The 115,343-nt window shown below is 70.2% G+C and carries 95 protein-coding genes, 1 tRNA gene and 1 pseudogene (1 of these 97 only partly in view); 51 read left to right on the plus strand and 46 right to left on the minus strand.

Annotated features, from left to right (window positions below):
• From ACFYRX_RS28030 to ACFYRX_RS28050, 5 genes are all read left to right on the plus strand, one after another.
• Positions 1-728, plus strand: the 3' portion of a protein-coding gene (locus tag ACFYRX_RS28030) for an SLC13 family permease (RefSeq protein ID WP_389105206.1). The gene continues 700 nt to the left of window position 1, outside the view; the window shows 728 of its 1,428 coding nt (coding positions 701-1,428); the start codon falls outside the window, past its left edge; its stop codon occupies positions 726-728.
• Positions 729-764: 36 nt separating this feature from the next.
• Complete coding sequence (locus ACFYRX_RS28035) at positions 765-2,222, plus strand: acyl-CoA synthetase (protein WP_389105209.1); 1,458 nt, start codon at positions 765-767, stop codon at positions 2,220-2,222.
• Positions 2,215-3,588 carry a carboxyl transferase domain-containing protein gene (locus tag ACFYRX_RS28040; protein ID WP_389105212.1) on the plus strand — a complete coding sequence of 458 codons (1,374 nt, stop codon included), beginning with the start codon at positions 2,215-2,217 and terminating at the stop codon, positions 3,586-3,588. Before ACFYRX_RS28035 ends, ACFYRX_RS28040 begins: the two co-directional genes overlap by 8 nt.
• A gap of 198 nt (positions 3,589-3,786) precedes the next feature.
• Positions 3,787-4,824, plus strand: a complete 1,038-nt coding sequence (locus ACFYRX_RS28045; RefSeq protein ID WP_389105214.1) for a rod shape-determining protein — start codon at positions 3,787-3,789, stop codon at positions 4,822-4,824.
• Positions 4,825-4,837: 13 nt separating this feature from the next.
• Complete coding sequence (locus ACFYRX_RS28050) at positions 4,838-6,265, plus strand: GAF domain-containing protein (RefSeq protein ID WP_389105216.1); 1,428 nt, start codon at positions 4,838-4,840, stop codon at positions 6,263-6,265.
• Positions 6,266-6,272: 7 nt separating this feature from the next.
• On the opposite strand, the gene ACFYRX_RS28055 is transcribed toward ACFYRX_RS28050, so the two are convergent.
• Entirely contained in the window at positions 6,273-6,896 is a 624-nt protein-coding gene (locus ACFYRX_RS28055) for a ScbR family autoregulator-binding transcription factor (protein ID WP_389105218.1), read from the minus strand.
• Positions 6,897-7,183: 287 nt separating this feature from the next.
• The gene (locus tag ACFYRX_RS28060) at positions 7,184-8,125 is read right to left on the minus strand and encodes an anti-sigma factor RsbA family regulatory protein (RefSeq protein WP_389105220.1); all 942 of its coding nucleotides are present in this window, start codon (positions 8,123-8,125) and stop codon (positions 7,184-7,186) included.
• 331 nt (positions 8,126-8,456) lie between these two features.
• Between ACFYRX_RS28060 and ACFYRX_RS28065 the strand changes: the two genes are divergently transcribed.
• Positions 8,457-9,128: an ANTAR domain-containing response regulator gene (locus tag ACFYRX_RS28065; protein ID WP_389105223.1), complete on the plus strand. Its 672-nt coding sequence runs from the start codon at positions 8,457-8,459 to the stop codon at positions 9,126-9,128.
• Positions 9,129-9,590: 462 nt separating this feature from the next.
• Positions 9,591-11,120 (plus strand): APC family permease, encoded by a 1,530-nt coding sequence (locus ACFYRX_RS28070; RefSeq protein ID WP_389105225.1) that lies wholly within the window; start codon positions 9,591-9,593, stop codon positions 11,118-11,120.
• Positions 11,121-11,135: 15 nt separating this feature from the next.
• Here the strand turns inward: ACFYRX_RS28070 and ACFYRX_RS28075 are convergent, their stop codons facing one another.
• On the minus strand, positions 11,136-12,197 hold the full coding sequence (locus ACFYRX_RS28075) for an oxygenase MpaB family protein (protein WP_389105228.1): 1,062 nt from the start codon (positions 12,195-12,197) through the stop codon (positions 11,136-11,138).
• Between the two features lie 68 nt (positions 12,198-12,265).
• Between ACFYRX_RS28075 and ACFYRX_RS28080 the strand changes: the two genes are divergently transcribed.
• Positions 12,266-12,913 (plus strand): TetR family transcriptional regulator, encoded by a 648-nt coding sequence (locus tag ACFYRX_RS28080; RefSeq protein ID WP_389105231.1) that lies wholly within the window; start codon positions 12,266-12,268, stop codon positions 12,911-12,913.
• Positions 12,914-13,429: 516 nt separating this feature from the next.
• On the opposite strand, the gene ACFYRX_RS28085 is transcribed toward ACFYRX_RS28080, so the two are convergent.
• The gene (locus ACFYRX_RS28085) at positions 13,430-14,887 is read right to left on the minus strand and encodes an amino acid permease (protein WP_389105234.1); all 1,458 of its coding nucleotides are present in this window, start codon (positions 14,885-14,887) and stop codon (positions 13,430-13,432) included.
• 612 nt (positions 14,888-15,499) lie between these two features.
• Here ACFYRX_RS28085 and ACFYRX_RS28090 point away from each other — a divergent pair.
• Complete coding sequence (locus ACFYRX_RS28090) at positions 15,500-16,234, plus strand: FadR/GntR family transcriptional regulator (protein WP_389105236.1); 735 nt, start codon at positions 15,500-15,502, stop codon at positions 16,232-16,234.
• A 61-nt stretch (positions 16,235-16,295) separates the two neighbouring features.
• On the plus strand, positions 16,296-17,765 hold the full coding sequence (locus ACFYRX_RS28095; protein WP_389105238.1) for an APC family permease: 1,470 nt from the start codon (positions 16,296-16,298) through the stop codon (positions 17,763-17,765).
• A gap of 20 nt (positions 17,766-17,785) precedes the next feature.
• Here ACFYRX_RS28095 and ACFYRX_RS28100 read toward each other — a convergent pair whose 3' ends face one another.
• The gene (locus ACFYRX_RS28100) at positions 17,786-18,127 is read right to left on the minus strand and encodes a VapC toxin family PIN domain ribonuclease (RefSeq protein WP_389105240.1); all 342 of its coding nucleotides are present in this window, start codon (positions 18,125-18,127) and stop codon (positions 17,786-17,788) included.
• Positions 18,124-18,357: a type II toxin-antitoxin system VapB family antitoxin gene (locus ACFYRX_RS28105; protein WP_389105241.1), complete on the minus strand. Its 234-nt coding sequence runs from the start codon at positions 18,355-18,357 to the stop codon at positions 18,124-18,126. Before ACFYRX_RS28105 ends, ACFYRX_RS28100 begins: the two co-directional genes overlap by 4 nt.
• A 168-nt stretch (positions 18,358-18,525) precedes the next feature.
• On the opposite strand from ACFYRX_RS28105, the gene ACFYRX_RS28110 reads away from it, so the two are divergent.
• From ACFYRX_RS28110 to ACFYRX_RS28160, 11 genes are all read left to right on the plus strand, one after another.
• Entirely contained in the window at positions 18,526-19,869 is a 1,344-nt protein-coding gene (locus tag ACFYRX_RS28110) for an amidohydrolase (RefSeq protein ID WP_389105243.1), read from the plus strand.
• A complete protein-coding gene (locus ACFYRX_RS28115) occupies positions 19,859-20,917 on the plus strand; it encodes a LacI family DNA-binding transcriptional regulator (protein ID WP_389105244.1) in 1,059 nt (352 codons plus the stop codon). Before ACFYRX_RS28110 ends, ACFYRX_RS28115 begins: the two co-directional genes overlap by 11 nt.
• A 52-nt stretch (positions 20,918-20,969) precedes the next feature.
• The gene (locus ACFYRX_RS28120; RefSeq protein ID WP_389105245.1) at positions 20,970-21,731 is read left to right on the plus strand and encodes a glutamine amidotransferase; all 762 of its coding nucleotides are present in this window, start codon (positions 20,970-20,972) and stop codon (positions 21,729-21,731) included.
• Positions 21,731-22,459, plus strand: coding sequence for a purine-nucleoside phosphorylase (gene deoD / locus ACFYRX_RS28125; RefSeq protein WP_389105247.1), 729 nt, complete (start codon positions 21,731-21,733; stop codon positions 22,457-22,459). The genes ACFYRX_RS28120 and deoD overlap by 1 nt, the downstream gene beginning before the upstream one ends.
• 99 nt (positions 22,460-22,558) lie before the next feature.
• Positions 22,559-23,653 (plus strand): BMP family protein, encoded by a 1,095-nt coding sequence (locus tag ACFYRX_RS28130; RefSeq protein WP_389105249.1) that lies wholly within the window; start codon positions 22,559-22,561, stop codon positions 23,651-23,653.
• Positions 23,654-23,669: 16 nt separating this feature from the next.
• The gene (locus ACFYRX_RS28135; protein ID WP_389105252.1) at positions 23,670-25,250 is read left to right on the plus strand and encodes an ABC transporter ATP-binding protein; all 1,581 of its coding nucleotides are present in this window, start codon (positions 23,670-23,672) and stop codon (positions 25,248-25,250) included.
• On the plus strand, positions 25,247-26,368 hold the full coding sequence (locus ACFYRX_RS28140) for an ABC transporter permease (protein ID WP_389105255.1): 1,122 nt from the start codon (positions 25,247-25,249) through the stop codon (positions 26,366-26,368). Before ACFYRX_RS28135 ends, ACFYRX_RS28140 begins: the two co-directional genes overlap by 4 nt.
• Positions 26,368-27,324 (plus strand): ABC transporter permease, encoded by a 957-nt coding sequence (locus ACFYRX_RS28145; protein ID WP_389105258.1) that lies wholly within the window; start codon positions 26,368-26,370, stop codon positions 27,322-27,324. Before ACFYRX_RS28140 ends, ACFYRX_RS28145 begins: the two co-directional genes overlap by 1 nt.
• Complete coding sequence (locus ACFYRX_RS28150; RefSeq protein WP_389105260.1) at positions 27,321-28,490, plus strand: esterase-like activity of phytase family protein; 1,170 nt, start codon at positions 27,321-27,323, stop codon at positions 28,488-28,490. The genes ACFYRX_RS28145 and ACFYRX_RS28150 overlap by 4 nt, the downstream gene beginning before the upstream one ends.
• A 118-nt stretch (positions 28,491-28,608) precedes the next feature.
• Positions 28,609-31,458, plus strand: coding sequence for an ATP-binding protein (locus ACFYRX_RS28155; RefSeq protein WP_389105262.1), 2,850 nt, complete (start codon positions 28,609-28,611; stop codon positions 31,456-31,458).
• Between the two features lie 147 nt (positions 31,459-31,605).
• The gene (locus ACFYRX_RS28160; RefSeq protein ID WP_389105264.1) at positions 31,606-33,237 is read left to right on the plus strand and encodes a protease pro-enzyme activation domain-containing protein; all 1,632 of its coding nucleotides are present in this window, start codon (positions 31,606-31,608) and stop codon (positions 33,235-33,237) included.
• Positions 33,238-33,337: 100 nt separating this feature from the next.
• Here the strand turns inward: ACFYRX_RS28160 and ACFYRX_RS28165 are convergent, their stop codons facing one another.
• Positions 33,338-34,288 carry an NADP-dependent oxidoreductase gene (locus ACFYRX_RS28165; RefSeq protein WP_389105266.1) on the minus strand — a complete coding sequence of 317 codons (951 nt, stop codon included), beginning with the start codon at positions 34,286-34,288 and terminating at the stop codon, positions 33,338-33,340.
• A 131-nt stretch (positions 34,289-34,419) separates the two neighbouring features.
• Here ACFYRX_RS28165 and ACFYRX_RS28170 point away from each other — a divergent pair, with 131 nt between their 5' ends.
• The 4 genes from ACFYRX_RS28170 (at position 34,420) to ACFYRX_RS28185 (ending at position 39,127) form a co-directional block, all read left to right on the plus strand.
• Positions 34,420-35,283: a helix-turn-helix transcriptional regulator gene (locus ACFYRX_RS28170; protein ID WP_389105269.1), complete on the plus strand. Its 864-nt coding sequence runs from the start codon at positions 34,420-34,422 to the stop codon at positions 35,281-35,283.
• A 257-nt stretch (positions 35,284-35,540) separates the two neighbouring features.
• Entirely contained in the window at positions 35,541-36,821 is a 1,281-nt protein-coding gene (locus tag ACFYRX_RS28175) for a hypothetical protein (protein ID WP_389105271.1), read from the plus strand.
• 82 nt (positions 36,822-36,903) lie between these two features.
• A complete protein-coding gene (locus tag ACFYRX_RS28180; protein ID WP_389105273.1) occupies positions 36,904-38,409 on the plus strand; it encodes a sensor histidine kinase in 1,506 nt (501 codons plus the stop codon).
• Positions 38,410-38,473: 64 nt separating this feature from the next.
• The gene (locus ACFYRX_RS28185) at positions 38,474-39,127 is read left to right on the plus strand and encodes a response regulator (RefSeq protein WP_389105276.1); all 654 of its coding nucleotides are present in this window, start codon (positions 38,474-38,476) and stop codon (positions 39,125-39,127) included.
• A gap of 34 nt (positions 39,128-39,161) precedes the next feature.
• Here ACFYRX_RS28185 and ACFYRX_RS28190 read toward each other — a convergent pair whose 3' ends face one another.
• Positions 39,162-40,259, minus strand: coding sequence for an RICIN domain-containing protein (locus ACFYRX_RS28190; protein WP_389105278.1), 1,098 nt, complete (start codon positions 40,257-40,259; stop codon positions 39,162-39,164).
• Positions 40,260-40,476: 217 nt separating this feature from the next.
• Between ACFYRX_RS28190 and ACFYRX_RS28195 the strand changes: the two genes are divergently transcribed.
• Positions 40,477-41,517: a LacI family DNA-binding transcriptional regulator gene (locus ACFYRX_RS28195; protein WP_389105281.1), complete on the plus strand. Its 1,041-nt coding sequence runs from the start codon at positions 40,477-40,479 to the stop codon at positions 41,515-41,517.
• 49 nt (positions 41,518-41,566) lie between these two features.
• On the opposite strand, the gene ACFYRX_RS28200 is transcribed toward ACFYRX_RS28195, so the two are convergent.
• On the minus strand, positions 41,567-43,051 hold the full coding sequence (locus ACFYRX_RS28200; protein ID WP_389105283.1) for a ricin-type beta-trefoil lectin domain protein: 1,485 nt from the start codon (positions 43,049-43,051) through the stop codon (positions 41,567-41,569).
• Positions 43,052-43,605: 554 nt separating this feature from the next.
• Complete coding sequence (locus tag ACFYRX_RS28205) at positions 43,606-44,733, minus strand: FAD-dependent oxidoreductase (protein ID WP_389105285.1); 1,128 nt, start codon at positions 44,731-44,733, stop codon at positions 43,606-43,608.
• Between the two features lie 52 nt (positions 44,734-44,785).
• Here ACFYRX_RS28205 and ACFYRX_RS28210 point away from each other — a divergent pair, with 52 nt between their 5' ends.
• The gene (locus tag ACFYRX_RS28210) at positions 44,786-45,472 is read left to right on the plus strand and encodes a TetR/AcrR family transcriptional regulator (protein WP_389105287.1); all 687 of its coding nucleotides are present in this window, start codon (positions 44,786-44,788) and stop codon (positions 45,470-45,472) included.
• 24 nt (positions 45,473-45,496) lie between these two features.
• Here the strand turns inward: ACFYRX_RS28210 and ACFYRX_RS28215 are convergent, their stop codons facing one another.
• From ACFYRX_RS28215 to ACFYRX_RS28235, 5 genes are all read right to left on the minus strand, one after another.
• Positions 45,497-45,709 carry a hypothetical protein gene (locus ACFYRX_RS28215; protein WP_389105290.1) on the minus strand — a complete coding sequence of 71 codons (213 nt, stop codon included), beginning with the start codon at positions 45,707-45,709 and terminating at the stop codon, positions 45,497-45,499.
• 69 nt (positions 45,710-45,778) lie between these two features.
• Positions 45,779-46,636 carry a hypothetical protein gene (locus ACFYRX_RS28220; protein WP_389105293.1) on the minus strand — a complete coding sequence of 286 codons (858 nt, stop codon included), beginning with the start codon at positions 46,634-46,636 and terminating at the stop codon, positions 45,779-45,781.
• A 107-nt stretch (positions 46,637-46,743) separates the two neighbouring features.
• Positions 46,744-47,625, minus strand: coding sequence for a hypothetical protein (locus ACFYRX_RS28225; RefSeq protein WP_389105296.1), 882 nt, complete (start codon positions 47,623-47,625; stop codon positions 46,744-46,746).
• The gene (locus ACFYRX_RS28230) at positions 47,622-48,026 is read right to left on the minus strand and encodes a hypothetical protein (protein WP_389105299.1); all 405 of its coding nucleotides are present in this window, start codon (positions 48,024-48,026) and stop codon (positions 47,622-47,624) included. Before ACFYRX_RS28230 ends, ACFYRX_RS28225 begins: the two co-directional genes overlap by 4 nt.
• 89 nt (positions 48,027-48,115) lie before the next feature.
• Positions 48,116-50,329 (minus strand): sigma-70 family RNA polymerase sigma factor, encoded by a 2,214-nt coding sequence (locus tag ACFYRX_RS28235; RefSeq protein WP_389105301.1) that lies wholly within the window; start codon positions 50,327-50,329, stop codon positions 48,116-48,118.
• Between the two features lie 174 nt (positions 50,330-50,503).
• On the opposite strand from ACFYRX_RS28235, the gene ACFYRX_RS28240 reads away from it, so the two are divergent.
• Positions 50,504-53,224, plus strand: a complete 2,721-nt coding sequence (locus tag ACFYRX_RS28240) for a pectinesterase family protein (RefSeq protein WP_389105304.1) — start codon at positions 50,504-50,506, stop codon at positions 53,222-53,224.
• A 76-nt stretch (positions 53,225-53,300) separates the two neighbouring features.
• On the opposite strand, the gene ACFYRX_RS28245 is transcribed toward ACFYRX_RS28240, so the two are convergent.
• A complete protein-coding gene (locus tag ACFYRX_RS28245) occupies positions 53,301-53,681 on the minus strand; it encodes a cytochrome P450 (protein ID WP_389105306.1) in 381 nt (126 codons plus the stop codon).
• A gap of 629 nt (positions 53,682-54,310) precedes the next feature.
• On the opposite strand from ACFYRX_RS28245, the gene ACFYRX_RS28250 reads away from it, so the two are divergent.
• On the plus strand, positions 54,311-56,398 hold the full coding sequence (locus ACFYRX_RS28250) for a pectinesterase family protein (RefSeq protein ID WP_389105312.1): 2,088 nt from the start codon (positions 54,311-54,313) through the stop codon (positions 56,396-56,398).
• A 136-nt stretch (positions 56,399-56,534) separates the two neighbouring features.
• On the opposite strand, the gene ACFYRX_RS28255 is transcribed toward ACFYRX_RS28250, so the two are convergent.
• The 7 genes from ACFYRX_RS28255 to ACFYRX_RS28285 form a co-directional block, all read right to left on the minus strand.
• A complete protein-coding gene (locus ACFYRX_RS28255) occupies positions 56,535-58,835 on the minus strand; it encodes an ATP-binding protein (protein ID WP_389105314.1) in 2,301 nt (766 codons plus the stop codon).
• A 517-nt stretch (positions 58,836-59,352) separates the two neighbouring features.
• Positions 59,353-60,210 carry a GvpL/GvpF family gas vesicle protein gene (locus tag ACFYRX_RS28260; RefSeq protein ID WP_389105317.1) on the minus strand — a complete coding sequence of 286 codons (858 nt, stop codon included), beginning with the start codon at positions 60,208-60,210 and terminating at the stop codon, positions 59,353-59,355.
• A complete protein-coding gene (locus tag ACFYRX_RS28265; protein WP_389105319.1) occupies positions 60,207-60,521 on the minus strand; it encodes a gas vesicle protein K in 315 nt (104 codons plus the stop codon). The genes ACFYRX_RS28260 and ACFYRX_RS28265 overlap by 4 nt, the downstream gene beginning before the upstream one ends.
• A 37-nt stretch (positions 60,522-60,558) precedes the next feature.
• Positions 60,559-61,506, minus strand: coding sequence for a gas vesicle protein (locus tag ACFYRX_RS28270; protein ID WP_389105321.1), 948 nt, complete (start codon positions 61,504-61,506; stop codon positions 60,559-60,561).
• Complete coding sequence (locus tag ACFYRX_RS28275; RefSeq protein WP_389105324.1) at positions 61,496-62,038, minus strand: gas vesicle protein; 543 nt, start codon at positions 62,036-62,038, stop codon at positions 61,496-61,498. The genes ACFYRX_RS28270 and ACFYRX_RS28275 overlap by 11 nt, the downstream gene beginning before the upstream one ends.
• 187 nt (positions 62,039-62,225) lie before the next feature.
• A complete protein-coding gene (locus ACFYRX_RS28280) occupies positions 62,226-63,293 on the minus strand; it encodes an alpha/beta hydrolase fold domain-containing protein (protein WP_389105326.1) in 1,068 nt (355 codons plus the stop codon).
• 64 nt (positions 63,294-63,357) lie between these two features.
• A complete protein-coding gene (locus tag ACFYRX_RS28285) occupies positions 63,358-64,722 on the minus strand; it encodes an MFS transporter (protein WP_389105329.1) in 1,365 nt (454 codons plus the stop codon).
• A 188-nt stretch (positions 64,723-64,910) separates the two neighbouring features.
• On the opposite strand from ACFYRX_RS28285, the gene ACFYRX_RS28290 reads away from it, so the two are divergent.
• Positions 64,911-66,431 carry a carboxylesterase/lipase family protein gene (locus ACFYRX_RS28290; RefSeq protein ID WP_389105332.1) on the plus strand — a complete coding sequence of 507 codons (1,521 nt, stop codon included), beginning with the start codon at positions 64,911-64,913 and terminating at the stop codon, positions 66,429-66,431.
• A gap of 292 nt (positions 66,432-66,723) precedes the next feature.
• Here the strand turns inward: ACFYRX_RS28290 and ACFYRX_RS28295 are convergent, their stop codons facing one another.
• Together ACFYRX_RS28295 and ACFYRX_RS28300 are read right to left on the minus strand one after the other, a co-directional pair.
• Positions 66,724-66,918, minus strand: a complete 195-nt coding sequence (locus tag ACFYRX_RS28295) for a hypothetical protein (RefSeq protein WP_389105334.1) — start codon at positions 66,916-66,918, stop codon at positions 66,724-66,726.
• 369 nt (positions 66,919-67,287) lie between these two features.
• Entirely contained in the window at positions 67,288-68,280 is a 993-nt protein-coding gene (locus tag ACFYRX_RS28300) for an aldo/keto reductase (protein ID WP_389105336.1), read from the minus strand.
• A gap of 123 nt (positions 68,281-68,403) precedes the next feature.
• Between ACFYRX_RS28300 and ACFYRX_RS28305 the strand changes: the two genes are divergently transcribed.
• A complete protein-coding gene (locus ACFYRX_RS28305; RefSeq protein ID WP_389105339.1) occupies positions 68,404-69,024 on the plus strand; it encodes a TetR family transcriptional regulator in 621 nt (206 codons plus the stop codon).
• 65 nt (positions 69,025-69,089) lie between these two features.
• Here ACFYRX_RS28305 and ACFYRX_RS28310 read toward each other — a convergent pair whose 3' ends face one another.
• The 8 genes from ACFYRX_RS28310 to ACFYRX_RS28345 form a co-directional block, all read right to left on the minus strand.
• The gene (locus ACFYRX_RS28310) at positions 69,090-70,391 is read right to left on the minus strand and encodes a replication-associated recombination protein A (RefSeq protein WP_389105342.1); all 1,302 of its coding nucleotides are present in this window, start codon (positions 70,389-70,391) and stop codon (positions 69,090-69,092) included.
• A gap of 100 nt (positions 70,392-70,491) precedes the next feature.
• Positions 70,492-70,842 carry an MmcQ/YjbR family DNA-binding protein gene (locus tag ACFYRX_RS28315; protein ID WP_389105345.1) on the minus strand — a complete coding sequence of 117 codons (351 nt, stop codon included), beginning with the start codon at positions 70,840-70,842 and terminating at the stop codon, positions 70,492-70,494.
• A gap of 3 nt (positions 70,843-70,845) precedes the next feature.
• Positions 70,846-71,850 carry an alpha/beta hydrolase fold domain-containing protein gene (locus tag ACFYRX_RS28320; RefSeq protein WP_389105347.1) on the minus strand — a complete coding sequence of 335 codons (1,005 nt, stop codon included), beginning with the start codon at positions 71,848-71,850 and terminating at the stop codon, positions 70,846-70,848.
• A gap of 108 nt (positions 71,851-71,958) precedes the next feature.
• Positions 71,959-72,981, minus strand: coding sequence for an alcohol dehydrogenase catalytic domain-containing protein (locus tag ACFYRX_RS28325; RefSeq protein ID WP_389105350.1), 1,023 nt, complete (start codon positions 72,979-72,981; stop codon positions 71,959-71,961).
• A gap of 55 nt (positions 72,982-73,036) precedes the next feature.
• Positions 73,037-74,473, minus strand: coding sequence for a carboxylesterase family protein (locus ACFYRX_RS28330; protein WP_389105353.1), 1,437 nt, complete (start codon positions 74,471-74,473; stop codon positions 73,037-73,039).
• Positions 74,474-75,036: 563 nt separating this feature from the next.
• Positions 75,037-75,113, minus strand: a tRNA-Met gene (locus tag ACFYRX_RS28335).
• A gap of 601 nt (positions 75,114-75,714) precedes the next feature.
• Positions 75,715-76,008 carry a DUF1330 domain-containing protein gene (locus ACFYRX_RS28340; protein ID WP_356112114.1) on the minus strand — a complete coding sequence of 98 codons (294 nt, stop codon included), beginning with the start codon at positions 76,006-76,008 and terminating at the stop codon, positions 75,715-75,717.
• A gap of 190 nt (positions 76,009-76,198) precedes the next feature.
• Entirely contained in the window at positions 76,199-77,119 is a 921-nt protein-coding gene (locus ACFYRX_RS28345) for an NADPH-dependent F420 reductase (protein ID WP_389105357.1), read from the minus strand.
• On the opposite strand from ACFYRX_RS28345, the gene ACFYRX_RS28350 reads away from it, so the two are divergent.
• The 5 genes from ACFYRX_RS28350 (at position 77,001) to ACFYRX_RS28370 (ending at position 81,838) form a co-directional block, all read left to right on the plus strand.
• Positions 77,001-78,044 carry a GlxA family transcriptional regulator gene (locus ACFYRX_RS28350; RefSeq protein WP_389105359.1) on the plus strand — a complete coding sequence of 348 codons (1,044 nt, stop codon included), beginning with the start codon at positions 77,001-77,003 and terminating at the stop codon, positions 78,042-78,044. The genes ACFYRX_RS28345 and ACFYRX_RS28350 overlap by 119 nt on opposite strands.
• A 516-nt stretch (positions 78,045-78,560) precedes the next feature.
• Positions 78,561-78,758 carry a hypothetical protein gene (locus tag ACFYRX_RS28355; RefSeq protein WP_389105362.1) on the plus strand — a complete coding sequence of 66 codons (198 nt, stop codon included), beginning with the start codon at positions 78,561-78,563 and terminating at the stop codon, positions 78,756-78,758.
• Between the two features lie 117 nt (positions 78,759-78,875).
• Positions 78,876-79,238 (plus strand): winged helix-turn-helix transcriptional regulator, encoded by a 363-nt coding sequence (locus tag ACFYRX_RS28360; RefSeq protein WP_389105364.1) that lies wholly within the window; start codon positions 78,876-78,878, stop codon positions 79,236-79,238.
• A gap of 519 nt (positions 79,239-79,757) precedes the next feature.
• A complete protein-coding gene (locus tag ACFYRX_RS28365) occupies positions 79,758-80,513 on the plus strand; it encodes an SDR family oxidoreductase (protein WP_389105367.1) in 756 nt (251 codons plus the stop codon).
• Positions 80,514-80,770: 257 nt separating this feature from the next.
• Positions 80,771-81,838, plus strand: coding sequence for an alpha/beta fold hydrolase (locus ACFYRX_RS28370; RefSeq protein ID WP_389105370.1), 1,068 nt, complete (start codon positions 80,771-80,773; stop codon positions 81,836-81,838).
• A gap of 895 nt (positions 81,839-82,733) precedes the next feature.
• On the opposite strand, the gene ACFYRX_RS28375 is transcribed toward ACFYRX_RS28370, so the two are convergent.
• From ACFYRX_RS28375 to ACFYRX_RS28385, 3 genes are all read right to left on the minus strand, one after another.
• On the minus strand, positions 82,734-83,072 hold the full coding sequence (locus ACFYRX_RS28375; RefSeq protein ID WP_389105372.1) for an XRE family transcriptional regulator: 339 nt from the start codon (positions 83,070-83,072) through the stop codon (positions 82,734-82,736).
• Between the two features lie 77 nt (positions 83,073-83,149).
• Positions 83,150-83,446 (minus strand): type II toxin-antitoxin system RelE/ParE family toxin, encoded by a 297-nt coding sequence (locus ACFYRX_RS28380; RefSeq protein ID WP_389105375.1) that lies wholly within the window; start codon positions 83,444-83,446, stop codon positions 83,150-83,152.
• A 187-nt stretch (positions 83,447-83,633) separates the two neighbouring features.
• The gene (locus ACFYRX_RS28385) at positions 83,634-83,801 is read right to left on the minus strand and encodes a hypothetical protein (RefSeq protein ID WP_389105378.1); all 168 of its coding nucleotides are present in this window, start codon (positions 83,799-83,801) and stop codon (positions 83,634-83,636) included.
• A gap of 733 nt (positions 83,802-84,534) precedes the next feature.
• Between ACFYRX_RS28385 and ACFYRX_RS28390 the strand changes: the two genes are divergently transcribed.
• The 3 genes from ACFYRX_RS28390 to ACFYRX_RS28400 all read left to right on the plus strand — a co-directional run bounded on the left by ACFYRX_RS28390 (position 84,535) and on the right by ACFYRX_RS28400 (position 87,527).
• The gene (locus ACFYRX_RS28390; protein ID WP_389105381.1) at positions 84,535-85,359 is read left to right on the plus strand and encodes an SDR family oxidoreductase; all 825 of its coding nucleotides are present in this window, start codon (positions 84,535-84,537) and stop codon (positions 85,357-85,359) included.
• A 40-nt stretch (positions 85,360-85,399) separates the two neighbouring features.
• Positions 85,400-86,218, plus strand: a complete 819-nt coding sequence (locus ACFYRX_RS28395; protein WP_389105384.1) for an SDR family NAD(P)-dependent oxidoreductase — start codon at positions 85,400-85,402, stop codon at positions 86,216-86,218.
• Positions 86,219-86,489: 271 nt separating this feature from the next.
• Positions 86,490-87,527 (plus strand): hypothetical protein, encoded by a 1,038-nt coding sequence (locus tag ACFYRX_RS28400; protein ID WP_389105386.1) that lies wholly within the window; start codon positions 86,490-86,492, stop codon positions 87,525-87,527.
• 703 nt (positions 87,528-88,230) lie between these two features.
• On the opposite strand, the gene ACFYRX_RS28405 is transcribed toward ACFYRX_RS28400, so the two are convergent.
• On the minus strand, positions 88,231-88,842 hold the full coding sequence (locus ACFYRX_RS28405) for a TetR/AcrR family transcriptional regulator (protein WP_389105389.1): 612 nt from the start codon (positions 88,840-88,842) through the stop codon (positions 88,231-88,233).
• Between the two features lie 174 nt (positions 88,843-89,016).
• Between ACFYRX_RS28405 and ACFYRX_RS28410 the strand changes: the two genes are divergently transcribed.
• Positions 89,017-89,868, plus strand: coding sequence for an alpha/beta fold hydrolase (locus tag ACFYRX_RS28410; RefSeq protein WP_389105392.1), 852 nt, complete (start codon positions 89,017-89,019; stop codon positions 89,866-89,868).
• A gap of 635 nt (positions 89,869-90,503) precedes the next feature.
• On the opposite strand, the gene ACFYRX_RS28415 is transcribed toward ACFYRX_RS28410, so the two are convergent.
• Complete coding sequence (locus ACFYRX_RS28415; RefSeq protein WP_389105395.1) at positions 90,504-91,052, minus strand: TetR/AcrR family transcriptional regulator; 549 nt, start codon at positions 91,050-91,052, stop codon at positions 90,504-90,506.
• A gap of 909 nt (positions 91,053-91,961) precedes the next feature.
• On the opposite strand from ACFYRX_RS28415, the gene ACFYRX_RS28420 reads away from it, so the two are divergent.
• Positions 91,962-92,363 carry a N,N-dimethylformamidase beta subunit family domain-containing protein gene (locus tag ACFYRX_RS28420; protein ID WP_389105398.1) on the plus strand — a complete coding sequence of 134 codons (402 nt, stop codon included), beginning with the start codon at positions 91,962-91,964 and terminating at the stop codon, positions 92,361-92,363.
• A gap of 472 nt (positions 92,364-92,835) precedes the next feature.
• Here the strand turns inward: ACFYRX_RS28420 and ACFYRX_RS28425 are convergent, their stop codons facing one another.
• The 4 genes from ACFYRX_RS28425 to ACFYRX_RS28440 form a co-directional block, all read right to left on the minus strand.
• Positions 92,836-95,916 carry a family 78 glycoside hydrolase catalytic domain gene (locus ACFYRX_RS28425; RefSeq protein WP_389105401.1) on the minus strand — a complete coding sequence of 1,027 codons (3,081 nt, stop codon included), beginning with the start codon at positions 95,914-95,916 and terminating at the stop codon, positions 92,836-92,838.
• A gap of 126 nt (positions 95,917-96,042) precedes the next feature.
• Positions 96,043-97,308 carry an ABC transporter substrate-binding protein gene (locus ACFYRX_RS28430; protein WP_389105404.1) on the minus strand — a complete coding sequence of 422 codons (1,266 nt, stop codon included), beginning with the start codon at positions 97,306-97,308 and terminating at the stop codon, positions 96,043-96,045.
• Positions 97,309-97,363: 55 nt separating this feature from the next.
• Positions 97,364-98,185, minus strand: coding sequence for a carbohydrate ABC transporter permease (locus ACFYRX_RS28435; protein ID WP_319332608.1), 822 nt, complete (start codon positions 98,183-98,185; stop codon positions 97,364-97,366).
• Positions 98,182-99,138 carry a carbohydrate ABC transporter permease gene (locus ACFYRX_RS28440; RefSeq protein ID WP_389105407.1) on the minus strand — a complete coding sequence of 319 codons (957 nt, stop codon included), beginning with the start codon at positions 99,136-99,138 and terminating at the stop codon, positions 98,182-98,184. The genes ACFYRX_RS28435 and ACFYRX_RS28440 overlap by 4 nt, the downstream gene beginning before the upstream one ends.
• A gap of 345 nt (positions 99,139-99,483) precedes the next feature.
• Between ACFYRX_RS28440 and ACFYRX_RS28445 the strand changes: the two genes are divergently transcribed.
• The 4 genes from ACFYRX_RS28445 (at position 99,484) to ACFYRX_RS28460 (ending at position 105,208) form a co-directional block, all read left to right on the plus strand.
• Entirely contained in the window at positions 99,484-100,521 is a 1,038-nt protein-coding gene (locus tag ACFYRX_RS28445) for a LacI family DNA-binding transcriptional regulator (RefSeq protein ID WP_389105410.1), read from the plus strand.
• 182 nt (positions 100,522-100,703) lie between these two features.
• Positions 100,704-101,834: an ABC transporter substrate-binding protein gene (locus ACFYRX_RS28450; protein WP_389105413.1), complete on the plus strand. Its 1,131-nt coding sequence runs from the start codon at positions 100,704-100,706 to the stop codon at positions 101,832-101,834.
• A gap of 1,460 nt (positions 101,835-103,294) precedes the next feature.
• Entirely contained in the window at positions 103,295-103,993 is a 699-nt protein-coding gene (locus ACFYRX_RS28455) for an SDR family oxidoreductase (RefSeq protein ID WP_389105416.1), read from the plus strand.
• A gap of 384 nt (positions 103,994-104,377) precedes the next feature.
• Positions 104,378-105,208 carry an enoyl-CoA hydratase/isomerase family protein gene (locus ACFYRX_RS28460; protein ID WP_389105418.1) on the plus strand — a complete coding sequence of 277 codons (831 nt, stop codon included), beginning with the start codon at positions 104,378-104,380 and terminating at the stop codon, positions 105,206-105,208.
• 405 nt (positions 105,209-105,613) lie between these two features.
• Here ACFYRX_RS28460 and ACFYRX_RS28465 read toward each other — a convergent pair whose 3' ends face one another.
• Entirely contained in the window at positions 105,614-106,228 is a 615-nt protein-coding gene (locus ACFYRX_RS28465) for a TetR/AcrR family transcriptional regulator (RefSeq protein WP_389105421.1), read from the minus strand.
• Between the two features lie 131 nt (positions 106,229-106,359).
• On the opposite strand from ACFYRX_RS28465, the gene ACFYRX_RS28470 reads away from it, so the two are divergent.
• From ACFYRX_RS28470 to ACFYRX_RS28485, 4 genes are all read left to right on the plus strand, one after another.
• Positions 106,360-107,199: an alpha/beta fold hydrolase gene (locus tag ACFYRX_RS28470; protein ID WP_389105423.1), complete on the plus strand. Its 840-nt coding sequence runs from the start codon at positions 106,360-106,362 to the stop codon at positions 107,197-107,199.
• Between the two features lie 80 nt (positions 107,200-107,279).
• Positions 107,280-108,008, plus strand: a complete 729-nt coding sequence (locus ACFYRX_RS28475; protein WP_389105426.1) for an SDR family oxidoreductase — start codon at positions 107,280-107,282, stop codon at positions 108,006-108,008.
• Between the two features lie 293 nt (positions 108,009-108,301).
• On the plus strand, positions 108,302-109,369 hold the full coding sequence (locus tag ACFYRX_RS28480) for an alkene reductase (protein WP_389105428.1): 1,068 nt from the start codon (positions 108,302-108,304) through the stop codon (positions 109,367-109,369).
• A gap of 241 nt (positions 109,370-109,610) precedes the next feature.
• The gene (locus ACFYRX_RS28485) at positions 109,611-109,754 is read left to right on the plus strand and encodes a hypothetical protein (RefSeq protein ID WP_389105430.1); all 144 of its coding nucleotides are present in this window, start codon (positions 109,611-109,613) and stop codon (positions 109,752-109,754) included.
• Between the two features lie 684 nt (positions 109,755-110,438).
• Here the strand turns inward: ACFYRX_RS28485 and ACFYRX_RS28490 are convergent.
• Positions 110,439-111,350 (minus strand): alpha/beta hydrolase, encoded by a 912-nt coding sequence (locus ACFYRX_RS28490; RefSeq protein ID WP_389105433.1) that lies wholly within the window; start codon positions 111,348-111,350, stop codon positions 110,439-110,441.
• 153 nt (positions 111,351-111,503) lie between these two features.
• Here ACFYRX_RS28490 and ACFYRX_RS28495 point away from each other — a divergent pair, with 153 nt between their 5' ends.
• Positions 111,504-111,626, plus strand: coding sequence for a hypothetical protein (locus ACFYRX_RS28495; RefSeq protein ID WP_389105435.1), 123 nt, complete (start codon positions 111,504-111,506; stop codon positions 111,624-111,626).
• Positions 111,627-111,678: 52 nt separating this feature from the next.
• On the opposite strand, the gene ACFYRX_RS28500 is transcribed toward ACFYRX_RS28495, so the two are convergent.
• Positions 111,679-112,482 carry a nuclear transport factor 2 family protein gene (locus ACFYRX_RS28500; RefSeq protein WP_389105552.1) on the minus strand — a complete coding sequence of 268 codons (804 nt, stop codon included), beginning with the start codon at positions 112,480-112,482 and terminating at the stop codon, positions 111,679-111,681.
• Positions 112,471-113,406: pseudogene (locus tag ACFYRX_RS28505) on the minus strand (NADP-dependent oxidoreductase); the annotation flags it as partial. The gene ACFYRX_RS28500 and the pseudogene ACFYRX_RS28505, both read right to left, overlap by 12 nt.
• Positions 113,407-113,496: 90 nt before the next feature.
• Here ACFYRX_RS28505 and ACFYRX_RS28510 point away from each other — a divergent pair.
• Positions 113,497-114,504, plus strand: coding sequence for a GlxA family transcriptional regulator (locus tag ACFYRX_RS28510; RefSeq protein WP_389105554.1), 1,008 nt, complete (start codon positions 113,497-113,499; stop codon positions 114,502-114,504).
• Positions 114,505-115,343: the final 839 nt, after the last annotated feature.

The following is a 115,343-nucleotide window of genomic DNA, read 5'->3' on the forward strand; positions in this document are numbered from 1 at the left end:
CCGGCTCCCGCGCCCTCGCCACCGGCACCGGCACCGGCACCACCGCCGCCACCGAAGCCACGGGAGCCACGGGAGCCACCGGAACGACCACCACCCTGGCCCCCCGCCAAGACCCCGCCGACACCACCCACCTCACCCCCGCCCGTATCGCCACCCTCACCGCCCTGGTCGCCCTGGTCGTCGCCGTGCTCGCCTTCGATCTCGACGCGGGGCTCACGTCGATCACCCTCGCGGTGATCCTGAGCGCCGCCTGGCCGGAGGACAGCCGCACGGCGGTCGGGCAGATCGCCTGGTCGACGGTGCTGCTGATCTGCGGTGTGCTCACCTACGTCGGCGTGCTGGACGAGATGGGCACGATCAAGTGGGCCGGTGAGGGCGTCGGCGGGATCGGCGTCCCGCTGCTGGCCGCCGTACTGCTGTGTTACATCGGTGCGATCGTGTCCGCGTTCGCCTCGTCCGTGGGGATCATGGGCGCGCTGATCCCGCTCGCCGTGCCGTTCCTCGCGCAGGGCGAGATCGGGGCGGTCGGGATGGTGGCAGCGCTGGCGGTGTCGGCGACGGTGGTGGACGTGAGTCCGTTCTCGACCAACGGCGCGCTGGTGCTGGCCGCGGCACCGGACGTGGACCGCGAGCGTTTCTTCCGGCAGTTGATGATCTACGGGGGCATCGTGGTGGCGGTGGTACCCGCGGTGGTGTGGCTGGTGTTGGTCGTACCCGGCTTCGGGTAGGACCGCCAGGCGACAACAGGTTAGGAGTTGTACGGCATGACCTCTCTCTTCCCGACCCTCAGGGGCACCGGCGCGGACCGGACCGCCCTGCGGTTCGGCGACCGCTCACTCACCTACGGGCAACTCGCGGCCGCGACCGGCGCCCTGGCGGGCCGTCTCGCGCGGTACGACCGTGTGGCCGTCTGGGCGACTTCGGAACTGGAGACCGCGGTGGCCGTGGTGGCGGCGCTGGAGGCCGGAGTCGCCGCGGTGCCGCTCAATCCGAAGTCCGGGGAGAAGGAGCTCGGGCACATCCTGAACGACAGCGCGCCGGGCCTGCTGCTCGCCGCGCCCGGAGCCGAACTCCCCTCGACTGTGGGCGACTTGGAGCGCGTCGACATCGACGTGCACGGCACAGGCGGAACCGTCGGAACCGCCCCCGAGCCCCGGGCGCAGGACGGCGAGGATCCCGCCCTGGTCGTGTACACCTCCGGCACCACCGGCCCCCCGAAGGGTGCCGTGCTCCCCCGCCGGGCCCTCGCCACCACCCTGGACGCCCTGGCCGACGCCTGGCAGTGGACGTCGGACGACGTCCTCGTGCACGGCCTCCCGCTGTTCCATGTGCACGGCCTGGTCCTGGGCATCCTCGGCCCGCTCCGCCGCGGCGGCTCGGTGCGCCACCTCGGCCGTTTCAGCACGGAGGGCGTGACCCGGGAGCTGAACGACGGGGCCACCATGCTCTTCGGCGTCCCGACGATGTACCACCGCATCGCCGAAACCCTCGCAGGCGACCCGGAGTTGACGAAGGCTCTCACCCACGCCCGCCTCCTCGTCTCCGGTTCGGCGGCGCTCCCCGTGCACGACCACGAGCGCATCGCGGCCGCGACCGGCCGCCGGGTCGTCGAGCGCTACGGCATGACGGAGACCCTCATGAACACCAGTGTGCGCGCGGACGGTGAGCCGCGCGCCGGGACCGTGGGCGTGCCGCTGCCGGGGGTGGAGCTGCGGCTCGTGGAGGAGGACGGGGCGCCGATCACGTCGTACGACGGTGAGACGGTGGGCGAGATCCAGGTGCGCGGGCCGAACCTGTTCACCGAGTACCTCAACCGGCCGGACGCGACGGCGGGGGCGTTCACGGCGGACGGCTGGTTCCGTACGGGTGACATGGCCGTGCGGGACCCGGACGGGTATGTGCGCATCGTCGGCCGGAAGGCCACCGACCTGATCAAGAGCGGGGGGTACAAGATCGGGGCGGGCGAGATCGAGAACGCGCTGCTCGAGCACCCGGGGGTGCGGGAGGCGGCCGTGACCGGGGAGCCGGATCCGGACCTGGGTGAGCGGATCGTGGCGTGGATCGTCCCGGCGGACCACCAAGAGCCCCCGTCCCTGCAGGAGTTGGCGGACCATGTGGCGGGCCGTCTCGCTCCGCACAAGCGGCCCCGGGTCCTCCACCTCCTGGCCGCCCTCCCCCGCAACGACATGGGGAAGATCATGAAGCGGGCGCTGCATGCCTGAGCGTCTGTCCGCACGCGAGGCGATCGCGCTGGTCGCCGACGACTTCTCCGAAATCCCTTATCCCGTAAGGCAGTCGAAGCCCGATGGCCCCCTCGCCTGGCAGGGCTACGACGCCTCGCGCGCCCGCGCCGCCGAGCGCACCGGCGAGCAGGAGTCGGTCGTCTGCGGCACCGCGCACGTGGAGGGCACCCGGGCCGTTCTGATCGCCTTCGAGTTCGGCTTCCTCGGCGGTTCACTGGGTGAGGGCACCGGCGACCGTCTGGAGGCGGCGTACGTCTTCGCCCGTGAACACCGCCTGCCGGTCGTGCCGTTGGTGGCCACCGGCGGCAGCCGTATGCAGGAGGGCATGGTCGCGCTGACCCAACTGCAGCGGGTGGCACGCCAGTCGGCGCTCACCCGGGAGGCCGGGCTGCCCCAGGTCGCGGTGCTGCGCGACCCCACCACGGGCGGCGGCTGGGCCACCCTGGGCGCGGGCGCCGACGTGATCCTCGCCCTGCCCGGCGCCCAGGTCGGCTTCGCGGGTTCCCGGGTCCGCCCCGCGGACGCGGACCCGTCGGCGTACACGGCGGAGGCGCAGGTGTCGGCGGGGGCGGCGGACGCGGTGGTACGGCAGGAGGACCTGCGGGGGACGCTGGGACTGTGGCTGCGACTGCTGACGGCCCCCCCGACCGAGCGCGAGTCGGCCCCCGACCCGTCCCCTGCTCCCGCCCCCGTCCCCCCGCCCCTCGGCGCCACCGGTCTTCCCGCCACCGGCTGGGCCGCCGTCCGCCGTGCCCGTTCCCCTGAACGCCCGCGCGCCCAGGCCTATCTGGACGCCTACTTCACCCGGCGAGCCGCCCTCTCCGGTGACCGTTGCGGCGGCGTCGACCCGGGCATGCTGTGCGGTTTCGGCGAACGCGAGGGCCGTACCGTGGCGTATGCCGCGCAGGCCGGGACGGCGACCCGCCCGGCCGGCTACCGCACCGCCACCCGTCTGATCCGCCTCGCCGACCGCCTCGGCATCCCCGTGCTCACCCTGGTGGACACCCCGGGCGCGGCCAACGACGCCGAGGCCGAGCGGCAGGGCGCGGGCGCCGCGATCGCCGAGCTGTTCACGACGGTGGCCGCCGCCCGGACCCCGATCACCACCCTCCTCATCGGCGAGGGCGGCTCCGGCGGCGCACTCGCCCTGGCCGCGCCCGGCAACACGTACGCGACCCCGGACAGCTACTTCTCCGTCATCGCCCCGGAGCTGGCCGCCGCGATCCTGAAGCGAGCGCCGCGGGAGACGGAGGCGACGGCGGACCAACTTCGTGTGCGGCCGCAGGATCTGATGGAGTTGGGGGTGATCCGGAAGGGTCCCGAGCCGTCGGAGCCGCGTCGTTGACCCTTCATCACGGTCTTGCTGACTCTTCATCACGGTCTTTATGTGACGCTTATTTCCGACATAAGCGACAAAAACCCCCATTCAGCGGCACCCCACCCGGCCCCCCAGAAAAGGCGCCCCCTCCCCGGCCCCCGCACGATGCGACTAAGCCCCGCCACCCGGCGCGGCCCACGGTCTGTGCTCTCGGGAGGACCTGCCATGACCGCCAGTCTGGAGCAGCTGCGCCGCTGCCATTTCGCCGTCGACCTGGGCGCGGCGAGGACCCGGGTGTATGTGAAGGGGGCCGGGCTCGTCGTCGACCAGCCGTCCGTCGCCGCCGTCAACACCAAGACCGGCGCGCTGATCGCGGTGGGCGAGTTCGCCGAGAAGATGACGGGCCGTACGCCCCACTACATCCGTGTCGTGCGGCCCGTCTCCGGTGGGACGGTCGTCGACATCGAGATGGCCCAGCGGATGCTGCGGCACCTGCTGGGCGACAAGATCCGCCGGTCGCTGCGCCGCAAGCCCATTCTGCGCGCGGCCGCCTGCACCCCGCACGACGCCGACCCGCTGGCCCAGCGCGCGGCCATCGAGACCCTTGTCGGGCTCGGGGCGCGGCGCGTGGAGCTCGTGGACACCCTCATCGCCGCCGCCGTCGGCTGCGGGCTGCCGGTGGAGCGGCCCGAGGCCACCATGATCATGGTGTGCGGGGCCGCCGCCACCCAGGTCGCCGTGCTCTCGCTCGGGTCGATCGTGACCGCCGAGCGCATCCCCGTCGGGGGTGAGGCCGTCGATCACGCGATCGTCCAGCACCTGCGCCACGAGCACGAGCTGATGCTGCCCAGCCAGTCCGTACGGCCCCTGCAGCTCGCCCTGTCCGGCAACGGCCTCACCTCCCAGGGCCCCGCCTCCACCGAGATCCACGGCCGGGACGTGGCCACCGGACTGGCCCGTTCCGTGCAGGTCGACACCGCGGCCGTGCGGGACGCGATCGAGACCCCGTTGACCGCCGTCCTGGACGGCATCGGCCGGGTGCTGCGCAACTGCCCACCCGACCTGGTGGCCGACCTCGCCGACCGCGGGATCATGATGGTCGGCGGTTCCGCGCTGCTCCCCGGGCTCGACCAGATGCTGCGGCACGCCACCGGGATGCCGGTGCACATCGCCGAGCGGCCGGACGTCTGCGCCGTACAGGGGCTGGGGTACATGCTGGAGGGCCGGATCGAGCCGCTGTCGCTCGACCCGCTGGCCACCTGAGACGCCGTAGAGGATGCCCGAGGCTCCGCTTCCGCCGTTCCTCGAAGCCGTCCTCGGCGTCGGTACCGACCTCGACCTGCGCGCCACGCTCCAGCACATCGTGGACAGCGCGGCCGAGCTGACCGGCGCCCGGTGTGCGGCACTGGACACGACGGACCCCGGACAGGACGGACTCAGCGCGATCCGCACACCGGGAACCGTGCGGCCGGCCCCCGGAACCCTCGACGTACCGGTCCATGTGCGCGACGGCGTCTTCGGCACCCTGCACCTCGCCGGCAAGGGCGCCTTCACGGCCCAGGACGAACAGCTCCTGCACGTCCTGGCCGACCGGGCCGGCATCGCGATCGACAACGCCCGGATCTACGAGGCCGCCCGCCGGCGCGAGCGCTGGATCGAGGGCGCGGCGGCCGTCACCACCGCGCTGCTCACCGGGGAGAGCGCCGCCGACGCCCTGATGACGGTCGCCGAGCAGGCCCGTATCCTCGCCGACGCCGCCGCGGGCGTCATTCTCCAGCGCACCCCCGAGGGCGGCATGGAGATCGTGACGGCGTCGACGTACGACGATCCCGGCGACGTCGTCGGCACGACCATCGAGCCCGGCAGCGCGGTGCTGGAGCAACTCCTCGGCGGGGAACCGGTGTTCATCGCGGACTCGGCGACCGACCCCCGTATGACCACGCATGTGCGGCACCGGTTCGGGCCCAGCATGATGCTGCCGCTGCAGGCCGACGGCACACTGATCGGCACCCTCGCGCTCCCCCGGCGGCGCGGCGACCGGCCCTACACGCCCGTCGAGAGGCTGCTGGCGGTGCAGTTCGCCTCCCAGGCCGCCCTCGCCCTCGTCCTCGCCGACGCCCGGCACCAGCGCGAGCGGCTCGCGGTGTACGAGGACCGCGACCGTATCGCGCGTGATCTGCACGACCTGGTCGTCCAACGGCTGTTCGCCACCGGGATGATGCTGGAGTCGACGCAGCGCCGCTGCCCCGCCGGCGACGTCCGGGAGAGCCTCGGTCTGGCCGTGGACGAGCTCCGGTCGACGGTCCAGGAGGTCCGTACGGCGATCTTCACGCTCCAGCAGCCGCCCGCCGACGCCCCGACCACCTTCCGCGGCAGGGTGCTCAAGGAGACGGCGGGGGCGGCCGCCCTGCTCGGTTTCACGCCGTCCGCCCTCTTTACCGGTGCCGTCGAGACCCTGGTCCCCGAGCGAGTCGCCGCCCGCCTCCTCGCGGCGCTGCGCCGGGCCCTCGCGGATGCCTCCCGCCGCCCCGGCGTCTCCCGCGTCGAGGTCGGCGTCGACGCGACGGCGAGGCTGCCGGACGGACGGCACGGCGTACGGCTCACCGTGCGCGACGACGGCACCCCGCCCGGCTCCCCCGCGACCGGCACCGCACCCGGGCCGTCCGGCTCCGGTACGACCGTCACCTGGCAGTCGGCCCTGTGAGGCCGCCTCACACCAGCTCGAGCACGCTGCCCTCCGGGCGGAACCGCTCCAGTCTTCGTGGCGGCACGATGCTGGGCAGCAGCATCTCCCACATGAGGGTGGTCTCCTCGGACAGGTCGGCCCGCCCGCTGAGGACTTGGGAGCTGAGCTGCAGCCCGGTCCAGGAGCCGACGATCAACCGGGCCACCCGGCCGGGGTCGAGGTCCGCCTTCACGTCGCCGCGCCGCTGTGCCTGGACCAGGCAGTCCCGGAAGAGTTCGATCCACCGGGTGTAGGGCTCGCCGACGATGCCCGTACTGGAGCTCTGGTCGATGACCAGACGGATTCCGGCGCGCACCCGGACGTCCGCCACCAGCCGCCGGGCCATGGAGTGCGCGATGTCGATGACGCTCTGCACCCCGGGCTTGCCCGCCCCCACGACGGCTTCCAGGACGGAGAACTGCTCGTCGATGAGGGCCTGGGCGAGCTCCTCCTTCGAGCCGAAGTGGAAGTAGAGCGCGCCCTTGGTCACCCCGGCCTCCTTGAGGATGTCGCCGAGTGACGTCCCGTGGTAGCCCTCGGCGTCGAAGGCGCGGGCCGCCCCGTCGAGGATGGCCGAGCGGGTGACCTCCGCGCGTTCCTGCCTGACCATGCGTCCGTCCTCTGCCTGGGTCGCGACGAGCTCTCGGGATCAGTCTGCCTTCCCCGCACCCGAGAAAACCAACCGACTGGTACTTTTCACGGCGGACCGTGGAAGTGACCAGGGGGAACACGCGATCCGTACGGGCGGCGGCCTCGGCCCGGACCTCGCCACCGCCGTCCGTGCGCACCGGCTGCCGGCCGCTCTCAAGTCCTCGGCGTGGAGCGGCAGTCGGGTACGGCTGGGCTGAACGCGCGCGCCACAAGGGGCTCCTGTCGAGGCTCCTGTCAAAGCTCCCGTCAAAGGGCGAACCAGCAGCGGACGGTGGTGCCCTCGGGTCCGGTGTGCACGCGGACGAGGTCGGCGACGAGGTTGACGATGAGCAGGCCCCGGCCGCCCTGCTGGGCCCGGGAGGGCGGCCGGCGCCCGGCCAGCAGGTCGGTGAGCCGGCCCCTGTCGCGGACCTCGCACACCACGTACCCGTCCTCGGCCCACACCCGCAGCGATCCCGAACCACCGCCGTGCAGCACGCTGTTGGTGGTCAGCTCGGCGGTGGCCAGCGCCAGGTCGTCGAGCCGGGGCCGGACGAGCCCGAGCCGCGTGCCCGCGTCGATGGCGAGGTGCCGGACGTCGCCGAGCACGTCGGCGGCGAAGACGTGGGCCGGCACGTCGTCCGGTGCCGGCGTCAGCGATTCGTTGTAGCGGGCGTGCACGCCCTCGAAGTCGTACCGGGTGCTCCGCCGTTCCCGCCCGGAGTCCGCGTCGACGACCACGGGGTGGGTGGCGTAGGCGTCGTCGACGACCCGCGGATCGAGCCGCGAAGTGTCGTACGGGCACAGGATGGTGGCGTCGCGGCCCCGGAAGGCGGCGTTGATCAGCGCCTCGTGCTGGACGCAGGCGGGGTATTCGGTGGCGGTGCGCCCTGCCCAGATCGGTTCGCCGACGATCCGCACCGGGATGCCGGGCGGCTGGGCGTCGGCGAAGGCGCGCAGCACTTTCGGGATGATCCGGCCCGGGTTGCGCCCGGCCTCCCGCATGTCGAGGAACCGCACGGCGGCGTCGGCTCCGATCTCCTCCTCGAGCAGCCGGAGGTTCTCGGTGGGCACGGCCACGGCCACCGGTTCCCCGGCGGCGAGCGCCTTGCGTACGAACGGGACCACGCCCGCGAGGTACTCGCGCTCGTCGCGGTAGAAGAGCGCGGGATGCACGAACGGATCCGCGGCTTCGGCTCCCGCGTTCACGGCGGCGTCACCGCGCTCCCGTCCGCCGGAAGGCGGCGCCGTGGCGCTTCGTGTCGGATGTCCACACCGACTCCTCACTGCTGGCCGGACTTGTTCTCCTCCGATACGTCTCCCCTCCCGAAACGTCTCCCCGCGGATACCTGGACGACTGCGCGCTTACCCCCGACAGCCCCCGTCACTCCCCGCGGGGCCGGGTGTAGTCCTGGTGGCTCCGGGCAGGCGAACCCCGACACCGCCGGATCCCGCGCGGCCACACCCCCGGCACGGGACGGATTCCGGCGGTGACCGGTGACTCAACGTCGTGACGACTGTGGGGAGCAGCGAGGCGGACATGAGCTCAGCGGCACACTCTTCGCTCGCGGGGCGACTGAACACCCTGGCCATCGAGAGGCACCTGGACGAGGACCGGGCCGTGCTCGTCCCACGGGGCGGGCTGGTCCACGGCTGTGCGGACACCCTGGGCAGGGCCCTGAACGAGCTTCCGGACGGCACCGGCCGGGTCGACCTGGACATGTCCGAGGTCCCGTTCATGGACACGGCGGGGCTCCAGTTCCTGGAGGTGCTCGACACCTACGGCCGCCGCCGTGGTGTGCCGGTGACGGCGACCGGCTGGACCGGCCAGCCACGCGGCGTGCTGGAGATGGCCGGTCTGGATCCCGGGGATCCGCTGCACGGCCCCGGGACACGCCTGGAGCCCGTGCCGTACGTGGTGGTCCTGGAGCGCACTCAGCAGCTGGACCGGCTGCGTACCGAGGTCCAGCAGCTCCGGCAGGCGATCGCCACCCGCCCGGTCATCGACCAGGCGCGCGGAGTTCTGATGGCCCTGCACGCCTGCTCCTCGGACGAGGCGTGGCACGTCCTGCGAGAAGCCTCCCAGCTCTCCAACACCAAGCTGCGCGAGGTCGCCGCGATGGTCACGGCCGGTGCCGAGGGCAGTGGCCCGCTCCCGTCACCCGAGCTGCGGCGGGCCCTGCGGACGGCGATCGGCCACTGTCTGAACTGACCTCGGCATCAGCCTTCGAACCGACCGGCGTCAGTACGGCAGCAGCCGTCCCGACGGGGTCCTGCGGTCGATCTCGGGCTGGCGGGTGTCACGGGAGGACGAGGGTCGACGGCTGACACGAACACGGATCTGGCGGTTCATGGCGCCCTCCTCGGGCCTGGTTCGCTGCTTCCCCGGCACGGACCAGCCTCGTCCTCGAGACCCGCCCGCACATCGTGCCCACGGAGGCACCTGCCCTGCCTCCCCGGGACGACCACGCGCCCTCCCGCTACTCCCGGGGGAGGAGAACTACCCCTAGGAGTGCCCGATCAAGCCTTTCCCGAAGCGTCAACCGGCCGCGCACCAGGCGCAGTCCCGGAGAAACTCACAGTCAAGTCTTTCCAATGAACGCTTGTGAGCTTGTGCGACGGAGGTGATTATTGGCCGAATTCCGCCTGTACCGCTCATCCGCTGGAGCCCCTGGTGACCGCTGGCCCCCTCATATCCGAACCGGCCGGCGTGCCGACGGCAGCCGAGTCGGAACGCCAGAAGCTGCGCAAGCACTTCGGCCGCTTCGACATCCTGTTCTTCCTGCTGTGCACGATCGTCGGCGTGGACACCATCGGCTCGGTGGCGTCCTCCGGCGCGGAGGCGTTCACCTGGCTCATCGTGATGGCCGTCGTGTTCTTCGTGCCCTCGGCCCTGCTGACCGCGGAACTCGGGGCCGCGTTCCCCGACGAGGGCGGCCCCTACATCTGGACCAGCCGCGCCTTCGGCCGCCTGGCGGGCGCCGTCAACAACTTCCTCTACTGGATCACCAACCCGGTATGGCTGGGCGGCACCCTGTCCGTCACCGCCGTGACGGCGTACACGACCTTCTTCAACGACGGCAAGGACCTGAGCACCCCCGCCTTCTACGTCTTCACCCTCGCCTTCGTCTGGATCGGGGTCCTCGCCGCGATCCTCTCCTTCGACGTCGGCAAGTGGATCCCCACCATCGGCGCCTGGAGCCGCTTCCTCCTGCTCGGCCTGTTCACCGTCACCGTCGTGGTCTACGGCGTCCAGCACGGCCTGCACGGATTCGGCCTCGGCGACTTCTCCCCCACGTACCCGGGCTTCGTCATCCTGGTGCCCCTCCTGATGTTCAACTTCGTCGGCTTCGAACTGCCCAGCACCGCGGGCGACGAGATGACCGACGCCCAGAAGGACGTGCCGTACGCAGTGTTCCGCAGCGCCGTGCTCTCCGTGCTCCTCTACGCGCTGCCGATCCTCGGCATCCTGCTGGTCCTGCCCGTCAAGGCCATCACCGGCCTGGGCGGCTTCATCGACGCGATCCGCCAGGTCTTCACGGTCTACGGCGGCCATGTCGCCGGCGACGGCACCGCGACGCTCAGCGGTGCGGGCAGCCTGCTGGGGGACCTGGCCGCGATCCTGTTCATCCTCACCGTGCTGTCCTCGGGCGTGACCTGGGTGATGGGCTCCGACCGCGCTCTCGCGGTGTCCGGCTACGACGGAGCGGCCCCTCGCTTCCTGGGGGTCATTTCCAGCCGTTTCGGAACCCCGGTCCGGGTCAACATCCTCAGCGGCCTGGTCTCCACGGCCGTTCTGATCCTGGCCCACCAACTCACCGACGGCAGCGCGGCGAAGCTCTTCGGAGCGGTCCTGGGACTGGCCGTCTCCACCACCCTGGTCAGTTACCTGGGCATCTTCCCGGCCCTGGCGGTACTGCGTTGGAAGGCCCCGGGGGTACCGCGTCCGTACAAGGCGCCCTTCCCTCTCCTCATCAGCATCGTGCTCACCGCGTTCGTCCTGTACGCCTGCGTGCAGTTGGTCGCGCCGGGCGCCCCGTTCAACTGGTTCAGCTCCGCCTACGCCCCGGACGGCTGGACCCACGCCGAACGATGGAAGTACCTGCTGACGGAGCTCGTCCCCCTCATCGGGTTCATGCTCCTCGGCGTCCTGTTCTGGGCCCTGGGCAAGCCGACCCGGCAGGCCCGGGAGGCCCGCGCCTGACGACGGCGGGCGGCGTCAGGCGAGCGGGCCCAGGATCTCCTGGGATTCGACGAGCCCCTGGTCGCTGGGGGCCTCGCCCTCGCCGAAGACGCGTGCGGCCTGCAGGGCCCGGAACTCGAGGTGGGCCTCGGCGGGCCTGGCGTAGCCGTGCCGGGCGCGGGCTTCGGCGGGGGTCAGCACTTCCCTCGTGCGGGGCGGGACACCGAGCTTGACCGGTGCGATCACCGGGACCGTGGAGGGCGAGAGCCTTTCCAGCAGGCGCAGTTCGACCCGGGGGTCGAGGTGGGCGAGCGCGAAGGACACCTTCATCACGGGCACGATGAGCAGGTCGAGGAGGCGTGACTGCCGGATGCCGGCCAGCTCGCGCATCCAGCGCGGCATGGTGGCGATGGTCGCGATGCGCTGTGCCCTCGCCACGGCGTGGCTCAGCGGCTTCGCCCAGCGCGGTGTGGGCGGCAGGACCAGCTCGGTGGCGAGGAGGTGGTTCATGGCCTGCCGGGCGATCGGGCTGGCGGACAGCCGCGGGCGCATCTCCTCGAAGTAGGCCCGGACGCCGTCGCGGGTGCGGGGCACGTCGTCGGGTGAGCAGGTCTGCAGCTCCGCGGCGACCGCGCACGCCTCCCAGTACTCCGTCTCCTCCTGCGCGGTGAGCTTTCCGGGGCCGTACTTCTCGTAGACGTAGAGGATGGAGTGCCAGCCGGTGAGCTGGATCCACAGCTGCGAGGCCGGGTCGTTGGCGTCGTAGGTGCCGTCGCCGTAGGGAAGGTTGCCGATCGCCTTGGAGTGGACCTTGACCAGGATGTCCGCGGCCTTGCACACCTCGCGCGAGCCGGCGAAGGCGACCATCGCGAAGTAGCGCAGGGTCCGGTCGTAGCGGGTGCGGGGGCGCTGGTAGATGCCCTGGGTGCGGTGGACGGCGGCCACCAGCGGCGGGTCGAGTTCCTCCACCACCACGGCCCGCTGGAAGCCCACCGTCGGTGCGGTCGGATAGCTCCAGACCTTCCAGACCACCGAGCCCGGGCCGAAGAAGCCGTAGTCCTCGTGCGGTTCGACCTCACTGCGCCTCAGCTTCGTCATCCAGCCGCTCCCCATCGATTACGACACTGCTGTCGTAAATTAAGACACGGGTGTCGTAAACTGCCAAGGTGTCAGCGTCCACGAGTTCGGCAGACCGGCCGCGCAGGCGGCGCCCCTACGCACCGCGCGTACCGATCGGCGAGCGCCGCGAGCAGTTGCTCGACGCGGCCCTCGCCGTGATCGTGAGCGACGGCTACGAGCGGGTCTCCATCGACGCCGTCGCGAAGCGGGCCGCAGTCGCCCGGTCGGTGGTCTACGGCGCCTTCGACGACCTCGGCGCCCTGCTGCTGGCGCTCCTCGACCGTCAGCAGGCGCGCGCCTTCACACGGTTGCTGGCGACGGTCCCCGGCGCGGAGGAGCTGCGCGACCCGGGTGAGTTCGCCGCCGAGACGGTGCGCCGGATGTCCGCGATGCTCCACGACGATCCGGACACCTGGCGGCTGATCCTGCTGACTCCGGGCAGCATGCCCACGGTCGTCCGCGACCGCATCGAGGCGGACCGGGAACGCTTCCGGCGCCGGGTGGAGGAGTGGATCTCCCTCGCCGCGGCCGGCCGGAGCGAGCCCCGGCTCGACCCGCAGATCCTCGCCCACGCGCTCGTCGCCTGCGCGGAACACTTCGGCCGCCTCGCCCTCACCGACCCGGGCAGATTCACCCCCGAACGGCTGGTCGAACAGGTGCGGTTGCTGCTGGACGCGGTCAATCCGCGGACATAGCAGTCGAGTTGAGCCGTGGCTCCGCCCGAGCGGTTCAGCGCGGCAGCACCCACGCAAAGGACAACCAACACCCCACGCCCGCTGCTCACTTGGGCCGACGGCCGCCTTCCTGGCCGAGTCGGTCCTTCTCGGCGGTGTCCTCATCCCCACGCCGACGCTGCTGCCGACCGCGGGTGCGCCGGCCCGCACGGGCAGGTTCCTCGGCGAACGGCTGCGCGACGGCCCCGGTGCCGCCTGGTCCCGGGCCGGGACGTGATGGCACGGTACGGCGGCCGGGGTCCTGGTGCCCGTTTCCTGCACCGTCGGCGCCGACTGCGTCCGGGGCACCGCGGAGGCAGGCGTCGGATACGCCCGCGACCTCTCTCCGGCGCGTCCTCACCCCGGGCGGCCCCGCCACGCACTCCTCCGGCCGTCCTCAGGTGGGCCTGAGGACGGCCGGAGTCGTAGGCGAGGATCACGGACCGGACCCGGGCCCGGTCCGCAGTTCACCGGCGTGCGTGCGGCCGGCCCTGGCCCCTACGGGGAGGTGATCGCCTCTGCCGGGTCCTTCTTCGGTGACAGCCGATTGCGGAGCAGGGCGAAGGCCACCACGCCCGCGGCCACCAGGGTGGACAGGACGACCTGGTCCCGGCCGCCGCCGGAGGCGGTGTCGGTGAGCATGTAGCCGAGCACGAACACGATCAGGGCGATGGTGGCCCAGGTCAGGTACGGGAAGAGCCACATGCGTACGACGAGCTTCTCGGGTGCCTCCGCCTGGATGATCCGGCGCATGCGCAGCTGCGAGAAGCAGATGACCAGCCAGACGAACAGGGCGATGGCGCCGGAGGAGTTGAGCAGGAAGAGGAAGACGGTGTCGGGCCAGGCGTAGTTGAAGAACACCGCGACGAAGCCGAAGACGACCGAGGCGAGGATCGCGGTCTGCGGCACGCCCTGCCGCTTGGTGCGGCCGAAGGCGGCGGGGGCGTCGCCGCGGCGGCCGAGGGAGAAGGCCATGCGGGAGGCGGTGTAGAGGCCGGAGTTGAGGCAGGACAGCACCGAGGTGAGCACGATGAAGTTCATGACCTGCCCGGCGTGCGCGATGCCGAGGGAGTCCAGCGCGGCGACGTACGAGCCGTCCTTGGTGATGGCCGGGGAGTTCCAGGGCAGCAGGGTCAGCACGATGAAGATCGAGCCGAGGTAGAACACGCCGATCCGCCAGATGACGCTGTTGGTGGCCTTGGTGACGGCGCGCTGGGGGTCCTCGGACTCCCCGGCCGCCAGGGTGACGATCTCGCTGCCCATGAAGGAGAAGACGACCATCAGCACGCCGGTGAGGATCTTGCCGGGTCCGTTGGGCAGGAAGCCGCCGTGCGCGGTGAGGTTGGACAGTCCCGCGGTGTCGCTGTGCGTGCCCGGCAGGATCCCGAAGACCGCCAGGAGGCCGACGCCGATGAAGGCGGCGATCGCGACGACCTTGATCCCGGCGAACCAGAACTCGAACTCGCCGTAGGAGGCGACCGAGGCGAGGTTGGAGACGGTCAGCACGATCATCACGATCAGGGCCCAGGCCCACTGGGGCACGCCCGGGATCCAGCTCTCCAGGATCTTCGCGCCGGCGGTCGCCTCGACGGCGAGCACCACGACCCAGAAGAACCAGTACAGCCAGCCGATCGAGAACCCGGCCCAGCGGCCGAGCGCGCGGTCGGCGTAGGCGGAGAAGGAGCCGGAGGTCGGGTTCGCGGCGGCCATCTCACCCAGCATGCGCATCACGAGCACGACCAGGGCGCCCACCAGGGCGTACGACACGAGGATGCCGGGCCCCGCGGCGGCGATGCCCGAGCCGGAGCCGACGAACAGGCCCGCTCCGATGACACCGCCGATCGCGATCATCGACAGATGGCGGTTCTTCAGCCCGGCCTGCAGGCCGGTTTCGGCTGGGGCGCTTTCGGTGGTGGTGACCTTGTCGGGGGCGGTGACAGGAGGACGTGTTGTCATCTCGACATCCAGGGGGCTGGCGGGGAATGGGGACGGTTCCGGCGGATCGGACCGAGGTGGCCGTAGGGATTCCGCCGGGCGGGCGTGCGGGGGTGCCGGGTCGGGGCGGTCGGCGGGGGGTGGCGATCACGGTCGAGGGGAGGGCATGGTGGATCACGGCCGTCGACCGCTGTCTGCTGCCAGGTCGGCCGCCCGGTGACGCTCAGGAAAATAGTTCAGGGCGATCAAAAAAAACAAGGGTGCAATCGGCGGGGCGAGGGCATCCGTGCGCCGCATCCATGGGCACCCGCCCGCCGCGAACGCCCTCTCGCACCCCCGTCGACGAACCCCCTCAGCACGCTCACCGGAACGCGAATCCCCAGCTCAGGGCTACGGCGTTCCGAACGCCGCCCCGCCCCGCTCCCCACCACCCGGCCGGTCGCAGTCAGGTCTTGTTTAACTGTTCACCTTGCTCTAATTTTTCCTCCAGCGCGGGCCACCATGACCGGCGCGACACCCGCGCCGCGCGGCGGAACCCCTTCGAAGCCCTCCGCACCCTGGGAGCCCCCATGCACCGCACCGGGACACCGTCGAGGGCCGCGACCGTGTTCAGCAGGCCGTTAGGGTGGCGTCGTGGTGAATGCAGCGGGCAAGTTCGGGCCTTACAACCAGCCAGGCCCGGCCCGGACGACGTCGGTCACCGGCGTGGGACACGCCCGCGCCCTGCCCGGCGGGGGCCAGAACGGATCCGATCTCGTCCGGTCGAGAATCGCCCTGCGGGTACGCCTGCGCTCCGTGCGGCCAGGGGACCGGCTGCCCGACACCGGGGTCCTGGCCGAGGAACTCGGGATCAGCGAGATCACCGTCCGTCGCGCGCTGGAGGGCATGTGCCAGGACGGCCTGCTCGACCGCCGGCGCGGACGCGCGGGCGGAACCTTCGTCGCGCAGGACTGGGACACCGTCGTCGCCGCGATGCACGACGCCGAGGAGGCGGCTTCGCTGGACGCCTTCCACCTGCTGCTCGAGTGCGGCCTCGTCGCCCACAGCTCGGGAGAGGTCCCGGCCGAGCGGCTGGCCGGGCTCCGGGCGCTGGTCGAGGAGACGGAACTGACCGACGACCCCGTACGGCTGGCCGAGTTGGAGGCCCGCTTCCACCTGGACCTCGCGGAGACGCTCGGCGGTGCCGGAATGCGCGAGTTCGCCGCTGATCTGCTCGGCCGGCTCTGCCTGCTGCTGCCCGCGCCGCACGCCGACGTGGTCCGGGCGCAGAACCGCTGCCACGCCGAACTGCTCGCCGAACTGGGCCGGGGCGCCACCGACCCCGCCGTCCAGGCGGTGAAGGCACACCAGCGTTCCCGGCACCGCTGACACCCGGTCCGTCCGTCGAGGAACCGCACCGACCACGCCCCATGCACAAGGAGTTGCCGCCATGCCCGACCCCGGAGCAGGACCGCTGTCCCCGCCGGGCCCCGTCGGCGGCGCGCCGCAGCGGCTGCGTGGCGGCGTCCTCGGCATGGCGGACATCGCCGCCGCCACGATGGCCAACGTCGGCCCGGCCATGAGCTTCTTCTTCGGTTTCGCCTTCCTGGCCACCACCGCGGGCGTGGCGTCACCCCTGACCATCGTCGCCGCGGGCATCGCGGTCGCACTGCTCGGCAACACGCTGGCGGAGTTCTCCCGGGCGCATCCCTCCGCGGGCAGCTTCACCACCTTCGTGGGCAAGACCTTCGGACCGGTCAGCGCGGTGACCACCGCGCTCCTGGCCGGGGTGGGCTACATCATCGCGATGGCCTCCGTCATCGCCATCTCCGGCGGATTCGTGCAGATCACCCTGTACCACTACGCCGGCGTGGACCTGCCGTGGATCATCTGGACCCTGCTGCTCACCGGGCTGGCCGTGGGGCTGATGCTGCGCGGGATCGTGGTCTCCACCAAATGGGCCGGCTACTTCTTCGGAGTGGAGATGCTGGTTCTGGCCGTCGTGTCGGTCGCGGCCCTCGTGGAACATCGCGGCTCCCTCTCCCTCGATCCGTTCCTGCCCAGCCACATCAGCCACGGCTTCAAGGGGCTGGCGGCGGGTTTCCCGCTGGCGGTGTACCTGTTCGTCGGCTGGGAGAACTCGGCGGCGCTCGCCGAGGAGACGGAGAACCCGCGGCGCAACGTCGGCCGCGCGGTGTTCTCCTCCATCGCGATCATGACGGTGAGTTACGTCCTCTTCGCCTACGCCACGGTCACGGGCTTCGGCTACGACGTGAACAGACTCGGAGCCTCCCCCATCCCCTTCATCGAGGTGGCCCAACACACCCTGGGCGCAATGGCGTTCCTCACCTACCTGGGCGGTCTGACCTCCACGCTGGGTGTGCTGATCGCCGGCATCAACTCGCAGGCCCGCCTGGTGTTCAACGCCGGACGCGAGGGCCTGCTCCCGTCCTTCTTCGGCTATGTACACCCCACCCGCCGCACGCCCAACAACGCGATCATCACCTTCGCCGCCACCGCTCTGGTGATCATCGGCGGCTGGGGGTTGGGCCATCTGCTGGGGTCCGGCGGCGGCTCGATGAACCCGGTGGTCTTCTTCACCGAGTCCTCGACCCTCGGCACCATCCTGATCCTGCTGGTCTACCTCGCGTCGAACATCGCGCTGCCGCTGTACTACCGCAGGTACCGGCCGCAGGAGTTCCGGGTGGTACGGCATCTGCTGCTGCCCGCGCTCGGCACGCTGGCGATCCTGGTCCCGCTGTACTACCTCGCCAAGCCGGGCCAGCCCGGACCGTACAACTGGTTCCCCTACGCGGCGCTCGCCGCCCTGCTCGCCGCCGTCGGCTACGCGACGCTTCTGGTCCGCCGCGACCCGACTTTGGCCGACCGGGTCGGTTCCGTGGTCGCGGACGTGGAATGAGCACGGGCTGCACCAAGGGATCAGGCTCGTACGTCCCGTTGTTGTACTTCCTTGAGCACTCCGGCCACCGTCGCGAAGTCGTTGTCCACGTGAAGGACGGTGTGCCCGTGGTGAACCGCGGTCGCGCACACCAGCAGGTCGATCGCTCCGGCCGCGCGGTGCTGCCCCTGCTGGGTCAGTTTGTACTGGGCGGTGTCGACCCAACGCCAGGCGTTCTTCGGAACGGGAGAGAGGTGGCAGAGTGCGTCCAGTTCCTCCGCGAGTTCGTCCCGGTGGGACGGGCTGGTTGCCCGGGGCGGCAACGCTCCAGGTGTGCGGAACAGGTGCCACAGCGCGGACGTGTCGAGCAGGTACGTGATCACTCAAAGGCCTCGCGCCGGGCTCGCTTGCCCGCTTCATGCGCCGCCACGGCCTGTTCGAACTCACCGCGCGCGCCACGCGCGGTCAGCCTCTCTGCGGCATCGAGCCGCTTGATCCGTGCCACATAGTCCCGCAGGGCCGCGTTGACCGCTTCCTGCTTCGTCGTGACACCCATCAGCCGCATGGCCTCGGCGAGTGCCTCGTCATCGAGGTCAATCCGCGTGACAGACATCGGCCCGCCTCCAGCATCCGTGGTGTGTGCCGACGGAATACATCACCAGCATTGCCGCCCCACCGCAACTCGGAACGACCGTCCATGACCTGCCCGCGACTCGGCACGACCAGGGCTTGTGCAAAACGTTTTGGATCCTTAACGTCCGTTTCGAACGGAAGGATCCACATGACGCGCCGACTGATCGTGACCTCCTGCTCGGTGCTCGTCGTGCCCGAGCAGGGCCCCTGCCGGGTGGAGACGGACCAGGACATCCTGGTCGAGGACGGGGTGATCGCCTGGCTGGGCCCGGCGGGCTCCGGACCGGAGCCGACCGGGGCGGAGACCCTGGACGGCACGGGACTCGTCGCCGTACCCGGACTCGTGAACGCCCACACGCACGGCCCGATGACGCTGATGCGCGGCGCCGCCGAGGACGTCAGCGTGGAGGACTGGTTCAACGAGCGGGTGTGGCCCATGGAGGTCAACCTCACCCCCGCCGACGTCGGCCTCGGCGCGGAGCTGGCCTGTGCGGAGATGCTGCTCAGCGGGGTGACCACGTTCGCCGACCACTACTTCCACGCCGACCGGATCGCCGACGCCGTCGTGCGTACCGGGATCCGGGCCGACATCGCGCCGACCTGCTTCAGCAGCCGGGGCCGCGCGGCCCTGGAGGAGAGCGCCGAGACCGCCGTAGCCCTGCACGGCATGGGTGGCGGGCGGGTCACCGCGTCGCTGGGTCCGCATGCGCCGTACACCGTCGAGGACGCCGATCTGGTCCGGCTCGCGGAGCTGGCCAAGGAGGCGGGCCTGCGCATCCACATCCACGCGGCCGAGCATCTGGAGCAGACGGAGTCGAGTCTCGCCCGGCGTGGCATCACCCCCATCACGGTGCTGGAGCGGACCGGGGTGCTGGACGCGGGCGCGTTGATCGCGCACGGCTGCGGCATCGTCCCGGACGACCTGCCGACGCTGGCGGCGCACCGGGACCGTACGGGCGTGGCGTGCTGCCCCAAGGTGTATCTGAAGCACGCGCTGCATCCGCTCACTCCGGTACGGAGCCTGCTGGACGCCGGTGTCGCCGTCGGGGCCGGGACGGACGGGGCGGCCGGGCACAACACGCTGGACGTGTGGGAGGCGATGCGGCTGATCGCGCTGACCCAGAAGCAGGCCGAGCGGGACGCCACCTGGATGACGGTGTCCGACACCGTCCGGCTGGCCACGCGCGGCGGGGCCCGGGCGCTGGGACTCGGGGACCGGATCGGTGCGCTGGAGCCGGGCCGGGCCGCGGACATCGTGCTGGTGGACCTGGGCGGGGCGCACTGTCGGCCGGTGCACGACCCGGTGGCGGCCCTGGTCTACAGCGCGCGGGCGAGCGATGTGCGCACGGTCGTCGTGGACGGGCGGATCGTGGTGCGGGACGGCCGGCTGCTGACGGTGGACCTGCCGGGGCTGCTGACCGAGATCGAGGCACGCGTGCCCGCGCTCCTCGACACCTCGCACGGCAGGGCGGTGCAGCACTATGACCCGTGAGCGGGACGAGGAGCCGGAGCGCCGCCGGTTGCGGCGGCCCGCGTCGATCAAGGACGTGGCGGCCGCCGCCCGGGTCAGCCCGACCACGGTGTCGCATGTGCTGAGCGGCAACCGGCCGGTCGCGGAGGAGACCGCCGAGCGGGTCCGCTCAGTCGTCAGCCGGCTGGGCTACGTCCCCGCCTCCACCGCGCGCAACCTCCAGGCCGGTTCGACCAACGTCATAGGGCTGCTGGTCCCCGACATCACCAACCAGTTCTTCGCCGAACTCGCCAAGGGCGTCGACGACGCCGCCCACGACCTGGGCTACGGGGTCATCCTCTGCAACACCGAGTTCGACCCGGACCGCGAGGACCGCTATCTGGAGATGCTCCGCGGCCGGTTCATCGACGGCATGGTGTACGCCTCCGGCTCGCCGCCCTCCCGCGGCCGGCTGGCGTCGCTGCTCGGGCGGTTCCCCATCGCCCTGGCCGACGAGGTCGTCCCCGGGCTCCTTGAGCAGACCATCCTGGTCACCGCCGACCACCGGGCGGGCGGCCGGCTGATCGGGCAGCACCTGCGGGATCTGGGCCACCGCCAAGTACTGGCGATCAGTGGGCCGGTGGACCTGGTCAGCAGCCTGGAGCGGATCGCCGGTTTCCGGGAGGCGTTCGGCGACGCGGGAGTCACCGAGGTCGAGGGCGCGTTCGTCGAACGGTCCGGCTACGACCTGGTCGCCCAGGCCCTGGAGCGCGGGGGCCCGCGCCGCTTCACCGCGGTGTTCGCCGCCAACGACCTGATGGCGCTCGGCGCGGTCGCCGCCCTGGAGGACGCGGGCCTGAGCGTCCCCGACGACGTCTCGGTGGCGGGCTTCGACGACATCATGCTCGCCTCCCGGGTCCACCCCCGCCTCACCACCGTCCACCAGCCCGCCTACGACATCGGCCGCACCGCCGGCGCCCAGCTCCTGAGCTACGTCCACCGTGACGAGGTGCCCCCCGCGTCCCGGCACATCCTGCCGGTCCGACTGAAGGTCCGCGCCAGTACGGCGCCCGCCCGCCCGGCCCGCTGACCGGCGCCCCACCACCACACACCACGCACCTCTTTTGAAAGGCCGTGCCGCAATGCCCCATGTCCTCGTCGTGGGTGAGTCCTGGTTCACCCACTCCGTCCACCAGAAGGGGTTCGACTCCTTCTTCACCTCCGAGTACGTCGAGGGCGCCCAGGTCTTCCTCGACGCCCTGCGCGACCGCGGCCACACGGTGACGTACGTCCCGGCGCACGAGATAGCGAGCAGAGTGCCCGCCACCGCCGAGGGCCTTGACGCCTACGACGTCGTAGTGATCAGCGATGTCGGGGCCAACAGCTTCCAGCTCACCCCGCAGACCTTCGCCCACTCGGTGCCCACGCCGGACCGTACGGAACTGCTCCGGGCGTACGTCGAGCGCGGCGGCGGGCTGCTGATGGTCGGGGGCTACCTCACCTTCACCGGCATCGACGCCAAGGCCCGCTGGGGCCGCACCCCGCTGGCCGCCGCGCTGCCGGTCGCCCTGCACGACCGGGACGACCGGGTGGAACTGCCCGCCGGAGCCGCACCCCGGGTTCTCGACCGGCATCCGGTGGTCGACGGGCTCGACGCGACCTGGCCGGACCTGCTCGGCCTCAACGAGGTGGCCGTACGGGAGGACGCGGACCTGCTCGTCGAGTGCGCGGGCCATCCGCTGCTGGCGGTGGGCGCTTACGGCGCGGGCAGGTCGGCGGCGTTCACGTCCGACCTGGCGCCCCACTGGGCCCCGCCCGCCTTCCTGGAGTGGGAGGGCTACCCCGAGCTGTGGGACCGGCTGGTCCGCTGGCTGGCCGGGACCGCAGCGGAAGGGGGCTCCTGATGGTCACCGCCCATATCTCGGCCGCCCCCGGCGACTTCGCGCCGGACGTGCTGATGCCCGGCGACCCGCGCCGCGCACGCCGTATCGCGGAGACGCTCCTCCAGGACGCCCGGCTGGTCACCGACGTACGCGGCATCGAGGGATACACCGGCACCTACCGAGGGGCGCCCCTGTCGGTGCTGGCCTCCGGTATGGGCATGCCGTCCGTCACGATCTACGCGACCGAGCTCTTCCGCTTCTACGGCGTGCGCCGCATCGTGCGGGTGGGCACCGCGGGCGGCATCCCCGCCTCGGTGGGGCTGCGGGACGTCGTCGTAGCCACCGCCGCCCACACCGACTCGGCGATGGGGAGCCGACGCATGGACGGAGTGCACCTCAGTCACACCGCGTCCTTCGGCCTGGCCGCGGCGGCCGCACGGGCCGCCGAGAGCGAAGGCGGAGCCGGAGGTCACACGCACATCGGGCCGGTGTTCACCACCGACCACTTCTATCTGGAGCGTCCGGCGCTGTTCGAGCGGCTGGAGGCGCACGGAACCCTCGCCGTCGAGATGGAGGCCGCGGGCCTGTACGCGACCGCCGCCGCCGAGGGCGGCCAGGCGCTCGCCGTCCTGACGGTCAGCGACCACGTGCGCCACGCGGAGGCGCTCACCCCGGCCGAACGGGAGACCGACTTCGACAGGGCCGTCACCATCGCGGCCACCGCGCTGCTCCCGGAAACAATCTCCTAACGCGAGAGAACACAAAGACCCATAGCCAAAACGTTTTGCATTGCATAGCTTTCGGCCAACGAATAAGAACACCCCTCACCGAGAAAGAGAATCCAGGCGATGAACAAGATCAGAATCCTGGGAGGCGTCGCGGCGCTCTCCCTCGCTCTCGCCGCGTGCGGCGCTTCTACGGACTCCGGCTCCTCCCAGTCCGAGAAATCCGGCAAGCCGAGAATCAAGTTCGTCATCAACGGAAATCTCGGCGACCGCTCCTTCTTCGACTCCGCGTACGCGGGCCTGAAGAAGACCGAGAGCGACCTCGGATACAGCCTGAAGGTCGTCGAGCTGGGCAGCGACCGCACCAAGTGGGCCTCGGGCTTCGAGGACGCCGCCGCCGGCGACGACTACGACGTGCTCGCCGCGGGCACCGTCGACACCGTCGGCTTCGTGTCCAAACTGGCCCCGGAATACCCGGACAAGAAGTTCTGGCTCTTCGACGGCTCCGTCGACTACACGGGCAAGAGCGGCTGTTCCAACAAGTGCGCGAACGTCTACTCCGTGACCTTCAAGCAGAACGAGGCGGCTTATCTTGCCGGATTCCTCGCCGACAAACTCGCAGCCGCCAAGGCCCTTCCCGGCAGCGCCGGAAACGGCAAGGTGGGTGTGATCGGCGGAGTGCAGATCCCGGTGATCGAGGACTTCGTCGTCGGATTCAAGGCGGGCTTCAAGGCGGCGGGCGGAAATCCGTCCTCCGGTGTCCTCGTGCAGTACGTCGGCGGCGACAACCCGTTCGGCGACCCCGCGAAGGGCAAGCAGATCGCCTCCGCGATGTACGGGCAGGGCGCGGAATTGGTGTGGCCCGTCGCCGGATCCTCCGGGCTCGGCGTGTTCGAGTCGGCGGTCGCCTCCAAGCGCTACGCCTTCGGCGTCGACTCCGACCAGTACAAGACGCTCACCGACGCCGCTCAGCGGGACACCGTCGTCACCTCCATCCTCAAGAACGCCGGCAACGCCCTCTATCTGGCGGCCAAGGCGAACAAGGCCGGCACGCTCGCCTACGGCAAGCCCGCCGCCGTGGGCCTGGCCGAGGACGGTGTGGGTTACGTGGACAACGCCAACTTCGACAAGCTCGTCCCCGCCGCCGTACGCGCCGAACTGGAGGCGCAGGCCGCGAAGGTCAAGTCCGGTGCCGTCAAGGTCCCTTCGGCCTTCTGACCTCCGAGGAACACTGGTGGAACCCATCGAGGAAAACGACGCGGTCGTGCACGGCGCCGCGGAGAAGGCCCCGCCCGCCCTGGCGGCCACGGGCCTTGGCAAGACCTACCCCAACGGCACCCGCGCCGTGATCGACGTCGACCTGTCGGTGCCCGTCGGCGAGATCAGGGCGATCGTCGGGCAGAACGGCGCCGGCAAGTCCACGCTGATGAAGTTGCTGTACGGGCTGGAACAGCCGTCGGCCGGGCAACTCAGCGTGCACGGCAGGCCGGTCAGGTTCTCCAGGCCGCAGGACGCCATCGCCCTCGGGGTGGGGATGGTCCACCAGAACCTCATGCTGGTGCCGTCGTTCACCATCGCCGAGAACGTCGTCCTCGGCGTCGAACCGGGCCCGTTGGCCCGCGTCGACCGCGTGGCCGCCGCCGAACGTACTGCCGCGCTGGCCGAGGAGGCGGGGCTCGCCGTCGACCCGGAGGCCAGGGTCGACGCGGTGTCGGTGGGGATGCGCCAGCGCGCCGAGATCCTCAAGGCCCTGCACCGCGGCGCCCGCATCCTCATCCTCGACGAGCCCACCGCCGTGCTCACCCCCCAGGAGACCACCGACCTGTTCGGCGCGGTCCGCAGACTGCGCGACTCGGGCATGACCGTGCTGTTCATCTCGCACAAGCTCAAGGAGGTACGGGAGATCAGCGACCGCGTCACCGTCATGCGCGCCGGTTCGATGGTCGCGACCGTGCGCACCGAGGAGGCGACCCCGGCGCAGCTCGCGTCCATGATGGTCGGCCGGGAGATGTCCCTCGACGTGAAAAAGCCACCCGCCCGCCCCGGAGCGGGAGTTCTGCGGGTGCGGGACCTCTCCGGCCCCTCGGTGCACGACGTGTCCCTCGACATCGCGGCCGGTGAGATCGTCGGCCTCGCGGGCGTCGAGGGCAACGGCCAGACCGAACTCGTCGAACTCCTCGCCGGGCTGCGTCGCCCCACCGCCGGAACGGTCACCGTGGACGACGCCGACGTCACCCACCTCGACGCCGCGGGCCACCGCCGGGCCGGTGTCGCCCACGTGCCCGAGGACCGGCTGTCCAACGGGGCGGCCCTGGACCGCTCCCTCGCCGACAACCTGATCGTCGACCGCCACGACCGGCCCCCCGTCGCCCGCCGCGGCATCCTGCGCACCCGCCGCATCCGCGACCTGGCCGAGGACCTCATCGGCCGGTACGCGATCCGCGCCCCGCATCCCGACGCGACGGCCGGCTCGCTGTCCGGCGGCAACCTGCAGAAGGTCGTCGTCGCCCGCGAACTGTCCGCCCGGCCACGCCTGTTGCTCGCCGCCCAGCTCACCCGGGGCGTCGACATCGGCGCCATGCACTTCATGTACGAGCGGCTGATCGAGGCCCGGGACGCGGGCGCGGCGGTGCTCCTCGTCTCCGCCGACCTCGGTGAACTCCTCGCGCTCTCCGACCGGTTGCTGGTCATCAAGGACGGCCGGCTCGTCGCCCGCTTCGACGACCCGACCGGACTCACCGAGGAGGCCACCGGCCTGTACATGCTCGGTGTGGAACGGCATCCCGACGAGCGGATCACGGCAGGTGTCCGATGACCTCGATCCTGGAACCCGGGACAAGAGCGGAAGGGCAGGGGCGCCGGGACTTCCTGGCCACCCGACGCCGTACGGCGGTCGTCGAGTTGACGATGACCGTGCTGACCGTCGCCGTCGCCGTCCTCATCGCCTTCCTGGTGGTCCTCGCCACCGGCAAGGACGCCACCGGCGCGCTGAACGCCCTGCTCACCGGCCCGTTGGAGCGCACGCCCCGGATCGGCCGCTGGCTCGCCGACGCCACCACCCTGGCGCTGCTCGGCCTGTCCGTGTCGATCCCCTTCCGGGCCCGGCAGATCAGCCTCGGCGCGGAGGGCCAGGTGTACGCGGGTGCCCTCGCGAGCGCCCTGGTGGCGATCCATCTCCACCTGCCACCCGTCGCCGCCGTCCTGGTGCCGCTCGCCGTCGCCGCCCTCGCCGGGGGCGCGCTGGGCGCGGTCCCGGGGGTGATGAAGGCCCGCCTCGGCGCCAACGAGATCGTCGCCACCCTGATGCTGAACGCCGTCGTCGTACGCGTCTTCGACTATCTCCTCACCGACCACATCAAGGCGCCCGACAGCAGCGCCGTGCAGTCCGCCCCGGTGCGGCCCGACTCGGCGCTGCCGCTGCTCTCGGACTTCTTCGGCGTCCCCCTGGACCAGGCGAACATCGGCCTGTTCGGGATGCTCGCAGTGGCGGCGGCCGTCTGGTTCCTGCTGGCCAGGACACCGCTCGGCTACCGCATCCGGATCACCGGCTCCAACCCGGACTTCGCCCGGTACGGCGGCCTCGACGTGCCGCGCACCATCGAGTGGAGCTTCGTCATCGGCGGCGCGCTGGCCGGTCTCGCCGGGGCCCACCTCGCCCTCGGCGTCTACGGCGGGCTCCAGCCCGACATGGCCGGCGGTCTGGCTTTCGAGGGCATCGTCGTCGCCCTGCTGGGCCGCAACAATCCGGTCGGCGTGGTCGCCGCCGCGCTCCTCTACTCGTATCTGCGCGTCGGCGGCGATGTGATGGAGCAGCAGACCGACGTCGGCTCCGAGGCCGTGACCATCATCCAGGCCGTCATCGTGCTGCTCGTGACCGCGCGGGCGCTGCCCGAACTCGTCAAGCGGTATCTCGCCCGAAGGGAGGCCCGCTGATGGGCCCCGTCCTCGACGTCGTGCTCAGCACCGGATTCCTCGCGGCGATCCTCGGGGTGTCCACGCCGTACGTCCTCGCCGCCCTCGGCGGTCTGCTGGCCGAGCGGGCCGGCGTGCCCAACATCGCGCTGGAGGGCTCGATGCTGACCGCCGCCTGCACGGGCGCGCTGGTCGCCGGGTACAGCGGCTCGGTGTGGGCCGGGGCCGCCTGCGGGATCGCCGGGGGCGCGCTCCTCGCGCTGCTGCTCGGCGTACTGCACCTGTACCTCGGCGCGGACGCCATCATCGCGGGCATCGGCCTCAACCTGCTTGCTGCGGGCGCGACGGCGTACACCGTGTACGCGCTCCTCGGCGACAAGGGCGGAACGAGTCGCCTGCACAGCGGGGCGCTGCCCTCGGTACGGCTGCCGCTGATCGAGGACGTTCCCGGTCTCGGCGCGGTGCTCAGCGGGCAGAACGTGCTGACCTGGGCCGCCCTCGCCGCCGCCCCCGCGGTGGCCTGGCTGCTGTACCGGGCCCGGTTCGGCTTCCATCTGCGCGCCGTCGGCGAGCATCCCGAGGCGGCCCGCTCGGTCGGCATCCACGTGCACCGGGTCCAGTTCCGCGCCCTCGCGCTCAGCGGCGCGCTGGCCGGGGCGGCCGGAGTGTTCCTGAGCATGGGCGCGGTGTCCTTCTTCGTCACCGGTATGACCGCGGGCCGCGGCTACATCGCCCTGGCCGCCGTGTTCCTCGGCGCCCTGCGCCCCTGGGGCGTCTTCCTCGCCGCCCTCGGCTTCGGCACCGCCGAGGCCCTCGCCGTCCAGCTCGGCAACCTCGCCATCCCGTCGCAGCTGGTCTCCGCGATCCCGTACGCCTTCACCCTGCTCGCCCTCGCCTTCTTCGCCTGGCGCCGCCGGCGCGCGTCCCGCACCGCGCCCGCCGCACCACCCGGCCTGCCCACCTTGGAGACTTCATGAGCATCCGCGCCACCCGTGCCCGGATCATCGCCACCGCCGTCGTCCTCGCCGCGCTCCCCGCGCTCTCAGGCACCCCGGCCGCCGCCGCTCACGACAGCGGTATACGGCTGGACTTCCTCGGCGAGCGGGAACTGCCGAACGCCATGTCCTTCCAGGGCACCACCGTCGGCGGGCTGTCCGCCATCAGCTACGACGCGAAGTCCGGTGCGTACTACGTGATCAGCGACGACCGGTCGCAGACCGGCGCGGCCCGTTTCTACACCGCGCACGTCGACCTCACCGGCGGCACCCTGAACGGTGTCGAGCTCACCGGCACCCACCCCTGGCTCCGCCCGGACGGCACTGCCTTCCCGCCCACCTCGACCGCCACCTCCACCGTCGCACCCGACCCGGAGGGCATCGCCGTCGACCCGCGCGACGGCGGCCTGGTCTGGACGAGCGAGGGCGAACGGATCGTCCCGTCCGACGGCCCTGCCCTCCTCGGCGACCCCTGGATCCGCCGCGCCACCACGACCGGCGCCTACACCGGACAGCTCCCGCTGCCCCCTCAACTGCACATGAACTCCCAGGAGTTCGGCCCCCGCAAGAACCAGACCCTGGAAGGAGTCACCTTCACCCCGGACGGCCGGCGGATCGTCACCGCCATGGAGGACCCGCTCTACCAGGACGGTGACGACCCCACCCCCGAGCACGGCGCGCTCACCCGCATCACCGTCCACGACGCCCGCACCGGACAGCCGTCGGCGCAGTACGCCTACCCGCTGGAGCCGCTGTTCGCCGCAACTCCCGCGGGCAGTACCGACACCAACGGGGTCAGCGACCTCGTGGCCCTCGGTCACGACCGCTTCCTGGTTCTGGAGCGCGCCTCGATCTACGCCGACAACAACTGGAAGGCCCGCATCTACCTGGTCGACCTGCACGGCGCCACGGACGTCCTCGGCCGCGACTCCCTCACCGACCCGTCCGCGCGGCCCCTCAAGCCGGTCCGCAAGACGCTCGTGACCGACCTGTCGGACGTACCCGGGCTGTCCCGGGTCGACAACGTCGAGGGCATCACCCTCGGCCCGCGTCTCCCCGACGGCCGCCGCACCGTCGTCCTGGTCTCCGACGACAACTTCGCCGCACGCCAGGTGACCCAGTTCATCGCGTTCGCGATGCGCGGCTGACCTCGGCGCCGCCCTCGTCAGCGCCGCCGTGATGTGCGCCGTCGGGGTGATGGACGGCATTGACAACCGTGATCCACCAGGGTTGTCATGAGCACATGCTCCGACCTGCTGGGACCCCATGGGAACACGCCCGCTGACCGGGCGGCACGAGCTTCTCGACCTCGCCAGGGCCGAGTCGGCGGCCCGTCCCGGAGTCCTCCTCCACGGCCCCGCGGGGATCGGGAAGTCCACGCTCCTGACGGCCCTGACGGCCTCCGCGCCCGGCACCGTCCTGCACTGCTCACCCGCCGAGGACGACGCCCGGCTTCCGTTCGCCGGGCTCGTCGACCTCTTCGCGCGGGTGCCGCGGCACTGCCTGGAGTCCCTCGCACCCGAGCCCCGCGCGGCACTCGACGCGGCCCTAATGCACCACCCGGGCCCCGAGGACGGCCGGAGCCGGCTCGCGCTGCGCGTCGGCGTCCTCGACGCCCTGCGCGCGCTGGCGTCGACCGGCCCCGTTCTGCTGGTCGTCGACGGCGTGCAGTGGCTCGACGAACCGACGGCCGAGGTGCTCGCCTTCGCGGTACGCCGCCTCGACGGAACCGGCATCCGCGTGCTGGCCGCCGAGCGCGTGACCGACGGCGGGCAGCCCGAAGGACTGCGCTGCTGCCCGCCCGGCACCCTCGAACTCGCCGTGCCGCCCCTGACGGACGCCGAGGTGGCCGGCCTCGTGCGCGCCGACCTCGGCACCGACCTGCCCCCGGCGGCGCTGCGGACGGTCCAGGAGAGTGCGGCCGGAAACCCCCTGTACGCACAGGAGTTGGGGCGCGCGGCCCTGGACGGCGGCGGCGTACCGCCGCGACTGCGCGACCTCCTCCTGCACCGGGCCCGCACCCTGCCCGAGCCCGCCCGCCTCACCCTCCTCGTCGCGAGCGCGGCCGACCGCCCCGGCCTCACCGTGCTGCGGGCCACCGGGCTCCCCGACCCGGTCGCCGACCTCGCGGCCGCCGAACGGCTCGGCGTCGCGACGGCCGACGCCGAGGGGACCGTACGCTTCCGGCATCCGCTGATCCGGGCCGCCCTGTACGCCGACGCCCCGCACAGCGCCCGCAGACAGGCACACACCCTGCTGGCGCGGGCCGTCGCCGATCCCGTGGAGCGGGCCCGGCACCTCGCCCACGCCCATCCGTACGAGGACGAGGACACCGCCCGCACCCTGACGTCCGCGGCCGGGACCGCGCGCCAGGGCGGCGCGCCCGGGACCGCCTTCGAACTGGCCGCGCTCGCCGCCCGCCGCACCCCGGGCGACCACCCCGCCGACCGCGCGGGACGGCTGCTGGCCGCCGCCGAGTACGCCTGTGACGCCGGACGGCTTGAGGAGGCGGGCGAGGCCGCCGGGACCGTTCTCGCCGAGTCGGACTCGGCGCGTCTGCGGGTGCGGGCCCGGCTGATCTTGCTGCGCAACGCGGGCCAAGCCCTCGAAGGCGCCGGTGACTTGATCGAGGAAGGCCTCGAAGACGCTGCGGGAGACCCGGAGTCGGAGGCGCGGCTACATCACTGGGCCGCCGTACGGGGCCTGTTGTGCGGGGAGTTGGAGGCCGCCGACCGGCATGCCCGGCAGGCGGCACGGGTGGGTGACACGGACACCCGCATCGGGGCGCTGGCGACCCTCGCCCGGGTGCGCTCCCTGGCCGGTGACCCGGTCGCCGCGGATGCCGCGCTCGAAGCCGCCCTGACCCTGAGCGGCGGCACCGAGGGCGGCCCGGACAGCTGGCGGCTGATCCGGATGCGGGCGATCCTCGCCCTGGACTCCGACCGGGTGACCGAGGCCCACGGACAGCTGACCCGACTCCTCGCGGCCGTCGGCGAGTTCGCGGGCATCGAGGACGTACTGGCCACCCTGGTGGCGCTCACCCGGGTCCAGGTGCGCGCCGGACACTGCCGGGAGGCACTGCACACCGCGGACCGCTGCTCGCGGGCGCTGGCCGAGGCGGGCGTACAGGCCGCCCCGGCGCTGTACGCGGCGGCGCTCGCGGCGACCGCGGGCGGCAGCGTGTCCGAGGCCCGGGAACTCGCCGGGCGGGCGGTGCGCGCCTCGGAGGCCGACGGCGACCGGCTGTTCCTGGTGCGTGCGCTGGCGGTGCTGGGGCAGGCCGAACTGCTCGGCGGCGACCCGCTGGGGGCGGCGGCCGCCGTCGAGGCGCTCCAGCGGGTCAGGGCGCTGGGCACGGCGATGTGCGCCGCCGACCCGCCGTTGCTGCACTGGTACGCCGACCTGGCCGAGGCGCTGGTCGTCCTGGGCGAGAACGACGAGGCGGGAGCAGTGGTCCGCGAGGCCTACGCCCGCGTGTCCGCCGCCACGCCGGACAGTGTGCCGGCCGCCCTGGAGCGGGCGGAGGGCCTGCGGGAGGCGGGGCTGGGCCGGGCGAAGGAAGGGGCCGCACGTCTGCGGGCCGCCGTGGAGCGCCTGCGTCAACTCCCCCTGCCCGTCGAGCTGGTGCGCACCCTGATCGCCCTCGGCGCGGTCGAGCGCCGCTCGCGCCGCAGGAGTACGGCGCGCAAGGTCCTCGGCGAGGCCCTGGAGACCGCCACCCGCATCGGCGCCGCCCCGCTCGCGTCCCGGGCCCGGGACGAGCTCGCGCGGCTGGACGCCGGGGACCGCGGCGGTGAGGCGGGCAGGCCCGAACTCACGCCCACGGAGGCCAGGATCGCCGCGCTGGTCGGCGGCGGGGCCACCAACAGGGAAGTCGCCGCCGAGCTGTTCATCAGCGTCAAGACGGTGGAGGGGGCCCTGTCGCGGGTGTACCGCAAGTTCGGGGTGCGCTCCCGCACCGCACTCGCGCACGCCATGGCCGTGGCCGTCCTCGCGACCGGAGCGGCGGCCGTCGACCTGACCGACGAGGACCAAGCACGGCCGCCCACCCATGCGGTGACGGTCAGTCAGGCGGTGCGGGTCCGCGTCCCCCGCGTTCTCGGCACCCGACGCTGAGCACCCGCCGGCGAGCGCTCGCCGCTGACGTGACACGCGCAGTTAACACGTCACGCAAGGGTTCCCCCGCTTACGGGGGTGGGGCCGGTGTTCCTACGGTGAAGCCGTTCCGCTTCCGGGACACCCCCCACTCTCCGGAGGACCACAGTGAAGTCTCGTCTGAAACTGCTCGGTCTGGTCACCGTGCCGGCCCTGCTCGCCGCGGCCGTCCCCGCCGCCTACGCGGCGAACTCCGCCCAGCCGCACACCACTCGCGCGGCCGTCGCGGGAGACGTCGTGAAGGGCCTGGGCAAGCAGGCGAAGCGCACCGGTTCGGTCGCGTCCGGGAAGCGGATCCCCGTGGCGATCAGCCTGGCCCCCAGAGGGGGCACGGCACTCGACACCTTCATAGCCAAGGTCAGCGACCCGCACTCGTCGTCCTACGGCCACTACCTCTCCAAGGCCGGGTTCGCGGCCCGGTTCGGCCGCACCGACGCCGAGGTCAAGCAGCTCAAGGAGTACCTGCGGGGGCAGGGCCTGACCGTCGGCAAGGTCCACTCGGGCAACCTGCTGGTCGACGCCACCGGCACCGCCGCCCAGTTGCAGAAGGCCTTCGGCACCCGGCTGTCGACGTGGAAGGACAAGACGTCCGGCCGCTCCTTCTACGCCAACGACAGCGCACCGACCCTGCCTTCCGGTATCGCCTCCCTGGTCAGTGACGTGGCCGGCCTCAACAACCGCGTCCAGCTGCACCACCAGGCCACGCCGCACACCGTCGCCCCGCGCAACGGACCGGGCGGCGGCTACACCCCGGCCCAGCTCAAGGGCGGCTACAACGTCTCCGGCACGTACACCGGCAGCGGCCAGAAGATCGCGCTGCTGGAGTTCGACGGCTTCCAGCAGGCCAACATCACCAAGTACGACACCAACTACAGCCTGGGTTCGCCCACTCCGACCGTGTCACAGGTGGACGGCGGTTCCGGCGCCCTCGGTGACGGTCAGGTGGAGGTCGAGCTGGACATCGAGGTCCTGCACGCGATCGCCCCGAAGGCGAACGTCACCGTCTTCGAGGGCCCCAACTCCGACGCCGGTGAGGTCGACACCTACCAGGCCATCGTCGACAGCGGCATCCCGACCACGTCGATCAGCTGGGGCGCCTCCGAGAGTCAGCGCACCACCTCCAACATCAACGCCGTGGACGCCGTCTTCAAGGCGGGCGCGGCCGAGGGCCTCGGCTTCTACGCGGCCTCCGGCGACGACGGCTCCGACGACGCGGGCGACGGCACCACCACCGTCGACTACCCGGCCAGCGACCCGTACGTCACGGGCGTCGGCGGCACCAAGCTGACCGTCACCTCCGCCAACGCCTTCAGCAGCGAGGTGGCCTGGTCCGGCGGCGGTGGCGGCAAGTCCTCCGTCTTCAAGATCCCGAGCTGGCAGACGGCCGTGCAGAAGACCGCCGGTGGCGGCTACCGCCAGGTGCCGGACGTCTCGGCGCACGCCAACCCGAGCCCGGGTGTCTCCGTCTACTCGCAGGGCTCATGGTTCGCGGTGGGCGGCACCAGCGCGGCGGCCCCCGAGTGGGCGGCCTTCGCGGCCCTCTACAACCAGCAGGCCGCAGCGGCGGGCAAGGCCAACCTCGGCTTCGCCAACCCGGCTCTCTACACCGCCGCCGGCACCGGCTTCCACGACATCACCAGCGGCAGCAACGGCGCCTACTCGTCCGCCACCGGCTGGGACTTCACCACCGGCTGGGGCTCGTACAACGCGGCCACGCTGGCCACCAAGCTGCTCGGCTGACGCCGACGCCCGAGAATCCGCGGGTCACGCCGTGCGCCTCAACAGCGCGCGGCGTGACCCGCGTCGCGGTGTCGGCGTCCTCGGGCCTACGCCCTCGGGTCTACGCCGACACCGCGACCACGTGCTTGCCCACGACGCCGCCGCGCTCGAACGCCTCGTGCGCCGCGGCGATGTCCGCGAGCGGGTACACGCCGTGCACCACCGGTCGTAGCGCACCCGAGGTGACGTGACCGGCCAGGTCGCTCAGCACCGCGGTGCCCGGATTGGCGCTGAAGGTGCGGATACGGCGGGAGCCGTACACGCTCGACGCGGCGATCGCGGCCAGGGCGGTGGCCGACAGGCCGACGGTGACCATCCTGCCGCCCTTGGCCAACCGGCCCCGGTAGCAATGCAGTTCCGAGCCGACAGTGTCGACGATGACGTCGAACGGCCCGATCCGGTCCGAGGTGGTGGAGCCGTGGTCGAGGACCTCGTCGGCACCGAGATCGGTGAGCAGCCGGGCGTGGCGGTCGCGGGCCAGCGCGGTGACATGGCCTCCCAGCGCGTGCGCAAGTTGCACGGCGGCGGTGCCGACGCCGCCGGCCGCGCCTCGCACCAGGACCCGCTCCCCGGCCGCGAGGTGCACGCTGTCGCGCAGCGCGATCAGCGCCGTGGCGCCCGTCACGACCAGGGAGGCCGCGTCGACCGGTGAGAGGTCCGCCGGGGCGGGCGCGATCCGGTCCGCGGCGACGACGACATACTCGGCCGCCCCCGCGGTGGTGTGCCGCTGACGGGGATGCACCATGCCCCACACCCGGTCCCCGGCCTGGTAGCCCTCGACATCGGCGCCGGTCCCGACGACGACGCCCGCGAAGTCCAGTCCCGCCCCGATCGGGAAGCGGCGCCCCGACACCATCTTCAACTCCCCGGCCCGGACGATCACATCGTGTCCGTTCACGCTGGACGCCTCGACCGCCACCAGGACTTCGCCGGCACCGGGAGCGGGGCGGTCGACCTCGTTGATCCGCAGGACGTCCGGTGCGCCGTAACTCGTGATCTGTGCGGCCCTCATGTCGCTGTTCCCTCCGTGGTCGGCTGCTGCGGAACCGATACTGGTGCCCGCTCGCGACATCACGGTCGTTCGCCTTTTCCTGGGACCGGCAGACCCACCCTCCCGCGCGGCGCCGGGAGCATACTGGCCCCGTGACCGACTCCCCCCTCGCGCCGGCCGACGATCCGCGACGCGAACTCGCCGAATTCCTGCGGACCCGCCGAACCCGGCTGCGGCCGGAGGACGTCGGCCTCGAACCCGGCCCGAGGCGGCGCGTCGCCGGGCTGCGGCGCGAGGAACTGGCCCTGCTGGCAGGGGTGAGTTCGGACTACTACCAGCGCATGGAGCAGGGACGCGACGTGCGGCCCTCCGAACAGGTCCTGGACGCCCTCGCACGCGCCCTCGACTTCTCCGCCGAGGAGCGCCGGCACCTGCACAGCCTCGCCGCCGCCGCGCGCACCCCGGCCCGTGCCCCGCGCCGGTACGAACCGGAGGAAGTACCGGACACCACACGCCGGTTGCTGCGCACCATGCCCTCGCCCGCACTGGTCGTCGGCCGCTACCTGGACGTACTGGCCTGGAGTCCGCTGGCCGGCGCGCTGCTCGGCGAGTTCACCCGGCTGCCGGTCACGGAACGGAACCTGCTGTCCCTCCTGCTGCACCCGGAGGCCGACCAGACCTGCCCGGAGCGGGTCGCCACCGTCGCCGAGCTGACCGGGATGCTGCGCGCCCAGGTCGCCGCCGATCCGGGGCACCCGCGCGCCGTGGAGCTCGTCGGCGAACTCGCCGTCCGCAGCGACGAGTTCGCGGCGTTGTGGGCCCGCCACGACGTGCTGGAGACCACACGCGGCCAGATGCGCGTCGACCATCCGCTGGTCGGGGAGCTGAACCTGGACTGGGACGCCTACCCGCTGCCGGGAACTCCCGGCCCGATGATGGTCGTCTACACCGCGGCCGAGGGTGGCCCCGACGCCGAGAGGCTCCAACTGCTCGCCGGCCTGCTGGACCCCCGCTGACCCCACGCGGAACTCGCACGGGACCGCACCGCATGCGTTTTCCGGACCGCGCGCATCCTGCCTGCTGCCGGTGACAACCGGACCACGCGCGACAACGCTCGCCGCACCCGGGCGGCCGCAATCCTCCGCATGGGCATGCGGCCCAGCAGCAGGATGGCCGATCGGACCGGCGGTCCGGACGATCGGCCGTCGCGGTGACGCGTCAGGCGCGCCTAGCGTCCTTGTGACCAGACCACCGCGCTGTGAGGGGAACGCTGATGGAACAGCAGGAGATGACCGGAGCCCACGCCGACGACGGCACAACCGTGACCGGGGCGGCCACGGAGTTCGAGCCGGACGTCATGGACCTGCTCGTGGAAACACTGCGCCGTGCGGCCAGGGGCGAGTTGCCGGTCGTGGGGACGGACACCCTGCTCGGGGAACTCGTGTCCGGGGGCACGGACGCCGGTGAGGCGATCGCTCCCGGGATGCGGAAGGCCGGTTCGCTCAGCGGTCTCATCGCCGGCCGGGCGGGTCTCGGTTGGGTGAGCGACGACGAGGCGCATGGTGTGCCGATCACAGCCGGTGCCGGTGAGGAAGCCCATCGGGGAGCCGATGAGAGGGAGATCGACGCCGCCTGGCGCGAGGCCCGGTGGCGTTACGGCCTCGGTGCGCGCGGATCGGCCCCGGAGAACGGCCGGGTGCTACCCGGGATGACCGGGGCACTGCACGCGTGTCTGCTGCTCGCGCTCAGGTCGGCCCGCGCCGAGGGAGTGATCTCCGTGCGCAGTCGGCATGTTGCCCGTGCCCTGCTGGAACTGCCGGGCAGCCGGGCACGGGAGGCCATGGTGCTGGAGAAACTGGAACTCTCCGCCGCGGCAAGGGCGTTGGACGCGGTGGACGCGAGCGCCTCGGCACGGATCGCGGGGCCGGAATCCCGCGGCGTCACCCTTCTCCGACGAGCCGGAACGCTGGGCAGGAGCGGTAACCCCCTGACCCGCGCCCTGACTTCGTGGACCGCCGGAAGCTCCGTGAACGGCTCACCGGTTCTGTTCGCGGTGTCCGTCGAGGCCATGCGGCAGGCCGTGCGGAACGGGCGCGCCTCGGTGGAACCGCTGGATCTCCTGCTCGGGACACTGGCCCTGGACCGGGCCCTGTCCGTCGCCGGGCGCTCGCTTCCCGCGGGTCTGGCGAAGGCCAACTCCGCTCCGGCCGTGATGCGTCGGCACGGGGTACGGCAGTCCTCTCTCGTATCCCTTGCCTGGACGAACGACCCGGCTCCCGTTGGCACTTCGGCTCCGGAAGTCCCTGCCGCAGGTGTTCCCGAGAGCGGAAGGGTACGTCCGTCCGCCGCCGCCGACCGGGTCATGGCAGTGGCGCGGCTGTCGGCCGCCGAGCACGGCTCGCCCACGGTCGGGACGGTCCACCTGCTGGCCGCCCTGCTCGACGCACCGGCGTCGGAAGCGGACGCCGACGGCACGGTCGTACGACTGCTGACCGCCGACCAGGTCGATGTCGCCGCGTTGCGGCGGGAGTTGAGCCTCGGGCTGGGCGCATGACACCCGGGGTCCGCCGCGCGACAACCCCCGTCGTGGCTACCGTCTCCTGCGAAGGAACCGCTGTGACGAGCAAAGGGAGATCGTGAGTCAGGCGTCAGAAGACACAGGGCTGTCGCGCCCGTCCGTACGGCTGCGGCACACGCTGACGGGTGCGCCACGGTGGCTGCGCCATGAGGCGGCCGCGAGCTGGGTCTCGGTGCGTGCCGCCGAACGCCGTACGGTCGTCGTCGAGTCACTGCTGTGTGCCCTGACGGCGGCCTTCTGTCTGACACCGCTGCTGCTGGCGCCCCCGCACCGGCCGGCGGCGGCCGTCCTGGAGGCGTTGTGGGCGACCCTGATCGTGCCCGCCCGGCGCGGGCGGCCGATCGTCGCGGTCCTGGGGTCCGCTCCCCTGGTCGTGGGTGACAACGTGTGGACGCTGGCGGTGGCCCCGCTGGTCGTCCTGTCCGCCACCCGTCGTATCGGCCCGCCGCGGCGGGCGTGGCGGCTCGTCGGGGTGGCCTGTGCCGCCGTCGGCGTGCTGACCGTCGCCCGCGCTCTGTTCCGGCCCGGGGACCTGCCGTCGGAACTGGCCGACAACGCGGTCTCGGCGGTTCTGCTGCTCGTGCTGCCCGCCCTGGCAGGAACCCTGTGGGGTCGGCGGCGGCCCCTGGTCACCCTGCTTCGGGAACGCAACGCCTATCTGGAACAGGCCCGCACACTGACCGCCGCGACGGCCCGGCTGGAGGAACGGACCCGGATCGCGGGCGAGATGCACGATCTGCTGGGCCATCGGCTGAGCCTGATCTCGGTGCACGCCGGGGCGCTGGAACTCGCGGCCGCGCGGCAGGCACCCGCCCTCGTCGGGCAGGCCGAGCTGTTGCGCACCACCGCCGGTACGGCCATGGGTGAACTGCGCGAGATCCTCGGCGTCCTGCGGTTCGAGGAGCTCACGGATCCGACGGGCAGAGCCGCGGACGAGACGGGAACGCGGGAGGACATCAGCGCTCTGGTCATCGAATCCCGGCGGACGGGCAGCGTCGTCGAGCTGGCCTGGTCCCTTCCCGATCCGGCCGAGGTGGGACTCCGCACGCGACAGGCGATCCACCGAGTGGTCCGGGAAGGGCTGACGAACGTGCTGAAGCACGCGTCCGGCGCACCCACCAGGGTGGCGGTCAGGGGCACGGGCAGCGGGATCGAGGTGTCCGTCACCAATGAGGCACCCCGCGGGGCGGGCCGGTCCCAGGGCGGGAACCACAGCGGTCTGGCCGGCTGCCGGGAGCGGATCTCGTTGCTCGGCGGCACGTTCGAGGCGGGTGCCCTGCCGGGCGGTGGCTTCCGTATGGCGGCCTGGCTGCCGGCTCGGGGCAGCGGCATGAACGAACACTCGGTGCTCCCGGGGGCGGCGGGCCGGGGTTCTCCCGAACCCGTCCAGGGCACGGATCTCCTCCCGTCCGACGGCACCGAACCGAGAGGGGCGCGTGCCCCGCTGCCCGACGACATCCTGACCTGGCCGCGGGTCCTCGGATCGGGCTGCCTGGCACTGCTCGTGGTCCTGCCGACGGTCGCCTTCCTGATCGTGCTGCTGGCGCACGCGGCCCTGCGATGAACGGCGCTGGGGTGAACAGCCTTGGGGTGAACGGCCTTGGGGTGAACGGCTCTAGGATGAGCTGATGATCCGAGTCCTGGTCGCCGACGACGAGGCGCTGATGCGCGCGGGAATCCGGCTGATCCTGGAGAACGCCGAGGACATCGAGGTGGTCGCCGAGGCGGGCGACGGCCGGGAGGCGGTCGAGAGATGCCGGACGCAGGCCGTCGATGTGGCCCTGCTCGACATCCAGATGCCGTCCAAGGACGGAATCGCCGCTGCCGAGGACATCGCCCGGCTCTCCCCCCGTACCTGCGTCGTGATGCTGACGGCGTTCGGCGAGGAAGCGAGCGTGACGCGCGCCCTGCGCGCCGGGGCCAGCGGTTTCCTCCTCAAGGACACCGGCCCCGCCGAGCTGATCCGAGCCGTGCAACTCGCCGCGAGGGGCGAGCCGGTACTGGCTCCCCGGATCACCCGTCAGCTGCTGGACCGGCACATGCGGTCCGGCCGGGACACCGAGGCCGCCCTGCGCAGGACCGAGGAACTGACCCCGGCCGAACGGGATGTCCTACGGCTGCTCGGGACGGGGCTGTCCAACGCGGAGATCGCCGACCAGCTGTATCTGAGCGCCGGCACGGTCAAGGCGCACATCAGCCGGATCCTCACCCGCACCGGCTGCGCCAACCGCGTACAGGCCGCCGTCCTCGCGCACGACGCCGGCCTGCTCGACGACCGCTGAACCGGCCGGACGTCCACGCCGCCGACGCGCTCGGCTAGTTGGAGAAGTCCTGTGTCATCCAGACGGTCCCGTTCGCGTCCCGGAACACCGAGATGCCGATGTGCGCGAACGTGGAACTGAGGATGTTGCGCCGGTGGCCGTCGTTCGGCGGCTGTTCGGCGAGCATCTGCTGGGTGAGGTCGACCGCCGCCCCGGCGATGGCTTCGCTGTCAGTGCTGACGCCGTCGGACTCGCCGATGTTCTCGCCCGCCGCCGTCCACTTCACACCCGCGGCCGTCTCCCGGGCCCCCAACGCGGCCTCGCCCGGGCACTGGTGGGACAGGCCGCATCCGCCGGCCATCACGGTGGTGTGCGCTGCGGCACTGCGGGTCAGACCGTCACTGATCGAGTAGTCCGGCAGACCGGCCGCCTTCCGGGCCTGGTTGATCGTGGTGAGCACCTGCTGCACCGGGTCGGCGTCGACGGTGGCACTCGGGGTGGGGGTGGGCTGCGGAGTCGTCGTAGACGGACTCGGCGACGGGGTGCCTGTGCCCGCCACCGGCTCCAGCTGCCACTGCTGGTTGTCGCCTCCGGTGTCGTGGTACTGGATGATCGCCGCGCCGTCCGCCTCGGAGGCGGACATGACGTCCAGCACCTTGCCGCTGTTGCGCGACACGATCTTCACGGCGCCGCCGGTCACGTCGTCGATCTGCCATTGCTGGTTCGCGGCTCCGGAGTCGGTCGCCTGCTGGATCGCGGCGAAGTCCTCCGTCGAGGCGTCCTTGACCTCCAGCACCTTGCCGCTGTTGTGGTTGACCAACTCGTAGTAGCCGTCACCAGTGGATTTCAGCTGCCATTCCTGGTTTTTGCCGCCGTTGTCCTGATACTGGATGATCGCCGCACCGTCTGCGGTGGAATTCCCGTTTACGTCCAGCACCTTGTCACTACGCACGGATATCAGGTGGTAGTAAGTGCCGGCATCAATCGTCGCCGCCTCCGAACTGGGCTGAGAAAACAGCAGAACAGGCCCCAGGACAGCGGGTACGCCGATCAGCAGACCGGTCGCGGTCCACCTCCGCCGATGACGCCCCCGGCCCGGCTTGGCCTCGACCACGGCCTGCCGGTCCAGGCTTTTGTCACTCATATCGCTCATGCGACAGATCTCCTTGATCGCACATTTCCCTCGGGAACTCAGGGCACGCCCATCGGGTCCGTCTCTGGTGGTAGCCGATTCGAAAAAGGTTGCCGCTCCGCGCGATTGGTTGTCCGTCGGCGCAATGCCGTGCCCGGGTAGTGGGCCTAGGCTGTTGCCAGGGCTCGGAAACAGGGGAAACCCCGAGAAACAGGGGAAACAGGGGAAACTGGGGATCATGGCGATTGGGGACAAGCCCACGTCCGGACGGCCGCGCCCGTCGATGGCGGATGTCGCCCGGCACGCCGGTGTCGCACCGCAGACGGTCTCACGCGTGTCCAACGGTCACACGAACGTCGATCCCGCGACCAGGCAGCGGGTCGTGGAGTCGATGCAGGTGCTGGGCTACCGGCCGAACGGAGCCGCACGCGCGCTCAAGAGCGGACGGTTCAACACGATCGGTGTCATCACCTTCACGCTCAGAACGTTCGGGAACACGCGCACGCTCGACGCCATCGCCTCGGAAGCCGCACGCGCCAAGTACGCCGTCACCCTCATCCCCGTGCCGGACCCGACCATGGGCAGGGTCTCCGGTGCCTACGACCGGCTCAGCGAGGCGGCCGTCGACGGGGTGATCCTCGTGTTCGAGGCGCACCTCCTGGACGACGCGGAGTTCAGCCTCCCACCAGGGATTCCGATGGTGGTCGTCGACTCCGACACCGGCCCCGGGTACACCGTGGTGGACACCGACCAGGCGATGGGTGCCCGGCAGGCGACGGAACACCTGCTGGAACTCGGCCACCAGCGGGTATGGCACATCGCCGGCCCCCCGACCTCGTACTCCGCGGACCATCGGGTCGACTCCTGGCGGCGGACCCTGCGGGACGCCGGCGTCATCCCGCCCCCGGTCCTGTACGGCGACTGGACCACCCGGTCCGGGTACCGGCACGGGCTGACTCTGGGGCGGAGGCCGGAGGTCACGGCGATCTTCGCCGCGAACGACCACATGGCGCTCGGCGTCATGCGGGCCCTGCACGAACTCGGGCGCCGGATCCCCGAGGACGTCAGCGTGGTGGGGTTCGACGACATGGAGGAGACCCATGCCTTCTGGCCACCGCTGACCACCGTGCGGCAGGACTTCGCCACGGTCGGCCGGCTCAGCCTGCAGAAGCTGCTCGGCAAGATCGGCCGCACCGGTCCCGACCTGGTCGACAAGACGCTGGTCCCGACCCGGCTGGTGGTCAGGGCGAGCACCGGAGCGCCGCCGGCCTCGCCATGAGGCGAAGCGCGACGGCGCCGTGGTGGGGATCAGGGGCAGGTAGCCGGCGTCAGCTCCTGGCCCACTGCTGGTTGGTGCTGCCGTTGCAGTACCAGACGTCGACCGACGTGCCGTTGCCGGTGCCCGCTCCGGCCGCGTCCAGGCAGAGCGCCGGGTTGGCGACACTGGTCACGGAGAGGTCCGCGTTCACGTTCCACTGCTGTGCCGCGGTGCCGGTGCAGTCGGTGATGACCACGGGGTCTCCCGCCGTGGCTCCGGTGCCGCCCACCGTCATGCACTTGTTGCCGTAGACGGTGAGCTGCTTGTCCGCGTTCAGGTTCCAGGTCTGGTTGCCGCCGGCGTTGCAGTCCCAGAGGTCGAGCTGGGTGCCGTTGGTCGTGCTGAAGCCGGGCACGTCGACGCAGCGGCCCGAGCCCACTCCGCGCAGGACCTCACCGGGAGGCGCGGGCGGCAGGTCGTTGACGGGCGGGGTCTTGCCGAAGCCGTAGCCCCAGCGCAGCAGCGCGACTCCGGTGGCGCTGTTGTCCACCATGTTGCCGTTGGAGTCCAGCGACTCGATCGAGTAGGAGTCGCCGAAGCGCAGGCCCGGCCAGTACACCAGTCCCATCCCCTTGCTGCGGGCGGTGTTGGCCACGGCCGCGAGGTACGACGTGTAGATGTTGCCGTTCCACGCGCCGTAGTTCAGGCCGATGGTCATCGGGGAGCCGGCCTCGTCGATGATGGTGCGGCCGGTGTACTTGCCGAGGCGGGTCTCGAGGTCGGCGGTCCAGTCGGACTGCTTGGTGTAGCTGTTCCAGAACCCGTAGAAGTGCAGTGACAGCAGCGTTCCGCGCAGTTGGGGTGCCGCGCCGACGCCGGTGACGTTGTCGTTGTAGCCGGTGCCGCTGATCACGACACGGCCGCGCGGGACGTCCCTGTGCCGGCCCAGCCAGCCGCTGGTGACGGAGACCCACTGGTCCAGGGTGTAGCCGTGCGGCTCGTTCATCGGCTCGAAGTAGACGCGCGGGTTGTGCTTGTACTCCCGCACCACCGTGTTCCACATCGTGGTCCAGGCGGCCGTGTCGTCGACGAACCCGTCCTTGCTGGAGTCGGCCTCCCAGTAGCTGACGATGACCTTGTCGCCGCTGGCCGTGGCCGCGTCGATCGTCGCCCGGTACGACTTCCACCAAGTGGTGCCCACGGACGCCGGGTTGATCGGCAGTCGCAGTGTGTTGGCGCCCAGGTTCTTCTTGAAGCCGGCCACCATCTTCTCCGTGGTGCGGTACACCGTGCGGTAGCTGTCGGTCACCTTCAGCCCGCTCGGCACCACGGCGTCACTGGCGTAGTTGTCCCGCGGGTCGGCCCAGTTCACTCCGCGGAAGTCACTGGTACCGCCCTTCGCCGCGGGCTTCACCGACGCGTGCGAGGCGTCCGACGCACCGGTGGACGACTGGGCGAGGGCGGGAGCGGGGGCGCTCAGGAACATGAGTGTCGCGCCGAAGCCGGCCATGAGCACACTGGCCAGTCTTCTCGACCTCGTCGGGGTCTTGGTCATGTCGTCTCCAGTGACGGGAAAACGCGGAGGGCGGAGTGCGGGTTCGTCACCTGAGCCGAGGCACTGAGGAGCCAGGGCCCGAATACAGACACTTGGACCCGTTTAAACCGGCCATGGTTACGTAACCATGGCCGGACATTGACACGACGCCCGCACCGGTGACAAGACCCGTGACGGTTCCGAAATACGACGGACTCTTTCAGCGACCCCGGAGCGTGCCGTCGACCGGTCGAATCGAGGGCCGACCAGAACGGGACGGATGCGGGAAACCCGGCAGACAGGTGCCGGTCGCTTGCGTGGACGGCGGTGCGGAGTGCGAGTGAGGTGTCTCCGGTCTTGGGAGCCGCTGGAACAAGGCGCCGGGCGCCCGGAGTTGGGACACGGAGCAGGGGCGGCCCTTGCCCGCCTCGGGGTCATGCCGGGGCCGGAAAGCCCACTCGTGCGTGACCCACGGCCGACCCGGCAGTCATCCGGCCGCGCCGAGCAGTCCTCGCGTCACGGCTCCCCCGCCACGACCCGACACCCGCCCCGGCGCCAGCGCCCCCGCCCGGCAGTCAGGACGGCTGGACCTGGTCGAAGAGGGCGAGAGCTTCGGCGGGGTCCGGGCTCACGAGGCGTTCCAGACCGGCCGTCGTGATCTTCGCCCACATGCCGGCCCGTGCCCACATCTGCTCCTCGAAGGCTCGGACGGCCTCGTCCAGATCCGCGGGGCCGGCGGCGATGGCCTCGGCGAGTTCGGCGCCTTCCAGCATCGCGAGGTTCGCGCCCGCCCCCAGCGGGGGCATCAGATGGGCGGCGTCGCCCAGGAGCGTCACTCCGGGGACGTGCGCCCAGGTGTGGGACACGGGCAGGACGTGGAGGGGGCGGTGGACGAAGGCGGTGCCGCGGCGGAGGAGTTCGAGGACGGGAGTGGCCCAGCCGTCGAACAGAGCCAGCAGGCCCGATCGCACGGACTCGACATCGGCCAGGTCGAGGTCCAGCTCCGTGTGCCAGTCCAGCGGCGCGCGGAACCGGACGTACACCTTGACGTGGCCGCCGCTGTTGCGCTGGGCGACGAGGCCCCGGTTCACGCCGTACACCGCCACGGAACCGTCGCCGATCAACCGGGCCAGGTCGGGGTGGCTGGTGTCGACGTCGTCGAGGGAGGTCTCGACCGAGGTGACGCCGGTGTAGTGCGGCGTGACCGGTGAGACCGCCGGGCGGGTCCGGGACCAGGCGCCGTCCGCGCCGACCACGAGGTCGAAGGTCTCCTGCCGCCCGTCCGCGAAACGGACCAGGACGCCGTCGCGGTCCTTCCCCGGCACCACCTGCGTCACGTCCCGGTCCCACTGGACGTCGAGAGGGCCGAGCAGCAGGTCACGAAGTTGCCCGCGGTCGATCTCGGGATTGGCCCGGTCGTCCGGTCGCGCAGGCCAGTCGCGCAGGACCGTCCCGTCCGTGGCCAGGATGCGCATGGCCTGCCCCTCCGGGCGGGACAGCGTCCGGAACTCCGCCCGCAGCCCCGCCTTGTCCAGCGCGAGCTGGCCCAACTCCTCGTGGAGGTCCAGCGTGCCGCCCGGGGGGCGGGCGTCGGGGGACGGATCGCGTTCGAGGACGGTGACGGGACAGCCGTGTCGGTGCAGGACATGGGCGAAGGTGAGTCCGGCGGGGCCGCCACCGACGACGGCGATACGATGTCTCATGTCGATACACTGTATTTCGCCTTACGATGCATCGCAACAGAACGGTGTGACCATGACTGTGTGGGACCGGCCGGAGCCACCGGCTCGCCCTGTGCCGCTCGACCGGGAGCGGATCGTCGCCGCCGCCGTCGCGCTGGCCGACGAGGGCGGGCTGGAGGCGGTGTCGTTGCGCAAGGTCGCCGCCCGGCTGAACGCCGGCCCGATGCGGCTGTACGGATACATCTCCACCAAGGAGGAGCTGTTCGACCTCATGGTGGACGAGGTCCAGGCCGAGATTCTGCCCGAGGAGCGGCCCGGTGACTGGCGGGAGGCGCTGAGCGTCCTCGCCCACCGCACCAGGCAGGCCGCTCTCCGTCACGAATGGCTGGCCGACCTGCTCGGCGGCCGCCCGAGCCTGGGCCCGAACGGCCTCGCCGTGACCGAGGCCACGTTGGCCGCCCTCGACGGCCTCGCGGACGTCGACACCGTCATGCGGGCCGTGGAGACCGTCAGCGCCTACTTCACCGGCGCGATCAGGCGCGAGATCGCGAACCTGCGGGCCGAGCGCGCCACGGGCCTGTCCAAGCGCGACTGGCAGCGCGCCCACGGCCCGCATGTGACGAGGATGTTGGACACGGGCCGCTTCCCGGCGCTGGCCAGGGCCGTGCACGACGGCACGGACGTGGACGCCGAGGCGTCCTTCGCGACCGGCCTGGACTGGGTCCTGGATGCCGTGGCCGCCAAACTCACCCGGCTCTGATCGCGTTCCAGGTCCGGAAGGCCGTCACTTCCGCACGCACTCCGCCGGTTCCGCGTCCGCGTTCATGCTGAACAGCAGCCGACGGCCGTCGCGGGCGGCGGTGAGGAAGAACGAGTCGGGCTGACGGCAGCCCTTGCCCGACCCCGCGGTGTACGTCGCCGGGCTGAGCGCCGGCACCGGGGACCCCGCGCCGATGACGAAGGTGCTGTCGCAGTACTGTCCCGTGCCGTCGTCCATGCCCGCCGTGACGACCAGGGTGTCGGCGTCAGCGGAGACCAGCTTGCCGCGCCCAACACGGGAAGCCGCCTACCTGACGTCGACGAAGTCGCCGGGCGCCGTCGCGGAGCCGGTCGTGGTGGTGCCGGCGAAGACGAAGCGGTAGTAGCCGTCGGAGCCGGCCTTGGTGGTGGTGCTCAAGGTGCCGGTGCTGCTGGTCTTGACCGTCTTGAGGGTGGTGTAGGTGCTGCTGCCCTTCTTGCGGAACTGCAACTTCACTGGCTGGGACGCGTACCCGGCGTTCTTCCCCGTGGCCCAGTTGGCGCGACTCAGCTTGCCGGTGACCGTGATGTTCTTGCCCTTCTTCACCGGCTCCGGGGAGGCGTTGGCGGTCAGCGCGGCGGCACGCTTGATCCTGGTCCTGGCGACGTCGTCGTCGTAACTGGCGTTCGCGTAGAGGTCGTAGGCGCCCAGGAAGAGTTTCCAGGTCCCCGCGGTGCCGTTGCCGTCCTTGAAGTCGACCGCGGGGTCGATGGTGAAGACCGTTTTGCAGCTGTAGCTGTACCCGTCCTGGACCGGCGTCTCCGTGCAGACGGGGTAGTCGTCCGACTCCAGGCCGCCGGTGATGGTGTCCGTGCTCGAACTGTCGGTGCCCTGCCACAGGAAGGCCTGGGTGATGGCCACGCCTTCCTCGTCGAAGGCGGTGAACGTGACGGGAACGGCCTTCTTGCCCGTGACGCCGAGGACGATGTCCTTGCCCTTGTTGACGACCCCGTCCTTGAACGTGGTGCCGCCCAGCGCGTCTCTCGGCTGGACGCTCTGCGAGGCGAAGGCTCTCAGATCCGTCGCCGTCCCAGGGTGCTCCGCTGCCTGGGCGGCGCCCGGAAGAACGAGCGCCGAGAGCAGACCGGCGCCGGAAAGGACGGTGGCCGCGGTGCGTACACGCATGTGACTCCCCCAAGGTGAGGTCAGGTGGTCCTGCCGAACCGGTGTTGCGGCAGGGCCCGTTGATGTGGTGAAGAGGTCGGCGCACGCCCGGAACCCGTGGAAGGGGCTCAGGGCGTGGGAGAGCGGAAGATCTTGTCGAGGTCGAAGCTTCGGCTGGGCGTCGGGTAGAGATCCGTCGGGAAGAGGTCCGTCGGCCGGGAGCCCGGTGTGGGTACGTCGGCCGGGTCGGCGGTGGGCTTGCCGTCCGGGCTGCACACCTGCGGCGCCGAGGGCTCGGACAGTTCGTGGTCGGCGACCCGCTTGGACCGGAAGTCCACCGTGGCGCGACCCCAGAGGTCCTTTTCGCCGCCGACCTTGACCTCCTCGGGCAGTTCCTTGCTCGTCAGCGGCTTGCCCACGGTGACCGAGACGAGGGCGCCCTCGCAGGGGCTGCGGTCCGTCGCGTAGAGGGACGCGGGCAGGGCCACCTTCCGCTCGGCTCTGCCGTCCACATGGAGTTCGACGCGCTTCACCCGGCTGATGTCGAAGTAGTAGGCGGGTTGCGACCCGTCCGAGAGCCGATCGCGGTCGGGGTCGTTCGCGACTCCGTACACCAGCTTCCAGAACTCGACCTGCACGGTGACCTTCCGGCACAGCGGTCCGTCGTACCCCGGCAGGCTGCTGACCCTCAGCCCCTCGTGGTCGCCGATGATGTTCTCCGAGGGCGTGTCGACGACGAGCCGAGCCCAGTCGCTGGATTCCTCGACCGTCCACCCCGAGTTGTCGTGGCAGCCGGACGCCCCCGTCGGATACAGGGGGGTGAGAGTCGGGGTCGGCGAAGGGCTCGGTGACTCGGACACCCCCGTCGGGCTCTCGGACGGATCCCCGGCCAGGGAGGTGCCGTGGGCGCTCGAACAACCCCCGGTGAACAGGACGGCCACGGCGAGGGCCGCGACGACAGGTACGACGGAGTCCTTCCGCCCGCGTACACGCCTCGGTGCGCACCTCATCGGTCGAACCAGTTCCTGGCTTCCGCGCTGTTGAAGCCCCGCAGCACGGCGAGAGCGAAGACGATGCTCGGGAGGCCCGAGACGCCGGCCCCCTGGAACAGTCCCACCACACCGGTCAGCAGGCTCAGCGCCTCGATGACGATGACCGTGACACGTATCCCGTTCGACCGCTTTCCCGCGAAGACGCCGCACAGCAGAAGCACCCCGGCGACCAGCAGCGACAGCACCGCCAGGAACCGGAGCAGCCCGGCCGCCTCGTCCCGGCCGTGATCCACCGCGTCGTTCACCACGGCCAGCAACAGGGCGCCGGCCGCCAGGTTCAGCACGGCCTGGACCCATACCCCCACCAACGCCAGCCTGACGCTCTTCGGCATCTGTGCTTTCACACTCGGTGTCGTCATGCATGCAAGAAAACGGCACGCACGTCAGGGACACCTCGGTAGGAGTACGTATTCCATGTACGTATGTGCCCCGGAGACAGCCCCTCCGATCAGGACATGGCTGCCCCTGTCGCGGCGTCGCGCGTGTTGCTGAGGAACCGCGTGGAGGGCAGGCTGCCGTCCGACCCGCGTGGGGCGACCGTGGTCGCGGAGTCGGCGAGACGCAAGTCCGACGTCGTCCAGCCCGGCTGGTCCCAGGAGTCGCCGGTGTGCTGTGCCCGGCTTCCCAGCCAGGCGTCAGGATGGTTCGCCAGGGCGAGGTTGTGCTGGAGCGTCGCCGCCGAGTGGACGAAGGCGAAGCCCGCCGCCCCGTTGCGGTAGGCCGTGTCGTTGGTCAGCCGAGGCGCTCCCGCGTCGCCGACCTCGGTGAATCCGAAGCCGGCGTTGTCCCAGGCCGCGCTGTCCGTGGCGAGCTGGATGGCCGCCTCGGTCGTACCGCCGCCGAGTTTGAAGCCGCTGCCCCCGCCGGAGAAGTCCGCGATGCCCCAGCGGTTGACGCCGTTGCCGAACGACCAGGTGTGCTCGATGGCCACGGCGCCCGCGAAGCCGCTGATGTCCGTGCCGTCACCGGAGTTGTCGTACGTCCGGCATCCCTGGATCCGGTTGCCCGCGCCGGAGCCGTCCCGGAAGACCAGGCCGTCGGCGTAGCCGCCGGTGGACCCGGACTCGTGGTGGTCGAAGAAGTCGCTGTTGCGCACGAGGTTGTCATGGGTTCCGGCGCCGTGGAGCAGCAGCCCGATCCGGCCGTTGTCGTGGACGCTGAGCCGGTCGAGGACGTCGTCGTGGCAGGACGCGCAGGCGTAGGCGATGTCAGGGGCGTTGACGATCTCCAGGCCGCGCACCGTGAGGTACGCGCCGCTCTGGACGACGAACGGGGTGCCGGCCGAGAACCGGGCACCGTCGAACAGGGGGCGTTCGTCACGGTAGTTGCTCACCGTGATCCGGCGGTCCGCCGTACCGGAGACCTTGAGGGCGATCGTCGTGGTCGGGTGGTACGTCCCTCCGCGCACGGCGACCGTCTGGCCGGGCCTGACCTCGGCCACGGCCCGGGTCAGGGTGGCGAACGGCCGGGCAAGGGTGCCCGGATTCGTGTCGGCCCCGTCGGGGGCCACGTAGTAGTCGGCGGTCGCGACGCCGGAGTAGGCGCGGGCTCCGGACGTCGGAGCGGCGCCCGGCTCGGTCCGCGAGGCGGAGGCAGAGGGAGCGGCGGATGCCGCCGGCCCGGGTCCCTGCGCGTCGCTCGCGACCGGGGCCGGGACTCGCGGCGCCGGAGTGGTGTGCGGAAGGTACTGGTGGATCCCGAGGCCGGTGACCACGGCCAGGGTCGCGGTGGCGCCCACGGCCACGGCGGACTTGGCCGACATCCGGCCCAGAACGTGGTGGACGGTCCGCCACAGCGAGGCCAACGCGCCGGGTGCCAGGCCGTGTTGGCCGACGAGGCCGGGGATTCCCGCCACCAGCGCGGCCGGGACCGCCAGCCCGCTGAGCCGGATCGGCACCTCGTCGATCGAGGCCCGGGCGCCGACCGCCGCCTGGCAGTGCGGGCAGTCCGTCACGTGGCGGCTGAGCCTGGTCAGGACCCGTGCTCCGGCCGCGGCCGGGCCACCGTCGGTCAGTGAGGTGAGGTCGGGGCACCGCGGCCGGGCCCGCCACGCGGTCAGCACGCCGACGGCCAGTGAGAGCTTGGCCTTCATCCGTTGGATGCGCACCGCGGTGTGCGGGACGCTCAGTTTCAACGCGGCGGCGACCTCGGCGCGGCTCAACTGGCCGGCGGCCTCCTGCCACCACAGTGCCATCGTCCGGCGTTCGTCGTCGCTGAGCCAGCGGCCGGCTTCCAGCAGATCACTGCCCGCACGGGCCAACGCACGCCGGTCGACGGTGAGTTCGGCGAAGTCGGCGGAGGCGTCCGGGACCTCGCCGTCGTCGGGCAGGGACGTCTGACGGCTCGTGGAGGCCTTGTGGCGTCGTCCGTGATCGTGCATCTGCCGGATCGCGATGGCCACGATCCAGGACCGGAACCGTTCCGGTTCCCGCAGTTCGGGGAGCGCCCGCAGCGCGCGCAGCATGGTCTCCTGGACGACGTCGTCCACGTCCGGGTGCCCGTGCAGTCCTCGCCCGACCACGTTGTAGACCAGGGGCAGATACTCGCGGAACAGGGCGGCCTGGGCGTGGGTGTCACCGGACCGGGCGGCCACGACCAGATCGGTTCCCGACCCCAGCACCGCTGTGGCCGCCCCTGTGAGCGGCGCCGGAGCCTCGTGCACGTTTTCCTCACAGAGTCGTTCCTCGGCGGAGGCGGTCATGATGGCACGCACTGCTGACAGGGCAAGATCCAGCCCCCGCCGACGCAAACGTGAAATTGGTGTGCGGGTTCTTGTTATGGGTCGTCGCGGTGGGCCGTCTCCGTCATGACAGCGGAGAAAGGAAACCGAGGAAACATGTACCTCAGACGCGGCAAGCGGGCCCGGAGCAAGCGACCCCGGTGGCGTATCGCGGCACCCGCGGGTGTGGCGGCCCTCGTCGTCCTGGGCGGCGTCGCGGCAGCTGCCAACGTCGTCGGGGGCTCCGGCGACCAGGCGTCCGGTGTCAAGGCGGGCACGTACAACCTGGCGGTCGCCAAGAGCGGCCTGTGCCTGGATCTCGTCGGGGGCGGTTCGTCACCCGGCACGCAGGTCCAGCAGTGGGGTTGCGCCGCGGGGCAGAAGAACCAGCAGTGGACCCTGGTCGACCGCGGATCGGGCCGGTTCGCCGTCAAGTCCGCGGCGAGCGGGCTGTGCCTCGACGTCACCGGCGCCTCCACCGCCTCCGGGACCCGCCTCCAGCAGTGGGGCTGCGGGAACGACCAGGCCAACCAGCTGTGGAAGCTGAAGCCGGCGCGGGACAACACGTACCAGCTCGTCAACGTCGGGAACGGCCTGTGCGTCAGTGACGCGGGGGCGAGCACGGCGCCCGGCGCCGCCGTCATCCAGGAGACCTGCTCCACCAACAGCAACAAGCGCTGGTCGCTGACCGCGGTCGGCGCCGCTTCCTCGAACGCCGAGCGGCCGGCCGCCACTTCGGGTACGACCATCACGGTGGCGGCCGACGGCAGCGGCGACGTCACCACCGTCCAGGCGGCGATCGACAAGGTCCCGGTGAACAACACCAAGCCGGTGACCGTCGCCGTCAGGAAGGGCACCTACCGGGGCGTCTTCACCATCCCGGCCAACAAGCCGTTCGTGACGCTGAAGGGCCTCGGGTCCACCGCCTCCGACGTGGTGCTCGTCCAGAACCACGGGGCCGGCACCAAGAAGGCGGACGGGACGACGTACGGAACCTTCGGCAGCGCGACCGCGTTCGTCGACGGCCACGACTTCTCGGCCTCGAACCTGACGATCTCCAACGACTACGACACCGGGACCAACAGCACCGGCCAGGCGGTCGCCCTGAGCCTGTCCGCGGACCGCGCGGTCCTCACGAACGTACGGATCCTCGGCCACCAGGACACCCTGCTGGTCAACGACTCCGCCCGGGCCTACTTCCTGAAGTCCTACGTCGAGGGCACCGTCGACTTCATATTCGGCGGCGGGATCGCGGTTTTCGACCGGAACGAGATCCACCAGGTGGGCAGCGGCGGCGGTTACATCACCGCGGCCAGCACCCCGGCGGACCGCGCGTACGGCTACCTCTTCTACAAGTCGAACATCACCGGACCCGCCGCCACGAAGACCGGCAGCCTCGGCCGTCCGTGGCGTCAGAACGCGCAGGTCCTCTACCGCGAGTCCACCATCGGGTCGTTCGTCAGGACGGCGGCGCCCTGGAGCGACATGTCCGGCTCGGTCTGGACGAAGGCCCGCTTCTCGGAGTACAGGAACACCGGCGCCGGGGCGACGGCCAACTCCAACCGGCCGCAGCTGAGTGACTCCCAGGCGGCGGACTACACCCCGGCCAAGTACCTGGCCGGCTCGGACGGCTGGAACCCGGTCGCCACCACCGCCACCACGCCGACGGCGACCACCCCGGCGGCCACCGGCACGGTCTGCAAGCCCACCGCCTACGGGGCGAAGGCCGACGGCACCACGAAGGACACCGCCGCCCTGCAGAAGGCCGTCAACGCCTGCGCGGGCAAGGGCACGGTCGAGCTGACCAGCGGCAAGTACCTCTCGGGCGCCCTGACCCTGCCCGGCGACCTCACCTTCCGGATCGACTCCGGAGCGACCCTGCTCGCCTCGCAGAGCGCGGCGGACTACCCCTCGTCGGGCTCGAAGCTCGCCCCGCTGCTCGCCGGGTCCGGAAAGAACCTCACGATCACCGGTCCGGGCACCATCGACGGCCAGGGCGCCCCGTGGTGGGCCAGGACGAAGGCGGAGAAGGCGGCGGGCAAGACCCTGTCGTCCCGGCCCGGCCTGGTGGCGGTCAACGACGCCTCGAACCTGAAGATCACCGGGATCACGCTCAAGAACGCCCCGAACGTGCACCTCACGCTCAAGAAGGTGACCACGGCCGTCCTCGACAAGCTCACGATCACGGCGCCCTCGGACTCACCCAACACCGACGGGATCGACGTGTGGTCGTCCTCGGGCGTCGCGGTGACGGGCAGCACGATCGACGTCGGTGACGACAACATCGCCATCGACTCCTCGACGGCCAACGGGCCGGCCCACGACATCTCGCTGAGCGGCTGCACGATCCTGCACGGCCATGGACTGTCCATCGGCAGCTACACCGCCGGCGGCGTCTACGACATCGACATCCACGACAACACCCTCGACGGCACCACCGCGGGCGTCCGGATCAAGACCGCACGCGACCGTGGCGGCGAGGTCCACGACATCACGTACAAGAACCTCACGATGACCAATGTGACGACGCCCATCCAGGTCGTCGGCTACTACCCGAAGGTCCCCGCTGACGGCGACGCCGCCCAGGCGATCATCAGCACCACCCCGAACTACCACGACATCACGATCACCGGCATCACGGCGACCGGCGCCAAGGAGGCCGGCCAGATCGTCGGCCTCCCCGAGCGGCCGATCACCGGGCTGACCCTGTCCTCGGTCACCATCAGCGCCAAGACCGGTCTGACCCTGCGCAACGCCACGGTCCGCACGAACTCCACCACCGTCAAGGCCGCCTCAGGTCCGGCCTACGTCGTACAGAGCAAGGCCACCGTCAACTGATCACGCACCATCGCGGGGGGCCACGGCCGCACCACGGCCCGGCCCCCTGCGTCCCGAGGAGTGGTCACCCACTCGTTCACCACGAGACCGGCAGTTCGTGGACCCCGTGGACAGTGGTCCCCTGTTGAAAGACGATCTCCTCGGCCGGGACGGCGACCCGCAGCCCGGGGAACCGTGCCAACAAGGCGGGCAGGGCGATCTGCAGCTCGACCCGGGCCAGTGGCTGCCCCAGGCACTGGTGGACGCCGTAGCCGAAGGCGACATGGCGGCGGGCGTCGCGGCCCAGGTCGAGCCGGTCGGGGAGGTCGAAGACGGCCGGATCGCTGTTGGCCGACTGGAGCGGCAGGATTCTCCAGAGCGAACCGGCAGTATCCGTGCGCCATCGCGCGCAACGCGCCGACAGGATCACCCACAGGCTCGAGCGACCGGGCGCGACGCAGTTCCGCCGCGTGGGCACCGTACGCCCCCCGCATCACGGCGGCGACCAGTTCCGTTCGGTCCTTGAAGTGCAGGTAGATGCTGGGCGCGGCGATACCCACCTCCCGTGCCACCGCGCGCATCGACAGTGAGTCCTCGCGCCCGGCCTCCGCCAGCAGCCGCGCCGCGGCCGCGAGGATGTCCTCGCGCAGGCGGGCACCCTCGCCCCAGCGGTTCGCTGTGCGCGGCTTGGACTGTCCGGACACGGGGTCCCTTGCGGACCTGGCGGTCGAATTCGGTACGGCGGAGCCCGGACACGTGCCTTGGCCGTGCAGGCGGACAACGCGGACCACGAAGCCGTCCGGGCCGCGGTCGGCCGCACCGCACAGCATTTCGGCGGACTGAACATCCTCGTCAACGACGCCTGAAGGAGTGCCGAGAGGCCGGCAGGTGTCCGACATCAAGGAGAAGCTTCACTGCCCTCATATCTGAGGAATCAGGTACTACCCCCGTAGAACTACCCGTCCCCCCGGGGCACCCGTCGGCCCATGCTGACCACGGCGCTGAGCCAGTGCCGACCTCTGAGGGCAGTCAGCCCCAGAAAACCTTGCACCAGGATGGGGGCATCCCTTGGACGGCAGCATCTTCGGCCGACTTCGCACATCCATAATGATCCCGACCGCGCTCGCCGGCGCTCTGCTGGTGACCGGCCAGGGGGCCGGGCTGTTCGGTACAGGGGCAGCCTCAGGCAACCCCCTCGGCCACGTTCAACTGGCGGCGACCAGCAACGCCCCCTCGGAGGACACCATCGAAGCGGACTTCAGGGGGCGAACGGGTGCACAGTGGGTGGTGAGATACAACGATGTGATCAGCAGGCTGCGCAACCGGGTGACGAACGGAACTCTCACCGACTCCGTCCTGGACGAGCGTCGGGAAACCGACTACTTCCGGCTTCGTATCACCACGAGCAGCGGGTCGGTCGTTCTGGTGATCAATGCCGAGAACCTCTACGTGGTCGGCTATCTCAACACCGAGACGGGTGTCTACCACCGGTTGGGTGACGGACCCGCCAACCCCATCCTGGAGAGCACCGAGACTGACAACCGCCTCAGGCAGGGGGACTACACATACCTGGAGCGCCAGGCCGGTAGGTCACGTGCGAGCCAGTCGTTCGCGCCCGACACCCTCGACACCTGGGTCGCGACGCTGAGTACCACAACCAACAGCACCGTCTCGGGCCCGAGCAATCAGGCGTGGGCGATCATGGGAGTGCTCCAGATGTTCTCCGAGGCTGCTCGGTTCGACTTCATCTCCTTCAACATCGGCGACCGCGTGACGCACGGGGCCGATCCCCTCACAGCCGGCGAACAGGTGCGTGTCACCGACGGGGGGTCGACCGGCACCGTGACCGCGATCGACTTCGAGACGAACTGGTCGGGCCTGTCGCGCTACCTGAGGATGGTCCTCAACAGCATCACAGCTCCCCGGGTGCAGTACACCATCGCCCAAGGCCTGACCCTCGGGACCCTCGAGGCGATCAGACACCACCTGGCGGTCGCCTACAACCCCCATGGCAAACCCTCAACGCGCAGGATGCTCGACGCCGAAGAGCCGTCCTCCTCCTCCTCGACGGACGCGCAATCGGCCGCCGACTCGGGCGCGGGTACGAGCGCACCCGACACGGGCACCGGATCGGGCATCGGGGCCGCCATCGCGGCCGCTGACAGCGGCTCGGCCGGATCTTCTTCAGACGACCTGGGTGGTGTCAGCCTCTTCGACCCCTCGGCGCCCGGCACGTTCACGGTGGCGGCCGACGGCTCCGCGCAGTACCGGACCGTGCAGAGCGCGATCGACGCCGTTCCCGCGGACGGGACACCTCACACCATCATCATCAACAAGGGCGTCTACAACGAGACCATCAGCGTCCCGAAGAACAAGACGCACCTGACCATCGAGGGCGCCACCGGTCACTCCGGCGACGTCGTGATCACCGCAGGCCACGCCCACGGGATGATCAACCCCGCCACCGGTGCGGTGTACGGGACCCAGGGAAGCGCCACGGCGACGTTCCGACCGGCGGACCTGACGGTCAGCGGCATCAAGTTCGTCAACTCGTTCAATCCCGCGGACCACCCCGAGATCGACCAGTACTCGACCCAGGCCGTGGCGTTGGCCGCCATGGGCGACCGGCAGTCGTACACCAACTGCCAGTTCATCGGCATCCAGGACACCGTGCTCGCCAAGTCGTCGGCTCCCACGGAACAGACCCGGCAGTACTTCAGCTACAACTACATCACCGGCTCCGTCGACTTCATCTTCGGTGACGCCACCGCGGTGTTCGACCGGAACTACATCTACGAGATCGACCGTGGGCCGACGCTCGGCGGCAACGTCGTGGCACCCAACACCGACTCGTCGAAGAAGTACGGCCTCCTGATCACCAACAGCACCCTGGACTCGATCGCTGCGGCGAACACCTTCACCCTCGGCCGTACGTGGCACAACACGCCGACCGCCGTGGGCCAGACGCTGGTGCGCAACTCCATACTGCCCGCCGGGATCAAGGTCGCCGAGCCGTGGACCGCGATCGACCCCGTCAACTTCCCCTGGCAGATGGGCCGGTTCACCGAGTACAAGAACTCCGGCCCGGGATCGGGCGTGAACTCCAACCGGCCGCAGATGTCGGACGCCCAGGCGGCTGAGTACACGACAGCCAAGGCCCTGGCCGGCACGGACGGCTGGGACCCGACCTGGTAAGGACCGCGGCCACGGAAGGCGCACCGCTCACGCGCGATGTTCCACACCGGGCGGCGCGTTGAACCACAGCGGGGCCGGGACGGTATCACCGTCCCGGCCCCACCGGCTGTTCAGGCACTCGTCGTACGGGGCCGGTCTACCGACTGGATACGTGATGTGCTGTCCACCAGGCGGCGATCTGGGCGCGGGCGGAGAAGCCGAGCTTGGTCAGGATCCTGTCGACATGGCCGTCGACGGTGCGCGGCGAGAGCACCAGTTCGGCGGCGATCCTGCGGTTGGTCATTCCCTGGGCGACCAGTGCGGCCACCTGCTGTTCCCGTGGGGTCAGCATGGCGGCAGTGGCAGCAGCGGCGGCGTCGGCTGTGGACGGACCGGCGGGCTCGGTCCGTGTGCCCTCGCCAAGAGCGAAGGCGATGACCTCCTCGGTGCCGCCGAGCGCGGCCCCGTACGCCAGCGCCCGTTCGTAGGTGCCAAGGCCGAGGGCTTGGCGGACCTGCGTTTCGCAGCGGGCATGGTGTTCCTCGTCGCGCGGATCGCCTGTGGCGATGGTGATGCCGACGTCGTTGCGCAGTGAACGGGCGGCGCCGAGCAGACGGGCGGCCTGTGGGTGGTCGTGACCGGAAGCGGTGATCCAGGCCAGTTGCTCGACCATCTTGGCAACCCCGATGGTCTCGTTGAAGCCCCGCAGTGTCCCGAGCCCTGACACGGTCAGTTGCCTGGCCTCGTTCTGGTCACCCAGCGTCCAGGCGTGGCGGCCCAGGGCCGACAGCAGGTGGGCGCGGGCCCACCGCTCGCCATGAGCCTCCGCGGCGGCGAGTGCCTGCCTGCCGGTCTCAAGGGCGCGAGGGTCGCTTCCCATGGTCTGGAAGATGGCCAGCGCGCATCGCCAGGTGACCTCACCGAACCGGTCACCGAGCGCGGCATGAGAGGCCACCGCATGCTCGACGTGGCTCAGTGCTTCTTCGAGTCGGCCGGCGTACAGGGCCGTCACGCCCTGGTGGCCCCGCGCCTGTGCGGCCAGCTCCGGCTCGTCCAGCCGCTCGGCCAGTTGCTCGGCCTCCTCCAACCACTGGCCCGCCGCCGCCAGATCGAACTGCATCTCGGCCACATAAGCGGCGGTCACCAGTGCGCGAGCCCGCTCCCGGGTGGGCTCGGGAGCCGCCGAGAGTGCCCGTTCCAGCTGCCGCCGCCCTTCGCCGAGGAATCCCCCGGCGACCCAGTGGTATACCAGCGCACCGGCCATCGCCAACGGTGACTGGCGGTCACCGTCCCCGCGGTGGCTGTACTGTCCCCCGTCAGGGCCGTCCTTCGGGCGCCCGCCCGAGCCGGAGGCCACCGCTGCTGTCGCCGTCCCGCCCCGCGGTTCCATTGCCGCCAGCAGATTGGCGTGCTCGGCACGCAGCTGGGCGAGGATCTCCGCTTGACGCGGTCCGAACCACTCCTGGTGAAGGCGCTCGACCAGGAGGGCGAAGAACTCGCGATGACGCCGGCGCACCCGATCGTCGTCGCCGGCCTCCACCAGCCGATCCCACCCGTACTGGCGGATGGTTTCCAGCATTCGGTAGCGGGTCGTGCCCTGGGAGTCGGGGTGCTCGACCAGGGACTGGACGACCAGCCGGTCCATCAGGTCCGCGACCTCTCGCGCCTCGATGCCCTCACCGGCGCAGACCCCCTCCGCCGCCTCCAGGGTGAAACCGCCGGCGAACACCGAAAGCCGGCTCCACAGAAACTGCTCCTCGCGGCTGCACAGTTCCCAGCTCCAGTCGACCGCCGCGCGCAACGTGCGCTGGCGCGCTTCGGCGGCCCGACTACCGGCGGTCAGCAGTGCGAACCGGTCCTCCAGCCGCTCGACCACCTGCTGCACCGACAGGGTGCGCAGTCGGGAAGCGGCCAGCTCGATCGCCAGCGGCAGCCCGTCCAGATCCGCGCACAGCCGGGCGACCAACGCCTGGTTCACGTCGGTGACCTCGAAGCCGGGGCGCACCGCGGAGGCGCGCTGCCGCAGCAGCTCGGTCGCGTCCGCCTCCGGCAGCGGCGTGACAGCGAACACGTGTTCCCCGGTCAGATGCAGCGTCTCCCGGCTGGTGGCCAGAATCCGCAGGTCGGGCGTGCTCGACAGCAGGTGCTGAGCCAGCGGCGCGCACGCCTCCACCACATGCTCGCAGTTGTCCAGCACCAGCAGTCCCCGGCGCCCGGACAGATAGGCGACCAGCGACTCCAGCACCGGCCGGGGGCCCACGTCCGCCACACCCAGCGCGGCTGCGACGGCGACCGGCACCGCCTCGAGTTCACGCACCGCGGCCAGGTCCACCAGCCACACTCCGCCCCCGAACGCCTTGACCGAGTCGGCGGCCACTTCCAGCGCCAGCCGCGTCTTGCCCACCCCGCCCACCCCGGTCAGCGTCACCAGCCGCGCGACCCCCAGGAGGCGGCGCACCTCGGCGACGTCCTTCCGCCGACCGAGAAAGCTTGTGAAAGGGGCCGGCAGGACGCCCACAAGTTTCGTTGCGCTGCTCATGGTCTTTTGTTTTCCGGTCGGTGTGGTCCACGGTCGGCGGCCCGGCGTTCAAGGCTGCTGTGCACCTGCGGTCCTGCACCCGGCAGGCCACGTTTCCCTACGTGCCAAGGATTTCGTTCACTTCGTCGTGGCCGAACGTGCAAGTGCCAGCTTAGCGGGCCTGCGGCTTTCGAGGCGTTTGGGGCTGGTCCGAGCAGTCGGACGCGGTCGCGTCGGCGTGGTGCCGCTAGTGACCCGACGGCTGAAGGTGCCCGGTGCATGAGCGACGCCTTGGCCGCCGTCGGCATCCGATGCCGGGGGTATCGGTACCCAGGTCGCGCGCACCACGGTTCAGCGGTGGGCCGACCGCGACCGCGCGCACGGCGGAGGCCGGGACGATCCGGCCCACCAGTTCATGCACCTCCGGCGTGGCGTCGATCCGGCCGGGATTCGTTGGTCAGGACGGATCAGAGCGTGCACCGGCCGAAGGCTGCCCCGCGAGCAGGGCCGCGGGTGTCGGGGGATCCGGCAGTTCGGTGAAGGAATACGGAGGCCAGGGGCCCAGGAAACGGATACGCACGGCGGGTTGGCGTGCCTGGAGTTCGCTCAGGACTCCACCCACGGTGTCGATGTCCTCCTGCCGGGTGAGGAGGGCCGCTGACAACACGTGTGTCTCGTCCGGAGACTGCTGGGTGCGGCCGCGGTCCCGCAGGTCTTCAGCGATGGCGAGCAGTCTGCCGCGGACTTCCGCGTGCACCTCGTCGGCCAGCCGCTCGGCCGTCTGCCTGGCGGTCTGTTCCTCCTGTTTGGCGAGGAGCCGGCGCATTCCCGCCGAGCGGTACGCCGAGGCCGCGTCTGTCTGCGAGGCCGGTGTGGCGCCGAGGGCGCTGCGGTCCAGGGCTATCTCCACGCGCAGTTCGCACCGGTCGGCCAGTGTGCGGAGCTGTTCGTCGAGTTCGGCTGCCCGTTCGGCGATCCAATCCGTCAGTCGCTCGGCCGCCTTCCGGCCGCCCGCGGACCCGCCCGCCGGGGACGGCTCGTCGGCGACCAGGACATTGAAGGTCATGGGCAGGACACTGCCGGTCCGTTCCCACACGGTGGTGACGACCTCGCTCTGCTGGCTCACCCAGCGGCGGACCTGGTCGTCACTGCCCTGGTACGGGGTGGCCGGGGCATCGTGCACCAGGGCCGCGATGTCTGTGCCCGGGGCGTGTACGAGCCGTGTGGGACACCCGTCGAGACCGGTGACGTCATCGGTGGTCGCTGTCTCCGGACGGAGCAAGGCGTACACGTACAGGGCCTGTTCCCCGGTCATGCGCCGGCCTCCTCGGCCCAGCGCCGGGGGTTGACGAGTTTGTCGACCACGTCGTCGACCACCTCGTCCAGGCCCCGGTGCAGGTCCGCGACGGAGGAAGTGATGCCGTGGTCGTCCTTGATCTGGTTCATCGCCTCGTCCAGTTCCAGCAGGGCGTCGGCCAGGCGCTCGCTCTCCTCCAACGTCAGATCGCCTCCGTTGATACGGCGCAGAGCCTGGCGTTCGAGCGCCTCCTGGATGACCTCCACCAGCGTGACCACCAGAGACAGCACGCCGTGCTTGAGGCTTTTCTCGTCGACGGTCAGGGGCATGACTGCCCACCTTTCTGTGTCACGGTACGCCGTACGGTCATGCGGCCGGCGGCATGGACCCCGCCGTGGTCAGTGCCTGCGTCAGCGCCTGCGTCCAGGGCACCGAGTCGCCCGCGGCCAGCAGCACTTCGCCCCACCCCGTGGCACGTAGGACGAGCACTTCGCCGTCCCCGGCGGGGCTGGTCCCGTTCGCCGTACGGCGCACACCGGTGATCTCCGCGGTGGGTACGACCAGGGCGGGTCGGGAATCCATGGGGGACTTCCACGTCAGTGCCTCGCCGGTGAGTCGCCCCTGCCCGCCGCGCCACAACGGGCCGCCGCGGCGTGGTTCGTGGAACCACAGCCGCCCCTCCGCCAGCGGCCGCTCCTCGACAGCCGGTGACGTGTGCCAGACCGCGTCGTCCAAACGGCCCGCGCACGCGTCGATGAGACGGTCGTGCAGGCCCTCCGGGTCCTGGGCCGACAGCAGTTCCTCCGTACCGTCGGCCAGCGCCACCCGTACCCGCAGGCGTTCCTCGCCGCCCACCGTGGGCTCCGGCGCGAGTCGGACACCCCGGACCACGCCGAGTTCGCTCTCCCACAGGACTTCCCGAGGCTCGTCCCGCACCACGGCCAGACGCCGGTCGGTCAACCAGACGATGCCGGGCCGCCACGTGTGGTTCGGCCCCTGTGTCAGCAGGTGTCCGCCGCTCATGCGGCTGATGACTCTCTCGCCGTCGCGCAGGTCGATCGTGCGGCGCGCGGCGGACCGTTCGGCCCAGGCCCGGGTCGCCTCGTCCCAGTTCCGCATCATGCCGTACTCGATCATCGTCTCCATACCGGCGACGGCCGCCCGAAGACTGACCCCGATCAACGGGACGTCCGACACGGCGACGATGAGGTCCAGGTGCAGAACCGCGCCCTTGTTCAGCAGGACCTCCACTAGGTCGTCCAGTGTCACCCGGGGGTCACGCGTCGGACGCAGGGGCGTTGGCTCAACCGTCACGCCGGGCCGCCTCGTCCCCGGCCTCCACGCTCGCGCGGTCACCACCGGCGGCAGAGCCGTCGAGAGGGACGGGACCGGAGGCGGCTTGCTCCGTCAGGCGGGCCTGGGCACTGCGCCAACCGCACCAAGGGCAGTACTCCCGCAGCAGTTGCTCGACGGGAGCACGCTTGTCGCACTGGGGGCATGTCTCCTTCGCCACCCGCGCCTGCCGCCAGGCGGCCGTCTCCGTGTCCGTACCGGAGGGGAACTCCAGCCCGTAGTGAGCGGCTGTCTCGAACGAGGCCAGGGCGGCGCGCAGACGGATGCCGAGCAGTTCCACCCCCGCCACCGACACCATGATGTCGGCGTTGAGGACCAGTCCTTTGTCCAGCAGGGTCTCCACGACATGGGCCAGACCCCCGTCGCCGTCCCGTCTGGGCTGCAGCGGAACGGCTCCCGCGCCTCGCGTTCCGGCCATCGCCCCATCGCGGCGTGCGCTCGCGGGCGGTAAGGCGGCCCGGTTGCCCACGGTGTTGTCCGGATAGCTGCTCATGTCTGTGCGCGTATCCGCCCTCACGCCGCTTACACACCCGGCACGGCGGAGACCGGCCGTCCTGGCGGGGGTACCCGGCCTGCGTGCCCTTGCCGACACCGGGCAGCCCGGCCATCACCCTGCAGCACCGGCATCGCCTCAGCCGCCCGGCGTCTTGAACGTCCGTCGGTGCCGGACGGAGTGAGTCTCAGTGCGGCGGCCTGGCGGACAGGCTCTGGTCCAGGAAGGAGATGACGGTCTGCCAGGTCGGTGTCACCGAACGCGGTGACGAGGCCTGCCCGCTGTGCGCGGTCTCCTCATAGGCGCCCTCGCGGGTCGCGTCGTCGCTCAGCATGGCGAAGTCCGTGCCGTGTCCGGCCCTCGGGAAGGAGATCAGGCGGACATCGTTGCCCGACGTCGCGAGCTTGTCGTACAGCAGTCGGCTCTGGTGGTACGGGACGATCGTGTCCTGCTCGCCATGCAGGATCAGGAAGGGTGGGGTGGGCCGATTCCCTGTATAGGTGAGCGGGTTGGCGGCGGCGACCTTGGCGGGGCAGGCCGTGATGGTGCAGCCGAGCAGTCGTGACTCGGGTGATCGGGCGTCGGAGTGGCAGTTCGTCAGTCCGAAGGCCGAGTTGAACGCCGTGCAGTTGTCCGGCATGTGCGCGTCCATCTGGAGGAAGTCCGTCGGCGGGTAGAACGGCACGGCCGCCTGGACGGCACTGGACGGGCCGAGCGGCCCGACGTCGCCCTCCAGTGCCGGGAGGTTCCCGGTGACGGCGGCCATCGCTGTGGTCCAGCCACCCGATGAGTCACCCATGATCGCGACGCGGCCGGGGTCGAGGTGGTACGTCGTGGCGTGCGCACGCAGCCAGCGGATGGCGCCCTTGATGTCGTACAACTGGGCCGGGAACCGAGCCTGTCCGCTGGAGCGGATCGCGACGCCGGCGACGGCGTACCCATGCGGGTTGAGCTCGGCGGCGACCTTGTCGGCGCCCGTGCGGCCGCTGTCGGCCAGCCAGCCCGAGCCGCTGGTGAAGATCACCAGGGGAAGCGGACGGTCGGAGCGGGGGACGTACAGGTCGAGCAGGTGGCCCTGGGTGCCGGATGGCTGCGCGGGGGCGTAGGCGAGGTTCTTGGTGACCTCGACATCCGCGGTGGCCCGCGCCGGGGAGGTACTGGTGGCCGCCGTGGCCGTGATCAGGGCCACGGCCGCGGCAGCCGCCGCCAAGGCTCGGGGGAGGTGCCCCAGGGGTGTCCGAATACGCAGATGCATGCCGACTCCTCTTCGAGGTGGGGGTGTGGGAGTGAGGCGGTGCTTGAGGGGGCGAGGGCGGGCGTCACCTGTCCGCGGTACCTGCGGCGGCCGTGGCCACCGTGCGGGAAGCCGGGACGGAGGCGTCGCCCCTGCCTGCCCGCTGTGCCAGTGGTACGAGGGAGATCGCGACGGCGCCGATCAGTCCGGCCACCGCGAAGGCGGTGAAGCCCCAGCTCTGGTTGCCGCTGGTGGCGAGGTGGCCGATCAGCCAGGGGCCGACGACCGCGCCGGTGCGGCCGATGCCGGTGACCCAGCCGAGACCCGCGGCGCGTTCGCTGTCGCGGTAGACGGTGTTGGTGGCCGCGTAGACCATGACCTGTGCGCTGAACAGCCACACTCCGGTGATGGCGACGACGAGGTAGGTGACTCCCAGCGGGAGATGGGATTTGAGGAGCAGGGCGCCGGCGGCGGTGAGCACGAACCAGATGGCCGACACGCGCACCGTGCCGAACCTGTCGGCGGTGCGGCCGGCGATCAGCAGGCCGACGATGCCTCCGGCGTTGATGACGAGCAGGAAGCTCACGGACGAGGAGAGGCCGTAGCCTTCGGCGCGCATCATCTGCGGCAGCCAGGTGCTCACGCCGTAGACGAGGAGCAGTCCGCTGAAGGAGGCCAGCCACAGCAGCGGGGTGGCCCAGCGTGACTGCGGCCGGAACAGTGCCCGCACGGCGGCGAGGCGGCCCGCCGCACCGGCCGCCGGGGCGGCGACGACGGTGGGGCGGGGAATGCCGTAGCGGTCCGCGACCGCGTCGGCCTCTTCCCGCTCGCCGCGCGCCAGCAGTACACCCGGTGACTCCGGCAGCAGCTTGAGCAGCAGCGGTACGGCGACCACGGCCGGGAGCACGCCCGCCCAGAACACCCAGCGCCAGCCCGCGGCCGGCGCCAGGGTCAGGCCCAGGCCGGTCGCCGCCATCCCTCCGAAGTGGTACGAGGTCATCAGCAGGGCGGTCGTGAGGGCGGCCCGGCGTGGCGGTGCGAACTCCATCACCATCGCCAGACACAGCGGCATGAGCCCGCCCAGGCCGAGACCGGACACGAACCGCCCGGCGCCGAACAGACCGACGCCGGGGGCCAGGGCACAGACGGCCGAGCCGACGGAGAACAGCGTCACGCTGGCGACGAGCATCAGGCGCCGACCGAGCCAGTCGGTGAGATTGCCGGCGGTGAGCGCGCCGATGAGCATGCCGAACGTGGTCCAGCTGCCGATGGTTCCGGCGGTGGCCGGGGTCAGCCCGAGCTGCGGGTCGTCGAGCATGTGGGGCATGACGGCGCCGTAGATGTTGACGTCCATGCCGTCGAAGAACACGGCCAGCCAGCAGAGGGCCAGCACCGGGAAGACCGTGCGGAAGGTGTGCCGAGGGGGACGGGACACAGCGGAGGTACGCATCTTCGTCCTTGGAGATGGGGTGGGGCCCGGGACAAGAACAGTGTGTTCGCCTGGTGAAATGTGGTTCACTGCGAGCTGGCTATGAGTGTCGGCTCGGGTCGGGTGCGTGTCAATGGCGTTGTGTGCCCTTTCCCCTGTGCGGACCGGCAGCCGCATGGCGGTCGAAGGGCGATCGAATGAGGAGACACATGAGCATCGACGGATATCCCGAGGTCACGACCGTGGCGGGCGCGGTGCGCGGCCACCACGAGGAGGGGCTCACGGTCTTCCGTGGCATCCCGTTCGCCCAGCCGCCGGTGGGCGCGCTGCGCTTCGGTGCGCCGCGAGTGGTGGACCGTTGGGACGGCGTCAGGGATGCCTTGACGTTCGGTCCGCCGCCCCCGCAGGAGCCGTTCGGCCCCGACGCGGCTCCCCCCGGAACCGCGCCGGCCGGGGATGACTGGCTGACCGTCAACGTGTGGACACCGGACCCGGATCCGGCCGCACGCCGCCCCGTCATGGTGTGGATCTACGGCGGTGCCTACAAGTTGGGCTCCGCCGACGACCCGGCCTACGATGCCAGCCGCCTCGCCCGGGAGGGCGCGATGGTCGTGGTCACGTTGAACTACCGGGTCGGGATCGAGGGGTTCCTGCGGATCGAGGGCGCGCCCGCCAACCGTGGTCTGCTCGACCAGGTCGCCGCCCTGGAGTGGGTGCGCGAGAACATCACCGCCTTCGGAGGCGATCCGGAACAGGTCACCGTCTTCGGCGAGTCGGCCGGCGCCGGGTCCATCGCCGCCCTCATGGCGATGGACCGGGCGCGAGGGCTGTTCCGGCGGGCCATCGCGCAGAGCGTGCCGGGCACGTTCTTCTCCGACGCGCTGGCGGCGGACATCGCCGAGGTCATGGCCGGCGCACTCGGGCTGCGCCCGACGGTGGACGATCTGTCGGCCGTGGACCCGCGCAAGCTGACCGAGGCCGGGGCCGCACTCGGCCCCAGGATGCGTGAGTACGCGCACCGCTGGGGCCCCGTGGCCTTCACCCCCACCCCGTTCTCACCCGTCGTCGACGGCGACGTCCTCGCCTCCACGCCGTGGGAGGCGCTGGCGAGCGGCGCCGCGCGGGACGTGGACCTGATCGTCGGACACAACCGGGACGAGTTCCGGCTCTTTCTCCTGCTGGGCGGGCTGCTGGGCCGCGTGGACGACGGCCTCGCCTCACTGACCCTCGGTCTGTTCGGCCCGACAGCGGACGCCGAGCAGGCATACCGCGCCGCATTCCCGGATGCCTCCGCGGAGTACCTGTTCGAACTCGTCCAGTCCGACTGGCTGTTCCGCATGCCCTCGCTGCATCTGGCGGAGGCGCACGTGGCCGGGGGCGGTCGGGCACACGTGTACGAGCTCACCTGGCCCGCTCCCGCGAACGGCGGAGCCCTCGGAGCCTGCCACGGCCTGGACGTGCCCCTGACCTTCGGCATCTACGGCGGCCTCGGCGACATGCTGATCGGCCCCACACCGTCACCCGAGACCGAGGCGCTCTCCAGTCAGTTCCGCTCCGCCTGGGCCGCCTTCGCAACGACAGGAGACCCGGGCTGGCCCGCCTACGACACCGAAGAGCGCCTCGTGCGGATCCTCGACGCCACCCCGAAGGTCACCGCATATCCCGAGGAGGCCTCGCGACGACTGTGGGAGCGGCACACCTTCGCCCCGTTGCCCTTGCTGAACCGGTAACGGCCTCCGGCGGTCTTCCCGACGACGCGCCGACGTCCATACCCTGCTGGCGCCGGCCGGGCTGCGGCTGTCGTCGATCGTGCCGAAGACGAGCATGCGCGGCGGCGGCACGCTCGACTCGACGAAACGCTCAGGCCGGGCTCGCAGTGGGATCCTCCCCCAGACTCCGTCCGGGGGACCCCATCTCGCTCCGCTCGCCGCGATGTCGAAGGTGCGGGTGCGGCCGGCGTGCAGCAGGGAGCGGGTTTCGCCGCCGACGGCACGGTCCAGGTCGGGACGTCCGCCGGCATCGTCAACGACGGGTGGAACGCCGTGGCCACCCGGTCCCGACCAGCCACCGCCCCTCGCGCGTGGAGCGCGGTTCGGGGTTGCGCTTGCCGCCGATCGGGTCGACCACTGTCTCGTCGCGCAGGCACAGCACGAACGCCTCCTGCAGCGGGTGGTCGACCCCCTCGATGGTCGTGATCTCACGGCCCTGGTACTGCACCGCCGGCGCCAGGCAGGCATTGATCCGCCGGCCGTCGGCCGGCACCGTGCAGGCGCCGCACGCCCCCGGTCACAGCCGTTCTTCGTACCGGTCAGACCCAGCTACTCGCGCGACGCGGCCAGCAGACTCACCTGCGGCGCGACGTCCAGCCGTTGGGCGGATCCATTGATCCGCAGCTGGCAAATGGGACAGGACCAGAGGAACTCCGGCCTGGGTGGCGCTGCGGAGCGGGTATGACCGCGGTGGTCGACGCAGCGGAAGGCGAACACCGTCACGTCACGACGGGGCCGAGCCGCCCCGGGGTGTCCTGGACCACATCTCAGCGTTCCGCTGTCTTCCCGTTCCGCACCCGGAAGAGATCCGGCGCTATCAGTCTGTGGTGAAGCTGGACAGCAGCGCAGCGGGGTAGCGGCTGCCTGCCGAGCCGTGGGGAAGGATCTCGGTGATGCGGGCCAGATCGGCGGCCGAGAGCTGGACGTCGACGGCGCCGGCGTTCTCCTCGAGGCGCTTGGTGCTACGGGTGCCGGGGATGGGCGCGATGTCCTCGCCCTGCGCGAGCAGCCAGGCCAGCGCGAGTTGGGCGGTGGTGATGCCCTCGGTGTCGGCCAGGTTCTTGAGCTGTTCGATGGCGTGCACGTTGTACGTGTAGTTCTCGCCCTGCCAACGCTCGTCCCAGCTGCGCATGTCGTCCGCGGGGTATTCGCCGGCCGGCTTGATCTGGCCGGCGAGGAAGCCGCGGCCGAGCGGGGAGTAGGGCACCAGGCCGATGCCGAGTTCCCGCAGGACGGGAAGGATCTTCTCCTCGACCTCCCGCTCGAAGAGCGAGTACTCGTACTGGAGCACGGAGACCGGAGTGACGGCGTGGGCGCGGCGGATGTACTGGGGGCCGACGTTGCTCAGGCCGAAGTACTTCACCTTGCCCTCGGCGATCAGCTCGCCAACCACGCCGGCGACCTCCTCGACCGGAACGTCAGGGTCGGAGATGTGCTGGTAGAAGAGGTCGATGTGGTCGCTCTGCAGGTAGCGCAGGCTGTTCTCGGCGACCTTGCGGATGTTTTCCGGACGGCTGTCGAAGCCGGGGCTGTGCAGCGGGGCGGTCATGTCGAAGCCGAACTTGGTGGCGAGGACCACCTCGTCGCGGAAGCCCTTGACCGCCTTGCCCAGGAGGATCTCGTTGCTGCCGGTACCGGCGCCGTACAGCTCGGCGGTGTCGAAGAAGTCGATCCCGAGGTCGTGGGCGCGGCGGATCGTCGCGATGCCCTCGTCGTCGTTCGAGGCGCCGTAGGCCATGGACATGCCCATGATTCCCAGGCCGAGTGCCGAGACGCGCAGGCCCTGAGAGCCCAGATTGCGGTGCTGCATGAGTTCACTCCTCAGTGATTCGCCGGCTTCACCCCCAGAGGCCAAACCGAACTGTTCCGTTTGACTCTATGCGCCAATGGCCCAGATGCCAAACCGAATAGTTCGGTGCTCTATCCTGGAGCCATGCCCCAGTCCCGCGACTCCGGCCAGAGAGCCGCGCCCGCCCCCTCCAGTGACACCACGCGCGAGCGCATCCTCACCGCTGCCATGGAGGAGTTCGCCCGCCACGGCATCGCCGGCGCCCGCGTGGACCGCATCGCCAAACTCGCCAAGACGAGCAAGGAACGCGTCTACGCCTACTTCCGCGGCAAAGACGCGCTCTATGCCGACGTCGCCGCGCAGGAGCACGTCGTCATCGCCCAGGCCACCCAGCTGGACCCGTCCGACCTACCTGGCTACGCGGGCCGCCTGTTCGACTACTTCGTCGCCCGTCCGGACCACCACCGCCTGATCACCTGGGGCCGCCTCGAACTGCCGGGCACCACAACCGCTGCCGACGAGCACTCCCAGGCATTGATCGCCCGCAAAATCGACCAGCTCCGCCAGGCGCAACAGGCCGGACAGCTCGACCCCGCCTGGGAGCCGGCCGACGTCCTCGCCCTGGTCAACCAGATCGCCACGACCTGGGCGGCCCAGCCCGAACTCAGCAAGGCCGCCGCCGCACACGCCGTGGACCCCACCATCGCCGCCCGCCGCGCCGCGGTGGTGACCGCTGTCGAACAGCTTTTCCCCCGAGCGCACTGAGGTCCCCCGGACCGGCGGCAGCCCTGCCCCCACATTCCCCGGACGGCGGCGTTCGCCCTTGCCGCTCACCCTTGCCTACGAGCCCGCAGGGCGGCCCACTGGCGTAGACGCTCGGCGATCTGGGCTTCGTAGCCGTTGCGGGTGGGTTCGTAGTACGTCTCGCGGCTCATGTTCTCGGGAAAGTAGCCGGCGCCGGAGAAGCCGTCAGCGGTGTCGGGGTCGTACTGATAACCCTTGCCGTAGCCGATGTCCTTCATCAGCCGGGTCGGGGCGTTGAGGATGTGGGCGGGTGGCATGAGCGAGCCGGTGCGTCGGGCGGACCGGTGGGCGGCGTTGAAGCCGCGGTAGACGGCGATGGATTTGGGGGCGGTGGCGAGGTAGACGACCGCCTGGGCGATCGCCAACTCGCCCTCGGGAGAGCCGAGTCGCTCGTACACGTCCCAGGCGGCGAGCGTCTGCTGGACGGCGTGCGGGTCGGCCATGCCGATGTCCTCGTTCGCGAAGCGGGTCAGGCGGCGGGCGATGAACAGCGGATCCTCGCCGCCGTCGAGCATGCGGGCCAGCCAGTACAGGGCCGCGTCCGGGTCGGAGCCGCGCATCGACTTGTGGAGCGCGGAGATCAGGTTGTAGTGACCCTCCTGCGCCTTGTCGTACAGCGGGGCGCGCTGCTGGATGTGGTGGGCGAGCGCGGTGGTGTCCAGGGGGGTCCCGGGAGTGGGGAGGGTCTGGAGCTGTTCGGCCATGTTGAGCAGGTAGCGGCCGTCACCGTCGGCCATGGCGATCAGGGCGTTGCGGGCGTCGTCATCCAGGGGCAGTGGGTGGCCGATGAGGGTTTCGGCGCGGTCGAGCAGGGTGGACAGGGCTTGCTCGTCGAGGCGTTTGAGGACGAGGACCTGGGTGCGGGAGAGCAGGGCGCCGTTGAGTTCGAAGCTCGGGTTCTCGGTGGTGGCACCGATCAGGGTGATCGTGCCGTCCTCGACGTAGGGCAGGAAGCTGTCCTGCTGAGCCCGGTTGAAGCGGTGGATCTCGTCGACGAACAACAGGGTGCCCTGCCCGACGGTGCGTCGACTGCGGGCGGCGGCGAACACCTTGCGCAGTTCGGCCACGCCGGAGAAGGTGGCCGACACCGGTTCGAAGGCGAGGCCGGCGGCGTCGGCGAGGAGCCGGGCAATGGTCGTCTTGCCGACGCCGGGCGGTCCCCACAGGATCGCTGAGCTGAGGCGACGCTGTGCGAGCAAGCGGCCCAGTGGGGCGTCCGGGGCCAGGAGGTGGTCCTGTCCGACGACATCGTCCAGCTGGGTGGGGCGCAGGCGGTCGGCGAGGGGCCGGGCGGGCTCCTCGCCGAAGAGCGGCAGGGTCGGTTCCATCGGTCTCTCGGGTCGGAGGCGGACGTATCAGGACGCGGTGAGTGGTGCACGGGGCGCTGACAGGCGTCGGCTCAGCCTCTCGCGGGGAAGCTCGCTGCGCTCATCGGGCACGGGGCCGGTCGCGTCGCGGCAGCCGCTCGATGGCCAGGTCGTAGGAATCCTCGACCGCGTCGGTGACCAGCCGCTCGGTGATGCCGGGTCCGGGCCCCACTGAGATCCAGTGGCGTTTGTCGAGGTAGCGACCCGGTGTGATCGAGGCGTGGCCGCGCTCCAGTGCCCGCGCGCGCTCAGGTTCGCACTTCACCGTGATGATCCGTTCGTCCGGGTCGTCGGTGACGATCAGAAACACCTTGCCCGCGACCTTATACACGTCGAGTCCCGGGGTGAAGGGGTAGCCGTGGCTGACGTCGGGGAGAGCCAGGGCCGTCTGTCGGGCGGTGTCCTGTCGCACCGCTCACCTGTCAAAGGCCCGCCGGATGTACTCCTCACGGGTCGCGCTGGAAGCGCGCGACACAGCCGCGTGATCCACCGTCATGTCGAACCCGTGGAAGCTCCCGCCCCACATGTGCAGATCGACGCTCACTCCCGCCTCGGACAGGCGGCCTGCGTAGCTCAGGATCTCGTCGCGGAACCCCTCGGCCGAGCCGGTGTCGATGTAGGTGCGCGGCAGCCGGCTGAGGTCCTCGGCGCGGGCCGGCGCGGCGTACTGCGACACGTCCGGGCCGCCGCGCCGCTCGCCCAGTACGGAGGTCCACGCGTACAGGTTGCTTTGGCGGTCCCATACGCCTTCGCGGTCCACCATGCGACTGCTGTGCGTCTCGAAGCGGTCGTCGAGCATGGGGCAGATCAGAACCTGGTGGCTGAGCGAGGGAAAGGCACGGTCCCGGGCGAGCAGCGCGGTCCCCGCCGCGAGGCCGCCGCCGCCACTGACTCCGGCGATCATGAGGCGCTCGGGGTCGATACCGAGCTCGGCCGCGTTCTTCGCCATCCACACCAGGCCCGCGTAACAGTCCTCGACCGGCGCGGGATCGGGGTGATCCGGCGCCAGTCGGTACTCGACCGACACGACGACCGCACTCCCCTCGATCACATGGGGAAGGAGATGACTCACGTGGTCCCGGCGTCCCCCCATGATCATCCCGCCCCCGTGGAGGCTGAGGATGCCTCCCTTGGGGCCTCGGTCCTCGACGGGGCTGAGGATCAGCACCGTGATGTCCGACTCGCCTTCCGGCCCCGGCACCTGGCGCTCCTCCACCCGCACTCTGCCGCCCGCCGTCAGAGCCTCCGAATCCAACCCGGGGGAACCCGCGGCGATCTGCCGCCGGATCTCGCGGAGGGTCTCATCCGTCAAGGCCGGAAAAACAGCGCCCCGCGCCTGCTCGACGGGCGCGAGCTCCGGGTCCAACGGGGGCCGGATGGTCGTGGCACCGAAAAAGTCTGCTGCTGTCTGGTCCGTCATCTCTTCTCTCCTTCGGAACCAACGGGGAGCAGCGACGCCCACCGCCGAGCTGAGGCACCCACCACGCACGATGTGTGCGATGACCTTGTCGCATCCCGCGATCAGGTTTCAGTCGTCGAGGACGACGACGTGCTTGCCCGGCGTGGCTCCGGATTCGAGGTCGGCCTGGGCGTCGCGGACCTGTTCCAGGCCGTGGTAGGTCTTCGCGACCGGGACGTGGAGGCGTCCTTCGGCGATGGCCTGGAGCTGGTGGGCGAGGACGTCGGCCGGGAGGTCGGCGGCCTGACCGCTGTAGGAGGTCAGCCGCACCCCGCCCGGGATCATGAACGGGCTGAAGTCGGGGATCGTCCACTGGCCCGCCAGGGCTCCGGTGAAGCAGACCGTGCCGTGGCGGCGGACGGCGTTGAGGGTGTCGGGGAGGGCCGAGCAGCCGACCAGTTCCAGGGCGGCGTCGACGCCGTCCGGGATCAGCTCGCGCACCTGGTCGGCGAGGGTGCCGTTGTCGACGAGGGGGTGGTCGACGCCTGCGGCCCTCAGTTCCCCTGACCTCACCGCGGTGCGGGTGGTGGACAGCACGGTCGCTCCCAGATCCTTCGCGATCGCCGCCGCGCTCAGCCCGACCGTGGAGGTGCCGCCGCGGATCAGCAACGTCTGCCCGGCCCTGAGATCCAGGCCGGTGGTCAGCGATCCGTAGGCGGTCTGGAACATCTCCGGCAGCGCACCGACGACCTCCCACGGCAGGCTGGTCTCGAACGGGATGACCTGTGCCACGGGGACGGTCACGTACTGGGCGTAGGCACCGTCGTAGGAGCGGCCCATGCCGCCCATCATGGTGGCCACCTGCTGGCCCGGCCGCAGGCCGCTGTCCTCGTCGGCGTCATCGACCACGCCGACGCCCTCGATGCCGGGCACACGCGGGTAGGTGACCTCCCCATCGGACTCGCCCTTGCGGGTGGAGACCTCGGATTCGTTGACGCCGAACGCTTTGACCTTGATCCGCACCCAGCCGGGCTTGCGGACGGGCACCGGCACATCCTGGATCTCCAGTGCGTCGAGGCCGCCGGGCCGGGTGACGACGACGGCCCTCATCGTCGCGGGTACGGCGTCGCCGGCTGCTGTCGGTTGACTCATGTCGAGTACCTCGCTCCCTGTTGTCCCCTGCCTCGTCCGTATCGCCCGTCGGCCGTCAGGGGCGGTCGATGCCTTCCCACAGGTCGAGGACCTGCTGGTAGTGGGCGGTGCCCTCGAAGGGAGAGTTGCCGACGGTTTCCGAGGTGGGCTTGTCCGTGACCGCGGGCCACAGACGGGAGTGCTCGCCGGTGGCGAAGTCGAGCACGATGTCGCGGATCCGCGTGTCACGCTCGGCCTGTTCGGCGCTGCGACCCGGCTGTTCCTGGCCGACCAGGGCGTACATCTCGGTGCCGTGCACGGCGGGCGCGCCCTCGGCGGGGCCGATCAGGAGGAGGTGGGCGTTGCCGCCGGCGGCGGCGTGGGCCAGGGCGCCGCGGGCGGCGGGGATCGCGAAGAGGTAGTCCGCCATGACCGCGGCGCGGACCTCGGCCGGGGTACGGCCGCCCTGGTCGTAGGCGTCGACGATCTTCTGCGCGCGGGAGCGGGAGATGCGCCACCCCGCGACCTCGTCGACAACGCGGTCGACGGTGCCCGGGTCGAACCGGTCGAGGTCGTTCGCCACCCACCAGCCCATGTCGTCGCTGGCCATGCTCAGCAGGATGTCGACATCGCGGTGCGCGCCCGAGGCGAGGACGTCCATGGGGTGGGCGTGCACCACCGCGCCGGGCTGCCCGAGGTCCAGGACGACGCCGGTGGCCTTGTTGTCCACCCCGCCGCGGACTCCGAGGTCCGTCGGGGCGACCTTGCGCAGGGCGTCCCGCAGGGAGAGCGGGTCGAGGTCCAGCAGCTTCTCCGGGTTGTCCGCGACGCCGAGTTCGGTGACGAACAAGTGCGCGAGTTCCTCGGCCCACCAGGCCGGGATGGAGCGGGCGGGCCCGCCGGAGAACCCGGCCAGGCGCCGGTACAGGCCGTCGGCGGAGGAGGCGCCGAGCAGACCGAGGGATGAGTAGGCGCCGCCGCTGTGGCCGTAGACGGTGACGTTGTCGGGGTCGCCGCCGAAGTGGGCGATGTTCCGCTGGACCCAGGTGAGCGCGGCGATGATGTCCTGGAGGAAGAGGTTGCTGGCCTCGACGAGCTTCCCGCCGTACTGCGAGAGCGAGAGCGGGCCCAGGGCGCCGAGCCGGTAGTTGACGGACACGCCCACCACGCGTCCCGTCGCGGCGAGACCGGCGGCGTTCGAGGTGATCTGGGTGTTCGCGCCGTACTCGAATCCGCCGCCGTGGATGTACACGGTCACCGGGAGCGTCTTGTCGGCCGGCTGCTCGGGGGCCCACACGTTCAGGTTCAGGCAGTCCTCGCCCATCCCGCTGTCCGCTTCGAGCCAGTCGCCGCTGTCGGGCTGGATCGCGACGACGCCCTTCCGGTCGTACGGGAGACTCGGATCGAAGTCCGCGACCACGGGGCGGCGATACCGCTCGGCGGTGGCGTACGGGATTCCCCACCAGGACCGCACCCCTGGTGCAGTCGGAGCCTTGGGCACGGTCTCGGTCATGGCGTGAGATTCCTTCCGGTGGGTTCGGGTGCTTCGCAAGGCGTGTCGGCGGCTTTCGCTCGCGGTGACGCTCCTCAGCATTCCCTGGACTCCGGCAAATCGCCTGGCGGACAGCGGTCACCCGATGGTCGCCAGGCGACACTTGCCTGATCCTCCTCTTCTCCCCGTGGCCCGGCGCCGCCGGGCAGGCAAGGGCGACCTGAGGCCTGCCGTCAGCGGGTTCCCTGACCCGCCACGCCGACTTGCCCAGGAAAGCCGATGCAGCTCGCGGGCCCGAGCATGCCCGCTGATCATGCTGTTGCATTGGGCGGTGATCTTCCCGGCCTGTCTGCACAGCGCGATGGCGGCCCTGCCGCACAAGCGGCTCATGGGACAACGAGCCGCCCCGTAGACACCGTCGACCGGACACGACCGCGCCGTCCCGGCCCCGGTACGGCCCCTGGGGCTTGGCATCGCCCCTCAGAGCAGTCGCCCGAACGACGGTCGGTAACCGCGAGCACCTACCCCGCCGCAGGTCAGACGGGTTGGAACTCCCGAACTCCCCCGACCTCCGCCGAACTGGGTGGGGCGGGTGGGACTCGAACCCACGGCCGACGGATGATGAGTCCTTCGAGGATCTTGGCGGTCCCTGCCGATCAACGCTCATCCTTGACATTTTCGCAGGTCAGATGCGGTTATCCATGGTGGGGCTCGTCAGCCCTTGTCGGTCTGTTCCTGTCCTTGTGGCCTCAACTCGGCCTCAACGAGGCCCGACAGGACCGTGGCGAAGGCATGAAGGACGATCGCGTCGGCTGAAGGACGGGCGCCGAACCCCCGCACAGCGGATTCCCCTTCCGAAGCGACGGGAATCAAGAACGCCCAGCGTCCGGAGCGACTCCCCCGCCAAGGACCAGCGGGTGCGCGGCACGCTATGGCATCGTACGAGCGCCCGTTGGGGAGCCTCGGCTCAGTCTGCGGCCTTGGCTGCGCAGCAGTGTGTCGATGACGAGTGCGGGCAGCGTGTCGGGATCCTGTGCGGCCGGAAAGGCCCCCTTCCATGATCGGAAGGGGGCCTTGACCTGGCTCGGGGTGGCGGGATCCGAACCCTCGACCTCTTCGTCCTGAAGCATTTCCGCAGGTCGTCTACCTGCGATGACAGGTTGTCTGCGCTCGATCGGGTGTTGTCACGCAGTTGGTCACGTAGCGGACCGACCCGGTGCCGATGAGAGCTGGACGCCGGGCAGGTCGGCGACTGAGCCCGGTCAGTCGATGCCTTCTATGATGCGGAAGTCGCGCTCGACGCTGTCGGAGAGGGCGACCAGCGCCTCCTGGTAGGCCGCACTCTCGTGTGTCGCGACGGCCTGCTCGAAGCTGTCGAACTCGATCAGGACGGTGCGCTCGGCGATTCCGGCGTCATGCGCCTCGACCCGACCGCCACGGACGAGGATCCGACCGCCTCCAGCCGCGACGGCCCGAGCGGTCAGCTTGCTGTAAGCAGCCAGCTTCTCAGGGTCTTTGATGGTGCGATAGGCGCTGACCCAGTAGCCCTTGGGCATGGAACCTCCAGTGTTCGGACGCACGTCTGACTTCGAATGGGCAATGTGGATGAACGCACCCGACGACGGGTCAACGCGGCGTCGTCGTCCCGTGCCCCGACGAACGCAGTCGTGAGACCCGGTCGGCACAGTCACCGCGGCCGGCCCGGACTTCCGCTCGGCCGGGCTGGGCCGGGAGCCGAGGAGCGTCTCAGGCGGCGGGCTTCGCCGCGGCCAGCGCCTCACGTATGACCTGGGCGCTCGCCGGTGTGCCGGGAAGCACCCCGTAAGCACCGTAGGGATTCACGTAGGCCGGGGTGTCCACCTGGGTGCGCCAGTTCTCGGCGAGCGGGCCGGCGTCCACGGTGTCGAAGCCGAGGCCGTCGAGCAGCTCAGTGACCGCCTGCTTGGCGGCCGCGTCGTCACCGGCGATCGGCAGCACTGACCGGTCCGCGCTGCCCACCGGCCGCGCCAGGGACCGCAGGTGCTCGAACCAGATGTTGTTGAACCCCTTCACCACGCGGGCTTGCGGAAGGTGCTTCTGCAGCAGCTCACCGGTGGTGCTGGAACCGTCCTCCAACTCGTCGAAGACGCCGTCGCGCTGCGGGTAGTAGTTGTTGGTGTCGATGACCACCTTGCCCGTCAAGGGCTCCGCCGGGACGTCCCGGTACGCCCGCAGCGGCACGGTCACCACCACGACGTCGCCGGCCGAGGCCGCCTCCGCGGGGGTCGCGGCGCGTGCCTTCGGCCCCAGCTCGGACACCAGGTCCTGGAGGGTCTGCGGGCCGCGCGAGTTGCTCAGCACCACGTCGTGACCGGCGGCGACCGCCAGCCGCGCCACAGTGCTTCCGATATTGCCACTACCGATGAAACCGATCGTTTTCATTCCATGCTCCACGACCACTGGATCGGATGCGCCACCCGGGCCGTTCCCGGTGCGACGCACTCCACGATCCGGTATCCGCACCCTCAACGACGTTGGCCGTTTGGCCACTATGTGACAGGATCTGGCCATGACCCAGAGCCAGTGGCCATGCACCGACTCCGACCCCGAGCGGGTCGGCGAGGCGCCAGAACCGCACCGCATCGCGGTCCTGGCCCTGCCCGGTGTCCCGCCCTTCGAGCTCGGCATCCCCTCCCGGGTCTTCGGCAGCGTCCTGGACAGGGGCGGACGCCCGCTGTACGAGGTCACCGTCTGCACCGCCGACGGCGCCCCCGTCCTCAGCGACGCCGGTTTCACCCTGCAACCCGCGGCCGGCCCGGAAGCCCTGGCCGCCGCCGACACCGTGATCGTCCCGCCCACGCACGCCATGCCCGAGCTGGCCCGCGGGGGTCCGCTGCCGCCCGAGGTCACCGCGGCCATCGCCCGGATCCGGCCCGGCACCCGCCTGGTGTCCATCTGCGCCGGCTCCTACGTCCTGGCCGCAGCCGGACTCCTCGACGGCCGGCCCGCCACCACCCACTGGCACCTCGCCCCCGAGTTCCGTCGCGCCTACCCCCGCGTCAAGGTCGACGAGGAGGTCCTCTTCATCGACGACGGCGACGTCCTGACCTCCGCGGGCGTCGCCGCCGGCATCGACCTGTGCCTGCACATGATCCGCCGCGACCACGGCGCCGCCGCCGCCAACCACGCCGCCCGCGTGTGCGTCGTACCGCCCTGGCGGGACGGCGGGCAGGCCCAGTACATCGACCGCCCGTTCCCCGAACCCACCTTCGCCTCCACCACCGCCACCCGAGCCTGGGCCCTGGAACACCTTGGCGAACCCCTCTCCCTCAACCGCCTCGCCGAACACGCCCGGATGAGCCTGCGCTCCTTCACCCGCCGTTTCCGCGACGAGGTCGGCATGACCCCGGTGCAGTGGCTCACCGCGCAACGGCTCGAACTGGCCAAACAGTTGCTGGAGACCACCGACCTGTCGATCGATCTGGTCGCCCACCGCTCCGGCTTCGGCTCCGCGAACTCCCTGCGCTCCCATATGAGAGCAGCCTTCGCTGTTTCACCCGCTGCCTACCGCCGCACCTTCAACCCCAACGACCCCGTCGAAGCCAACACCTGAGGGCACGCAGACGGAGCACCCGCAGCACGCCGAAGTACGCGGCAGGAGACGGATCGCCCCGGCGGCGTCCGGCAGGGTTTCTGGAGCCGATGGCAGAGGACGGGGACCTCTGGCCTTCATCCGCTCGTGCGGGAACGCGAACCCGTGGCCGGCCATCTGCTCGGCGAACTCCCCGAACCCGGCTCCCTCGTCAGCTGCTCCCACTCCTTGAACCGGAAACGACTCCCGCTCCCGGGCTCTGGTCCACTTCTCGTGGTCGCGTACGCGGCGTGACTGTCGATCTTCGGGTGGCGGAGTTGAGGTCGCCCGAAAATCGCCCGGCCGGAAGGCTGCGTGGTCGACAGTGCTGCGCCGTGAACGAAGTACGGCCGCAGCTGCATGAGCTGCTGTTCTCCTCAGTGGAAGGCATGTCCGCGGAGTCCGTCGACATGGCCGGCGCGGTTGCCCGAGTCGAGGCCCGGAGCACGGCCATGCGGGCGGCCTGTCCGGGCTGCGGGCGCTGGTCGGGGCGAATACATGGCTCCCATCTGCGGTTTCCTCGTGATCTGTGATCCGCAGCCGAGAATCGACGACGAGCGGTTGCGTCTTCTGCGGCGCGAAGTGTTCCGGGCCGCTGGGGGCAGCCACCACGACCGAGACACCTACGACCAGGTCATGACCGAGCAACAACGCGCCCTGATCCTGGTGCTGCCGCCGCGCATCTACAGCAACTGACGGCCCCCGTGGTGCGAGGCCGGCGCGTGGACGGCTGCCGGCCTCGTCGGCATAGCTCTGTACGTGCCGCCGGGCCGGCGGATCGGTGCGCGTCGCGGGTCGCGTTACAGTGATTGAGTGAGTTCGCCGACCAGACCGACCCCCGATCCGGGGTATGGGCTTGACGTGCCCGGAGCACCGCGAGTCTGCTCGATCGCCAACGCGCTCGGCGTCGTGGGCGACCGTTACTCGTTGCTGGTCCTGCGAGAAATCCGGCTTGGCGTCCGGCGCTTCAGCGACATCCGCAGTAACACCGGAGCACCGCGCGACACCCTGACCAACAGGCTGCGCGACCTGGAGAACGCGGGCGTCATCGAACGCCGCCAATACAGTGAACACCCTCCCCGCGACGAATACTTCTTGACCGCGGCCGGCAAGGCCATCGGGCCCGTGCTGGGGGCGTTGCGGGAATGGGGCGATCAGTTCGCTCCACCTGCCTGACCCGCATCCACCGGCCGCAGCAGCCCTGCACCCGCGAGGCGTTGACGGATCTGGCCTTCGCCGCCGGCCGGCGGCGTCGTCAGGAGAGCCGCCCTTGCGCAGGGGGTGGCCGGGCGGCGGTGATCGACCGAGACGCTACCGCCGGGTGATGCGTTGAGTCTGCGGGCGGGTCTCCCCAAGGGACGAGTCGTACCCCGAATCGGGAAGGCGGCACACCGATAACCGCTGCTCGACGGCTGCCGGTTCTGTCTCCGGCGCGGTGGGCGCTCCAAGCCGGCCGACAGGCAGGGTCTGGACGGGCCGGGGAAGCCGACCCCAGACGTGCTGCCAGGACGCTTGTCCAACACCGGAGCCATCACTGGCACCACTGGTGCGGTATCCCGCTGCGCCCCATCACCAGTCGGTTGGATTTTCGGACTGACTCTGTTACGGTCCCCCCAGTTGGTCCGAAAAGCAGACCGACAAGGGGCGACCGTGACCGCGCGCCACTCGCCTCAACGTCTCGCTAGGAGCTGTGCCATGTCTTCGATCCTGATCACCGGCGCCTCCAAGGGCATCGGCCGTGCCACCGCCGTCGAACTGGCCCGGCGTGGCCACCGCGTCGTCGCAACCGCCCGCGATCCGCAGGCGCTCACCGACCTGCAGGTGGAACGCCGGCTGCGGCTGGACGTGACGGACCAAGCCGGCGTCGACGCCGCGATCAAGGAAGCCGGCGACATCGATGTACTGCTGTCCAACGCCGGCGCGGTCTTCGCCGGGGCCGTCGAGGCGAGCCCGCTGGACGAGATCGAGCGTCTCTTCCGCCAGAATACCGTCGGGGCGATAAGGGTGGCCCAGGCCGTCCTGCCGCAGATGCGCGAGCGGGCCTCGGGTCGGCTGCTGTTCGTCTCCAGCATCGTCGGTCGCACGGTGATGCCGGGCAACGGCGCCTACGCGGCGACCAAGTGGGCCCTCGAGGCGTTCGCCGAAACCCTGGCTATCGAGGTCGCCGGGTTCGGCATCGACGTCACGCTGGCCCAGCCCGGCCCGGTCAGCTCCGGCGCTCTGGACAACGTGCCGACCTACGACCTGCCCCACGATCCCTACGCCGCCCTGTTCGCCGGCGAAGGCCTCCCGGCCGAGATGATCATTAGCCCCGAGCAGGTCGCCGAGGCGCTGGCCGATCTCGTCGAGCGGCCCACCGTCCCGCTGCGGGTACCCGTCGGCCCGGTTGCCCAGCACATCATCAACAGCCGGGACAACGCCCCGTACGACAAGCCGTTCCTGATCGCCTGAACCACCCCCGGTCACGTTCCCGCCGAACGCGGCATGCGCGGCACCGGTTGGTCATATCGCCCCAGGTTGGCCAGCCTCACGTTCGCTGGCGAGGCCAGAAGGTCGCCGGCCGGTTGGAGCCGCCGACGCAACGCCCCACCTCATCGTGGCAACGTCGGAAGCACCGTGGCGCGGCCGGCGGTCGCTGCCGGTCACGACGTGGTGCTGGAGTGCCTGGAACCTGGGCCTCGCCGACGAAGCGGCCCGGCTGATCGAACATGGGCGGCACGCCGCTGACGACTATTGACGGCGGGGCAATGAGCGCCGGAAACGCAACCCGCGCAAGGACTGCAAGCCGTAACAAGCCCGCTCACCAGGTTCGACGTTCCGATCAGGAAGAGAAACCGATGCCCACCAACCGCACCCTCACCGTCAACGGCCTGTCGATCCACATCGCCGAGCAGGGTGAAGGCCCGCTCGTCCTGTTGCTGCACGGCTGGCCGGAGACATCGCACTCCTGGCGCCACCAGATGCAGCCGCTCGCCGACGCCGGATACCACGTCGTGGCGCCCGACCAGCGTGGCTACGGACGCAGCGACCGCCCCGAAGAAAGCGACCAGTACACCATCCTGCACCTCGTCGGTGACGTCGTCGGCCTGATCGACGCGCTCGGCGCCGAGGAAGCGATCGTGGTCGGCCACGACTGGGGCGCACCAGTCGCGTGGACCACCGCGATGCTGAGGCCCGACCTGGTTCGCGGAGTCGCGGGAATCAGCGTCCCAACCGCTCAGCGGTCCCCGGTTCCCACGTTGAGCGCACTGCGCCAACACCTCGGCGACGACTTCTACATGCTCTACTTCCAGCACCCCGGGATCGCCGAAGCCGAGTTCACCGCCGACCTGCGCACCACCTTCCGGAAAGTGCTCGGCGGCGGCAGCACCCACCCCGGCAGCACCCAGCCCCCCATCGTCCCGGCCGGCTCAGGTTTTCTCGACCTGTTCACCGATCCCGACGTGCTTCCCAACTGGCTGACCGAAGAGGACATCGACGTCGCGGTGGAGTCGTTCACACGCTCCGGGTTCACCGGCGGACTGAACTGGTTCCGCAACATGGACCGCAACTGGTCACTACTGGCACCTTGGCAAGGTGCGGCGATCACCTCGCCCGCCCTCTACCTCTGCGGCGAAGCCGACCTCACCCGCACGTTCTACGATGCCGCGGGAATCGCCACCATTGCCTCCGACCTACGAGGCATCATCGACATCCCCGAGGCCGGCCATTGGGTCCAGATGGAACGCCCCGACGACGTCAACACGGCCCTGCTGGACTTCTTCAAGCAGCTCTGAGGGCCTGGTGAATAACCGGTCGCGGGTCGGTGGAGGAACCTGATCATCGATACGCCGCCGGGTGCCCGGTGTGTCGGACGGAACCAGAAGTGGGCCTTCGAGGAGGAGCAGTAGCGACCAAACCGCTACGCCAGACTCGAAGACCCAGCCTTGAGTATCGACGTCCTTGCCGGGCAGGCCGCACCCGAGGCGGCGGCTACGCCGGCAAGGTCTGGCCGAACTCCCACAGCCCAGCTCCCACAGCCACCCGCGAGATGACGCCCTGGGGTACGCGGAGCCGCCGCACGCTCGGTCGGATCAGAGGTTGCATCACTCAGCACGCCCGGTCTCGGTCTCCGGCCGGCGGAGCGGTACAAGGTTGCGGTGCTCCATCAGGGCCGTTTTCAGTACGGGCCGTTTCCGGTGCGTCGCTCCCGTCAGATGAGCCCGAGAGACGCGACTCAGACGATCGACGACAACTGCCATCGCAGTCGACGCCCCGACACTCAAAAAATGAACGTTTCCGCAGGTCAGAAGCCTGCGCAGGTGGGGCGGTTGGGACTCGAACCCACGGCCGACGGATTATGAGTCCTTTGAGGATCTTGGCGGTCCTTGCCGATCATTGCCGATTCACGCCGTTCTTGCAGGTCAGACGTGCTGATCCGTGTCAGCCCTGTGCAGCGTTTGTCGATGCGTTCCTGTCCTTGCGGCCCCTCAATGGCCCCTGGGGGCCGATGAGTTGGACACTTGCCAGAGCAGCAGCTGCGTCCGCCCTGTTCAGCCGAGGGGCTGGAACCCTTCGCGCAGCGGAGTCCCTTACCGACGCGATGATGCTCCATCCCAGGCCACCTGACGTCACGAAGCGATCCCGCCCACTGGACTGTGCATCGACCTGGGTAGCGGCGCGTCGATCAGGTCAGCCGAGTACGTAGCTCTCATCACCGAAGTCAGCGACGATCTTCAACTTGCCGCCGAGCGCCTTGACGTAGGCGGCGAGGGTGTCGACCTCGCTGCGCTCCAACTGACCCTTCTCGATGCGTGAGACTCGGGCCTGGGTGACACCCATGGCTTCGGCGACCTGGACCTGTGTCGTGTGCTGCCGCTTCCGCAACTCGGCGAGGCGGTGCACACGAGAGGCCAGGACCATCGCCTGCGCCCCCTTCTGGATCTGGTCCTTTTCGGCATCGGTGAAGGCGAAATCCTCGGCCAGGTCTCCCCAGGAGGCGGCCTGCGGGTCCTTGAGGTGATCAGTCATCGTGCCCCGTCCTCTCCATCGATTCGCTTCAGATGCTCCGCGTACGCCTGCTCCGCCTGGGGCACCGCGACGCGGTACTAGCCGGACCAGTTGCCCGCCTTGTCACCGCCGACCAGGATCACGGCCTGGCGGTCCGGGTCGAACACGAACAGCAACCGCACTTCCGTGGCCCCCGCCGAGCCGGGGCGGAGCTCCTTGAGGTTCGGTAGCACCGACCCCTTGATCGTGTCCACCAGAGGCCGGCCCAGCGCGGGACCTTCCTCCTGAAGAGCAGTGACAGCCTGACTGACCTGAATCAGGGTGTCGCGGTCAGTACGGCGCAGGCCATGAAGCCACGAGAGAGCCGGCTCGACCACGACAATCTTCCAAGCCATGCACACGAGCCCCATCTGCAATTATTACACTGATAGCATACACCGCTGGCGTCATATCGGGAGGGACTACGGTTCTCGCAGTCACCTGCCGCCTCGACGGCGGGCATGTCGCTACTCGCAGGGTCGAGAACGCCCGCTTCAGGGCCTTCCCGGTTTTGACGGAAAGGCGCGAAGGCTTCCAAGAGGTTCAGCGGGGCTGGAGACCGTGCAGCAGCAGACGCACCAGGTCCTCAATGCCGCCGAGTTCCGCCTGCGGGTCGGCCGCGCCCTGGGTCGCGCACGCGGCGGTGCCGTGCAGGGCGGCGCCCACGGCGAGCGCGAGACGGGCGGGGTCCCCTCGATGATCTCGCCGCACCCCTGGGCGTCCACCATGACCCGCTCGAAGGGCTGCGATGCCCGATGGGCGAGGCCGACAACCTCCTCGGGGGCGTCAGGGCTGTGCCTGCGGGCGAACATGGGCTCCACCACGGCTTGTCGGTGGCGAAGGTGACGTAGGTCCGCGCAAGGACAGTGAGGCGAGGCTGGACCGGGAGGGTGGGATCGCCTGCGCCTCCGAGGGTCCGCGTCAGCCGCTCGTGGCGGTCGAGCACCAAGGCATCGAGCAGCGCCTGCTTGTCCATGAAGTGGCGCCCCGGCGCCGCGTGACTGACACCGATGTCCCGGGCCAGCTCACGTAGCAACAGTGACCCCACCCCTTTCTCGCGCAGGGTGCGCTCGTCGCGGTACAGGACCCGGAGCGCGGCCGGCCGGCGGCGGATTCCGTGCGCGGCAGCACCGAGGTGCGCCGCCTGGACCTGGCGGACCTGCTGCCGTACGTCACGGACCGGGGGACACGCTCGCGTCCTCGCTACCCACACAGCGAATCCGTTCGCCCGCGCCATTGTGCCGATCACGGACAGGTTCTTCGCCCAGGACGACAAGGACGACGCACTGCCGACCTGTGCAAGGCCGCTGACCGTGGAACTGCGGGCCGCTACCGCCGCCCACCTCCACAACGAACTCGAAAGCGGGATACTCGTCCCGTATAGTTAATCGGGATAGCCATCCCGCTTACGGGTGTCCGCCCATCCCCACAGGAGGTTTACGTCATGAGCAAGGCCTGGTTCATCACCGGTTCATCGCGCGGCTTCGGCCGCGAGTTCGCCCTCGCCGCCCTGGAGCGCGGCGACCGGGTCGCGGCCACCGCCCGCGACACTGACTCCCTGAAAGATCTGGTCGCCGCCCACGGCGAGGCGATCCTTGCGCTGCCCCTGGACGTGACGGACAAGGCCGCCACCACCGAGGCCGTCCAGCGGGCGCACGCGCACTTCGGCAGCCTGGACGTCGTCGTCAACAACGCCGGCTACGGCCTGTTCGGCGCCGTCGAGGAACTGACCGAGCGGCAGGTCCGCGACCAGATGGAGACCAACTTCTTCGGCGCCCTGTGGGTGACCCAGGCCGCGCTGCCCCTGCTGCGCGAGCAGGGCAGCGGCCACATCGTGCAGATCTCCACCATCGGCGGCGTGACCACCTACCCCAGCCTCGGTGGCTACCACGCCTCCAAGTGGGCCCTGGAAGGGCTGACCGAGTCCCTGGCCAAGGAGGTCGCCGCCTTCGGGATCAAGGTCACCCTGGTCGAGCCCGGCGGCTTCGCCACCGACTGGGCAGGCGCCTCCGCCAGCTTCGCCGCGCAGCTGCCCGCCTACGACGGGTTGCGCGCGACCCTGGCCGAGGGCTGGCGCGACGCGAAGCTCGGCGACCCCACCGCGGCCGGACCGGCGCTTCTGAAGATCGTCGACGCCGACATCCCACCCCTGCGCGTCTTCTTCGGCACCGACGGATTGGACATGATCCCCCACGTCTACGCCGAGCGCCTCAAGACCTGGCAGGACTGGGCCCACGTCTCCACCCTGGCCCAGGGCAACCCGGCGTGAACCGAGCGGCGGCCGTCCATACCCACAGGAGGTTTACGTCATGAGCAAGGCCTGGTTCATCACCGGTTCATCGCGCGGCTTCGGCCGCGAGTTCGCCCTCGCCGCCCTGGAGCGCGGCGACCGGGTCGCGGCCACCGCCCGCAACACCGGAACGCTGACCGACCTGGTCGAGCGGTTCGGTGACGCGGTGCTGCCGCTGCGTCTGGACGTCACCGACCGTGCGCAGGTGTTCGAGGCGGTCGCGGCGGCCAAGGAGCGGTTCGGCCGGCTGGACGTGGTCGTCAACAACGCCGGTTACGCCCTGGTCGGCGCCATGGAGGAACTCGGCGAGCAGGAACTGCGCGACGAGCTGGAGACCAACGTGTTCGGCGTCTTCCACGTCACCCAGGCGGTACTGCCCGTCCTGCGTGCGCAGGGCAGCGGCCACATTGTCCAGATCTCCTCGGTCATGGGGCTGACCACCATGGGCGGCGCGGGCGGCTACAGCGCCTCCAAGTGGGCCCTGGAAGGCATGAGCGAGGCACTCTCCCAGGAAGTCGCGCCCTTCGGCATCAAGGTCACAGTGATCGAACCCGGCGGCTTCGCCACCGACTTCAAGAACTCGTCGGTCTTCACCGCGCACCGCCAGGACGCGTACGACCCCCTGCACGCGTCGCTGACCGAGATGAGCGCCGCCGCCCAGATGCCCGGCCCCGAGGGTGTCGGCGGTGCGATCCTCCAACTCGTCGACGCCGAGGAGCCGCCGCTGCGCGTGCTCTTCGGCGAGCAGCCCACGCAGTGGGTGCCCGCGGTGTACCAGCAGCGCCTGGAGACCTGGGCCGAGTGGGCGCACGTGTCCAAGGCCGCGGAAGGCAAGTAAAGGACTTCCGGCCCTCGGGCCGTGACACGCCCGCTCCACGGCGTGCACCCGTACCGCCGGCGCCTGAGACAGCCTGGGCGGCACACCCGCCCGGGCCCCCTCACCGGGAGGCGGCAGGTCCTTCTTAAGCGAAGCGCCTTCGGGTGCCTCTCGTCCGACGGCCCGGGCAACTCGTCCCATACGACTACGACCAACAGCAGCGCAACCCAGAAGCGGGCCGACCGGGCCCACCCGTCCCACACCACCGAGGCCCGCTGAAGGAGCCCCCGCCATGCCCACCACCAAGCGTCACGCACTGATCATCATCTCGTCCGGCCGTCAGCTGCCGCTGATCGAGCCGGCCGAGGTCAAGTCGATCTCGACCGGGTTCTTCCTGGTCGAGATGGCACAGGTGCTCAAGGAGTTCGAGAACGACTACGAGTTCACCTTCGCCACCCCCGACGGCAACGCCCCGCAACTCGACATCAACGGCATGGCCCTGTCCGTGCACTCCATCGAGAAGACCGGCGCCAAGACCCTCCCCCTGCGCATGCAGCAGCGCCGCCGCTCGTTCGACGTCAACAGCTTCCGGCAGCGCCACCCCGAGCTGGTCGCCCGCCGCGAGCAGGAAGTCCGGCTGCTGGAGCGGCACATCGGCCGGATCCCGGTCTCCGAACTACTGCCCAACAGCGAACCGGAGCTCGCCGAGTACCGCCCCGAACTGATCCGCCGCCTCGACAAGCTGCCCGAGGCCACGTTCCATTCGCTGCGGGAACTCGTCCAGCGCCACCGCGATGCGGCCGATGCGTTCACCTTCGCCGACTTCGACTTCATCCACACCCCCGGCGGTCACGCCCCCATGGTCGACTTCCGCGACAACCCGTGGCTCGGCGAAACCCTCCACACAGCCCGGGAGAACGACGTCACCATCTCGTTGATCTGCCACGCGCCCATCGCGGTGACCTCCACCCGCCAGCGCATCGACGCGCAGGGCGCCGTCTACTCCGTGAAGGACAACCCGTTCCTCGCCGCCACCATCTCGACCGTCCCCAAGATCGGCGAGCGGTTCGCGCTGCGGTTCCTCTACCCGCGCGTCCCGGGCAAGGCGACCCGATTGCCCTACTTCGTCGACGTGGCCATCAGGGAAGCCGGCTTCACCGTCGCGGCCTCCCCCAACATCTCCGCCCCGCAAACGGCCTACGAGCCGTCCGTGCGGCTGCTCACCGGCAACGGCCCACAGGCCATCGACCAGCAGACCGCCGAACTCCGCAGCATCCTCACCCACAGCCCCGCTGCCCGCCCGACCAGCAGTAAGCAGGCGAGCGCGTAGCGGCGACCCCACGCTGTGCCAGCCAGGCAGCCGACGACACGGTCGAACAGACGGGACAGGTACGGAGGCGGCCCGATACGGCCCGCTTCCTGAGTTCCGCCAGCGGATACGCCTCGACGATCCGGACGTCCTGCGCCACCGTGCGATGCCGGGCTGTCGCTCCGGCAAGAAAGCCACCGTCCCGGACCCGGAAGCACACGACCAGTGGCGCGCCCTGCTGGAGGTCCGGCCCGACGAGCCACTGTGGACCTCACTGAGCAGTGTGCATCGTGACGTTTCTGGTCACAGGTGTGCGTGGGGTTCGGGGTACTCATGCTGGTCGTGGGGGGATGACTTCGGTGAAGATCGTCGGTCACCGGGAGATTTCGCGGTTCGTGCGGACTAGCAGGGCCCTGACCAGGGCGGTCGCCCACGCCGGGGCAGTGCGGACCTTGCCGAGCACGCGCCAGTTCAAGAGGTGCGCGAAGCCGTGCTCGACCGGGGCGCCCTCACGGCCGCCAGCGCCTTGTCGGACAGCCTCTGACCACGCGTCAGGGGCCTGTTCCGTGCCGCCTTGTAGCCGCCGATCACCGCCGGGCCGGTGTCCGGGCGGTGTCGTCCCGTCCGACGAATCCCGGGTCGGCGACGGCTCCGGGTCTGGCCGTTCGCAGCTTCTACGTGAGCTGGCCGTGCCACGCACGTGGCCGAGCCCAGACTGTCGGCTTCATCGGCGGGATGCCGGGTGAGCGGCGGCAAGGGCGGTATCGATCAGGAGCTCCGCGATGGATCGGGCACAAGCGGCGGTCTGACCGCTGTTGAGCGCGGTGGCGCGGGCGGCCCCGCCGTCGTAGAGCAGGGCGAGCTGCTCGCCGAGGGTTTCCGGGGCAGCGATCCCGGCCTGTCGTGCGATGACCGCAAGGCGGCGGGCGAATTCCCTCTTGTGCGCCGCGGCCAGCTGGTGCACGGGGTGGTCGGGGTCGGGCACCTCGACGCTGGCGTTCAGGAACGGGCAGCCTCGCAGCGGAGCGGTCGGCTCCGGCGGCTCCCAGTCGAAGACGGCGAGGAGCTGCGCTCGCGGGTCCAGCGCCGGACCGTCGGGAGGCCCAAGGGGCGGGAGGTCGCTGTCCTCCAGCGCCTGCAAGTACGCCTGGACGAGCTCGTCCTTGCTGGGGAAGTGCCTGTACAGGGTGCGCTTGGAGACGTTGGCGACGGTCGACAGCTGGTCCATTCCGGTCGCGTTGATCCCCTGGGCGGTGAACAGCTCGGTCGCCGCTTTGAGGATCCGCTCGCGGGCGCCGCGACCGCGGCGCCGCGGTACGGGGATGGGTTCGGTCATGGCTCAAGGATACCGATCGTTTTACATCGCCCGACGCGAGTGCTACGGTCCCCCTAGTAAACCGATCGTCTTACTTAGTCGGTGGGCCGAGGACGCGCGATCGTCGCCGCGAGGGGACGAGACCCCCCTTCACCTCCACCGGCAAGTGCGCCAAACAGGAAAGAGAACCAGGTCATGAGCACGTTTCTGGCTGACAAGGCCGACGATCTGACCGTGGAGAGCTCCTCCGCGACGTTCACCTACCGGCGACTGGGCCCACAGGGGGGCACCCCGCTGGTCCTGCTGAACCGCTTCCGCGGCACCCTCGACTGGTGGGACCCGGAGTTCCTGGACCTGCTGGCCGCCGACCACGACGTGATCCTGTTCGACAACGTCGGCACCGGCTACACCGACGGCACCCCGAGTGACTCCATCGAGGGCTTCGCTGATGGTGCCATCGAGTTCATCGAGTCCCTCGGCCTCGCCCAGGCCGACCTGCTGGGCTGGTCCCTGGGCGGCATCGTCGCCCAGCACGTCGTCCTCAAGCGTCCCGACCTGGTGCGCAAGCTCATCGTCGCGAGCAGCACCCCCGGCGGCCAGGTGCCCGGCGTGCCGGAGCTGACCGAGAAGGTCCTCGGCATCGCGACCAAGCCGAAGGCTGACGCGGACGACATGATCTACCTGCTCTACCCGGAGACCGAGGCGGCTACCGCCGCCGGCCGGCGGCACATCGCCCACGTCTCCCCCCGGTTCCCCAACGGGCGCCCCTATGTATCCGATGAGGCGGCCGCGGGCCAGCTCACCGCCCTGGCCAAGAGCGGGTCGACCCCGTGGGAGCAGGTGCAGGCCGGCCTGGAAGCCATCACGCAGCCCGTGCTGTACGCCAACGGAGTGAACGACGTGATGATCCCCGCCCTGGCCTCCTATGTCGCAGTCCAGCACCTGCAGAACGCCACCCTCGTCCTCTACGCCGGCGCAGGCCACGGCTTCCTCTTCCAGCACGCCAAGGAGTTCGTCACCCAGGTGACCAACTTCCTCGCCGAGTGAGACCCGTGCATCGTGAAGTTTCAGGTCACGGGTCTGGGGTGAGGGACGGTCGGGATACTCGCATCGTCTGAGCTGTCGGTCGAAGCCGTTGTCGGGTTCTGCTGCGCCGACCGCCTGGCCGCTCCCACGAGGCCCAGGCCGAGCGGGAGGAACTGGTGATCGCCGAGCGGGTCCTGAACCGGCTGGCCGAGCAGGACCGGGTCGCGGCGGTAGCCCCGCCCCGCCCCGGGTGGCGGGGCGGGGCGGGGCTGTGCTGCTGATCCCGCACCGCGGCGAGAATCCTGACGAGGCCGCGCCGCCCGCCGCAGGCCGCTGCCAGCAGGACGTAACCAGCGGGCCCTCGGCGGCAGTTGAGTTTGGTGTGAAAAGCCAACAGTACCGTTGAGGGCCCTGACGGCCTTGTCCACACCGCCCGCCTGTCCCTGTCGAGCGCCACTTTGAACTAGTGGCGGACCCTGCCCGCCGGGAAGATCGCGGGCATCGTGCTCGCAGTGCTGCGCTACCAGCGACCCGGCGACCGGCCTGCGCACCTGGGTCCTGGGCCGCGCCCCCGGACGACGACACACTGATGGCACCCTGCAACTGAAGCAAGCGGCCGCCGCTTCCCCGATCCTCGACGCGGTCGGCAGACGCCGCTACCTCTGGGCGCGCAGCCCCGCGCACGCCAGGTCGATCATGCGCTTGCGCGCCTCCGGGTCGGAGCCCTGCTGCTCCCGGGCCAGACAGCCGACCATGAGCGCCTTGACGTCGGCAGCCACGACGTCCGGCCGCACGGCACCGGCCTTCTGCGCACCGACGAGCAGCTCCTCTTCCACGGCCAGCAGATTGTGCTCGGGGGCCAAGGCCACCGAGTGGACGTCGAAGCCTGTCCCGCTCATCGCCTGCGCAAGACCGAGATTGACCGCGCTGTGCTCGACCATCAGGGCGAAGAACTCGAAGAACGCTGCGCCCGGATCACGGGTCGCAGCCAGTTGCCGGGCCCGGTCGACGATCTCGGCCACCAGATGCAGCACGATCGCCTCGTACAGCGAGTCCTTCGTCGGGAAATGGCGACTGACCGTCCCTGTGCCCACACCGGCCCGCCGGGCGATCTCCGCCACCGGCACCGACAACCCCTCGGCGGCGAACGTCTCCAACGCCACCTCCAGGACGCGCTTGCGGTTGCGCTCGGCATCAGCACGCATCAAAGACCCTCAGACTTCCGACCAAGCGGGACGACTGTCCCGATTGTAGTGGACCGGCCCTCCAGGACCGCCACAGAAACCGGATCGCAGTCCCGCATGGTGAATCCGGGCACTATCCCGGTTGGGGGAGGCGCCCGTGGCCATAGGAGGCTTACGGCATGAGCAAGGTCTGGTCCGTCGCCGGTTCCTCGCGCGACATTGGTCGCGAATTCGCCGTCCCTGCCCTGGAGTGCCGCGAACCGGTCGCCGCCCCGCTACCCCGGATACCGGCACGGTGACGGAGCCGGCCCGGCACGTGGTGCCGCCTCCACCCACACAGCCGGCGTGCGGTTACGCAGTGCCGCCGCAGCTCCGCGAGGACTGTCGTCACAGAGGAGACTGACCTATCCCTGATCTCGAATGTCCGTCAAAGCGGATCAAACTCACACCAGGTGTGCCCTCAGCAAGCTGGCCGCCGACGCTCCTGGACGACATCACGGGTCGAGCGACACGAAGGCGCCAGCGTCTCCACAGCACGGTGAACAGCCGACGTCGCCCTTGCATCGCTCGCGCACCCGCCGTGCCGGTATCTGCAGAGCCTCTACTGTCGGCCGGCAGCCCCGTGGACCGCAGCCCATGCCGCGCAACGGATGAATTGCCTCGGAAACACCGTCGGCCTGGACACGGCCGCGCCGCCCCGGCCCCTGTACGGCCCCTGGGTCCTCACATCGGCCCACAGGGCAGTCGCCCGGACCGCGAGCGACACCCTCGATCGTCTACTCAGCCGCAGGTCAGAGGGTTGAAGCTCCCCCGAGCACCGCCGGACTCCAAACCCGCGAGCAGCGGATTCAGTCCGTTCAGGCGAAGTTGGCGATCTGACAGGACAAAATGAACGTTTCCGCAGTTCAGAGGCGTGCACAGGTGGGGCGGGTGGGACTCGAACCCACGGCCGACGAAGGCGTCGGTGAGAACGAGCTCCTCGGGGACTTCGGCATCATCGGCGGCGGCGCGGCCGGCGCCGAGATCGACTGCTGGAACCCGGCGCTCGGCTCGCCGCCCGAAGCCCTGGTCCTGGCCACCTCCGGGCCCTTCTCCGACAACTACCTGCTGGTGACCGAGGAGATCTTCGAGATGCTCCCGGGGATGGGCGGAACCGAGCAGCCGGCGGTCCGCTCGGACATGGTCTACTGCGCGCTGGAGGGCGGCGACGGATTCTTCTCGGTCGGCTCCATCGCCTGGACCGGGTCGCTGTCCCACAACGGGTACGACGACAACATCGCGAAGATCACAGGCAACGTACTGCGGCGCTTCCTCGATGAGAAGCCGCTGTAGGCCACCCCTGCCGTCGAAGGCGTCCCGCTCCGCCAGGCGGAGCGGGACGGGAACGGCCCCGGTGGTGGACGTCCGCGGTGTCTGCCGCCGACAGACCGGGGCTGCCCGTGGCCGGTGCTTGTCGATCTGTTCCTGTCCTTGTGGCCCCTCAATGGCCCCTGGGAGCCGATGAGTTGGGCGCCTGCCACAGCAGCCGCCGTGCCCGCCCAGTTCAGCCAAGGGGACAGAACCCTCGCACAGCGGAGTCCCTTACCGGAGGAGCTCGCCACCGCGTTAAGCTCGTTCGGAAAATCTCGTCCAGCACTCCAGCGCCTGGTCTGCGACGAGTTCAGCGAGGCAGCGCCCGGCGTGCCCTGGTCGCGCCCCCGCTCGCCGGGTGCTGTCGATGACAGCGTCCGCGATGCCCCCTCGGCGCCGCGAACACGGCCGCTTCGTGATGTCGGCACCTGCCTGACAGGCGTCTGGCGGCAGGTCAGCGGAGCCGGGCGGTCAGGTGATACCGGCCCGACGGCAACCTGTACGAGGCCACACCGTCCTTGTGGCCGAGGAGACGCACCCCGTCCACTCGGGCCAGCGGAGTCCGTCCTTCGCGGACGGCATCGGCGGAGATGACTGAAAGGCGCAGCGTCGCCTCGCTGTTGGCGGGCACGAGCGCGTCGTACACAAGGCTCCCGCCTCCGTCCTCCATCTTCCACTCGCTCCTGATCTCGCCGTACGGCGACTCGTGCGAGCCCGACACCTGCGTGATCCTGGCGGTGGGATCGGTGTGGGGTTGCAGGACGAAGTGCTTGAAGCCGGGGCTCTCCGGGTCGCGGGCGATGCCGGCCATGTAGGCGTACATCCACTCCATGATCGCGCCGTAGGCGTAGTGGTTGAAGGAGTTCATGCTTACCGGCCCGAACCCGTCCTCCTTGGAGTAGGAGTTCCATCGCTCCCAGACGGTGGTGGCGCCGTTCTTCACGGAGAACAGCCAGGACGGCAAGGCGTCCTGGTGGAGCAGCTTGTACGCCAGGTCCGCGCGCCCCTCGTCGGTGAGGATGGGGGCGAGGACGTTGACGCCGAGGAAGCCGACGGACAGCGTGTTCTCGGCGTACCTGACCCGGCTGCTGTTCGGGTGCGCCGCCTTGTAGGCTTCGTCGTTGCCTATGTTGTCGGCGAGATGCCCGACGAGTGTGCGGCGTTGGGCCTCCGTCTCGTAGAAACCGAGCTTGAGGACCCAGAGCAGCGCCGTCTGGCTGTTGTCCTCCGTCTTCTGGTTGGGGTCGGAGCCCGGTTCGATCGGGGAGGCGTCGCCGAGGCTGGACTTGACCGTGACCGCGCCGCCCTCGGTGCTCAGGTACTTGGTGATGAACGCCTGCCTGATGCGTCCGAAGAGCCGGTCGTACACCTCTCCCTCCGCCGTCCTGCCGATCGCGCGGGCCATCTGTGCCATCAGCCGGGTGCTGTAGCCGTAGTAGACGTCGCTCATCAGCTGGGCGCTGGTCTTCTGGGGCCCCAGCCAGTCGCCGGTGAGGGAGCCCTGTCCGGCATAGGTGTCGCCGGTCTGCTCCTGGATCCAGTCCAGGTAGCGGGTCATCGCCGGCCAGTTGTCCTTGACGATGGTCGCGTCCCCGGTCATCTGCCACACGGTCCAGGGCACGATGACACCGGCGTCCGCCCAACCGCTGCCGCCGCCAGGGAAGTTGAAACGTCCGGTGGGGGCGACGCCGGTGAACTGGGCTTTGTCCGTACCGTAGATGGCCTGGGAGTCGACGACCGTGTCCTGGAAGTGACTGAGGAAGACCCCGGCGTCCACGTTGTACAGACCCGTCGTGGAGAAGACCTGGGTGTCGCCGGTCCAGCCGAGGCGTTCGTCGCGCTGCGGGCAGTCGGTGGGCACCCAGAGGTAGTTGCCGCGCTGACCCCAACGGATGTTGCTCGCAAGCTGGTTGATGTCGGGATCGTTGGTGGTGAAGGTACCGATCTCGCGGATCGCGGAGGTGGCGACCTTTCCGGTCAGGCCGGCGATCGTGACGGTGTCCGTCGTGGTGACGGACACATAACGGAAGCCGTAGAACGTCAGGCAGTCCTGGTGGGTCTCGCCGTGCCGGTCGCCCTTGAGGATGTAGGTGCTGGTGGCCTTGGCGCTTCGGAGATTGGCCCGGTAGAGGGAGCCCTCGGGGCCGTCCGCGCCGGTGCTGTCGTCATTGAGCATCTCGCCGAACCTGAACTCGACCTTGGCTCCGGCGGGGCCGCGCAGGCTGTAGCGGGCCACACCGACCATGTTCTGACCGAGGTCGAAGACGGCCGTCTCGCCACTGCCGATCGTGGCCGAGGCGGAGGCCGCCTTCACAGGGTCGGTCACCGTCCGGGCGGGGTCCACGACGATGCGGCCCCTGCCGTTGGGGCTGCCGTCCTGCCCGGTCACCCCCGTGGCGACGGTGATCGACCGCGGTCGCCGATCCCAACGGTCCATGAAGCGCGCGGTCTCGCCCGGGTAGACGAGGAGCTGCGCGTCCGGGAACTTGTCCTCGAAGGCGACTCGCTCCACGTCCGACCAGGCGGAGTCGTCGAACCCGTGCGCGGTCCAGCCCGGCAGCTCCATCCGGGCGTCGTAGGTCTGGCCGTCGTAGATGTCGTCGGCGCGGTAGGGGCCGGTGTCGGTGGCCTTCCAGCCGCCGTCCGGCCCGGTGACGACCGTCTGCGACGTCCCGTCGGCGTACCGGATCAGTAGCTTGGCCTTGACGGCCAAGGCGTTGCCGTCCGCCGAGTAGTACGTACTGCCGTCGGATATACGGCCGTTGTACCAGCCGTTACCCAGGACGAACCCGAGGGTGACGTCCGCGCGCTCTCGCGTCACGAGATCCGTGACGTCGTACGTCATGTAGTTGACGCGCGCGTCGTAGTTCGTCGAGCCCGGGGGGAGCAGTTCGATCGCGGTGCCGTCGTCCTGCGGGACGGTCACGTGGCGTCCGTTGACATAGGCCTCGTACACGCCGAGGGCCGAGACGTACAGCCGCGCCTCGCGGATCCCCTTTTTCAGAGCCACTTGCCTCCGAAGCATCGGCGCCCCAGCCGAGTTGGGGACCTTCCCCTTCATCCCGATCCACTGCGAGCCCTCCCATCCGCCGACGCCGTCGGTGCTCATGAGGCCGGTCTCGAAGAAGGCGGGGGGCGCCGTACCGACCGCACGGCCTTCGGCGTCCCAGACGGTGACGGTCCAGTGGTAGCGGGTCGAGGTGTTCAGCGCCCTGCCCGCGTAGCGGACAGCCACAGAATCGTCGGAGCGTACGCGGCCGCTGTCCCAGACGTCCGCGCGACTGGCCGTCAGCCTGTCCCGTGAGCTCGCCACCAGAATCTGGTAGGCCCCCTGGCTCCGCCCGCGCGACGCGGACCGCATGCGCCAGCCGAAGCGCGGCCGCTCGGCGTCCACGCCCAGGGGGTCGGTGCGGTGTTCCACGGTCAGTCCGGTCACCGCGGCGTCCGGACGGCGGGACGGTGCCGCCTGCGCGGTGGCCGAGCCGCCCACGGTGCCGGCCACTACCGGCGCCGCGCCGGCCGTCGCCACGAGCATGGTTCTACGGCGGATTCCCGCGTTGCCTCCGCCGGGGGCATCGCTCTTGCCGAGGTCACGGTCCGTGCCGTCCGCATGGTGGGGTGCATTGCTCACACCGTCATCCCTTCGGGTGTTGGGGGGTGGTCAGGAGCCGGACTTGTAGTCGGTGTCCATCTCGGCGAGGAGCTTTTCGGGCGTGGACTGGCCGCTGAAGATCTCCTGAAGGCCGCTGAGCATGGTCTGCTGGACCTTGGCGTTGGGCCACAGTTGGTCCATGAACGGCACGGTGCGGTCCGACGTGATGAACTTGGAGAGTTCGGCCAGGGACGGATCCGCCACGTACCCCGTGTCCGGCAGGGAGGGCAGACCGCCCTGCTTCTTGACGAACAGGTTCATGCCCTCGTGCGACATCACGAAGTTCACGAACTTCAGGGCGAGTTCCTTGTTCTTCGCCTTGGCGTTGACGCCGTAGCCGGCGCCCGCAGCCGCCGGGATGAGGGTCTGGGACGGGTCATCGGTGGCGGGGAGCGCCTTGAGCGTGAACGTGCCCTTCGGGTTCTTGCCCTTCAGGAGGGCGATCACCCAGTTGCCCTGGATGATGCCGAGGGTCTTTCCGGAGGCGGCGAGGGCTTGGCCGGCTTCGTAGTTGGTGCCCAGCGGGTTCTTCTGGAAGCAGCCGGTCTTCTCCATCGTGAGGTACTTGTCCAGGGCGGTGGCCCACTGTGACTGGGCGAAGGTGGCCTGGCCCGCCTGCATCTTCTGGTCGAAGTCGCGGTCCGGGCCGTAGACGGTGGTGGCGACCAGTGCGTACAGGACGAGTTGGGTCACCCAGTTGTCCTGGTTGCCGAGGGCGAAGGCCGGGGTTCCCTTGGCCTTCGCGGCCTTGCAGAAGGCCAGCAGGTCGGTCCAGGTGTCCGGCGCGGTGAGCCCGGCCTTCTGCATGGCCTGCTCGTTGTAGACGGCGCCGATGCCGTTCTGGCCGAAGATCGCGTTGTACGTCTTGCCCTCGTACTGCGCGACGGTCTTGATGGCGTCCGGCATCTTGGCGGCCCAGGACTGGTCCGAAAGGTCGCGCAGGTAGCCGGGCTTGGCCAGGACGACCGTGGCGCCCGGGTTGCCGTTGCCGGGCCAGACCGACATCACGTCGGGTGCGGTGCCCGAGGACAGCTGGGTGCGGATCTGCTGCTGGTACTGGTCGGCGCCGCTGGTGGTGTAGCGGACCTTGACACCGGGGTTGGCCCTCTCGAAGGCCTTGACGACGTCCTCGACGGAGCCCTGGTCGACCGAGGCGAGCGTCAGGGTCTTCGATCCCCCGCCGGAGTCTCCTGCCTTGGTACCGCCGCTGCAGGCGGCCAACACCGCCACGGATGTCACCGCGGCGATCAGGGCCGGGAGTGTGCGTGTCTTCATGAAGTCCCCCTCGGGGAAGAGTCACCGAACATGAGGGACGGGTGGGCGGCGTGTGTCATCCGCGCAGCCCTCCCGCGAAGCCGTTGATGATGCTGCGCTGGAGCAGGAAGTAGACGAGCAGGACGGGCAGGATGCTGATCACCAGTGCGGCGAAGATGAGGTTCCAGTCCGTGACGTACTGGCCGACGAAACCGGCGATGGCGACCGGCATGGTCTGCTGCGCGCTGCCGCTGAGGTACAGCAACGGGGTGAAGAAGTCGTTCCAGATGGCGACCGTGTTGAGCACCAGAGCGGTCACCGTGATCGGTTTGAGCATCGGCAGGACGACGTACCGGAAGCCCTGCAGCGAGGTGCAGCCGTCGATCAGTGCCGCGTCCTCGAAGTCCCGGGGCAAGGCGCGCAGAAAGCCGACGTACAGGAAGACGGTGAAGGGCACCTGCAGACCTGAGTAGAAGAGGACCAACGCCCAGGGGGTGCCGAGGAGCCCCATGTCCCGCATGGTCTGGTAGAGCGGCAGGGCCGCCAGTTGGAACGGCAGGACCAGGCCCAGGAGGAAGGTCAGATACGTTCCCCGGGACCAGCGGGCCGCCACCCGGGCCAGGGGGTACGCCGCGAGCGACGAGACGGCCAGCACGATGACGACACTGCACACCGTCACCAGCACGCTGTTGACCAACGCCCCGCCCAGCGCGCCCTGCTGCCAGGCCTGGGTGAAGTTGGCGAGGGTGGGTGAGGTGGTCGGGCTGATCGGTGAGGAGGTGTCCGACGCCGGGCGTACGGCCAGGTTGACCAGGACGTACACCGGGAAGCCCACGACCAGGGCCGCGGCGATCATCGCCAGTTCCAGCGCGAGGGTGCGGCGGCGGTAGCGGATCATGAGACGGCCCTCTCGTTGCGGGACAGCACCAGGTACTGACCGGTCGAGACGACTGCCACGATGATCGTGAGGACGACCGCGAGCGCGATGCTGTAGCCGAACTCGCCGAGCGTGAAGGCGTCCTTGTAGATCAGGGTGGAGAGGGTGTCGGTGGCGTGGCCGGGGCCGCCGCCGGTCAACGCGTAGACCTGGTCGAAGAGTTTGATGCCGCCGATGATCGACAGCATCAGGTTGATGGTGAGGGCCGGGGCCAGCAGCGGGCGCGTGACCGACCAGAAGCGGCGCACGGGGCCCGCCCCGTCGATGGCGGCCGCCTCATGGATCTCCTTGGGCACGGACTGGAGTCCGGCCAGGAAGATGACCATCGAGTAGCCGGCGTACTGCCAGACGATCACTCCGATCACCGACCACAGAGCGACCTGCGGACTGCCCAGCCAGTCCTGCTGCCAGCCGTCCAGCCCCGCGGCGCCGAGCAGGCTGTTGACCGCGCCGTCCGGGCCGAGCAGGTTGCGCCAGAGGTAGGCGGTGACGATCGGGGTGATCACGGCCGGGGCGAACAGGAACACCCGGAGCGCGTTGCGGGACTTGATCGCCGAGTTGACGCCGAGGGCCAGCAGCAGACCCACGGCGTTCTGGACGACCGTGATCGACACGGCGATCAGCAGGGTGTGCCAGATGGCCTGCATTGCGTCGGGGTCGTCGAGTATGTCGGAGAAGTTGTCCAGGCCGACGAACGAGAAGTCGGGGTCGAGACCGTCCCAGTCGGTGAAGGCGTAGTAGACACCGCGGACACTCGGCACCAGGACCACGAAGGCGAACAGCAGCAGCGCGGGCAGCGCGGGCAGCGCGAACCACCAGGGCGGGGTGGTGCGCGCCCGCCGGACCTTCGGCGCCCGCTTCGCATCGGGAGGCCGGTCATGGTCCCGCAGCTGCTCGTGCGGGGCGAGGGTCATCGACGCACCTCCTCTCATGAAACGTTTCAAACAGAGTGTTGAATCGGGGCTCCAGCACTGCGGACTGTGCGTGGGGGCGCCGACCGGTTGTCGTGGTGGGTGATGCGGTCCAGGTGTCGGATGGTCCGGTGGTCGGATGCGCGGCCGGATGGCCCGGAGGCCGATGGGTAACGTTTCCCATAAGTGTTGCCAAACCCTAGAGAGCGTCCTGCGTGACGTCAAGATGCCGCGCAAGCTGCGCGATTGTTACGACGGCGACGCTGCTCAGGGTCTGCGACGGCCCCACCGAATCACGCATTCCGTCCTACACTCGCCGACAACGTTTCCCGAAGGGACAGGAACCGGATGGAGCCGCAGGCCCGGCCTCGACGCGTCACCATCGTCGACGTCGCCCGTCACGCAGAGGTGTCCACGACCGCGGTTTCCAAGGTGCTGCGCAACGCGTACGGTGCCAGCCCCGAGATGCGCGCCAAGGTGCGCCGCGCGATCGACGAGCTGGGCTACCGGCCGAACGCCGGCGCCAGGGGCCTGCGCGGACAGACGTACACCATCGGTGTCATGCTGCCCGACATCCGCAACCCCTTCTTCCCCGAGATCCTCGACGGCATCACCACCTCGCTCGCGGACACCGAGTACCAGGTGCTCCTCGGCCCGGGCTGCAACGGGGAGAAGGAGGAGGCCCGCGTCACCGAGGCAATGATCGACCGCGGCATGGACGGCATCATCCTGGTCGCACCGATCTCGCCACGCGCCCATCTGGAGCGCATCGGCACCGCGGTGCCGACCGTCGTCATCGGCCGCCACGGCTCGTCCCCCGCGTACGACACCGTGGTCGACGACGACATCGAGGGCGCCGCCTTGGTCGTCGGCCACCTGGCCGGCCTCGGCCATCGCCGGATCGCCCACATCGAGCATCACGAGACCGACCCGACGCGCCTCACGGAAATGCCCAACGCCCGCCGCGCCGACGGTTATCGCCAGGCCATGCGGCAGAACGGGCTGGAGGAGTGGACCGACGTCGTCTCCACCAGCTACACCCAGGACGGCGGTTACCGGGGCACGAAGGAGCTGCTGGCCCGGCCCGTCCGGCCCACGGCCGTCTTCGCCGGAGCGGACATCGTCGCCATGGGCGTGCTCGAAGCGGTCGCCGAGGCCGGGCTGTCCGTGCCCGGCGACCTCTCGGTGGCCGGCTACGACAACACCACGTTCGCCGCGTTCGGCCCGATCTCCCTCACCAGCGTCGACCAGGGCGGTCACGAGATGGGCCGGAACGCAGTACGCCTCCTCCTGGAACGGATCGCCGACCGTGGCCGCCGATCGGCCCAGGTCACCCTCTCCCCCACGCTCGTGCCGCGCCGGTCCACTGCGCGGCTGACGGAATAGGGCGTCAGCTCCGAGTTGTGCAGCTGGCGTTCAATCGTTCGATTGAACGTTGGATTTGGCCTTTGGAAAACGTTGCCCATTCGGGTGGGGTGAGGCAAGGATGAAGGGCGCCCGACGACCATGGCCGTGCCCAGGCGCCGGGGCTTCACCACTCCACCCCCCATGAGAGAGGCCTCTTCAGCGTGACCATCTTCAGCAGACGACATGTCCTGGCCACCGGTGCCGCCCTCGGCGTCGGAGCCCTCGGCGCCACCGCGACTCCGGCCGCAGCCTCCCCCGCGGGTTCCCGCGGTACGGGCGGACGGGAGGAGACGCGGACGCTCGACGAGCTCTACCGGGCCGCTCTGGCGGAGGGCGGCAAGCTCGTCGTGTACGCAGGCGGCGACACCCCCACCCAGCAGGACTTCACCAAGGCGTCCTTCAAGGCCCGCTTCCCGGACATCGACCTGACGCTGATCGTCGACTACAGCAAGTACCAGGACGTCCGCGTCGACAACCAGTTCGCCACCGACACCCTCGTCCCGGACCTCGTCCAGCTCCAGACCCTCCAGGACTTCACCCGCTGGAAGGGACAGGGCCGCCTGCTGCACTACAAGCCCGCCGGATTCTCGAAGGTCTACGACAGGTTCAAGGACCCGCAGGGCGCCTGGGTGGCCACCAGCGCGCTCGCCTTCAGCTTCATGTACAACACGGCGACGGTCGGTTCGCAGACACCGCTCACCCCGCGTGACCTGGTCGACCCGAAGTGGAAGGGCAAGATCGCCTCCGCCTACCCGCACGACGACGACGCGGTCCTCTACCTCTTCACTCTGTACGCCCAGAAGTACGGCTGGGACTGGGTGGCCAAGTTCGCCGCCCAGGACGTGCGGTTCGCGCGCGGCAGCAACACCCCGGGCGACGCCGTCTTCGGCGGGCAGAAGGTCATCGGTGTCGGCACCGCGGGGTCCGCCGTCAACACCTCTCCCGTGACGTTCGCCATCGGCGCTGGACATCCGTTCATGGCCTGGGGCCAGCGCGTGGCCATCCTCAAGCAGGCAAAGAACTCCACGGCCGCCAAGCTGTTCCTCAACTGGCAGCTGTCCACGGAGATGCAGAACGGCTCCTTCAACGGCTGGTCCGTCCGCACCGACATCACCCCCCCGGCGGGACTGAAGCCGATCTGGGAGTACCCGAACGCCCACGTGGACGGCTTCCCCCGCTTCATGGAGGACCGCGCCGCGATCGAGCGCTGGAAGCAGACCTTCGCCCTGTACTTCGGCGAGGTCAAGGGCGACCCAACGCCCGGCTGGTTGGGACTGCACCCAGGGGCATAGACGAGGGGCGGGTGCGTCGGCCGGCGCACCCGCACCCGCACCCGCACCCGCACCCGCACCCGCACCCGCACCCGCACCCGCACCCGCCAGACCTGACACTCTGCCGCCCCGGGCTCGCAGCGCGAGGACATGGGCGGTCTTGGCACGCCGCGCCCACGGCGCCAGCTGCCTGCGCTCAGCCTCGTCCAGGACAGGACGAACTCACAATGCTGCAGCTCGCCCCACTCAAATGGCACAACGGATCGCCCCCGAGACACCGTCGGCCTGGACACGTCTGCGCCGTCCCGGCCCCTGTACGGCCCCTGGGTCTTGGCATCGGCCCTCAAGTCAGTCGCCCGGACCGCGGGCCAGGACCTCGATCATCCACTCAGCTGCAGGTCAGACGGTTTACAGTTCCCCAAGCCGTCTCCGGACCCCAAACCCACGAGCAGCGGATCCGGTCCGTTCAGGCAAAGTTGACGATCCGACACCCTAAAATGAACGTTTCCGCAGGTCAGAAGCCTGCACAGGTGGGGCGGGTGGGACTCGAACCCACGGCCGACGGATTATGAGTCCATTGGGGATCTTGGCGGTCCTTGCCGATCAGTGCCGATTCACGCCGTTCTTGCAGGTCAGACGTGCTGATCCGTGTCAGCCTTGTGCAGTGCTTGTCGGTCTGTTCCTGTCCTTGTGGCCCCTCAATGGCCCCTGGAGGTCGATGAGTTGGACGGTCGCCACGGAAGCACCCATGTCCGCACAGTTCAACCAGGGGGGCAGAACCTTCGCACAGCGGATTTTCCTTCCACCGCGCGGAGGCTCCGCCCCTCTACTCCGGGCGGAGCCTCTGCAACCATTTGCGCAGGTCAAACGTTTCCTCGTCACCCTATCCAGCTCAGTCGCCCTCTCCCAGAGTGAACTGAAGGGATGTGGCGGACGTCGTCTTCGAGCGCGCGGTGTGGAGGTTACCCCTCCGCCGGGGACTCTCCCGGTTTCAGGCCGATCAAAGGGCGGAGCGACGTACGGGCGGAAGTTGCCGGGCTGCCAGCGGTCGACGTTGCGCATGTCGGTGACGTCGCATTCGCCAGCGGGTTTGGCGGTGCCGCTGATGAAGCCCTGGCTGAGAGGTGAGTAGGCGACGAAGCCGACGCTCAGTTCGTCGAGGATCGGGAAGATCTGCTCTACGTCCCGCTCGAACAGGAGTACCCGGCCTGATGGACGGGACCGGCTGTACGACTTACGCCCTGCGGGTGGTCTGCGGGCCGGTCTCGCTCAGGCCGAAGTGCTTGACCGTGCCCGCGTCGATCAGCTCCTTGACGGTGCTCCGGCAAGGAGCCCGGCGCAGCATCGTTCACCAGGCGGATCGGTTGCGATCACCAACTCGGCCCGTTTACTATTACGACCGTAATTTAATGGACCTGGGTCGCATCTCGCCATGCCACCAGCCCTCTGGTCATCTCCTCTCCACTTCACCAGGAACCTTCATGGACCTTTCCGCCAGCACCGCCCTCGTCACCGGAGCCAACCGCGGCTTCGGCCGGGCCCTCGCAGCCGAACTGCTCAGCCGCGGCGCCACCGTCTACGCCGGCGCCCGCAACCCCGACCAGGTCGACCTGCCCGGCGCCAAGCCGATCGCACTCGACATCACCGACCCCGACTCCGTCGAGGCGGCCGCCGCGGCCACCGGCGATGTGACGGTCCTGGTCAACAACGCAGGCTCCTCCACCGGCGCCGACCTGCTCACCGCCGACCTGGACGACATCCGCCTGGAGATGAACACCCACTACCTCGGCACCCTGACGGTGACCCGCGCCTTCGCACCCCAGATCGCAGCGAACGGCGGCGGGGCGATCCTGAACGTCCTGTCCGGCCTGTCCTGGGTCAGCTTCCCGGAACTCGGCGCCTACTGCGCCGCCAAGTCCGCGGAGTGGTCGCTCACCAACGCCCTGCGCGTGCAGCTCGCCGACCAGAACATACGGGTGGCCGGTCTGCACGTCGGCTACATGGACACCGACATGGTCCGGACCGTCGACGCGGCCAAGTCCGACCCGGCCGACATCGCGCGCATCGCCGTGGACGGCATCGCCGCCGGCGCCTACGAGATCCTCGCCGACAACGCCGCCCGCCAGGCCCAGGCAGCACTGTCCGGGGGCGTCTCGGCGCTCTACCCGCAGCTCCCCTGAGACGCACCCACCACCGGCCAACCGCCGGGCACGTTCGCCAAGGGAACGCCACGGCACAGCATCTGCGATTCGCCGGTCGGCCAGACATGCCAAACGACCGGCGATGGTTCCCCCGCGTGTCGGGTCTTGCCTACTGGGCGTTTTTCGATCCATTGCATTACGACCGTGAGGTACATGGTGGGGACCGAGCGGTGGCTCGCCATCAGCGCGAACGGATGGAGCCCACACCATGCCGCACGGGTGCAGGCGGGACCGGCCCAGCCGATGCAGCTCCGACTGACAAGTCGGTGACACCCGCACCCCGCCAGGCCCAACAGCTCCGTGGTCGCCGGACGCGATCACGGCCACGCAAGCCCAAGCCCGCTACGAAATGGAAACCACGCCATGAGCCAGCCCAGCACGATCCGCCTGGAGCGGACGACCCCGCGGACCGCGAAAATCACGTTCTCGAATCCTCCCGTGAACCTGGTGGTCCCCGAGTCCATCGTGACGCTGCACAAGATCGTCCAGGAGCTCGAGAACGACCCGGACATCCAGGTCGTCGTCTTCGCCAGCGAACTCCCCGACTTCTTCATCAACCACTTCGACGCAGCCGCGGCCGCCGACCTCCCCGCGCCCGAGCACGAGGACGACAACCCGCTCTGGACCGACATCGTCCTGCGGCTGACCAAGGCCCCGTTCGTCAGCATCGCGGCCATCCGGGGCCGTACCCGCGGCGCCGGCAACGAGCTGGCCCTCGCCTGCGACCTGCGCTACGCCAGCCGCGAGAAGGCGCTCTTCGGCCAGCCCGAGGTCGGCCTCGGGCTCGTCCCCGGCGGAGGCGGCGGCGAACGCCTGCCGCGCTCCATCGGCCGCGACCGCGCGCTGGAGGCGATCCTGACCAGCGCCGACTACGACGCCGACCTGGCCGAACGCTGGGGATGGGTCACCCGGGCCCTGCCCGACGCGGAGCTCGACGCCTTCGTCGACGCGACGGTCGCCCGTCTCGCCTCCTTCGACCGGCAGGCAATTGCTACCGCGAAGTCCCAGGTCAACCGGGCGACACTGCCGCCGGACGCCCACCTGGTCGCCGCCTTCGGTGAGTTCGCGGGCACCCTGACTCAGCCGGGATTCGCCGCGCGTGCGGTCGGGCTCGGCGCACTGGTCGCCGAAAAGGGCCTCGACGTCGAGTACCAGCTGGGTGAGTACATCGGCCGGGTCAGCGAGGCCCTCTGATCGCTCACGACCGACCGCAGCGCCTCACAGGGCGCCCGTCGGCGCCGCGACACCACAAGGGGTTCCATCCCCCCACCCACCAGGGCTCCCATGGCGGCCGGGCACGCCTCAACGGCAGCCCGGCCGTCGGCTCCCGGCCGGAGGGCCCCGCCGCACCCGCCGGGCCCGAGCACGGAAAACGCGACGGACGATGCCCCACCGCGCACGGTCGTGACGTGCGAGTCGACCGTTCTCGCGTCATGTGCCGTGGCTTCGTCGCCGACACATGAACACTTTTCGGCAGCGGTGCCAGGCCCTCCTTCGAGAGGGCTTCTGCTGTAACGCCGCTCCAGCGGCTTGAAATCGCAGGCTTTTGCGTCAGTGTCCGACCCTCGGGTGCTCGCGCCCTGCGTCGGTCGGATGCGGTCAGGCTTCTGGGCTCTGTGCCGCCGGCTGATCACCGCTGACGTGCGCCAGCGAGGCGAGAATCTCCTTGCGGCAGACGTCGAGGATTTCGTTCGCCAGCGGAGACCCGTCCGGGCATGCCCGCGACAGCATGACCGCGCCGACCGAATGGGCGAGCATGTCGATCAGCGTGGTGCGGTCCACGTGCTGGTCCTGGTCCGCATCACCCGGCGTGTCGCTCGGGGTCTGAAGGACGGTCAGCAACTGCTCGATCCCGGCCGCGAACTCCCCCTTGAGGTCTGCCGGTTGACGTGCGGCATCACCGCTCAGGGCCGCGATGGTGCAGCCGTCACCGCGCCCGTCGCGATGCTGCCGGGAGACGTAGCTCTCGACGAACTCGGCCGGCCCCAGGCCTTCTGTCCGTGCCGCGATCTGCGAGAGCCCGCTCGCGGACGCTTCGGCCATCAGATCGGCCTTGGAGCCGAAGTGCTTGTAGAACCCGCCATGGGTGAAGCCAGCAGCCGCCATCAGTTCCGCCACGCCGACGCCGTCATAGCCGCGCTCGCGGAAGAGTCCGGCGGCTGTCGCGACGATGTGCGCACGGTTCCGCTCCGCCTGCGCCTTGGTCACTCGCATGTCCAGCCTCCCCATCCACGGTCGGCACTCGACGGTCAAGCATACATAGATGTCGATCGGCATCTAAGGGCTTGACTTTTTATATTACGACCGTCATCGTATTGCTCGTCCCCGCCAGAAAGGCTCAGGCCATGAGCGATACGCATGTGACCGCCCCGACGCAGTACGTCGAGGTCGACGGCGACCGGTTCGCCTACCGCCGCTGGGGCAAGCCCTCCGGCGTCCCGATCTTCCTGGTCCAGCACTTCCGCGGGGGAATGGACCACTGGGACCCCCTGCTCACCGACGGCCTGGCCGAAGGCCGAGAGGTCATCCTCTTCAACGGCCGCGGCATCGCCTCCTCATCCGGCACCCCGCGCAACCGGGTCGAGGACATGGCCGACGACATCGCCGCGGTCATCCGGGCGCTGGGGCTGGAGCAGGTCGATCTGCTCGGCTTCTCGATCGGCGGCTGGCAGGCACAGGAGGTCACGCTGCGCCACCCCCAGCTGGTGCGCAAGCTCCTCCTGCTCGGCACCGGCCTGCGCGGCGGGGACCCGACCATGGACCCCAAGGTGCCCGAAGTAGCCCTGAACCCGGTCCCCGGCCTGGAGGACTTCCTCTTCCTGTTCTTCGGCCGCTCGCAAGCCGCAGTCGAAGCCGGCCGGGCCTTCTGGGAGCGCCGCCACCAGCGGGCCGACCAGGACCCTCCGAGCTCACCCGCCGTCGGGCAGGCGCAGTTCGAAGCCGCCACCGCCTACGGGGAACCGCTGCCCGGCGAGAACCCCTACACCTTCCTGAACGCGATCACCCAGCCGACCCTGGTCCTCAACGGCACGAACGACGTGATGATCGCCTCGATCAACTCCTGGCACCTCGCCCAGAACATCCCCAACGCCCAACTGCTGATCTACCCCGACGCCGGGCACGCAGCGCACTTCCAGTACCCCGAGCGGTTCCTGAAGCACGCCCTTCAGTTCCTCGACGAATAAGCAGCCGCGCCCGAAAGGCGAGCGGTACGTCCTGGGTGTGCCCCCACCCCCGAAGAACCACCTGACGAGAAGAGACAGACATGAAGATCGAAGGTTCGGTAGCTCTGGTGACCGGCGCCAACCGTGGCATCGGCAAGGCCTTCGCGGACGAGCTCCTCGCCCGCGGCGCGACCAAGGTGTACGCGGCTGTCCGCGACGTCACCACCATCACGGACCCGCGGCTCACGCCCGTCGCCTTGGACGTCACGGACCCGGCAGCCGTCGCCGCGGCCGCTGCCCGGTTCGCCGATGTCTCGATCGTCGTGAACAACGCCGGTGTCGCCAGCGCCAACTTCCCCCTCTCCGCCTCGCTCGACGTGGCGCGCAGCGAGCTGGAGGTGAACTACTTCGGGCTCATCTCCATGACGCAGGCGTTCGCCCCGGTCGTGGCAGCCAACGGCGGCGGCGCCTTCGTCAACATGCTCTCGGTCGCCTCGTGGGCGGCATACCCCGTAGCCGCCACGTACGGGGCGTCGAAGGCAGCCGCGTGGAGCTACACCAACGCCGCAAGGCAGCAGCTCAAGACACAGGGGACCGAAGTCGTCGCCGTCCACGTCGGGCCGGTCGACACGGACATGCAGGCCGGCTTCGACGTCCCCAAGACCCCGCCGGCCGACGTGGCCCGCAGCGCCCTGGACGCGCTGGAGGCAGGCCGGCCCGAGGCCATCGTCGACGAGATGAGCCGCAACGTGAAGTCCACGCTGCACGACGACCAGGCCCTGCTGTACCCGGCCATCGAGGCGCAGCTCGCCGAGCAACTGGGCGACTGACCCACGGGAGCGCCGGCATCGAGGCCGAGGCCGCGGCCTGGGCCTGGCCCCCGCAACGGTCACCTGGGTGTGGTCGAGGCGGGTGTCCGGTACCGCCGCGGGTAGCGGGCCACGAAGTCGGACTTCTGCGCGCAGCCGACCTCCAGCATCGCCGCGTACGACTGCTCAGGAACTCCGGAGCCCCCCGCACGCCCCCAAACCCTTCCTGCGCTGCCCACCACCCAACAAAGTATTATGTTCGTAATGCAATCCGCCGAACTCATGGCGGATGCCGACATCCCGAGGAATCACGCATGCTCAACAGCCTGTGGACCCCCACCGTCGCCGGAAAGATTTCCCTACCGCACCGTCTGGCGATGTCCCCCCTGACCCGCAACAGGGCCACCCCAGACGGCGTGCCCACCGATCTCAACGCCGAGTACTACGCCCAGCGCGCCTCGCACGCCCTCATCATCACCGAGGGCACCCAGCCCTCCGACGACGGCCAGGGCTATATGACGACCCCGGGCATCTACACCGAGGCGCACATCACCGGCTGGCGCAAGGTCACCGACACCGTACACAAGGCCGACGGACGCATCGTCATCCAGCTCATGCACGTCGGGCGCATCTCGCACCCCGACAACACCCCCCACCACCGCCAGCCCGTGGCCCCCTCCGCGATCAAGCCGGCAGGCCAGATGTTCACCGCCTCCGGGATGCAGGAGATGCCGGAGCCGCGCGCACTGACCACCGACGAGGTCGCCCAGACGGTCGACGACTTCCGGCGCGCCGCCGCGGCAGCCATCGCCGCAGGCGCCGACGGCGTCGAGATCCACGGCGCCAACGGCTACCTCATCCACCAGTTCCTCTTCCCCACGACCAACCAGCGCACCGACCAGTACGGCGGCTCCCTCGACAACCGCATCCGCTTCGCGGTCGAGGTCGCCACCGCCGTGGCCGACGAGATCGGAGCCGACCGCACCGGCATCCGCTTCTCCCCCGGCAACCCCTTCCAGCTCGGCGACCTCACCGAGGACGACACCCACGAGCTCTACCCGCACCTCGTACGCGCCCTCGCCCCCCTCGACCTCGCCTACCTGCACCTCGCCCACGGCGGCGACGAAGAACTCCTGGGCACGCTGCGCGAGTTGTGGCCGAACACACTGATCCTCAACCGCGCCGGCACCGACATCGCCACCCGCGCCAAGGACATCGACAACGGCGTCGCCGACGTCATCACCGTGGGCTCGATGGCCCTCGCCAACCCTGACCTCGTGGAGCGCATACGAGCCGGCGCTCCCCTGAACGACCCCGACCCCGCCACCTTCTACGGCGGCGGCGCGGCCGGCTACACCGACTACCCCACCCACGCCGCCTGACCACAGCCCCCAGCGCCGGAGGGAGTCGCCTTCCTCGGGCGCTTCGGCGTACGCACGCCAGGGCATAGATGCTGAACGTCCGCGCGCGTGACGAGCGCGGGTCCTGGGGTGCGACCCGAGCGGCAACGTCGTCGATCACGGTGAGCACCCCGTCGGTGTACGCGCGTCGGGTCGCGTCCGCGCCGCGAGCGATCTCGTCGAGCAGGGCGGCCGACGGGCAGCCGTGCTCAGAACTGTCACGGTGCTGCACCGAGAGACAGGCCCGCAGGATCTGCTCCATCCCGGCCTGGCCGGGCACCGCCGCACCCACAGCCTCGCACTGCGCGCGCAGCTGGTCGGCGGCCGCCGTCGCGACCAGATCGTCCTGGAGTCGAAATGGGCGTAGCACGCACCCTTGGCCAACCCCGCAGCGGCCATCAGCGCAACGATCCCCGAACCGTCGATCCCGTCGCTCTTGAACCGACGCCCAGCGGTCTCACCGGACGATCGGCCCCGATCTGGCCGACGTCAGCGCCGACGGCGCGATCACCAAGGCCCCGTGCGGCGGCGACCAGGGCCGTCGCAAGGGTGAGCCAGATCCACCGGTCAGTGGCCTGAGGTCACGGCGAGCGGGCCGAACAGGTTGACCTCCAGTTTGGAGACGGACACCGGAGGTGTCGGTGTCGAGCACGGAACCGACGCGGGCGATCCCGGTGTTGTCACCACGACGCTCACGTCCTGCGCGATCCCGGCGGCGCGGGTTACCTAGGCGGGGCCCGTCACGTCGAGGTGGAGCGGGATCAGCCGGGGGGCGTCGGCGACGATCGTGCGAGGGTCGCGGGCGGCGGCGTAGACCTTCGCGGTACCGCGGTCGAGCAGCTGCCGGACGAATTCGCGGCCGAGGCCCGGTTCGCGCCGGTGACCAGGGCGATCTGGCCGCCGAGCCGAGTCACGAGACCTTCTCCGTGAGGGTTGTGGGGCGGTATCCGGCGCCACGATCCACCTGCGGTTGGTGGGAGCGTGACGTCGGATACGGCCGGCTGGGCGTGGAATCCGGAAGATCGCCGGACGGTGACGAGCTAAGTGGTACTCAGGCGCCGAGATGCCGGCGCAGCCACTGGCCCATCTGCTCGATCGCCTGGTCGACCTCGGGTACGCGTCCGGCGCCGAGGATGAAGGAGTGTTGTCCCTCGGGCAGCGGGTGGACCTCGGAGGTGACCTTGAATTCGGTGAGCCGTTGTGCGAGTGCGGCGCCGTCGCCGGCGAGGGTCTCGTACGCGCCGTAGTGCACGACGGTGGGTGGGAGGCCGGTCAGGTCGGCGTTGACGAGGCTGAGCCGCGGGTCGGCGAAGTCCAGGTCCGGGTCCTGCACATACGCTGCCCGCATCTGCTCGAGGATGTTGCGGCTGAGCATCTTGTCGTGTTCCTCGTTCTCATCCACCTTGGGGTTGGTGAGGGTGACGTCGGCCCATGGCGAGATGCTGACGATCGCACCGGGGGTGGGCTCGCCCTTGGCGAGCAGCCGCAGGGGCAGCATGACGGCGAGGGTGCCGCCGATGGAGTGGCCGGTGCTGCCGATGTGCTGCGGCTGGTAGCCCTGTGCGAGCAGCCATCGGTAGGCGGTCTCGACGTCGTCGATCTGTGCCGGGTAGGGGTGTTCGGGGGCATGGCGGAAGTCCACGACGAGCGAGCGGATCCCGGCGGCTTTCGCGATGTGCCCGGCGGCCTTGCGGTCCGAATGCATGGAGGCGGTGACTGAGCCGCCGAAGTGGAAGTGCAGCAGGGCCCGGTCGGGGTCGGCGCCGACGGGGATGGCCCAGAGGGCGGGGACGCCGTCGGCGTCGACCTCGGCGTAGGTGACGTCTTCCGGTTCGGCGGTCGCCAGGTGGTGCGTCTCGGCGACGTCTCGCACAACGCCCAGGTCCAGGCCCGGCGTCATCCACTTGGCGCGCACGCCGTCCAGGAACTGCGCGAACTGCTGCGCCTGCGGACTGATTCCCATGATGACACTCCTGTCTGTGCTGGGCACGCTCGTGGTGCCCAGCCGGTTCGGTGATGCGACAAGGTGCTGGTGTGCTGCACGAACATTAAATTATGGTCGTACGTTCAATGGCCCCGGGCGGCGGCCAGCGGCCGGCTGGACTAGTGAAGGAGGGTGCGGGCCCGATACGGGCGAGAGCGCAAGCAGGAGGCGCTGCGGCGGATCATCGAGACAGCTGGGCGTCGGTTCAAGAACGACGGGATCGACGGTTCGGGGATCGCCGCGCTGATGGCCTGATGCCGGTCGCTCTCACGGGGCTGGACGAGATTCGCCCCGCCCCCGGCGGCTGTCAGAACATCGTGTTGTCGTTGGCGGCGGTCTCGGGCACGTCCTGCGCGGAGTCCCAGTGCTCGACGATCTTTCCGTCCCTGACCCGGAAGAGGTCGAGGACCGACCGGCCACGCTCGCCCGGTGCGTCGATCTGGTGACTGTGCACGGCGACCAGATCTCCCTCGGCGATGACCCGTTTCCGTGTCACGCTCAGCTGCGGCGACCGCTCGAAGTACCCGCCCAAGCCGGCTTTCGCGCCGTCCGCGCCGTCGGAGAGGAGCGGGTTGTGCTGGTGATACTCGGCGCCCAGGTAGGTGTCGATGGCGGTCAGATCCTTGCGGACCAGCAACTGGTCGAAGAATTCGGTGACGAGTCGCTTGTTGTAGGCGGTGAACCAGCGCTGCCCGACCGCCTCGGTCCGCGGCTCGCTGAGCGTGGCGAACATGTCGTTGCCGCTGGCCGTGGTGGCGGGCACTTCCTGAATGATGTCCCAGTGCTCGGCGATCTTGCCGTCCTCGAAGCGGAACAGGTCGAACACGGCCAGACCCTCGGTGCCCGGCACCATGACGTAGCGGGAGTGCAGCAGCACCAGATCACCTTCGGTGATGATCCGGCGGGGCTCGAAGGCGGCCTGCGGGAACTGCTGTCGCATGGCGCCGCTGAAGAACTTGAGGGCGTCGGCTCCGTCGGGCGCCAGAGGGTTGTGCTGGATGTAGGAATCGGGCGACACGACCCGATCGACGATGGCCGTGTCGCCGAGGACGAACACGTCATGCAGCAGTTGGCTGGCAATCTGTGCCTTGCTGTCTCGAACGGTCAGCACGATCTTGCCGATGGTGCGGCCGGTCTCGCCGAGCGCGTGCGCCTTGGCGGCCTCGGCGAGCGGGAAGGTGGCCTCGATGTGGGCGCGCAGTGCGCCGGTCTCGACGAGGGCGGCGATGGCCTGCATGCCGGCCTGGTCGGCCTCGACCAGCAGCGACTCGTAGCGGATCCCCCGCTCGGCGATCGCCGTCAGTTCGCCGGCGTCGACGGGTACCGGAAGGATCGAGACGAGGGTGCCGCCCGGGCGCAGCACGGCCACGGATCGGGCGCGGGCGGCGGAGTCACGGGAGATCGGGTCGAGGACCACGTCGATGTCGCTGAGCACCTCGGCGAAGTCGACGCTGTGGTAGTCGACGACCTCGTCGGCACCGAGGGATCGCAGGAAGTCGTGTTTGGCGGCGCTGGCGGTGCCGATCACGTACGCGCCGCGAGCCTTGGCGATCTGCACGGCGAGGTGACCGACGCCGCCGGCCGCCGCGTGGATCAGGACCCGCTGCCCGGGACGGACGCCGGCGGTGTCGACCAGTGCCTGGTAGGCGGTCAGCGCGGCCAGCGGCAGCGCACCGGCCTGGACGTGGTCGATGCCGGCGGGCTTGTGCGTGAAGACGCGGGCCGGCCCGGTCACGTACTCGGCGTGCGAGCCGACTCCGCCCGGGTAGGGCAGCATGCCGAAGACCTCGTCGCCGGGCTTGAACAGCGTGACGCCCACACCGACGGCCTCGACGACGCCGGAGACGTCCCAGCCGAGCACCAGCGGCAGCCGGGCGATGGTCGCGGACCGGGCACGGTTCCCCCAGTCGGTCGGGTTGACCCCGGCCGCGTGGACGGCGACCAGGATCTCGCTCACCCCTGGCGCCGGTTTGGGCAGCAGGGTCTCCTGCAGCACGTCGGGGGCGCCGTAGGTGTCCTGGCTGATGGCTCGCATGGTCTCGGTGTCCGTCATGGGCCCAGCCTGGCCGCCGTCACAGGCCCCTACAATGGCGTGATCGCCAATTTTCGACGGGATCCTGCCGTGATCAAGGTGCACCGCGTCGTTGTCCTCGCCTCACACGGGGTGTACCCGTTCGACCTGGGCATTCCCCACCGCGTCTTCGGCGCCGCGGACGGCCGCTACGAGGTCGTGACCTGCACCATCGACGGTCACCCGGTACGCACCAACGCGGACTTCTCCATCACCGTCGATCATGGCCCGGAGGCGTTGCGCACCGCCGACACCGTCATCATCGCGCCGTTCCACACCGGCAACCCCCGCCGTCAGACGTCGGTCGACCTGGCGCAAATCCTCGCGTACGTGGCCCCCGGCACCCGGATCGTGTCCACCTGCACCGGCGCCTTCGTGCTGGCCGCGGCGGGGCTGCTCGACGGGCACCGGGCCACCACGCACTGGCACGCCACGGGCCTCTTCCGGGAGTGGTACCCGCAGGTGGAACTCGACCCGAACGTCCTGTTCGTCGACGAAGGCGACGTGCTGACCTCGGCCGGTGCCGCTGCCGGTATCGATGTCTGCCTGCACCTGGTCCGCAAGGACCACGGCAGCGAGATCGCCAACCGTGTGGCCCGCACCTGCGTCGTCCCCCCGTGGCGCGACGGAGGCCAGGCGCAGTACATCGAACACCCGGTCCCCGACGCAACGGCGAACGACACGTCCGCCGCCCGGCAGTGGGCGCTGCAGAACCTGCACAAGCCGCTGACCCTGAGCGACCTTGCCGAGCAGTCGAACATGAGCCAGCGCACCTTCGCCCGCCGCTTCAAGGAAGAAGTCGGCTTGAGCCCCGGACGCTGGCTCATCCAGCAACGCGTCGACCGGGCCCGGCAGTTGCTGGAATCCACCGACCTGCCGGTCGACGACATCGCCGGCCAGGTCGGCTTCGCCAGCGGCACCTCGCTGCGCGAACACCTGCACGCCGCTATCGGCGTCACACCACTGGCCTACCGGCGCACCTTCCGAGGCCCACTGGCAACGAGCCGTGCCGCCGCGGCGGATGCCCGGCGGGACGGTCAAGTATGTCACCCTGGATCGTAAAATTATGCACGTCATACCATCGGCTGCGCCGGGGACCGGTATCGGTCGCGGGTATGACAGCAAACGCACCCGTGAGTCGAGCTATGTCCTTACACGCTGATCCTCACCCCGGGCCGGCGCCGAGATCGCCTTGCAGGCCAAGGGCATCGACAACGGCATCGCCGACGTCGCCACCGTGGGCTCGATGGCCCTCGCCGACCCCGACCTGGTCGAGCGCATCCGCGCCGGCGCACCCCTGAGCACCCCCGACCCCGCCACCTTCCACGGCGGCGGCGTGGCCGGCTACACCGACTACCCGACCCACCGCCTGACCGGAACGCCTTGCGCGAGGAAGTCGCCTTCCTCGGGCGCTTCGGCGTACGTACGACACAGTCGGCACCGGTGTTCCGGCGATGACCTCGAGGTCGCGCCGCGCGGCTCCGATCCAGTTCGGCCCACTTCCCATGACCAGGGCATCCCCGGCGAATGCATCCTGGCCGAAGCCGACCACGCCGGCAGGAGGGCCGTCGTCGGCCCGGTCGAAGCCGGCGCCATGCGTACCCATGCGAAGCGGTCTGCCTTCTCACCGCGGCCGCCAAGGCACCACGCCCTCGGGGTACGACCGCACCACGGGCAAGGACGAGCAGGTTCGAGACACGGCCGGCGGAGGCGTCGAGGCCGGCGTACGTGATGTGGTCGTCACCGAAGACGATCGCGGTGGGCTCGGGACATCGAGAAGCGGTGTCCGTCATGTCGCCACAACGGCCCGCGACTTGCCGCCCGAGGGGCAGCAAAAGCGGTCGAACATCAACGTTGCCTGTCAATCGTAATATTACATACGTCAGACCATAGATTACGAT

This window comes from Streptomyces sp. NPDC005374 (assembly GCF_042872225.1).
In the GTDB taxonomy this organism is placed as follows: Bacteria; Actinomycetota; Actinomycetes; order Streptomycetales; family Streptomycetaceae; genus Streptomyces.

What these genes read in the sequence shown, in the direction of transcription:
- ACFYRX_RS28390 (WP_389105381.1), top strand. Translation starts at nt 84,535, where the DNA reads ATGAGCAAGGCCTGGTTCATCACCGGTTCATCGCGCGGCTTCGGCCGC.
- ACFYRX_RS28175 (WP_389105271.1), top strand. Translation starts at nt 35,541, where the DNA reads ATGGAACAGCAGGAGATGACCGGAGCCCACGCCGACGACGGCACAACC.
- ACFYRX_RS28310 (WP_389105342.1), bottom strand. Translation starts at nt 70,391, where the DNA reads ATGGAACCGACCCTGCCGCTCTTCGGCGAGGAGCCCGCCCGGCCCCTC.
- ACFYRX_RS28490 (WP_389105433.1), bottom strand. Translation starts at nt 111,350, where the DNA reads ATGGGAATCAGTCCGCAGGCGCAGCAGTTCGCGCAGTTCCTGGACGGC.
- ACFYRX_RS28380 (WP_389105375.1), bottom strand. Translation starts at nt 83,446, where the DNA reads ATGGCTTGGAAGATTGTCGTGGTCGAGCCGGCTCTCTCGTGGCTTCAT.
- ACFYRX_RS28285 (WP_389105329.1), bottom strand. Translation starts at nt 64,722, where the DNA reads ATGCGTACCTCCGCTGTGTCCCGTCCCCCTCGGCACACCTTCCGCACG.
- ACFYRX_RS28190 (WP_389105278.1), bottom strand. Translation starts at nt 40,259, where the DNA reads ATGAGCGATATGAGTGACAAAAGCCTGGACCGGCAGGCCGTGGTCGAG.
- ACFYRX_RS28200 (WP_389105283.1), bottom strand. Translation starts at nt 43,051, where the DNA reads ATGACCAAGACCCCGACGAGGTCGAGAAGACTGGCCAGTGTGCTCATG.
- ACFYRX_RS28205 (WP_389105285.1), bottom strand. Translation starts at nt 44,733, where the DNA reads ATGAGACATCGTATCGCCGTCGTCGGTGGCGGCCCCGCCGGACTCACC.
- ACFYRX_RS28445 (WP_389105410.1), top strand. Translation starts at nt 99,484, where the DNA reads ATGGAGCCGCAGGCCCGGCCTCGACGCGTCACCATCGTCGACGTCGCC.
- ACFYRX_RS28140 (WP_389105255.1), top strand. Translation starts at nt 25,247, where the DNA reads ATGACCTCGATCCTGGAACCCGGGACAAGAGCGGAAGGGCAGGGGCGC.
- ACFYRX_RS28460 (WP_389105418.1), top strand. Translation starts at nt 104,378, where the DNA reads ATGAGCCAGCCCAGCACGATCCGCCTGGAGCGGACGACCCCGCGGACC.
- ACFYRX_RS28220 (WP_389105293.1), bottom strand. Translation starts at nt 46,636, where the DNA reads ATGCGTGTACGCACCGCGGCCACCGTCCTTTCCGGCGCCGGTCTGCTC.
- ACFYRX_RS28165 (WP_389105266.1), bottom strand. Translation starts at nt 34,288, where the DNA reads ATGAGGGCCGCACAGATCACGAGTTACGGCGCACCGGACGTCCTGCGG.
- ACFYRX_RS28145 (WP_389105258.1), top strand. Translation starts at nt 26,368, where the DNA reads ATGGGCCCCGTCCTCGACGTCGTGCTCAGCACCGGATTCCTCGCGGCG.
- ACFYRX_RS28355 (WP_389105362.1), top strand. Translation starts at nt 78,561, where the DNA reads ATGGCTCCCATCTGCGGTTTCCTCGTGATCTGTGATCCGCAGCCGAGA.
- ACFYRX_RS28035 (WP_389105209.1), top strand. Translation starts at nt 765, where the DNA reads ATGACCTCTCTCTTCCCGACCCTCAGGGGCACCGGCGCGGACCGGACC.
- ACFYRX_RS28075 (WP_389105228.1), bottom strand. Translation starts at nt 12,197, where the DNA reads ATGACGAAGCTGAGGCGCAGTGAGGTCGAACCGCACGAGGACTACGGC.
- ACFYRX_RS28150 (WP_389105260.1), top strand. Translation starts at nt 27,321, where the DNA reads ATGAGCATCCGCGCCACCCGTGCCCGGATCATCGCCACCGCCGTCGTC.
- ACFYRX_RS28210 (WP_389105287.1), top strand. Translation starts at nt 44,786, where the DNA reads ATGACTGTGTGGGACCGGCCGGAGCCACCGGCTCGCCCTGTGCCGCTC.
- ACFYRX_RS28475 (WP_389105426.1), top strand. Translation starts at nt 107,280, where the DNA reads ATGAAGATCGAAGGTTCGGTAGCTCTGGTGACCGGCGCCAACCGTGGC.
- deoD (WP_389105247.1), top strand. Translation starts at nt 21,731, where the DNA reads ATGGTCACCGCCCATATCTCGGCCGCCCCCGGCGACTTCGCGCCGGAC.
- ACFYRX_RS28085 (WP_389105234.1), bottom strand. Translation starts at nt 14,887, where the DNA reads ATGACAACACGTCCTCCTGTCACCGCCCCCGACAAGGTCACCACCACC.
- ACFYRX_RS28300 (WP_389105336.1), bottom strand. Translation starts at nt 68,280, where the DNA reads ATGCAGCACCGCAATCTGGGCTCTCAGGGCCTGCGCGTCTCGGCACTC.
- ACFYRX_RS28305 (WP_389105339.1), top strand. Translation starts at nt 68,404, where the DNA reads ATGCCCCAGTCCCGCGACTCCGGCCAGAGAGCCGCGCCCGCCCCCTCC.
- ACFYRX_RS28045 (WP_389105214.1), top strand. Translation starts at nt 3,787, where the DNA reads ATGACCGCCAGTCTGGAGCAGCTGCGCCGCTGCCATTTCGCCGTCGAC.
- ACFYRX_RS28040 (WP_389105212.1), top strand. Translation starts at nt 2,215, where the DNA reads ATGCCTGAGCGTCTGTCCGCACGCGAGGCGATCGCGCTGGTCGCCGAC.
- ACFYRX_RS28230 (WP_389105299.1), bottom strand. Translation starts at nt 48,026, where the DNA reads ATGACGACACCGAGTGTGAAAGCACAGATGCCGAAGAGCGTCAGGCTG.
- ACFYRX_RS28055 (WP_389105218.1), bottom strand. Translation starts at nt 6,896, where the DNA reads ATGGTCAGGCAGGAACGCGCGGAGGTCACCCGCTCGGCCATCCTCGAC.
- ACFYRX_RS28115 (WP_389105244.1), top strand. Translation starts at nt 19,859, where the DNA reads ATGACCCGTGAGCGGGACGAGGAGCCGGAGCGCCGCCGGTTGCGGCGG.
- ACFYRX_RS28480 (WP_389105428.1), top strand. Translation starts at nt 108,302, where the DNA reads ATGCTCAACAGCCTGTGGACCCCCACCGTCGCCGGAAAGATTTCCCTA.
- ACFYRX_RS28425 (WP_389105401.1), bottom strand. Translation starts at nt 95,916, where the DNA reads ATGCTCGTGGCGACGGCCGGCGCGGCGCCGGTAGTGGCCGGCACCGTG.
- ACFYRX_RS28430 (WP_389105404.1), bottom strand. Translation starts at nt 97,308, where the DNA reads ATGAAGACACGCACACTCCCGGCCCTGATCGCCGCGGTGACATCCGTG.
- ACFYRX_RS28275 (WP_389105324.1), bottom strand. Translation starts at nt 62,038, where the DNA reads ATGAGCAGCTATCCGGACAACACCGTGGGCAACCGGGCCGCCTTACCG.
- ACFYRX_RS28095 (WP_389105238.1), top strand. Translation starts at nt 16,296, where the DNA reads ATGCCCGACCCCGGAGCAGGACCGCTGTCCCCGCCGGGCCCCGTCGGC.
- ACFYRX_RS28130 (WP_389105249.1), top strand. Translation starts at nt 22,559, where the DNA reads ATGAACAAGATCAGAATCCTGGGAGGCGTCGCGGCGCTCTCCCTCGCT.
- ACFYRX_RS28215 (WP_389105290.1), bottom strand. Translation starts at nt 45,709, where the DNA reads ATGGACGACGGCACGGGACAGTACTGCGACAGCACCTTCGTCATCGGC.
- ACFYRX_RS28320 (WP_389105347.1), bottom strand. Translation starts at nt 71,850, where the DNA reads ATGACGGACCAGACAGCAGCAGACTTTTTCGGTGCCACGACCATCCGG.
- ACFYRX_RS28470 (WP_389105423.1), top strand. Translation starts at nt 106,360, where the DNA reads ATGAGCGATACGCATGTGACCGCCCCGACGCAGTACGTCGAGGTCGAC.
- ACFYRX_RS28155 (WP_389105262.1), top strand. Translation starts at nt 28,609, where the DNA reads ATGGGAACACGCCCGCTGACCGGGCGGCACGAGCTTCTCGACCTCGCC.
- ACFYRX_RS28375 (WP_389105372.1), bottom strand. Translation starts at nt 83,072, where the DNA reads ATGACTGATCACCTCAAGGACCCGCAGGCCGCCTCCTGGGGAGACCTG.
- ACFYRX_RS28225 (WP_389105296.1), bottom strand. Translation starts at nt 47,625, where the DNA reads ATGAGGTGCGCACCGAGGCGTGTACGCGGGCGGAAGGACTCCGTCGTA.
- ACFYRX_RS28250 (WP_389105312.1), top strand. Translation starts at nt 54,311, where the DNA reads ATGATCCCGACCGCGCTCGCCGGCGCTCTGCTGGTGACCGGCCAGGGG.
- ACFYRX_RS28455 (WP_389105416.1), top strand. Translation starts at nt 103,295, where the DNA reads ATGGACCTTTCCGCCAGCACCGCCCTCGTCACCGGAGCCAACCGCGGC.
- ACFYRX_RS28290 (WP_389105332.1), top strand. Translation starts at nt 64,911, where the DNA reads ATGAGCATCGACGGATATCCCGAGGTCACGACCGTGGCGGGCGCGGTG.
- ACFYRX_RS28440 (WP_389105407.1), bottom strand. Translation starts at nt 99,138, where the DNA reads ATGACCCTCGCCCCGCACGAGCAGCTGCGGGACCATGACCGGCCTCCC.
- ACFYRX_RS28345 (WP_389105357.1), bottom strand. Translation starts at nt 77,119, where the DNA reads ATGCCGAGCTCGAAGGGCGGGACACCGGGCAGGGCCAGGACCGCGATG.
- ACFYRX_RS28105 (WP_389105241.1), bottom strand. Translation starts at nt 18,357, where the DNA reads ATGTCTGTCACGCGGATTGACCTCGATGACGAGGCACTCGCCGAGGCC.
- ACFYRX_RS28260 (WP_389105317.1), bottom strand. Translation starts at nt 60,210, where the DNA reads ATGACCGGGGAACAGGCCCTGTACGTGTACGCCTTGCTCCGTCCGGAG.
- ACFYRX_RS28365 (WP_389105367.1), top strand. Translation starts at nt 79,758, where the DNA reads ATGTCTTCGATCCTGATCACCGGCGCCTCCAAGGGCATCGGCCGTGCC.
- ACFYRX_RS28330 (WP_389105353.1), bottom strand. Translation starts at nt 74,473, where the DNA reads ATGACCGAGACCGTGCCCAAGGCTCCGACTGCACCAGGGGTGCGGTCC.
- ACFYRX_RS28065 (WP_389105223.1), top strand. Translation starts at nt 8,457, where the DNA reads ATGAGCTCAGCGGCACACTCTTCGCTCGCGGGGCGACTGAACACCCTG.
- ACFYRX_RS28120 (WP_389105245.1), top strand. Translation starts at nt 20,970, where the DNA reads ATGCCCCATGTCCTCGTCGTGGGTGAGTCCTGGTTCACCCACTCCGTC.
- ACFYRX_RS28400 (WP_389105386.1), top strand. Translation starts at nt 86,490, where the DNA reads ATGCCCACCACCAAGCGTCACGCACTGATCATCATCTCGTCCGGCCGT.
- ACFYRX_RS28110 (WP_389105243.1), top strand. Translation starts at nt 18,526, where the DNA reads ATGACGCGCCGACTGATCGTGACCTCCTGCTCGGTGCTCGTCGTGCCC.
- ACFYRX_RS28370 (WP_389105370.1), top strand. Translation starts at nt 80,771, where the DNA reads ATGGGCGGCACGCCGCTGACGACTATTGACGGCGGGGCAATGAGCGCC.
- ACFYRX_RS28410 (WP_389105392.1), top strand. Translation starts at nt 89,017, where the DNA reads ATGAGCACGTTTCTGGCTGACAAGGCCGACGATCTGACCGTGGAGAGC.
- ACFYRX_RS28350 (WP_389105359.1), top strand. Translation starts at nt 77,001, where the DNA reads ATGACCCAGAGCCAGTGGCCATGCACCGACTCCGACCCCGAGCGGGTC.
- ACFYRX_RS28340 (WP_356112114.1), bottom strand. Translation starts at nt 76,008, where the DNA reads ATGCCCAAGGGCTACTGGGTCAGCGCCTATCGCACCATCAAAGACCCT.
- ACFYRX_RS28185 (WP_389105276.1), top strand. Translation starts at nt 38,474, where the DNA reads ATGATCCGAGTCCTGGTCGCCGACGACGAGGCGCTGATGCGCGCGGGA.
- ACFYRX_RS28195 (WP_389105281.1), top strand. Translation starts at nt 40,477, where the DNA reads ATGGCGATTGGGGACAAGCCCACGTCCGGACGGCCGCGCCCGTCGATG.
- ACFYRX_RS28325 (WP_389105350.1), bottom strand. Translation starts at nt 72,981, where the DNA reads ATGAGTCAACCGACAGCAGCCGGCGACGCCGTACCCGCGACGATGAGG.
- ACFYRX_RS28415 (WP_389105395.1), bottom strand. Translation starts at nt 91,052, where the DNA reads ATGCGTGCTGATGCCGAGCGCAACCGCAAGCGCGTCCTGGAGGTGGCG.
- ACFYRX_RS28465 (WP_389105421.1), bottom strand. Translation starts at nt 106,228, where the DNA reads ATGCGAGTGACCAAGGCGCAGGCGGAGCGGAACCGTGCGCACATCGTC.
- ACFYRX_RS28240 (WP_389105304.1), top strand. Translation starts at nt 50,504, where the DNA reads ATGTACCTCAGACGCGGCAAGCGGGCCCGGAGCAAGCGACCCCGGTGG.
- ACFYRX_RS28435 (WP_319332608.1), bottom strand. Translation starts at nt 98,185, where the DNA reads ATGATCCGCTACCGCCGCCGCACCCTCGCGCTGGAACTGGCGATGATC.
- ACFYRX_RS28405 (WP_389105389.1), bottom strand. Translation starts at nt 88,842, where the DNA reads ATGACCGAACCCATCCCCGTACCGCGGCGCCGCGGTCGCGGCGCCCGC.
- ACFYRX_RS28395 (WP_389105384.1), top strand. Translation starts at nt 85,400, where the DNA reads ATGAGCAAGGCCTGGTTCATCACCGGTTCATCGCGCGGCTTCGGCCGC.
- ACFYRX_RS28050 (WP_389105216.1), top strand. Translation starts at nt 4,838, where the DNA reads ATGCCCGAGGCTCCGCTTCCGCCGTTCCTCGAAGCCGTCCTCGGCGTC.
- ACFYRX_RS28265 (WP_389105319.1), bottom strand. Translation starts at nt 60,521, where the DNA reads ATGCCCCTGACCGTCGACGAGAAAAGCCTCAAGCACGGCGTGCTGTCT.
- ACFYRX_RS28280 (WP_389105326.1), bottom strand. Translation starts at nt 63,293, where the DNA reads ATGCATCTGCGTATTCGGACACCCCTGGGGCACCTCCCCCGAGCCTTG.